This window comes from Euzebya tangerina, assembly GCF_003074135.1.
GTDB classification, from domain to species: domain Bacteria; phylum Actinomycetota; class Nitriliruptoria; order Euzebyales; family Euzebyaceae; genus Euzebya; species Euzebya tangerina.
Map to the genome: position 1 here is coordinate 1604966 of NZ_PPDK01000001.1, position 115343 is coordinate 1720308.

At 68.7% G+C, this 115343-nt stretch carries 104 protein-coding genes (2 of these 104 running past the window's edge); 66 read left to right on the forward strand and 38 right to left on the reverse strand.

Features of this window, described 5'->3' with window-relative positions; all coding sequences use genetic code 11:
• Both C1746_RS07400 and C1746_RS07405 read right to left on the reverse strand, forming a co-directional pair.
• On the reverse strand, nucleotides 1-1048 hold the 5' portion of the coding sequence (locus C1746_RS07400; protein WP_116713992.1) for an NAD(P)/FAD-dependent oxidoreductase. It extends 212 nt beyond the left edge of the window; the window shows 1048 of its 1260 coding nt (coding positions 1-1048); it begins with the start codon at nucleotides 1046-1048; its stop codon lies beyond the left edge, outside the window.
• A complete protein-coding gene (locus tag C1746_RS07405) occupies nucleotides 1045-1764 on the reverse strand; it encodes an SDR family NAD(P)-dependent oxidoreductase (protein ID WP_162867493.1) in 720 nt (239 codons plus the stop codon). The genes C1746_RS07400 and C1746_RS07405 overlap by 4 nt, the downstream gene beginning before the upstream one ends.
• Before the next feature lie 57 nt (nucleotides 1765-1821).
• Between C1746_RS07405 and C1746_RS07410 the strand changes: the two genes are divergently transcribed.
• Complete coding sequence (locus C1746_RS07410) at nucleotides 1822-2154, forward strand: non-heme iron oxygenase ferredoxin subunit (protein ID WP_205711761.1); 333 nt, start codon at nucleotides 1822-1824, stop codon at nucleotides 2152-2154.
• Nucleotides 2151-2753, forward strand: a complete 603-nt coding sequence (locus C1746_RS07415; RefSeq protein ID WP_116713994.1) for a TetR/AcrR family transcriptional regulator — start codon at nucleotides 2151-2153, stop codon at nucleotides 2751-2753. The genes C1746_RS07410 and C1746_RS07415 overlap by 4 nt, the downstream gene beginning before the upstream one ends.
• Nucleotides 2754-2761: 8 nt before the next feature.
• Here C1746_RS07415 and C1746_RS07420 read toward each other — a convergent pair whose 3' ends face one another.
• Nucleotides 2762-4564: an acetyl/propionyl/methylcrotonyl-CoA carboxylase subunit alpha gene (locus C1746_RS07420; protein ID WP_116713995.1), complete on the reverse strand. Its 1803-nt coding sequence runs from the start codon at nucleotides 4562-4564 to the stop codon at nucleotides 2762-2764.
• Nucleotides 4565-4673: 109 nt separating this feature from the next.
• Between C1746_RS07420 and C1746_RS07425 the strand changes: the two genes are divergently transcribed.
• The 5 genes from C1746_RS07425 to C1746_RS21970 all read left to right on the forward strand — a co-directional run bounded on the left by C1746_RS07425 (nucleotide 4674) and on the right by C1746_RS21970 (nucleotide 12525).
• The gene (locus C1746_RS07425) at nucleotides 4674-5822 is read left to right on the forward strand and encodes an acyl-CoA dehydrogenase family protein (RefSeq protein ID WP_116713996.1); all 1149 of its coding nucleotides are present in this window, start codon (nucleotides 4674-4676) and stop codon (nucleotides 5820-5822) included.
• 11 nt (nucleotides 5823-5833) lie between these two features.
• Entirely contained in the window at nucleotides 5834-7336 is a 1503-nt protein-coding gene (locus C1746_RS07430; RefSeq protein ID WP_162867494.1) for a 3-hydroxyacyl-CoA dehydrogenase family protein, read from the forward strand.
• A 3-nt stretch (nucleotides 7337-7339) separates the two neighbouring features.
• Nucleotides 7340-8113, forward strand: a complete 774-nt coding sequence (locus C1746_RS07435; protein WP_116713998.1) for an enoyl-CoA hydratase/isomerase family protein — start codon at nucleotides 7340-7342, stop codon at nucleotides 8111-8113.
• 33 nt (nucleotides 8114-8146) lie between these two features.
• The gene (locus tag C1746_RS07440) at nucleotides 8147-9718 is read left to right on the forward strand and encodes an acyl-CoA carboxylase subunit beta (protein ID WP_116713999.1); all 1572 of its coding nucleotides are present in this window, start codon (nucleotides 8147-8149) and stop codon (nucleotides 9716-9718) included.
• 668 nt (nucleotides 9719-10386) lie between these two features.
• The gene (locus C1746_RS21970; protein ID WP_162867495.1) at nucleotides 10387-12525 is read left to right on the forward strand and encodes an NACHT domain-containing protein; all 2139 of its coding nucleotides are present in this window, start codon (nucleotides 10387-10389) and stop codon (nucleotides 12523-12525) included.
• 86 nt (nucleotides 12526-12611) lie between these two features.
• Here the strand turns inward: C1746_RS21970 and C1746_RS07450 are convergent, their stop codons facing one another.
• Complete coding sequence (locus C1746_RS07450; RefSeq protein WP_162867496.1) at nucleotides 12612-14006, reverse strand: phytoene desaturase family protein; 1395 nt, start codon at nucleotides 14004-14006, stop codon at nucleotides 12612-12614.
• Nucleotides 14007-14072: 66 nt separating this feature from the next.
• Here C1746_RS07450 and C1746_RS07455 point away from each other — a divergent pair, with 66 nt between their 5' ends.
• The 4 genes from C1746_RS07455 to C1746_RS07470 are packed head-to-tail and all read left to right on the forward strand — an operon-like array spanning nucleotide 14073 to nucleotide 17664.
• Nucleotides 14073-15272, forward strand: a complete 1200-nt coding sequence (locus tag C1746_RS07455) for a thiolase family protein (RefSeq protein ID WP_116714002.1) — start codon at nucleotides 14073-14075, stop codon at nucleotides 15270-15272.
• Nucleotides 15272-16384 carry an LLM class flavin-dependent oxidoreductase gene (locus C1746_RS07460; protein ID WP_116714003.1) on the forward strand — a complete coding sequence of 371 codons (1113 nt, stop codon included), beginning with the start codon at nucleotides 15272-15274 and terminating at the stop codon, nucleotides 16382-16384. The genes C1746_RS07455 and C1746_RS07460 overlap by 1 nt, the downstream gene beginning before the upstream one ends.
• A complete protein-coding gene (locus tag C1746_RS07465; protein WP_162867497.1) occupies nucleotides 16381-17199 on the forward strand; it encodes an enoyl-CoA hydratase/isomerase family protein in 819 nt (272 codons plus the stop codon). Before C1746_RS07460 ends, C1746_RS07465 begins: the two co-directional genes overlap by 4 nt.
• 51 nt (nucleotides 17200-17250) lie before the next feature.
• Complete coding sequence (locus C1746_RS07470) at nucleotides 17251-17664, forward strand: DUF1801 domain-containing protein (protein ID WP_116714005.1); 414 nt, start codon at nucleotides 17251-17253, stop codon at nucleotides 17662-17664.
• A 138-nt stretch (nucleotides 17665-17802) separates the two neighbouring features.
• Here C1746_RS07470 and C1746_RS07475 read toward each other — a convergent pair whose 3' ends face one another.
• From C1746_RS07475 to C1746_RS07485, 3 genes are read right to left on the reverse strand one after another with little or no spacing between them, the layout of a single operon-like run.
• A complete protein-coding gene (locus C1746_RS07475) occupies nucleotides 17803-19446 on the reverse strand; it encodes a class I adenylate-forming enzyme family protein (RefSeq protein WP_116714006.1) in 1644 nt (547 codons plus the stop codon).
• A complete protein-coding gene (locus C1746_RS07480) occupies nucleotides 19439-19999 on the reverse strand; it encodes a carboxymuconolactone decarboxylase family protein (RefSeq protein ID WP_116714007.1) in 561 nt (186 codons plus the stop codon). The genes C1746_RS07475 and C1746_RS07480 overlap by 8 nt, the downstream gene beginning before the upstream one ends.
• 35 nt (nucleotides 20000-20034) lie before the next feature.
• Complete coding sequence (locus C1746_RS07485) at nucleotides 20035-21426, reverse strand: phosphotransferase family protein (protein ID WP_162867498.1); 1392 nt, start codon at nucleotides 21424-21426, stop codon at nucleotides 20035-20037.
• A 230-nt stretch (nucleotides 21427-21656) separates the two neighbouring features.
• Here C1746_RS07485 and C1746_RS07490 point away from each other — a divergent pair, with 230 nt between their 5' ends.
• The 3 genes from C1746_RS07490 (at nucleotide 21657) to C1746_RS07500 (ending at nucleotide 24016) form a co-directional block, all read left to right on the forward strand.
• Nucleotides 21657-22343 carry a TetR/AcrR family transcriptional regulator gene (locus C1746_RS07490; RefSeq protein WP_116714009.1) on the forward strand — a complete coding sequence of 229 codons (687 nt, stop codon included), beginning with the start codon at nucleotides 21657-21659 and terminating at the stop codon, nucleotides 22341-22343.
• A 79-nt stretch (nucleotides 22344-22422) separates the two neighbouring features.
• A complete protein-coding gene (locus C1746_RS07495; RefSeq protein WP_116714010.1) occupies nucleotides 22423-23046 on the forward strand; it encodes a TetR/AcrR family transcriptional regulator in 624 nt (207 codons plus the stop codon).
• Nucleotides 23047-23062: 16 nt separating this feature from the next.
• Nucleotides 23063-24016 carry a DMT family transporter gene (locus C1746_RS07500; RefSeq protein WP_116714011.1) on the forward strand — a complete coding sequence of 318 codons (954 nt, stop codon included), beginning with the start codon at nucleotides 23063-23065 and terminating at the stop codon, nucleotides 24014-24016.
• Here C1746_RS07500 and C1746_RS07505 read toward each other — a convergent pair.
• Nucleotides 23970-25598, reverse strand: coding sequence for a class I adenylate-forming enzyme family protein (locus C1746_RS07505; RefSeq protein ID WP_116714012.1), 1629 nt, complete (start codon nucleotides 25596-25598; stop codon nucleotides 23970-23972). The genes C1746_RS07500 and C1746_RS07505 overlap by 47 nt on opposite strands.
• 106 nt (nucleotides 25599-25704) lie before the next feature.
• Between C1746_RS07505 and C1746_RS07510 the strand changes: the two genes are divergently transcribed.
• From C1746_RS07510 to C1746_RS07525, 4 genes are all read left to right on the forward strand, one after another.
• Nucleotides 25705-27759 carry a molybdopterin-containing oxidoreductase family protein gene (locus tag C1746_RS07510; RefSeq protein ID WP_116714013.1) on the forward strand — a complete coding sequence of 685 codons (2055 nt, stop codon included), beginning with the start codon at nucleotides 25705-25707 and terminating at the stop codon, nucleotides 27757-27759.
• Between the two features lie 3 nt (nucleotides 27760-27762).
• Nucleotides 27763-28800: an LLM class flavin-dependent oxidoreductase gene (locus C1746_RS07515; RefSeq protein ID WP_116714014.1), complete on the forward strand. Its 1038-nt coding sequence runs from the start codon at nucleotides 27763-27765 to the stop codon at nucleotides 28798-28800.
• On the forward strand, nucleotides 28797-30404 hold the full coding sequence (locus C1746_RS07520; protein WP_116714015.1) for a nuclear transport factor 2 family protein: 1608 nt from the start codon (nucleotides 28797-28799) through the stop codon (nucleotides 30402-30404). The genes C1746_RS07515 and C1746_RS07520 overlap by 4 nt, the downstream gene beginning before the upstream one ends.
• Before the next feature lie 211 nt (nucleotides 30405-30615).
• Nucleotides 30616-37686: a cell wall-binding repeat-containing protein gene (locus tag C1746_RS07525; protein ID WP_116714016.1), complete on the forward strand. Its 7071-nt coding sequence runs from the start codon at nucleotides 30616-30618 to the stop codon at nucleotides 37684-37686.
• A 787-nt stretch (nucleotides 37687-38473) separates the two neighbouring features.
• Here the strand turns inward: C1746_RS07525 and C1746_RS07530 are convergent.
• Together C1746_RS07530 and C1746_RS07535 are read right to left on the reverse strand one after the other, a co-directional pair.
• Nucleotides 38474-39265, reverse strand: coding sequence for a hypothetical protein (locus tag C1746_RS07530; RefSeq protein ID WP_116714017.1), 792 nt, complete (start codon nucleotides 39263-39265; stop codon nucleotides 38474-38476).
• Nucleotides 39262-40122, reverse strand: a complete 861-nt coding sequence (locus C1746_RS07535) for a CoA transferase subunit A (RefSeq protein ID WP_162867499.1) — start codon at nucleotides 40120-40122, stop codon at nucleotides 39262-39264. The genes C1746_RS07530 and C1746_RS07535 overlap by 4 nt, the downstream gene beginning before the upstream one ends.
• A gap of 13 nt (nucleotides 40123-40135) precedes the next feature.
• On the opposite strand from C1746_RS07535, the gene C1746_RS07540 reads away from it, so the two are divergent.
• Both C1746_RS07540 and C1746_RS07545 read left to right on the forward strand, forming a co-directional pair.
• A complete protein-coding gene (locus tag C1746_RS07540; RefSeq protein WP_162867500.1) occupies nucleotides 40136-40609 on the forward strand; it encodes a hypothetical protein in 474 nt (157 codons plus the stop codon).
• Nucleotides 40606-41058 carry a MaoC family dehydratase gene (locus C1746_RS07545; protein WP_205711762.1) on the forward strand — a complete coding sequence of 151 codons (453 nt, stop codon included), beginning with the start codon at nucleotides 40606-40608 and terminating at the stop codon, nucleotides 41056-41058. The genes C1746_RS07540 and C1746_RS07545 overlap by 4 nt, the downstream gene beginning before the upstream one ends.
• A 237-nt stretch (nucleotides 41059-41295) precedes the next feature.
• Here C1746_RS07545 and C1746_RS07550 read toward each other — a convergent pair whose 3' ends face one another.
• Nucleotides 41296-41799, reverse strand: coding sequence for a VOC family protein (locus C1746_RS07550; RefSeq protein ID WP_162867501.1), 504 nt, complete (start codon nucleotides 41797-41799; stop codon nucleotides 41296-41298).
• 104 nt (nucleotides 41800-41903) lie between these two features.
• Here C1746_RS07550 and C1746_RS07555 point away from each other — a divergent pair, with 104 nt between their 5' ends.
• Genes C1746_RS07555 through C1746_RS07590 form a run of 7 tightly spaced genes read left to right on the forward strand, consistent with a single transcriptional unit; the run spans nucleotide 41904 to nucleotide 48227 of the window.
• Nucleotides 41904-42716, forward strand: a complete 813-nt coding sequence (locus tag C1746_RS07555) for an ester cyclase (protein WP_116714021.1) — start codon at nucleotides 41904-41906, stop codon at nucleotides 42714-42716.
• Entirely contained in the window at nucleotides 42713-43525 is an 813-nt protein-coding gene (locus tag C1746_RS07560; protein ID WP_162867502.1) for an SDR family NAD(P)-dependent oxidoreductase, read from the forward strand. The genes C1746_RS07555 and C1746_RS07560 overlap by 4 nt, the downstream gene beginning before the upstream one ends.
• Before the next feature lie 44 nt (nucleotides 43526-43569).
• Nucleotides 43570-44802 carry a cytochrome P450 gene (locus C1746_RS07565; RefSeq protein ID WP_116714023.1) on the forward strand — a complete coding sequence of 411 codons (1233 nt, stop codon included), beginning with the start codon at nucleotides 43570-43572 and terminating at the stop codon, nucleotides 44800-44802.
• Between the two features lie 60 nt (nucleotides 44803-44862).
• Nucleotides 44863-45987, forward strand: coding sequence for a hypothetical protein (locus C1746_RS07570; protein ID WP_116714024.1), 1125 nt, complete (start codon nucleotides 44863-44865; stop codon nucleotides 45985-45987).
• 2 nt (nucleotides 45988-45989) lie between these two features.
• Nucleotides 45990-46538 carry a UGSC family (seleno)protein gene (locus C1746_RS23175; protein ID WP_420810992.1) on the forward strand — a complete coding sequence of 183 codons (549 nt, stop codon included), beginning with the start codon at nucleotides 45990-45992 and terminating at the stop codon, nucleotides 46536-46538.
• 55 nt (nucleotides 46539-46593) lie between these two features.
• Nucleotides 46594-47760 (forward strand): acyl-CoA dehydrogenase family protein, encoded by a 1167-nt coding sequence (locus C1746_RS07585; RefSeq protein ID WP_116714027.1) that lies wholly within the window; start codon nucleotides 46594-46596, stop codon nucleotides 47758-47760.
• A gap of 11 nt (nucleotides 47761-47771) precedes the next feature.
• Nucleotides 47772-48227 (forward strand): nuclear transport factor 2 family protein, encoded by a 456-nt coding sequence (locus C1746_RS07590; protein WP_162867504.1) that lies wholly within the window; start codon nucleotides 47772-47774, stop codon nucleotides 48225-48227.
• On the opposite strand, the gene C1746_RS07595 is transcribed toward C1746_RS07590, so the two are convergent.
• Complete coding sequence (locus C1746_RS07595; protein WP_162867505.1) at nucleotides 48220-48705, reverse strand: VOC family protein; 486 nt, start codon at nucleotides 48703-48705, stop codon at nucleotides 48220-48222. The two genes, C1746_RS07590 and C1746_RS07595, sit on opposite strands and share 8 nt — an antisense overlap.
• Before the next feature lie 149 nt (nucleotides 48706-48854).
• On the opposite strand from C1746_RS07595, the gene C1746_RS07600 reads away from it, so the two are divergent.
• From C1746_RS07600 to C1746_RS07645, 10 genes are read left to right on the forward strand one after another with little or no spacing between them, the layout of a single operon-like run.
• A complete protein-coding gene (locus C1746_RS07600) occupies nucleotides 48855-50222 on the forward strand; it encodes an ABC transporter substrate-binding protein (protein WP_162867506.1) in 1368 nt (455 codons plus the stop codon).
• 3 nt (nucleotides 50223-50225) lie between these two features.
• The gene (locus tag C1746_RS07605; protein WP_116714030.1) at nucleotides 50226-51086 is read left to right on the forward strand and encodes a branched-chain amino acid ABC transporter permease; all 861 of its coding nucleotides are present in this window, start codon (nucleotides 50226-50228) and stop codon (nucleotides 51084-51086) included.
• Nucleotides 51086-52099 carry a branched-chain amino acid ABC transporter permease gene (locus C1746_RS07610; protein WP_116714031.1) on the forward strand — a complete coding sequence of 338 codons (1014 nt, stop codon included), beginning with the start codon at nucleotides 51086-51088 and terminating at the stop codon, nucleotides 52097-52099. The genes C1746_RS07605 and C1746_RS07610 overlap by 1 nt, the downstream gene beginning before the upstream one ends.
• Nucleotides 52099-52878, forward strand: coding sequence for an ABC transporter ATP-binding protein (locus C1746_RS07615; RefSeq protein WP_116714032.1), 780 nt, complete (start codon nucleotides 52099-52101; stop codon nucleotides 52876-52878). The genes C1746_RS07610 and C1746_RS07615 overlap by 1 nt, the downstream gene beginning before the upstream one ends.
• Nucleotides 52862-53617, forward strand: coding sequence for an ABC transporter ATP-binding protein (locus C1746_RS07620; protein WP_116714033.1), 756 nt, complete (start codon nucleotides 52862-52864; stop codon nucleotides 53615-53617). Before C1746_RS07615 ends, C1746_RS07620 begins: the two co-directional genes overlap by 17 nt.
• Nucleotides 53617-54396, forward strand: a complete 780-nt coding sequence (locus C1746_RS07625; RefSeq protein ID WP_116714034.1) for a class II aldolase/adducin family protein — start codon at nucleotides 53617-53619, stop codon at nucleotides 54394-54396. Before C1746_RS07620 ends, C1746_RS07625 begins: the two co-directional genes overlap by 1 nt.
• A gap of 6 nt (nucleotides 54397-54402) precedes the next feature.
• A complete protein-coding gene (locus C1746_RS07630) occupies nucleotides 54403-55611 on the forward strand; it encodes an MFS transporter (protein WP_116714035.1) in 1209 nt (402 codons plus the stop codon).
• A 33-nt stretch (nucleotides 55612-55644) separates the two neighbouring features.
• A complete protein-coding gene (locus tag C1746_RS07635) occupies nucleotides 55645-57981 on the forward strand; it encodes a xanthine dehydrogenase family protein molybdopterin-binding subunit (RefSeq protein ID WP_116714036.1) in 2337 nt (778 codons plus the stop codon).
• Nucleotides 57978-58484: a (2Fe-2S)-binding protein gene (locus tag C1746_RS07640; protein WP_116714037.1), complete on the forward strand. Its 507-nt coding sequence runs from the start codon at nucleotides 57978-57980 to the stop codon at nucleotides 58482-58484. The genes C1746_RS07635 and C1746_RS07640 overlap by 4 nt, the downstream gene beginning before the upstream one ends.
• Nucleotides 58481-59296, forward strand: a complete 816-nt coding sequence (locus C1746_RS07645; protein WP_116714038.1) for an FAD binding domain-containing protein — start codon at nucleotides 58481-58483, stop codon at nucleotides 59294-59296. The genes C1746_RS07640 and C1746_RS07645 overlap by 4 nt, the downstream gene beginning before the upstream one ends.
• Before the next feature lie 47 nt (nucleotides 59297-59343).
• On the opposite strand, the gene C1746_RS07650 is transcribed toward C1746_RS07645, so the two are convergent.
• The 3 genes from C1746_RS07650 to C1746_RS07660 all read right to left on the reverse strand — a co-directional run bounded on the left by C1746_RS07650 (nucleotide 59344) and on the right by C1746_RS07660 (nucleotide 62838).
• Entirely contained in the window at nucleotides 59344-60186 is an 843-nt protein-coding gene (locus C1746_RS07650; protein ID WP_116714039.1) for an SDR family NAD(P)-dependent oxidoreductase, read from the reverse strand.
• 63 nt (nucleotides 60187-60249) lie between these two features.
• Nucleotides 60250-61467 carry a cytochrome P450 gene (locus C1746_RS07655; protein ID WP_116714040.1) on the reverse strand — a complete coding sequence of 406 codons (1218 nt, stop codon included), beginning with the start codon at nucleotides 61465-61467 and terminating at the stop codon, nucleotides 60250-60252.
• 6 nt (nucleotides 61468-61473) lie between these two features.
• Nucleotides 61474-62838, reverse strand: coding sequence for a metal-dependent hydrolase family protein (locus tag C1746_RS07660; RefSeq protein ID WP_116714041.1), 1365 nt, complete (start codon nucleotides 62836-62838; stop codon nucleotides 61474-61476).
• Between the two features lie 96 nt (nucleotides 62839-62934).
• Between C1746_RS07660 and C1746_RS07665 the strand changes: the two genes are divergently transcribed.
• From C1746_RS07665 to C1746_RS07680, 4 genes are read left to right on the forward strand one after another with little or no spacing between them, the layout of a single operon-like run.
• Nucleotides 62935-63618: an SDR family NAD(P)-dependent oxidoreductase gene (locus tag C1746_RS07665; RefSeq protein ID WP_162867507.1), complete on the forward strand. Its 684-nt coding sequence runs from the start codon at nucleotides 62935-62937 to the stop codon at nucleotides 63616-63618.
• Complete coding sequence (locus C1746_RS07670; protein WP_116714043.1) at nucleotides 63615-63968, forward strand: nuclear transport factor 2 family protein; 354 nt, start codon at nucleotides 63615-63617, stop codon at nucleotides 63966-63968. The genes C1746_RS07665 and C1746_RS07670 overlap by 4 nt, the downstream gene beginning before the upstream one ends.
• A 43-nt stretch (nucleotides 63969-64011) precedes the next feature.
• Nucleotides 64012-64314, forward strand: a complete 303-nt coding sequence (locus C1746_RS07675; RefSeq protein ID WP_116714044.1) for a Dabb family protein — start codon at nucleotides 64012-64014, stop codon at nucleotides 64312-64314.
• Complete coding sequence (locus C1746_RS07680) at nucleotides 64311-64535, forward strand: ferredoxin (RefSeq protein WP_116714045.1); 225 nt, start codon at nucleotides 64311-64313, stop codon at nucleotides 64533-64535. The genes C1746_RS07675 and C1746_RS07680 overlap by 4 nt, the downstream gene beginning before the upstream one ends.
• A 28-nt stretch (nucleotides 64536-64563) precedes the next feature.
• On the opposite strand, the gene C1746_RS07685 is transcribed toward C1746_RS07680, so the two are convergent.
• From C1746_RS07685 to C1746_RS07705, 5 genes are read right to left on the reverse strand one after another with little or no spacing between them, the layout of a single operon-like run.
• On the reverse strand, nucleotides 64564-65574 hold the full coding sequence (locus tag C1746_RS07685; RefSeq protein WP_116714046.1) for an amidohydrolase family protein: 1011 nt from the start codon (nucleotides 65572-65574) through the stop codon (nucleotides 64564-64566).
• Nucleotides 65574-66791, reverse strand: coding sequence for a cytochrome P450 (locus C1746_RS07690; RefSeq protein WP_116714047.1), 1218 nt, complete (start codon nucleotides 66789-66791; stop codon nucleotides 65574-65576). The genes C1746_RS07685 and C1746_RS07690 overlap by 1 nt, the downstream gene beginning before the upstream one ends.
• Nucleotides 66792-66848: 57 nt before the next feature.
• Nucleotides 66849-67610: an SDR family NAD(P)-dependent oxidoreductase gene (locus C1746_RS07695; RefSeq protein WP_205711763.1), complete on the reverse strand. Its 762-nt coding sequence runs from the start codon at nucleotides 67608-67610 to the stop codon at nucleotides 66849-66851.
• Nucleotides 67607-68374, reverse strand: a complete 768-nt coding sequence (locus C1746_RS07700) for a ThuA domain-containing protein (protein ID WP_116714049.1) — start codon at nucleotides 68372-68374, stop codon at nucleotides 67607-67609. The genes C1746_RS07695 and C1746_RS07700 overlap by 4 nt, the downstream gene beginning before the upstream one ends.
• Nucleotides 68371-69159, reverse strand: coding sequence for an SDR family NAD(P)-dependent oxidoreductase (locus C1746_RS07705; protein ID WP_205711764.1), 789 nt, complete (start codon nucleotides 69157-69159; stop codon nucleotides 68371-68373). The genes C1746_RS07700 and C1746_RS07705 overlap by 4 nt, the downstream gene beginning before the upstream one ends.
• Before the next feature lie 260 nt (nucleotides 69160-69419).
• On the opposite strand from C1746_RS07705, the gene C1746_RS07710 reads away from it, so the two are divergent.
• Nucleotides 69420-69926 (forward strand): DUF488 domain-containing protein, encoded by a 507-nt coding sequence (locus C1746_RS07710; RefSeq protein WP_116714050.1) that lies wholly within the window; start codon nucleotides 69420-69422, stop codon nucleotides 69924-69926.
• On the opposite strand, the gene C1746_RS07715 is transcribed toward C1746_RS07710, so the two are convergent.
• The 4 genes from C1746_RS07715 to C1746_RS07730 form a co-directional block, all read right to left on the reverse strand.
• A complete protein-coding gene (locus tag C1746_RS07715) occupies nucleotides 69889-70536 on the reverse strand; it encodes an EthD domain-containing protein (protein WP_162867508.1) in 648 nt (215 codons plus the stop codon). The genes C1746_RS07710 and C1746_RS07715 overlap by 38 nt on opposite strands.
• A 36-nt stretch (nucleotides 70537-70572) precedes the next feature.
• Nucleotides 70573-71364, reverse strand: coding sequence for an amidohydrolase family protein (locus C1746_RS07720; protein WP_116714052.1), 792 nt, complete (start codon nucleotides 71362-71364; stop codon nucleotides 70573-70575).
• Nucleotides 71361-72101 carry an SDR family NAD(P)-dependent oxidoreductase gene (locus C1746_RS07725; RefSeq protein WP_240598953.1) on the reverse strand — a complete coding sequence of 247 codons (741 nt, stop codon included), beginning with the start codon at nucleotides 72099-72101 and terminating at the stop codon, nucleotides 71361-71363. The genes C1746_RS07720 and C1746_RS07725 overlap by 4 nt, the downstream gene beginning before the upstream one ends.
• 157 nt (nucleotides 72102-72258) lie before the next feature.
• On the reverse strand, nucleotides 72259-73449 hold the full coding sequence (locus tag C1746_RS07730; RefSeq protein ID WP_116714054.1) for an acyl-CoA dehydrogenase family protein: 1191 nt from the start codon (nucleotides 73447-73449) through the stop codon (nucleotides 72259-72261).
• 49 nt (nucleotides 73450-73498) lie between these two features.
• Between C1746_RS07730 and C1746_RS07735 the strand changes: the two genes are divergently transcribed.
• The 16 genes from C1746_RS07735 (at nucleotide 73499) to C1746_RS07810 (ending at nucleotide 90883) form a co-directional block, all read left to right on the forward strand.
• Entirely contained in the window at nucleotides 73499-74275 is a 777-nt protein-coding gene (locus C1746_RS07735; RefSeq protein ID WP_116714055.1) for an enoyl-CoA hydratase/isomerase family protein, read from the forward strand.
• Nucleotides 74245-75957 carry an AMP-binding protein gene (locus C1746_RS07740; RefSeq protein ID WP_205711765.1) on the forward strand — a complete coding sequence of 571 codons (1713 nt, stop codon included), beginning with the start codon at nucleotides 74245-74247 and terminating at the stop codon, nucleotides 75955-75957. The genes C1746_RS07735 and C1746_RS07740 overlap by 31 nt, the downstream gene beginning before the upstream one ends.
• Nucleotides 75950-76852, forward strand: a complete 903-nt coding sequence (locus C1746_RS07745; RefSeq protein WP_205711766.1) for a hypothetical protein — start codon at nucleotides 75950-75952, stop codon at nucleotides 76850-76852. Before C1746_RS07740 ends, C1746_RS07745 begins: the two co-directional genes overlap by 8 nt.
• 6 nt (nucleotides 76853-76858) lie before the next feature.
• Nucleotides 76859-77743, forward strand: a complete 885-nt coding sequence (locus C1746_RS07750) for a hypothetical protein (RefSeq protein WP_205711767.1) — start codon at nucleotides 76859-76861, stop codon at nucleotides 77741-77743.
• Between the two features lie 52 nt (nucleotides 77744-77795).
• Nucleotides 77796-78212: a Zn-ribbon domain-containing OB-fold protein gene (locus C1746_RS07755; RefSeq protein WP_205711768.1), complete on the forward strand. Its 417-nt coding sequence runs from the start codon at nucleotides 77796-77798 to the stop codon at nucleotides 78210-78212.
• Nucleotides 78213-78393: 181 nt separating this feature from the next.
• Nucleotides 78394-79926 (forward strand): class I adenylate-forming enzyme family protein, encoded by a 1533-nt coding sequence (locus tag C1746_RS07760; RefSeq protein ID WP_116714056.1) that lies wholly within the window; start codon nucleotides 78394-78396, stop codon nucleotides 79924-79926.
• Nucleotides 79923-81089, forward strand: a complete 1167-nt coding sequence (locus tag C1746_RS07765; RefSeq protein WP_162867509.1) for a thiolase family protein — start codon at nucleotides 79923-79925, stop codon at nucleotides 81087-81089. Before C1746_RS07760 ends, C1746_RS07765 begins: the two co-directional genes overlap by 4 nt.
• A gap of 37 nt (nucleotides 81090-81126) precedes the next feature.
• Entirely contained in the window at nucleotides 81127-81702 is a 576-nt protein-coding gene (locus C1746_RS07770; protein ID WP_116714058.1) for an LOG family protein, read from the forward strand.
• A 127-nt stretch (nucleotides 81703-81829) separates the two neighbouring features.
• Entirely contained in the window at nucleotides 81830-82630 is an 801-nt protein-coding gene (locus C1746_RS07775; protein WP_162867510.1) for a hypothetical protein, read from the forward strand.
• Nucleotides 82631-82753: 123 nt separating this feature from the next.
• Nucleotides 82754-83629 (forward strand): branched-chain amino acid ABC transporter permease, encoded by an 876-nt coding sequence (locus tag C1746_RS07780; RefSeq protein WP_116714060.1) that lies wholly within the window; start codon nucleotides 82754-82756, stop codon nucleotides 83627-83629.
• A 10-nt stretch (nucleotides 83630-83639) separates the two neighbouring features.
• Entirely contained in the window at nucleotides 83640-84764 is a 1125-nt protein-coding gene (locus tag C1746_RS07785) for a branched-chain amino acid ABC transporter permease (protein WP_116714061.1), read from the forward strand.
• Nucleotides 84761-85612: an ABC transporter ATP-binding protein gene (locus C1746_RS07790; protein ID WP_116714062.1), complete on the forward strand. Its 852-nt coding sequence runs from the start codon at nucleotides 84761-84763 to the stop codon at nucleotides 85610-85612. Before C1746_RS07785 ends, C1746_RS07790 begins: the two co-directional genes overlap by 4 nt.
• The gene (locus C1746_RS07795) at nucleotides 85609-86400 is read left to right on the forward strand and encodes an ABC transporter ATP-binding protein (protein ID WP_116714063.1); all 792 of its coding nucleotides are present in this window, start codon (nucleotides 85609-85611) and stop codon (nucleotides 86398-86400) included. The genes C1746_RS07790 and C1746_RS07795 overlap by 4 nt, the downstream gene beginning before the upstream one ends.
• Entirely contained in the window at nucleotides 86400-88220 is a 1821-nt protein-coding gene (locus C1746_RS07800; protein ID WP_116714064.1) for an AMP-binding protein, read from the forward strand. The genes C1746_RS07795 and C1746_RS07800 overlap by 1 nt, the downstream gene beginning before the upstream one ends.
• Before the next feature lie 3 nt (nucleotides 88221-88223).
• Complete coding sequence (locus C1746_RS07805; protein WP_116714065.1) at nucleotides 88224-89426, forward strand: alpha-hydroxy acid oxidase; 1203 nt, start codon at nucleotides 88224-88226, stop codon at nucleotides 89424-89426.
• 56 nt (nucleotides 89427-89482) lie between these two features.
• Nucleotides 89483-90883, forward strand: coding sequence for an ABC transporter substrate-binding protein (locus C1746_RS07810; protein WP_162867511.1), 1401 nt, complete (start codon nucleotides 89483-89485; stop codon nucleotides 90881-90883).
• Nucleotides 90884-91030: 147 nt separating this feature from the next.
• On the opposite strand, the gene C1746_RS07815 is transcribed toward C1746_RS07810, so the two are convergent.
• The 8 genes from C1746_RS07815 to C1746_RS07850 form a co-directional block, all read right to left on the reverse strand.
• Entirely contained in the window at nucleotides 91031-92677 is a 1647-nt protein-coding gene (locus tag C1746_RS07815; RefSeq protein ID WP_116714067.1) for an AMP-binding protein, read from the reverse strand.
• Between the two features lie 63 nt (nucleotides 92678-92740).
• On the reverse strand, nucleotides 92741-94495 hold the full coding sequence (locus tag C1746_RS07820) for a thiamine pyrophosphate-binding protein (protein WP_116714068.1): 1755 nt from the start codon (nucleotides 94493-94495) through the stop codon (nucleotides 92741-92743).
• A gap of 129 nt (nucleotides 94496-94624) precedes the next feature.
• Nucleotides 94625-95182, reverse strand: coding sequence for a nuclear transport factor 2 family protein (locus tag C1746_RS07825; RefSeq protein WP_162867512.1), 558 nt, complete (start codon nucleotides 95180-95182; stop codon nucleotides 94625-94627).
• Nucleotides 95179-95865: a class II aldolase/adducin family protein gene (locus C1746_RS07830; RefSeq protein ID WP_116714070.1), complete on the reverse strand. Its 687-nt coding sequence runs from the start codon at nucleotides 95863-95865 to the stop codon at nucleotides 95179-95181. Before C1746_RS07830 ends, C1746_RS07825 begins: the two co-directional genes overlap by 4 nt.
• A gap of 45 nt (nucleotides 95866-95910) precedes the next feature.
• On the reverse strand, nucleotides 95911-96714 hold the full coding sequence (locus C1746_RS07835) for an SDR family NAD(P)-dependent oxidoreductase (protein ID WP_116714071.1): 804 nt from the start codon (nucleotides 96712-96714) through the stop codon (nucleotides 95911-95913).
• Nucleotides 96715-96764: 50 nt separating this feature from the next.
• Complete coding sequence (locus tag C1746_RS07840; protein ID WP_162867513.1) at nucleotides 96765-98603, reverse strand: AMP-binding protein; 1839 nt, start codon at nucleotides 98601-98603, stop codon at nucleotides 96765-96767.
• A gap of 67 nt (nucleotides 98604-98670) precedes the next feature.
• Nucleotides 98671-100263, reverse strand: a complete 1593-nt coding sequence (locus tag C1746_RS07845; RefSeq protein ID WP_116714073.1) for an AMP-binding protein — start codon at nucleotides 100261-100263, stop codon at nucleotides 98671-98673.
• Nucleotides 100256-101854, reverse strand: a complete 1599-nt coding sequence (locus C1746_RS07850) for an AMP-binding protein (RefSeq protein WP_116714074.1) — start codon at nucleotides 101852-101854, stop codon at nucleotides 100256-100258. The genes C1746_RS07845 and C1746_RS07850 overlap by 8 nt, the downstream gene beginning before the upstream one ends.
• A gap of 96 nt (nucleotides 101855-101950) precedes the next feature.
• Here C1746_RS07850 and C1746_RS07855 point away from each other — a divergent pair, with 96 nt between their 5' ends.
• From C1746_RS07855 to C1746_RS07870, 4 genes are read left to right on the forward strand one after another with little or no spacing between them, the layout of a single operon-like run.
• Entirely contained in the window at nucleotides 101951-102940 is a 990-nt protein-coding gene (locus C1746_RS07855; RefSeq protein WP_116714075.1) for a ketopantoate reductase family protein, read from the forward strand.
• 8 nt (nucleotides 102941-102948) lie between these two features.
• The gene (locus C1746_RS07860) at nucleotides 102949-103344 is read left to right on the forward strand and encodes a nuclear transport factor 2 family protein (protein WP_162867514.1); all 396 of its coding nucleotides are present in this window, start codon (nucleotides 102949-102951) and stop codon (nucleotides 103342-103344) included.
• Nucleotides 103341-104588: a cytochrome P450 gene (locus tag C1746_RS07865; protein WP_116714077.1), complete on the forward strand. Its 1248-nt coding sequence runs from the start codon at nucleotides 103341-103343 to the stop codon at nucleotides 104586-104588. Before C1746_RS07860 ends, C1746_RS07865 begins: the two co-directional genes overlap by 4 nt.
• A complete protein-coding gene (locus tag C1746_RS07870) occupies nucleotides 104585-105550 on the forward strand; it encodes a ketopantoate reductase family protein (protein WP_116714078.1) in 966 nt (321 codons plus the stop codon). Before C1746_RS07865 ends, C1746_RS07870 begins: the two co-directional genes overlap by 4 nt.
• A gap of 29 nt (nucleotides 105551-105579) precedes the next feature.
• Here C1746_RS07870 and C1746_RS07875 read toward each other — a convergent pair whose 3' ends face one another.
• The 4 genes from C1746_RS07875 to C1746_RS07890 all read right to left on the reverse strand — a co-directional run bounded on the left by C1746_RS07875 (nucleotide 105580) and on the right by C1746_RS07890 (nucleotide 109410).
• Entirely contained in the window at nucleotides 105580-105975 is a 396-nt protein-coding gene (locus C1746_RS07875; RefSeq protein WP_116714079.1) for a PIN-like domain-containing protein, read from the reverse strand.
• Nucleotides 105976-105998: 23 nt separating this feature from the next.
• Nucleotides 105999-106679 (reverse strand): DUF433 domain-containing protein, encoded by a 681-nt coding sequence (locus C1746_RS07880; RefSeq protein WP_162867515.1) that lies wholly within the window; start codon nucleotides 106677-106679, stop codon nucleotides 105999-106001.
• A gap of 64 nt (nucleotides 106680-106743) precedes the next feature.
• Nucleotides 106744-107850, reverse strand: a complete 1107-nt coding sequence (locus C1746_RS07885) for an Rv3169 family protein (RefSeq protein WP_116714081.1) — start codon at nucleotides 107848-107850, stop codon at nucleotides 106744-106746.
• Nucleotides 107851-107853: 3 nt separating this feature from the next.
• The gene (locus tag C1746_RS07890) at nucleotides 107854-109410 is read right to left on the reverse strand and encodes an AMP-binding protein (protein WP_116714082.1); all 1557 of its coding nucleotides are present in this window, start codon (nucleotides 109408-109410) and stop codon (nucleotides 107854-107856) included.
• Between the two features lie 61 nt (nucleotides 109411-109471).
• Here C1746_RS07890 and C1746_RS07895 point away from each other — a divergent pair, with 61 nt between their 5' ends.
• The 4 genes from C1746_RS07895 to C1746_RS07910 are packed head-to-tail and all read left to right on the forward strand — an operon-like array spanning nucleotide 109472 to nucleotide 113126.
• Entirely contained in the window at nucleotides 109472-110464 is a 993-nt protein-coding gene (locus C1746_RS07895; RefSeq protein ID WP_116714083.1) for a hypothetical protein, read from the forward strand.
• Nucleotides 110465-110511: 47 nt separating this feature from the next.
• Nucleotides 110512-112155, forward strand: a complete 1644-nt coding sequence (locus C1746_RS07900) for a phosphotransferase family protein (protein ID WP_162867516.1) — start codon at nucleotides 110512-110514, stop codon at nucleotides 112153-112155.
• Between the two features lie 57 nt (nucleotides 112156-112212).
• On the forward strand, nucleotides 112213-112632 hold the full coding sequence (locus C1746_RS07905) for a nuclear transport factor 2 family protein (RefSeq protein ID WP_116714085.1): 420 nt from the start codon (nucleotides 112213-112215) through the stop codon (nucleotides 112630-112632).
• Entirely contained in the window at nucleotides 112629-113126 is a 498-nt protein-coding gene (locus tag C1746_RS07910; protein ID WP_116714086.1) for a VOC family protein, read from the forward strand. Before C1746_RS07905 ends, C1746_RS07910 begins: the two co-directional genes overlap by 4 nt.
• A 22-nt stretch (nucleotides 113127-113148) precedes the next feature.
• Here C1746_RS07910 and C1746_RS07915 read toward each other — a convergent pair whose 3' ends face one another.
• Together C1746_RS07915 and C1746_RS07920 are read right to left on the reverse strand one after the other, a co-directional pair.
• Nucleotides 113149-114330 carry a thiolase family protein gene (locus C1746_RS07915; protein WP_116714087.1) on the reverse strand — a complete coding sequence of 394 codons (1182 nt, stop codon included), beginning with the start codon at nucleotides 114328-114330 and terminating at the stop codon, nucleotides 113149-113151.
• Nucleotides 114330-115343, reverse strand: the 3' portion of a protein-coding gene (locus C1746_RS07920) for a Zn-ribbon domain-containing OB-fold protein (protein WP_116714088.1). It continues 225 nt past the right edge of the window; the window shows 1014 of its 1239 coding nt (coding positions 226-1239); its start codon lies beyond the right edge, outside the window; its stop codon occupies nucleotides 114330-114332. The genes C1746_RS07915 and C1746_RS07920 overlap by 1 nt, the downstream gene beginning before the upstream one ends.

The window sequence follows — 115343 nt, forward strand, 5'->3', positions numbered from 1 at the left end:
CCCACGTGTCCACGTGGTCTGGCCAGCCGGTCGCCTGGACGGTGAGGTCGTACTGGTCCGACCAGGACCAGGGGACCTGCTCGTACGGGCTTGCGTTGCCGGCCAGGGCGGCGGCAGCGTGCTGCCCCATGGCCATGGCGTCGGTGTAGGACTCGGTCCGCACCGATGAGCCGTCCGCCGCCCGGACCCGGGCGACATCCCCGATGGCCAGGATGTCCGGGTGGGAGGTCCGGAGCTGGTCGTCCACCAACACGCCGTCGTTCACCGCCAGCCCCGCAGCCTCGGCCAGCGCGGACCGGGGACGGGCCCCGGTGGCGATCAGGACGTGCTCGCAGGCCACCAGCGTCGTCTCGGCCCCCGCGTGGTCCCGGCCGGTCACCCGCAGCCGCCCATGGTGCGCCTCGATGGTCTTCGGCTGCACCGCGAGACGGACGTCGACACCGGCAGCCCGGTGCTCCTCGAGCAGGGGGGCGACCACGGCAGGTGGCAGCACCCGGGCCATGGGTCTCGGCGTTGCCTCCAGGACGGTCACGCGGCAGCCGCGCTCAGTCGCGACCGCTGCGACCTCGAGGCCGATCACGCCCCCGCCGACGATCGCCAGATCGGTGCTGCCCTCGCCGAATCGGCGACGAAGCGCCACAGCATCCGCGGCGCGGCGGAGCACGGAGACCCCCGGCAGCGCCGCCCCCTCGATGGGTGGGACCCACGGCTCCGCCCCGGTTGCCAGGACGAGTGTCCCGAAGCCCACCGGCGATCCGTTCGCCAACTCCACGACGTGACGGTCAGGGTCGATTCGGTCCACGCGAGTCCCGGTTCGCGTGACCGGCCCGACCGCGTCGGCGAACAGCGGCGGCGGTGTCGCCGACGGGTCGGCCAGCATCCCCTTGGACACCACCGTCCGGTCGTACGGCGGCAGGTCCTCCTCGGTCAGGAGCACGACCGAGCGGGCGAAGCCACCTGTGACCAGGCGCATGACCATCGTGGCGGCGGCGGGTCCACCACCGACGACCACGACGTCGTGGTGGTCGGCGTCACGTGCGCCGCTCAACTGGTGGCCGCCCCGTCCACGGCGATCGTGGCTCCCGAGACGTAGGAGGCCGCGTCGGAGAGCAGGAAGACGATCACCTCCGCGATCTCGCCCGGCTCGGCCCACCGGCCGAGCGGGATCGTCCGCGTCACGCGCTCGGCCGCTGCTTCGTCCACCTCGCCGACCATCGGCGTTCGGGTGCCGCCGGGGCACACGGCGTTGATCCGCACACCGGCGGGCCCGTACTCGCGGGCGGTCGATCGCGTGTAGGACAGCACCGCCGCCTTCGACGCCGCGTAGGGCGCCAACCCTGGGCGGCCACCGAACGCCGCGTTGGAGGCGACGTTGACGATGCTGCCCTGGCCGGCCTGCACCATGTGCGGCAGGACCGACTGCATCGTCGTCACGACTGCATGGGTGTTGACCGCGGTGGTGAGGTCGATGGCCTCGGGCGGCTGATCAACCAGCTTCGGTCCGGCCGAGCCCAACGTGCCAGCGCAGTTGACCAGGCCGTCGATGCGGTCGAACACCGCCATCGCGCCCGTCAACGTCCGCGCGACCGCCTCTCGATCGGTCACGTCGACCACGGCGGAGCGATGCGGTTTGGGTGCCTCGCTGTCGGCCCGGTCCCACGAGATCGTGGTCGCACCCCGTTGACGGAGCAGCTCCACCGTGGCCTGCCCGATGCCGGAGGCACCACCGGTCACCAGCACCACACGATCGCTCCACTCGCTCACCGGGCACCTCCGCTGTACGTTACTGAACAGTCAGTCAGTGACCGGACAGGAGTCGGGATGGAGCGCACAAGCGACACACACCACCGCGTCGAAGGCGGTGCCGGCATGGCGCCGGGCGACGTCAGACTGCTCGAGGTCGGCGTCCACCGCATCTGCCTGGCTCGCACCGAGGCCGGTGAGGTCTTTGCCGTCGACGACACCTGCACCCACGAGGACGAGCCGCTCTCCGAGGGATGGGTCGAGGGTGACTGCATCGAGTGCCCGGCCCACAACTCGACCTTCGACCTGCGCACCGGAGAGGCGCTGATGCTCCCCGCGGTCGATCCGGTGCGGACGTACCCGGTCACGGTCGACGGTGACGACCTGGTCGTCGAGCTGCCGGGGGCGTGACCGTGTCCGACGAGGGTGGGGGTCGCTCGCAACGCAGCGAGCGGGAGCGGCAGATCATCGAGGTGGCGACGTCGCTGTTCCGGCGGAAGGGCTACCACGTCACCTCCCTCGAGGATCTCGCCGAGGCGATCGGGTTCACGAAACCGGCGATCTACTACTACTTCAACAGCAAGGAGGACATCCTCTTCACCATCGTCGACGGGATCGTCGAGCAGGCCCTCGAGCGGACCACCGCCATCGCCGAGGGGGACGGTACGGCCGGCGAGCGCCTGCACCAGCTGCTGGTCGCGAACACCGGCGTGCTGCTCGAGAACCTGGATGCCAACACCGTCTTCTACAACGAGCGCGGGCTGCTCACCCCTCAGCGCGAGGCGGCGATCCGGGCACGCGAGCGGGAGTACACCGGCGTCGTCCGGGCGCTGTACGTCCAGGGGGTCGAGGACGGGGAGTTCATCGACATGGACCCGGCGGTGGCGACCGCGACCCTGCTCGGGGCCTCGATCTGGAGCTACCGCTGGTTCGATCCGGACGGTTCGCTCTCCATCGACGAGATCGCCGTCCAGATCGCCGACCTGCTGCTGGGTGGGCTGCGCCGCTAGAGAGCCCATCATCCGTCGGTGATCGTGGCCAGGACGGCGCCGCGCTCGACCACGTCGCCCACGGCCAGGCCTACGCCCTGGACCGTGCCGTCCCGGTGGGCGGCTACGTGGGTCTCCATCTTCATCGCCTCGAGGACCACGACCAGCTGGCCGGCCGTCACCGCCTCGCCGGGCTCGGCGGCGTAGGCAACGATCGTGCCCTGCATGGGTGCGCGCACCTCGGGGCCGTCGGTGGCCGCCCGGTCGGCCTCGCGTGCGGTCGTCTCGCCGGTCCGCGCGGCCCCGGCGACCGCGGCCGGGCTGTCGGCCGTGCCGTACACGCTCACCCAGCGCGGCTGGCCGCCGATCGTCAACCGCACGTCACGCTTGGTTCGGACTGCGGTTGCGTGTTCCGTCCCGTGGCCGCCGCCCGGCGTCGACGTGGTGGCGCCGTCACCGCCGGGGTGCTGGTGCTCCGGCAGCTCACTCAGGTCCCACTCCCGCTCGACGGAGGCGGTGCAGTGCGTTGCCTCGGCGAACTGGGGGTGCGTCATGGCCAGTTCGTGGAACGGCGCCGTGGTCGGGACGCCACCCACCACCAGCTCGTCCAGGGCGCGCGCCATGCGGAGTCGGGCCAGATCGCGGTCGGCCCCCCAGACGATCAGCTTGCCGATCAGCGAGTCGTAGGCCGGCGGGATCTGATAGCCGGCCTCGACGCCGGTGTCGAACCGGACCCAGGGGCCGGTGGGGATCCTCAGCTCGGTGATGGTCCCGGGCGAGGGCATGAAGCCGGCGGCCGGCTCCTCGGCGTTCAGTCGGACCTCGATGGCGTGCCCGGACGTGGTGATGTCGTCCTGGGTGACGGTCATGCCGTCGCCGGCCGCGATGCGGAGCTGTTGGTGGACCAGGTCGACGCCGGTCACCAGCTCGGTCACCGGGTGCTCGACCTGCAGCCGGGTGTTCATCTCGAGGAAGTAGAAGGTCTGGCCGTCCTCGTCCAGCAGGAACTCACAGGTCCCGGCGTTCGTGTATCCCATCTCGCGGGCCACCCGGATGGCGGCTTGACCCATGGCCTCGCGGACCTCCGAGGCGATGCCAGGGGCTGGGGCCTCCTCCACCAGCTTCTGATGGCGACGCTGCAGTGAGCAGTCACGGTCGCCGAGGTAAATGGTGGTCCCGTCGGCGTCCGCCAGCACCTGGATCTCGACGTGGCGGGGGCGGGCGAGGTACCGCTCCAGGTAGCACTCCCCGCGCCCGAAGGCGCCGACGGCCTCGCGCTGCGCGGCACCGATCGCCTCCTCCATCGCCTCGGGCTTCTGCACCACCTTCAACCCGCGGCCGCCACCGCCGAAGGCGGCCTTCACCGCGACGGGGTAGCCGTGCTGCTCGCTGAAGGCCAGCGCCTCGTCGGTGCTTCCGACCGGGGAGCGGGTGCCAGGCACGACGGGGACACCGGCAGCGTCTGCGACGGCTCGCGCGGACAGCTTGTCGCCCATCTGCTGGATGGCACTCGGTGGCGGACCGACGAAGACCAGTCCGGCGTCGACGACCGCACGAGCGAAGTCGGCGTTCTCGGAGAGGAAGCCGTAGCCGGGGTGGATGGCTTCCGCTCCGGCCTCGCGCGCGGCGCCGATGATGCGCTCGGGGTGCAGGTAGCTCGCGGCGGGCGGCGTCGGGCCGATGAGGTAGGCGGCGTCGGCTGCTCGGACGTGGGGGGCGTCGGCGTCGGCCTCGGCGTACACGGCCACCGCGGTCACCCCGAGCTCCTTGCAGGCGCGGATGACGCGGATCGCGATCTCGCCGCGGTTGGCCACGAGCACCGAGGAGAACATTGCGGCCACGCTATCAGTTGACTTACCATTCGGTAAACAGTGAATCCGCCGGGTTTCGACCGATTCCGGGTGCTGCCAGCCGCCACGACCGAGAGCGCGAGAGGAGCCCATGAGCCGCGACGTCTACACCGAGGACCACGAGCTGTATCGCGATAGCGTCCGCCGGTTCGTCGAGCGGGAGGTGGTGCCGCACTGGGAGCGCTGGGAGGAGCAGGGGCGGGTCGACCGGACGCTGTTCACCGCTGCGGGGGAGGCGGGGATCCTCGGCATCGCGGCCCCCGAGGACCTGGGCGGCGGAGGGGTCAGCGACTTCCGGTACAACGCCATCCTGTCGGAGTGCCTGGCCGAGGCCGATGTGCTCTCCGCGGGACTTGGCCTGTCGCTGCAGGCCGACATCGCGCTGCCGTACTTCCTGCACCACTGCACGCCCGAGCAGGCCAAGCAGTGGATCCCGGGGATCATCTCGGGGGAGACGATCCTGGCCCTGGCGATGACCGAGCCGGGCGCCGGCTCGGACGTGGCCGGCATCGCCACGACCGCCCGCCGCGACGGCTCGGAGTACGTGGTCAACGGCGGCAAGACCTTCATCACCAACGCGCTGAATGCCGATCTGGTGGTGACGGCGGTGAAGACCGATCCCGAGGCGGGGCGGAAGGGCATCAGCCTGCTGGTCATCCCGTCGGACCTCCCGGGGTTCTCGCGCGGTGAGAAGTTGGCGAAGGTGGGCCAGCACGCGGCGGACACCGCCGAGCTGTTCTTCGACGACGTCCGCGTGCCCGTCGAGAACCTGCTGGGGGAGGAGGGCCGGGGCTTCTACGCGATGATGGCCCACCTGGCGGAGGAGCGGATGAGCGTCGCCGTCCAGGCCATCGCCCAGGCGCGGCGGGCCTTCGAGCACACCCTGGCGTACGCGAAGGAGCGGCAGGCGTTCGGCTCGCCGATCGGGTCGTTCCAGCACAACCGCTTCGTGCTGGCCGAGATGAAGACCGAGATCGACGTGACCCAGGCCTACGTGGACCAGCTGCTCAGCCGGGTGGCGGTGGGGGAGTTGGACGCCACCGATGCCGCGCAGGCCAAGTGGTGGGCGACGGAGGTGTGTCAGAAGATCGTCGACCGCGGTGTGCAGATGCACGGCGGCTACGGCTACATGACGGAGTATCCGATCGCGCGCGCGTGGGTCGACAGTCGGATCCAGACCATCTACGCGGGGACGACGGAGATCATGAAAGAGCTGATCGGACGGTCGATGGGGTTATGAGTGGCGGGGGTATGAGTGACGGCCCCGTGCGTTCGGAATCTGCGGCGGCTCATCTCGAGCAGGCCAAGCAGGCGCTGGCCGGCCTGGCTGACGGGGTTGGGGAGCCGGTCCGGCAGTTGGGGGTGATCGGCGGCGGTCAGATGGGGGCCGGGATCGCGGCGACGGCGGTGTCGCTGGGCTTGGCGACGACGGTTCGGGACGTCTCGGAGGAGTCGCTGTCTCGCGCTCGGGCGTACCGGGACAAGGTCCTGGCCCGCACAGCGGGGGAGGGCGCGTCGCGCGGCTCCTCGCCTGGTGGGGAACCTGGCCGCTCCGGTGGGGAATCTAACCCTGGTGGGGAACCTGACCTCACCGGTGGGGAATCTGACTCTGGTGGGGAACCTGGCCTCTCCGATGGGGAATCTAACCGTGGTGGGGAACCTGACCTTGCCGCGCTCTCCGGTGAGGAATCTGACTCTGGTGGGGAACCTGACCTTGCCGCGCTCTGGACCGCGACGCCCGGATGGGACCACTTCGACCGGGCCGACGCCGTCATCGAGGCCGTCTTCGAGCTGCCAGAGCTCAAGGACACCGTCCTCGAAGACGTCGGAGGGATCGTGGGCGAGCAGGCCCTGGTGGCCTCCAACACCTCCGCCATCCCCATCCGGACGCTGGCCACCTCGGTCCCTGATCCCAGCCGCTTCATCGGGATGCACTTCTTCTCGCCCGTCGACCGGATGCCGCTGGTCGAGCTGATACCGCACGACGGCACCGCCGCGGAGACCGTCACCCGGGCCGCCGCCCTGGGACGACAGCTGGGGAAGGTCGGCGTCGTCGTCGGGGACGCACCGGGGTTCTTCACCTCCCGCGTCTACGCACGCTGGCTGGTCGAGGGCGTCCGACTGCTGCTGGACCGCGCAACCGTCGAGGAGATCGACGGGGCGGCCAAGACCGTCGGCTTCCCCGTCGGCCCCCTGCGCGCCCACGACGAGGCGACCCTGAACCTGGTGCTTCAGGCCAGCATCACCCAGGTCGCCGAGCCGGTCATGGCCGACCGCCTCGACATCGCAGCCGCGCGCGAGGCACTGCAGGCCCTGGTCGATGCCGGCGTCCAGGGTCGACGACAGGGCAGTGGGTTCTACCGCTACACCGACGGCCGCCGCGACGGGTCGAACCCCGCGGTGGCCGCCACCCTCGGCGTCACGCCCTCCGAGCTGCCGGAGGCGGTGATCGGCGAGCGGCTGCTGCTGGCCTTCGCCTCGGAGTGCTACCTCTGCTGGGATGACGGGACCCTCTGCCATCCCGACGACGGCGACGTCGCGGCCGTGCTCGGCATCGGCTTCCCCGGCGGACTCGGTGGGCCCTTCCACTTCGCCGACCAGACGGGCCACGCCGAGATGGTCCGGCGCTGCGAGGCGTTGGGTGAGGTGCGCTTCCCGCCCGGCCAGACCATGCGGCACCTGGCCGAGGCCGGCGGCACCTTCCACGCGCAAACCCGCCGCCCGGCTCCGTTCGCCCCGCTCCCGGAGAACTGATCCATGAACGACTCCTACGGCATGTTGACCGTGGCCGTCGACGACGGCATCTGCTTCGTCACGCTCGACCGGCCGACCAAGCTCAACACCATGACGTTTGCGTTCTGGACCGATCTGCAGGACCTGCTCGCGGACGCGACTGCCGACGACGACGTCCGGGTCCTGGTCGTGCACGGCGCGGGCGACAACTTCTCCGCCGGCGGGGACATCGAGGGGTTCGGCGGCCTCGATGACATCCCGGCCCGGCGGGAGTACCAGGAGCTGGCCTTCGCTGCCTTCCGGGCCTTCGAGACCTTCCCCAAGCCCACGATCGCGGCGGTGCACGGCTACGCACTGGGCGGCGGCTGCGAGCTGACGATGGTCACCGACCTGGTGATCTGCGATACCACTGCCCAGTTCGGGACACCGGAGGCGAGCGTCGGCTTGATGCCCGGTCTCGGTGTCGTCCGCGGTCGGGCCAACAGCAACCTGCACTGGCTGAAGCTGATGATCTTCACCGGTCAGCGGCTGGGGGCGGAGGAGGCGAAGGCGGCCGGACTGGTCACGACGGTTGTGCCGGAGGGAACCCACCTGGAGGAGGCCAGACGCCTCGCGGGGCTCATCGCAGCAAAGCCGGCGACCGCTCTCCGGGTGGCCAAGGGCATCCTCAACCGGGGGTCTGCCGAGGGGTACGAGTACTCCGTCGAGGCGACCGCCCTGTTGCACTCCACCAACGACCAGGCCGAGGGGGTTGCGGCGTTCGTCGAGCGGCGCGCTCCCGACTTCAAGGACCGCTGAGCCCTATGACTGCCCCGTTCGAGGACCGCTGACATGACCGATCAGGCCGGGCCGACGGAGACCGCGGCAACCCTCCCCACCATGAAGGACCGACTGGCCGAGCTCGAACGCCGCCGGCAGATCGCCCTCGGGATGGGCGGGGAGGACCGGATCGCGCGGCACCACGCCTCGGGACGGCTGACGGCCCGGGAGCGGATCACCGCACTGCTGGACGACGACTCCTTCTACGAGATCGGGATGTTGGCCGAGCCGGAGCGTCGCCTGGACCGACCCGTCCCCGGCGACGGATGCATCACCGGGTTCGGCCGGTTGGACGGTCGGAAGGTCTGCCTGATCGCGATCGACGCCACGACCCTGGCGGGAACGACGGCGCCGATCAGCATGCGCAAGCAGGGCCGGATCGCCGAGTTCGCCGCCACGAAGGGGCTGCCGCTGATCCTGCTGATGGACGCCGACGGTGGCCGGATCCCCGACGTGATGGGGTGGCGGTTCAGCGGTCTGCCGTTCGACTTCTCGACGTTCCTGCAGACGCCGGAGGGGTACCCGCCGATCCCCCGGATCGCGGCGATGCTCGGTCCGGGCTACGGGGACTCGGCGCTGCACGCGGGGACGGCCCACATCGTGATCATGACCGAGTCGTCCTCGATCGCCCTGGTCGGCCCGACGGTGGTGGCCTCGGCCATCGGGGAGGTGGTCAGCGACGAGGAGTTGGGCGGCCCGGCCCATGCGCAGGAGTTGGGCACGGCTCACCTGGCGCTGCCCGATGAGCAGGAGGTCTTCGACGCGATCGCCGCCTACCTCTCCTACTTCCCCTCGAACGCCTCCCGGCCCGCACCGCTCGCGCCGGCAGTCGAGCCCCGTCGGCCCGCCGAGTCGCTGCTCGAGGTCGTGCCGACCAACCCCAAGCAGGCCTACGACATGGTGGAGGTGCTGGACGCCATCGTCGATGCCGACACCCTGCTGCCGTGGCGGCCGGAGGCGGGCAAGGCAATCATCGCGGCGTTCGCGCGCATCGGGGGCCAGCCCATAGGGGTGATCGCCAGCCAGCCGCGGTTCGGCGCCGGTGCGCTGGACCCGAAGGCGCTGGAGAAGGCCCACACCTTCGTGGACCTGTGTGACACCTTCAACCTGCCGCTGGTCTATCTCCAGGACGTGCCCGGGCTGCTGGTCGGCATCGAGGCGGAGCGGCAGGGCATCGTGGCCTGGTACGAGCGGCTGGTCGCCCGGATGGCCCGGACCAAGGTCCCGAACGTTGCGGTCGTGGTGCGCAAGGCCTTCGGGGGCGGGCACTACGCCCTCGGCGGCCGGCCGACCAACCCGGACCTGCTGGTCTGCTGGCCGACCGCGGAGCTCGGCTTCATGGCCCCGGACACGGGCATCGTGACGGTGAACCGGCGGCGGCTCGAGGCGGCGGAGGCGGAGGGGGGCATCGAAGCCCGTCGCGCACTGGAGGCCGAGCTCTCCGCCTACTGGGCGGACGAGTCCGAGCCCTGGGAGGCGGCGGCCCACACCTACGTGGACGACATCATCGACCCGCGCGACACCCGCAAGGTGATCCTGACGGGGATCGAGTTCGGCTGGGGCGATCGCGATCGCGTGGGCTGACAACGGAGCTGTCCGACCTCCATGTTCTGTACCCTCGGCTAGTGCCAACCAGCCATCACCTTCTTCAGACTTGTGTCAGAAGTCACGTCCAAAACCTCGAGTCTCTGCACTCCGGCCTGGCGATTGTCGAGGCTCTGGTCAAGTTCGCAGGCGCAACAGCGGCAGCATTTCTACTCAATGCCAAACTGTTGCCCCAATGGCCCCAACGGAACGGCCTCCAAGCTCACCTCACGACACTGCGAACCAACTTGCGATCGTTGCCGGCCGACTCTGCGGCGACGACAATGGCGCTTAACACCGTCATCGACAAACTCGCATCAGGTCGCAATGGGGATGTTGTCGCGCTACGCAATCAAGCCCTCCACGGGGAGCATCTTCCGGGAGAGATTGACCGCGCCCATTCCCTGAGTTTGGACATTCAAGAAGTCGTCGGCGCCTTCCAAGGGCTTCTCTATGCCCGAGAAGATCTACTCCTTTGCGATGGAATATCCCTCGATCCGTTTGTTCGTAGTCATGAGGGACGTATCGCCGTCATTAAATCCTGGGACTCGAAGAGTGGCAACTACTGGCTGCTCGGAGCGGGCGAGTCCTCTACTGCCTCGTTCCCACACGCGAGTGCCGCGATGTTGGCTATTCGTAGCCCCCAGACAGCCTATGAAAGGGAGAAAATGATCGAGCAGATCAAGGCGGATATTGCGGCCCTGACGGGATCTGTGATTCGTCTGGACCAGTCGGAGTCAACGGTCAGCATTGTCTGGGACCTCCCAGTCCTAGAAGGAGAATCTCGCCGCTCCGACGAGTTCAGAATGGGGTTTCAGCCCGAGTGGATGGATGGAGACGGTTCTTGGCGTCCGTACCAACGCTTCATTACTGACGTGCTTAGTTGGCCGACACTACTGGGCAGACTGAGGGTTCTGGCGAAGTCGGCATTCGATCGAAAGATCGGGAACGATCGGTATGAGTCCCCCACCTTCTCGAACCGAAGTGTAGTTGACCAGGCTGACATAGTTCGACTTGGAACAGAGGAGTTTGACTCTAGAATTTGCGAAGCCGCTAGAACACGAGATGGCGCGACTCGGTTGCTCTTCCTTCAGGGGACGGCAGGTGCTGGAAAGTCTCTTGCGATGGCCAAGTCCGCCTTAATGTTAACCGAGAGGGCGAGAGAACACTATGAGAGAGAGGCTCTGGAGCCTGCCGCACTCTTTGTCTCATCGGAAGGACACCTCCTAGCAAGCATCAACACGGCGATTTCCAGGGTGGTGGACGCGACTCCCGGGTTGAGCGCACAGGGTGTATCTGTCCTTATTCGCAACGGCCTACTGGTCCTCTATGTGGATGGCCTAGACGAACTGTTAGGTGATGCCGCTTACCGCCATGCAATCGAGGTCTTTAACAATTGGGCGAAGGGTCTGGATGGACAGGGGGCGATCGTCGCGTCCGCGCGCTCAAGCTACTTTGCCTCCACATACGCTTCCTCTGCGGTCAGGGCCAAGAACGCACCTTCGGTGCTAACAGAACTGTGGACTGTTGACGGTTTAACAGATGAACAGATCGACGCGATTTGGAGTGATCATCACGAGGGGGGTGCACCGCCCTTGGACTCCTTGAGTTCGTCAGCCGTTCAGGCACTTCGTGTCCCCTTTCTATGTCAAGACGCGGCTCGCAACTCGGCTGAGGGGGGCCTGGCGTCTGAGGAAGCTATCCGCCACAGCCTCATTCAGAGTTACCTCGATCGGGAAGCACGCATCCTGATTGATCAAGGCAACGCCATGATCGACCAATCGCAGCTTCGCTTGTTCCTGCGAGAGGTCGCCGAAGCTCTCGTCTTGTCCGGTGATAGATCTCTTTCGGAAGAGGATGTTAGTTTGGCGGCCGCCGCGGCCGAGGTCGAAGAAGAGTCACTATTGAATCGGCTGAGAGTCCTGTGCGGTTTGGAGGTGGAGAGCGCTGAATCCGGTCAGCGGTTTGTTTTCGGGCACACCCTGTACTTTGACCACTTCTTTGCTGTAGCGGTTGTTGCCAAGCTCAAGAGGGACCCGGACACAGCACGGCGCCTCCTTGGGGCGCGGCGGCTTGAGCCTTGGGCTACGACGTCTCTTGTTAATGCCATGTCTGAAGAATGGTGTGCAGACTGGATTGGAGTCAGTTTTCCAACGACCAGCAATAACGTCAGATTTGCGCGGGGCCAGATTCTCATTGAGTTGATCGACAGGGGGAATTTGTTAGAGCGGGCAGAGGATGTATTCGTGTCAGAGGAAGAAGCCAAGCCGTGGCCCCCTGTGTTGCGTAACCTGTACGCGGGTGAAATATATCTGACCGAAGGTTGCAGTGTCGAGATCGGGCATATCAGATGTTTGGGGCTTGAAGAGTTCGGGAAGTGCCCCGAACTAGTTGGAGTTTCGGTGGACGCCGTCAGGGTGCAGGACACGTATCTTATCGGAAGTGAAGCCCGCGATGCCCTATATGAGTCTGCAGAGACTGTTGCAGTGGAGCGGCAGAGAAATCCCGTTCAAGAACTCTTGGCGGAGATGGACCGTCGGAACACACTGCTACCCGTTGTGCTGGCCCCGGACTTCGTTCCGGATGACCCTCGGACGAAGTTCATGCAGGTTGAAGCTTGGCCGATCCTCTTGTCGGCGGCTAGGGGGGCGGGGCTGGTAGAATTGCAGAAGATCCAAAGCTCAGGGAGAAGTAATACATACAGGGTTAAGTTCAGTATCGACTTCTTGGAGTTGGGTGACCGAAACTCGAGCATCCCTGAGGTGCGAGATTTCTGGCGAAGAGTTGATGAGGAATTGACTACATAGGTGCGGATCATCCTTCGCGCCTGCCGGTGGCGATGCACAGAACTGTTCATCGCCGGGGTTCCTGTCCCCTGCTCTCGGCTGAGTTCCTAGTAGCGGAAGCCCTCCTCCAGCGGCCACAGGCGGCGGCCCAGGATGTCCTCCGCCGCCGAGAGGCCCACGCGCGCGGCCCGATCGATACCGATCCCACGTGCCTTGAACGTCTCGCTGGCGAAGTAGAGACCCTCGACGTTCGGGGCCTTCCAGTTCGGGCGGAACTGGCCCACCAGTCCCGGCTTCTGGATCACGCCGAACGAGGGGTCGTACACCAGGTGGCGCCGCTTGAAGACGTGGTCGGCCAGACCCGGCCACATGATCTCAACGTCCTGCTCGAACTCGTCGAACTTCTGCTTCACGAAGGCCATGTCGCCGTTGCGGCCGAAGCCGTGCAGCATCGCCCCCATGACGTAGAGGTGCTTCCCTTCCGGCGCCACCGACGGGTCGAGCGCCGACATCTCGAACATGAACCCCGAGGTGTTGGCCACCGGGGTGTGCATCCACGTCGCGATCTCCTGTCGGTCCAGGACGCTGACCGGCTCCTCGGTCGCCATGTACAGCCCGGCCCAGCTGATCCGCCAGCGGTCCTGCGCCATCGTCTCGATCTGCTGCACGTACCAGTCCGGCAGGACGTTGGGGTCCACCAGCTGGAGGACGTGCCACACCGGCAGGGTCGAGATCACCACGTCGGCGGTGACGATCTCCTCGTGGAACACCTCGTTCGGCAGCACCGCGTCGGCCCTCGGGAGGGCGACACCGACGATCGTCCGGTCCTCCATCACGACCCGGCTGACCGGCTGGCCCAGCCGGACCTCGCCGCCGTTCTCCACCACCGCGTCCCGCAGCTCGGTGAACATCGCGTCCCACCCGCCGACCGGCCAGTAGGAGTACGCCGCGGTCTGCTTCTCCTCGTAGTGCATCTTCCGCACGAACAGGTTCTCGGAGGCGGAGTGGTCCCACCAGTCCTCGGTCATGCACTCCATCACGGTGATGAACTCGAACAGGTCGACCACGCCCTGGTGGTCGGTGTGCTGGTGGATCCAGTCGCGCATGGGCCGGTCGTCCCACTGCTCGAGCTCCTCGTATGAGGTCTCCATCAGCGCGGCGATGACCTTCTTCAGCTCGTCCTTGTCGCCGGAGTACCGATCGCGGATCGACCCCCACGACTGCGTCTCGTGATTCCACACCGGCATGTCGGTGTTCTTCGGACCGTGCCCCAGCTCGCGACCGAGGTGAGCGAAGATCCGGGTCAGCCCCGAGCCGGAGTCCTCCATCAGGTGCGCACCCAAGTTCAGCTGGTAGCCCTCGTCGTCGGTGGCCATCCCGCGACCACCGAGGTAGGGGCTGCGCTCGAGGAGGAGAACGGACCTCCCCTCCTTCGCGAGCAGGGCGGCGGCGGACAGGCCGGCGGCTCCGGCGCCGATCACGATGACGTCGTACTCACTCACGGGATGACCCTTCGACTCGTTTCCGGTAATCTACCAAACATTCGGTAGAACAAGCGAGGAGAAGTCATGCGCGAAGCCGTGATCGTCGACGCCGTCCGAAGCCCGATCGGGAAGGGGAAGCCGGGGGGAGCGCTGTCCGGCTGGCATCCCGCCGACCTGCTGGGGACCGTCCTCGCCGGCCTCGTGGAGCGGACGGGCGTCGACCCCTCCACCATCGAGGACGTCATCGCCGGGTGTGTCTCCCAGGCGGGTGAGCAGTCGTTCAACGTCGCTCGCAACGCCGTCCTCTCCGCGGGCCTCCCCGAGACGGTGCCGGCCACCTCGATCGATCGGCAGTGCGGCTCGTCCCAGCAGGCCGTCCACTTCGCCGCCCAGGGCATCATCGCCGGCGCCTACGACGTCGCCATCGCCGCCGGGGTTGAGGTGATGTCGCGGGTGCCGATGTTCTCCTCGAACATGGGCACCGACCCCTACGGCACCGGCACCCACGAGCGCTACGACAACCGCTTGGTCCCACAGGGCATCTCCGCCGAGATGATCGCCGCGAAGTGGGGGTTCAGCCGCGAGCAGCTGGACGAGTTCGCGGCCGGCTCCCACGCCAAGGCCCACCACGCCACCCAGGAGGGGTGGTTCGAGCCCGAGATCCTGCCGCTCGCCGTCGACCGGGGCGAGGGCCCGACCGGCGAGACCATCGCCACCGACGAGGGCATCCGACCCGGGTCGACTCCGGAGGTGCTGGCCGGGCTCCGTCCCGCCTTCCACACCGAGGAGCTGGCCGCCGAGCACCCGGACCTCAGCTGGGTGGTGACGGCCGGAGGCGCCTCGCAGCTCTCCGACGGCGCCGCCGCGCTGCTGCTCATGGAGCGAGAGACCGCCGAGGAGGCCGGCTTCACCCCCCGAGCGGCCGTCCGGCACTTCGCGGTCGTCGGCGACGACCCGATCCTCATGCTGACCGGTGTCATCCCCGCAACCGAGCAGGTGCTGGCCCGCGCCGACCTGACCATGGCCGACATCGACGCCTTCGAGGTCAACGAGGCCTTCGCACCCGTCGTCCTCGCCTGGGAGGCGGAGATGAAACCCGACATGGACCGGGTCAACGTGCATGGCGGTGCGATCGCCAACGGACACCCGCTGGGTGCGTCCGGAGCCAAGCTGATGACCACGCTGCTCGGCGTACTCGAACGAACCGGTGGACGGTATGGCCTGCAGACCATGTGCGAGGGTGGCGGCATGGCCAACGCCACCATCATCGAGCGGTTGAGCTGATGGACATCGAGTTCGGGGTCCCCGGCCAGATCATGCCGCCGGCCGACAAGGCCATCCAGTTCGCCCAGCGGGCTGAGGAGGACGGCTTCGACGCGGTGTGGTGGCCCTGCCACCTGATGAACTGGTTCCCCGACTCGATCTGGACCGAGGACATCAGTCCGCTCACCAAGTACCAGAAGGTCCACACGCACTTCGACCCGCTGCTGATGATGTCGGCCGTCGGCTCGCAGCTCGAGCGGACCAAGGTCGGCGTGGTCGTCACCGACCTGCTGCGCCGCAACCCGGCCATGGCGGCCAACGCCCTCCTCACCCTCGACCACGTCACCCAGGGGAAGGCGATCCTCGGCCTCGGGAGCGGCGAGCGGCTAAACGTCGAGCCGTACGGCATCAACTTCGACAAGCCCGTCGGCAAGTTCGAGGAGCACCTGCACGTCATGCGGATGCTGATGGACACCGACGACCCGGTCACCTGGAAGGGGGAGCACATCACGGTGGAGGATGCGGTCCTGCACCTGCCCCCCTACGGCGACCGGCAGCCGCCCATCTGGGTTGCGGCCCACGGGCCCCGGATGCTCGGGATCACCGGCCGGTACGGCGACGGGTGGTTGCCGACCAAGATGCCGCCGGAGCAGTACGGCACCTCCCGGGAGACCATCATTGCCGCGGGGGAGGAAGCCGGCCGGGACATGAGCCACTTCCAGCCCGGGATGCTCGGCTACATCCTGGTTGGCCCGGACGAGGAGGCCGTCGAGCGGATGACCCACGAGGCGCTGGTCCGCTTCCTCTGCGTCCTGCTGCCCTCGCAGGTCTACCGGGACCTCGGCTTCACCCCGCCGCTGGAGGGGAAGGGGTCTGGATTCCACGACTTCATCCCCTCACGCGTCGACCGGGCCGAGGCCGAGCGCATCGTCGAGGCGATCGACCCCTCCGTCGTGCGCTACTACGCCTTCTGCGGCACGCCCGAGTCCATCGTCGACCAGCTGAAGCCGTACCACGCCAATGGCCTGCGCCACATGATCCTGTGGAACATCACCGCCTTCGGCGACCCTGAGCTGGCGCGCTGGTCCTTCGACGGGCTCCGGCAGATCAAGGCCATGTTGCAGGAGGCGTGAGCGTGCCCTCCTCCGAACGATCCGACGCAGCGTCAGTCGAGGCCCTCGAGCCGTTCACCGCCGAGGTTCGCGATGACGGCGTGGCGATCCTCACGATCGACCGACCGGACAAGCAGAACGCGATGTCGGTGGCCTTCTTCGAGAACCTCGAACCGCAGCTCGACATCTTCGACGCCGACGACCGGGTCCGTGTCGTCATCATCACCGGTGCGGGGGAGGAGGCCTTCAGCGCCGGTGGGGACATCGAGAGCTTCCTGATCATGGACGACGTCGCCAGCTACCGGCGGCGGCTGAAGCTGGTCTTCGACGCCTTCCACGCCGTCGAGCGGTGTGAGGTGCCGGTGATCGCCGCGGTCAACGGGGTGGCCTACGGCGGCGGGACGGAGCTGTCCTTGGCCGCCGACCTGGTCATCGCCTCGGACCGGGCGAAGTTCGCCTTCCGTGAGCCGGTGATGGGGTTGATGCCCGGCTACGGCGTGGTCCGCGGGCCCGCCGTCATCGGGCCGCAGTGGACCCGGTACCTCGCGCTCTCGGCCAACCCGATCGACGGGGCGACGGCGGAGCGGATCGGTCTCGCGTTGCGGTGCGTGCCGCACGAGCAGCTGATGGACACCGCGATCGAGGTAGCCGCGGGCATCGCCCGCCGGGCACCGCTGTCGGTGCGCATGGGCAAGGCGTTCATCAACCGCACCCAGGGGGCCCCTGGCCTGGCGGAGTCGATCGAGGCCACCGCGCTGCTCTTCACCACGCAGGACCACAAGAACGCCGCCCAGGCCTTCCTGGACAAGGAGCGCCCGACCTTCGAGGGGCGCTGACTTGGCACAAACGGTCAGAGGCCCGCGCTGGGCCTCGATACCGTCACTCCGGTGAACGCCCCCTCCTCCACCATGCCTGCCGACGTGGCTGCGACGTTCGACGCGTCCGACCGCGAGGTCAGGGACGCGCTGCTCTCCCTGCGACACCTCATCCTCGACACCGCTGCGGAGACAGCTGACGTCGGTCCGCTGGAAGAGTCTCTGAAGTGGGGGCAGCCCAGCTACCGGCCCCTCGACGGCGGCGGGACGACCGTCCGAGTGGCGCCCGTCCGAGGGTCCTCCACCACCTATGGCATGTACGTGACCTGCTCCACCTCGCTGGTCGAGCAGTGGCGAGACGCCTTCGGTGAGCTGTTCCGGTATGACGGAACACGCGGGATCCTGTTCGAGGTCGGCGCCCCAGTCCCCACAGACGAGGTGCGGGCGTGCGTTGTGATGGCGCTGACCTACCACCGCACAGATTGACCAGAACGGTGTGTCGAGCCCCCGCCCGCACCGTAGTACCCGCAGGTGAGAGGCCTGCGCCCGCACGGATCGACCGAACGGGCGACCTCCACCTACTTCGATTTCGGTCGATCTGTGCCAGTCGCGGCTCACGTTGGCTCAGGCGGAGGTGATCCGCGGCGCCTCGGTGATCCCTGCCTCCTCCAACTCTCTCCGGATCCGCTCGCGCAGCTTGTACTTCTGGACCTTCGTGCCCGACATCGGGAAGTCCTCGGTGAAGCGGACGTAGCGCGGGACCTTGAACGTGGCGATCTGACCTCGGCAGAAGTCGATCAGGTCCTGCTCGGTCACGGTCGATCCGTCGACGCGCTGGACGAAGGCGCAGGGCACCTCGACGTACCGGGCATCCGGCGCCGCCACGACCTGAACCATCCGGACGTCAGGATGGCCCGCGAGGTGGTCCTCGATCTCCGCCGCGGCGACGTTCTCTCCGCCGACCTTGAGCATGTCCTTCAACCGTTCGACGAAGGTGATCCGGCCGTCGGCGTCCAGTCGGCACAGGTCGCCGCTGTGGAACCAGCCGTCCGGGTCGATCCGCTCGGCGGTTATGGCGGGATCTCCGTAGTAGCCGAGCAGCCGTGAGGGGCCCCGGTACAGCAGCTCGCCCCGCGCTGGCGGCTGCAGTACCTCTCCGCTGACCGGGTCGAGCAGTCTGACCTCCATGCCCGGCAGCACGTGCCCATTGGTCTGCGTGCGCTCCTCGAGGGTGTCGGTCACGACGCCGACGGCCAGGAACCCGCCGGATTCCGTCGACCCGGTGCCCGAGACCTGGACGGCGTCGGGGACCCGCTCCTGCATGGCGCGGAGACGCTCCGGGGTGCCGATGTTGATGATGCGCTCGACCGTCGAGAGGTCCGTCGTGGCGAAGTCGGGGTGGTCGAGGACGGCCAGCCAGATCGTCTCGAAGGAGGGGAAGGCCAGCGTGCAGCGCTCCTCCTCCAACTGGCGGAGGGCCACGCCGGGATCGAAGAAGCCGACGTGCACCAGCGTGCACCCGGCGACGAAGGCCGCCCCGGTCGCGGCGATGGCGGCGATGTGGAACAGGGGGAGCGGGGACCAGAACCGGTCGTCGGGCATGAGCTCCAACCGCTCGGCCAGGCTGGCGCTGGAGTTCAGGATCGTCGCTTGGCTGTGCATGACCCCCTTCGGTCGCGAGGTGGTCCCGGAGGTGAACAGGATCATGGCGAGCGCATCGGGGTCGACGGCCGGCAAGTCGTCCGCGACGCTGCGGGAGAGGAACGTCGACCAGGGCAGCACCTGCGGACGCCGAGGCTTCCCGCCGGGACGGTCAGGTTCCCCGCCGGGAAGGTCAGGTTCCCCGCCGACGATGTGACGGAGGGCCGGAACAGCTGCGGGGTCCTCCGTGGCGACCAGGACCTCCTTCAGGTACAGCTGCTCGGCGATCACCACGCGGACGTCAGCGTCGGCCAGGACACCGGTGATCTCGGCTGCCTTGTAGCGGGCGTTGATGGGCACCGCAACGGCGCCCAACCGCAGGATGCCGAGCATCACCACCAGGATGTCCACCCCGCCGGCCATCAGATACGCGACGTGGTCTCCCGGCTCGACACCCAGGGCGCGCAGGTTCCCGGCCAGCCCGATCGACCGCTCACGCAGCTCTCCGTAGGTGACGCGCTCATCGGGGAACACCAGCGCCTCCACGTCACTGCGCTCCGCCGCCTGGTCCACGATGTCGGGCAGGGTCAGGCCGTCGACGTCGAACCTGGGATGTGTGTCAGACATGGGAGCCTCCGGTGACGTCTTGGACGGGACAGACCTGGCCACGGGTCAGGGTCTCGAGGATCCTGCCCTGGGCCAGGAACGACGCGGCGATCAGCGCGAGCTCGACGATCTCGGTGTCGGTGAAGTGGTCGCGGAGCGCCTCGTAGGTCTGGTCGTCGATCTGGCTGTGGTCGCCCGCCAGCGCGCCTGCGTAGGTGACCGCCAAGGTCTCTCGGTCGGTGAGGCCGGCGCTGGTCGGGTCGCGGAGCACGGCGTAGATCAGATCCTCGTCCACGCCCTCGCGATGGGCAGCGGGTCGTCGGACGGACTGGCACACCGGACACCCGGTCTGCTGCGCGACGGCCAGGCGGACCAGTTCGGTCAGGCGGGGCCCGAGCGGCGACCGGAGCCAGCGCTCGAAGTGGACCTGGAGGACGTCCGCGGCGTGATCCGGACTGGCGGACAGGAACCTGAGGATCTCGTTGCCCTCGTCCAGCGGTTCTCCCGCTACGTCTGTAACGGCCCACTGTCGTAGCTCCGGTGCGATCGCCGAGCCGGGTGGGAGGGTCATCATCAGGGATCCCTTCGTGGGGAGGATTGGTGCGGGGGCTACTCGTACAGGCGACGCAGGGGCCCCAGGAGGGCGCGGTCCAGGGCGAGATCGTCGAGGAGGAACCGACGGACAGCCGGACGGAGGTCAGCCAGGACATCCTCGGACTCCACGCGAGCGGCGATCTCCCCCAGGTCGCCGGTGAGCCCGCGGTCGCGCAGCGTGGCTCGGAGGCCGGCTTCAGCCATGGTCCGCCGTGACTGAACAGCCGGCTCGTGGTGTGCCCGCACGGCGGCTGTCTCGAGCAGCGCCGCCGCCGTCTTCAGTCCACGGCGGGTCCGGCCGTCGTCGATCATCGGCAGCACGTCGTCGCGGAGAAAGCGGGCGACACCCTCGTCGATCTCGGCACCACTGGGTCGGGGTCCCACACCCGTCTGCGCTTCGGTGGTGGGGTCCGCCGCCGCAGACTCCGCCGATCCGATCTCCGCCGAGCGGTCCTCCACCGTTCCCCAGCCGGCCAGCTCGGCTGCGCGACCGAGGGTCTGTGCTGGCAGATCGAGCCCGAGCCCAGCCAGGTTCGGCGCGTTGGAGCGGCCGGTGGCGAAGGCCGCGGCACCGGCCAGGATCATGATGGATCGGGTCACGCAGGTGAGGGCCAAGAAGAACCGCAGCACCTCCGGGTCCACGGAGTGCTCCGCTGCCGCCTCGTACGCCTCCACGAGCGCCCGCTGGGGGACGCCGTGGTCCCCCTCCATCCAGATGGCCGCGGCCAGATCCTCCAGTGGATGGCCGAAGTGCGCCAACTCCCAGTCCAGCAGCCCCGTCACCTCGCCGGCCTCACCCAAGGCGTTGTGCGCGCCGGCGTCGCCCCACAACTGGACGGCCGGCACCTCGGCGAGCGCCGCCGGGACCGCCGCGTGGGCCCACGACAACAACCCCTCGACCAGCGGAGGTGGTGGGACGGCGTTCCCCACAGCGCGGCGTCGCCACCGGCTGATCTCGGCACGGGTCGCCTCGGCGGCATCTCGCTCGTCGGGGTCTGCCAGACCAGCTCGGTGCAGGGCCGCCAGGTGGGTCATCAGGTCCGCGGAGAGCTGCTCGCGCTGCGCCCTCGGGGTGCGCACCAGGGGGACGCCCGGCACGAAGTCCATCAGCATGAAGGGGGCGCCCAGCACCTCGGGATCGGTCTCGACCAGGTGCACCTCCGGGACCGGCACACCGGCCGCGGCCGCGGCGCGCATGACCGTTGCCTCCGCGGTCCGGCTGGTCCACTCGAGCGGCCCGGCCGGAGCGGTTCGCCGCAGGACCAGTCGCCGCTGCACCTCGTCGGCCGACGCAGGCGAGCCATCGGGGCCGGACAGATGGAGGAACCAGGTTTCCTGGCCGTTGCCGATCGGGCCGCGCTCGACCGACCGGCACACCGCTCCCTGACCCAGGTGAGCGTGCAGCACCGTACTGACCTGAGCGGTCGTCAATGGCTCCACACGTCGTCCGTTCCACCTACCAATCGATTGGTAGAACGATAGACCACCGGACCGGGGAGCCCCAACGTTGACCAGTCGTGAAGTCGGGCTACCGTTCAGCATCAACACGGAGGGCACACACATGGCTTCGGACAGCTGTCAGCCCCATCGGGCGCCCGGACGGGCACGCCCGAGTTCGCCCACGATTGGACCAGTAGATGAGTGACGTCGAGGTCGAGCACGTGAGCGACGAACTGCCGGATCGGACACCCCGGGAGCGCGAGATCCTGGATGCCGCCGCCACGGTGTTCCACCAGAAGGGGTACGGCGCCGCCACCATCCAGGACATCGCGGACGCCGTCGGGATCCTGAAGGGGAGCCTGTACTACTACATCAACTCCAAGGAGGACCTGCTGTTCGAGGTGCTCCGTGACGCCCATCACGTCTCCCGCGTGCACCTGGAAGAGGCCAAGGCCGTCGAGGGCGACGCGCTGATCAAGCTTCGCGCGTTCATGGAACTGCACATCAAGTCCAACATCACCAACCGGGTGATGATCGGCGTCTACTTCCACGACTTCCGATCGCTGACGCCGGAACGGCGAGCCATGTTCATGGGCGGCCCGGACGATCACGAGACCTACGTCCTCGAGCTCATCGAACTGGGCAAGGAGCAGGGCCTGATCCGCCCCGACGTCGACGTCCGCATGACCGGCCTGGCGCTGATGGGGATGATGAACTGGGTCTACCAGTGGTACTCACCCGACGAGGTTGGCGGCGTGACCCCCAAGCAGTTGGCGACCGCCTTCGCCGACCTGGCGTTGCGTGGCCTCGACGATCGCTCGGAGCACGAGTGGCCGTCGGCCAGCATGACCAACGCCCTCGGTGAGCTGGTGCAGCAGCGGTGAAGAGCTTTCTCTACCAATCGTTTGGTTGTATCGTCCTCTGCGAGCTTGACCACACACGTTGGGAGGTGGAGCAGGCGCCATGCCCAGTGTGAGCACACAGCAGCAGGCCGAGTCGCCGGAGCGGTCCGCTCGTGCAGACGAGATCCGCCGGACCGCCGCAAAGATCTTCCATGAGAAGGGGTACGAGGGCACCTCCATCCAGGACATCGCGGATGCCGTCGGGATCCTCAAGGGCAGCCTCTACTACTACATCAACTCCAAAGAGGACCTGCTCTTCGACGTCATCCGGTCCGCACATGACCAGGGCCTGCAGGACGCAGCCCACTGGAGCTCGAGCGACGCTCGCCCCGCGGCCCGTCTGCGCGCCGCCATCAGACAGCACGTGATCAGCAACCTCTCGCGCCTCGTCGAGGTCGGAGTGTTCTTCCACGACTTCCGGTCGCTCAGTGACGATCGTCGTGCTGAGATCGTCGCCGATCGGGACTACTACGACGCGCGGCTTCGCCAGCTGGTGATCGACGGTCAGGAAGCCGGCGAGTTCGACGCCACCCAGGATCCCAAGCTCGTCGTCCTCGGCATGTTGGGGATGATGAACTGGGTCTATCAGTGGTACTCGCCGGAGGGTCCGCAGTCGCCCGAGGCCATCGCCGACAGCTTCGCCGACCTCATCCTGGGAGGTCTGGTCGTTCGTTCGGCGGGCTGACCGGATCGGAGGTGCGGTGAGCCCGATCCAGCGGCTCACCCCCAGGGCAGCGCGGCTGCTCCTGGTCATGGCCATGGGGCTGTGGGGACTGCAGTTCGTCGCGAACCACGAGCTCCTGGACGTGCTGAGCGCGGTCGACATCGTGGTGATCCGCTTCATCGTCGTGTTCGTCGTCGTGCTTGCCGCCGTGGCGACCGTCCCCTCCCTGCGACCGCGATTCACCCGGCTGGACGTCGGGATCATGCTGCTGGCTGGCGGGCTGGCGGTACCGGGGGCTCAGCTGATGCTGGCGCAGGGCCAGAACTTCCTGGCACCGGCCATGGCCGGGCTGGTGGTCGCAACCCAACCGGCGATCACGGCGGCGCTGTCGTCGCTGCTCCTACGCGAGCGGCTGGGTCGCGTCGCGTGGGTGGGGACGGTCCTCGCACTCACCGGCGCCGGGACGGTTGTCGTGTTCGCCACCGGAGGGGGGACGGAGCTCACGGTGGCCAACCCCTGGGGCGCCGCCCTGGTGCTCGGAGCCCAGGTCTCATTCGCCGGGTACACGGTCCTGACCAAGGCGGTGCAGGGGCGGACGGCACCGTTGACGCTGACGTTCTCGGGGCTGCTGGCCGGCTCGATCTGGTTGCTGCCGCTCCTCCCAGCCGTGGTGGGGCAGCTGGGCGCGTTGGAGGGGCTGCGTTGGTTGTGGTTCGTCCAGCTCGTGGTTGGCGGCACCCTCATCCCCTACATCATCTGGAACCTGGCACTCACCGTCCTCGATGCTGCCGAGACCGCGTCGTACACCTACCTCGTGCCCCTCTTCGGTGTGCTGTGGAGTTGGGCCATCCTGCGGGAGGACCTCTCCACCGTGGGTCTGGCCGGCGGGGTCGTGATCGTCATCGGGGTTGTGATGACCCAGGTCGGCGGTGCCTCGCGGTCGGCTATGACGCCGGATCCAGTTCCTGAACCAACTGGTCACGAAGCTTGAACTTCTGGACCTTGGTCGACGACATGGGCCACTCCGTGACGAACCGGACGACGCGGGGGACCTTGAAGCTCGCGATCGCCCCGACGCAGTGGTCGATCAGCTCCTCCTCGGAGGGGGCATGGCCGGCCCGGGGTTCGATGAAGGCCGCCGGCAGTTCACCGTAGGTGGGGTCGGGGTAGCCGACGACCTGCGCGATCTTGACGCCGGGGTGGGTCTGCAGGTGGGACTCGATCTCGATGGCCGCCACGTTCTCGCCCCCCACCTTCAGCATGTCCTTGGTCCGTCCCTTGAACAGCAGCTGCCCGTCCTCCGTCAGCACTCCGAGGTCACCCGACAGCCAGAACCCGCGGCCGTCGAAGGATGCCTCGTTCTTCTCCGGCGCGTTGTGGTACCCGCCGAAGAGCGTGATGCCGCGGATGGCGATCTCGCCCGTCTCTCCGGCGGGGAGTGGTGTCCCGTCCTCACCCCGGATCTCCACCTCCAGCCCGTCCATCGGGGTGCCCTGCGTCGTCAGACGGACGTCGTCGGGATCGGTGACCCGGACCATGGTGGCCGAGCCGGCTGTCTCGGTCATGCCGAAGGCGTTGACCAACTTGGTGTGTCGCAGGCGCGACTGGATGGAGCGCTGTGCGTCCGGTGGGGCGACGTTGAAGAGGGTCTTGAGGCCGGCCAGCGTCGTGTCCGCGTCGTAGGCGGGATGGTCCAGGATCCCCTCCGTGATCGTCGGAAAGGCCGTGAATGCCTGAGTGACGCCCTCGCGCGCGATCAGCGCCATCGCTTCATCAGGGTCGGGGAAGACCTGCGAGACGAAGGTGCCCCTCACCAGCATCATCGCCGCCAGCGGCTGGGACACGGCGGTGTGGAACATGGGCAGCGGGTCGTACATGACATCACCGTCGCGGTACTCGAACCGCTGGGCGGTCATGGCCCCGACGCGGATCAACGCGCTGTGGGTCAGGACACACCCCTTGGGGTTCGACGTCGTCCCAGAGGTGTAGAACATCATCGCCGGACCGTCGGGCGAGCGGTCCGCCGCCTGGCCGTTGGCCGAGTCGTGGGCGGCCTCGGCGAAGCGGGTCGGGCCGAGGACCCCGGCAGCGGCGTTGGCGTCCATCGACACCACCCAGCGCAGCGAGGGAGCGTCGGCCACCGAGAGCGGTTCGGCCGCGTCCGAGGCTGCGGCCGCCGCGATCTCGGGGAAGGCCGACCCCAGACGGTCCAGGTGTTCGGCGTGGGGCGAGATCTCGTCGTGCACGACCACAACCGACGCGCCGCAGTCGGGGATGACGTGCCGGAGTTCGTTGCGCTGGAAGCGGGCGTTGATGGGTGCGCACACTGCGCCCAGGTGCAGGCAACCGAACAGCAGCTCCATGAACGTCAGGCAGTTCGGCATCAGCACCGCGACGGTGTCGCCGCGGCGTACACCCAACCCGCGGAGCGAGGCCGCCACCTGCTCGGCGCGCGCTTGCATCCCGGCATAGGTGAGCCGCGAGCCCTCGATCACGATGAAGTCCCGGTCGCCGACCTCCGCGGCGTTGCGGCGCAGCAGCCGGTCCATCGTGAGTGTGCCGACATCGTCCACTGGGGTCGTCCTTCCGTGCGGTGCTTCAGCATCAATTCTACTTACCGTCTGGTCAAATCTGTCGTAGAGTCGAGCCCGGATTGTCGCCCGCGAAGGAGGTCTGGGAGTGCGAGAGGGCAGGGCGCACACGGGTGGCGCTGACGCGACGCGCTCGTACTGCCGGCTCTGTCCGGCTCTCTGCGGGATCCTGGTGACGACCGACGGCGACCGCGTCGTCGATGTCGGTGGTGATCCGGATCATCCCCTGTCCGAGGGCTACACCTGCCCGAAGGGTCGGTCGCTGCCGCAGCTGCACCACCGCGCCGATCGGCTCGAGCAGCCGGCCATCGGTCGGCCCGCCGCGCGCGTCGACGTCCACTGGGACGACCTGCTGGATGACCTCGCCGACCGGCTGGCCGGCGTGGAGGACACATCGGGCCCGGACGCCGTCGGCATGTACGTGGGGACCGGCTCGGCGTTCGACGGCGCCGGCCGGGCCACCAGTCGACGATTCATGCGGGCGTTGGGGTCACGCAGCTACTACAGCTCCGGGACCGTCGACTCACCCTGCAAACCCCTGGTCAGCGAGCTGATGGCCGGCAGCGCGGCGATCATGCCGCATCCCACCCCCTCGACCCGGCTGACCCTCCTGGTGGGACTGAACCCGGTCGTGTCGCACGGCCATCTCCACGCCTTCCCGAACCCCCGCAAGGGCTTGCGGACGCTCCGAGAGCAGGGCGAGTTGTGGATCGTCGATCCACGCCGGACGGCATCCACGGCACTGGCCACGCATCACCTGGCACCACGACCGGGCACCGACCACGTCTGGCTGGCCGCGGTCGTCCGCGAGGTCTTGGGCTCGCTGGACCACGCCGAGCTCCGGAACCGGATGACCGGGCTGGACCAGCTGGTTCAAGCGGTTGAGCCCATCGACCTGGCGACCGCCGCCCGGATCTGCGGAGTCCCCACGGCGGACCTGCTGCGACTGGTCGACGCCATCCTCGCCGCCGGGCGGATTGCCGTCGATTCGGGGACCGGTCTGACGATGACCGCGGGTGCCAACGTGGCCCAGTGGCTGCTGTGGACCCTCGCCGTCATCACTGACTCCTTCGACCATCCCGACGGCATGTGGTTCAACCCCGGTCTGCTGCACAGCTTCGACCGCATCACCCTCATCCCGACCGACGGGGCACCCGGTCCCGGGCCGAGGAGTCGGCCCGAGCTGCCCGCCCGTGTGGGCGAGCTCCCCGCAGCCGCCATCGCCGAGGAGATCGAGAGCGGCCACCTGCGAGCCCTGCTCGTCTACGGCGGCAACCTCGTGACCGCCCTCCCGAACGCGCCTCGCCTTCGCGCTGCTCTCGCCCAGCTGGAGGTGCTGGCGGTCGCCGACGTCCAGCCGAGCGTCATGACCGACCTGGCGACCCACGTCCTCCCCGTGACCGGGCAGCTGGAGCGGCCGGACCTGCCGTGGTTCGACACGCTGATGCCGCAGATCAGCGCGCAGTACACGCCTGCCGTGGTCCAGCCCGTCGGGCAGCGGCGCCACACCTGGCAGGTGCTCGCGGAGCTCGGCGAGCGGCTGGACCTCGATGTGATCGGTGGCCTCCCGGTGGCGTCGGCGACCAGCGATGACGTCCTGCGGCTGATGGCCAAGCGGTCGCGCGTCCCCTTCGAGGAGCTGCAGTCGACCGCCGGTCCGGTCATCGATCCGGAGGTGCCGTACGGCTGGGTCCGGGCGGTGCTCCCAGCTGGTGGCTGGCGTGTGGCCCCCGAGCCGCTGGTCGAGCAGTTCGCGGAGCTGACCGGGCGGCTGCTCCGCCGCGAGGAGGGGGACGGGCTGATGCTCGCGCCGTCCCGGCGGCTGCGGCACCTCAACTCGCTGCTGGCGGGCGAGGCGACGGCCGACGGCCGGACGGAGAAGCCAGAGGTGCTCATGCACCCCGATGATCTGGTCGGTGTCGGTGTCGCCGCGGGAGAGGCCGTCGAGGTGACGTCGGAGCACGGTGTCGTGGTCGGGGTGGCCGGCGTCTCGGATGCGCTGCAGCCCGGCACCGTCACCATGCCGCACGGGTTCGCCGATGTGAACGTCAACGACCTGACCGACGACGCCGAGGTCGATCCCCTCACGGGTATGCCGGTGTACTCAGGCCTGCAGATCCACGTGACCGCGACGGGGATGTGAGGGATGACCCTCCGATTCGGTCTCGTGCTGCCGATCCAGTCGATCGGCGATGACATCCCGACGCTGGTCGACCAGCTGCGGGCCGAGGTCCAGGCGGCCGAGGCTGCCGGGTTCGATGCGGTCTTCCTGACCGAGTTCCACCAGGCCCGCGGCGGGGCGCTGGTCTCGCCCCTGCTCGTGGGGGCCGGGCTGTTGGCCGGTACCAGCCGCATCCGGTTCGGGACCGCGGTGGTCCCGACACCCCTCCACCATCCCGTCCGCCTCGCGGAGGACGTCGTGATGCTGGACCACATGAGCCGCGGCCGGGTGATCCTGGGTCTTGGGATCGGCCATCAACCACCCGACTTCCGGCTGTTCGGGGTCGATCGATCAGCACGGGTATCGCGGACGGAGGAGGCGATCGCGGTGCTGGAGCAGTGCTTCAGCGGCCAGCCGTTCAGCCACAGCGGCGAGCACTTCGAGGTGACGGGCCAGGTCACGCCCGCGCCGTACACCGCGCCGCGGCCGCCCATCTGGATGGGTGCACACTCGGCACCCGGGCTGGACCGGTCGGCTCGGCTGGCGGACCTGTGGCTGTGCGATCCCGAGCGGCACATCGACGTCGTGGCGAGGCTCGCTGAGCAGTATCGAGCGCGGTGTGCCGTTCACGGGACCACGCCCCGGGTGGGTCTGTTCCGCGAGGCGTGGATCGCCGACTCGGCAGCCGAGTGTGAGGCCGAGTGGGCGCCGCACGCCATGCAGGTCCACCGGCTCTACTACAACGTCGGGGTCTACTTGGAGGAGTTCGAGCCGTGGGTCACCCAGGTGCAAAGCCGAGAGGACTTCACCCTCGATCTGCTCGGGCCGGGACGGTTCCTCTACGGCTCTCCCGATGAGGTGAGGGCTACCGTGACCGAGTGGGTGGGGAAGACCGGGGCGGAGTACCTGGCGCTGCGGTTGCGGCATCCTGGCGGTCCGGGGCATGACGCCACCCTGTCGGCGATCCGGCGCTTCGGAGCAGAGGTGATCGGTCCGCTCGGGGCTGGCGTGGTGTCGCCGTGAGCCGCCGTGCACTGCTGGTCGGCGGGACCGGTCCCACGGGGCCGCACATGCTCCGGGGGCTGCTGGACCGCGGGTTCGACGTGCAGATGTTCCACACCGGGCGGCACGAGCTGCCCGACCAGCCGGACGTGCCGCACATCCACGGTGATCCGTTCTCGGCGGAGGGGATCGCGGAGGCCCTGGGGTCCGAGGAGTACGACGTCGTGATCGCCACGTACGGGCGGGTGCGACTGCTGGCCGACGAGTTGGCTGGACGTTGCCGGCAATTCCTCTTCGTGGGCGGGACGCCGGTGTATGAGGGGATGGTCCACCCGTGGATGCTCGATCCGCCGGGTCTGACGGTGCCGGTCCGCGAGGACCACCAGCGGGTCCCCGCAACCGAGGACGGCCGGGGTGGGTACGGGGTGTCGGCGATCCGGCGGGTCGAGGATGCCGTGTTCGGCTTGGATGCGGAGGAGGCATTCGACGCGACGGTGTTTCGCTACCCGACGATCTACGGGCCACGCAATCCGCATCCGTGGGAGTGGACGATCGTCGCTCGGGCGCTCGACCGACGGCCCTTCATCCTGGTGCCGGACGACGGCCGGGGGACCCACTCGCGGTGTGGGGCGCGCAATGCCGCACACTCAGTGCTGCTCGCGGTGGACCACCCGAGGGCCGCTGCCGGGAAGGCCTACAACGTGGCGGACGACGAGGTCGTCAGCATCAAGCAGTGGGCCCAGATCACCGCCTCGGTCGCGGCGGAGCGGCTGGGTCGGGAACCGGTGCCGGTGCGAGCCTTCCCGGGGGTGGTCCCGCAGCCGGGCTGGGGGATGATCGCGTTCGGGTATCAGGGCACACCGAACTGCATCGTGGACACCTCGGCGATCCGGCGGGATCTGGGCTACGCCGACGTGCAGGGGGTGCGGGACGGCCTGGCCGAGGTGGTGGAGGAGATGCTGGCCGATCCGGACAGCTACCGGGACCACCCGAACAACGTGGACCCCTTCGACTACGCCACCGAGGACCGACTGGTTGCGGCGTGGGACGGGATGCTCGAGGAGTTGCACCGCCTGGCTGAGCCGCTGGCCGAGGGGCTGGCGACGATGCCGACCCCGCAGACCGCGTCGGGGTCGGGATCGTCGGGTTCGGGCTCGGGGTCCGGGTCGTCTGGCTCCGGTTCGTCACCGCTGGGTGGGGAACCTGACCTCGTGGGTGGGGAACCTGACCTTGTGGCCGTCCAGGGAACCGGTGACATCCCCCTGGCCGTGTCGGGGTACTTCGAGTCCATCAACGCCGAGGACTGGGAGCGCCTCCGTCTGCTGCTGGCCGATGACGTCGTGGTCCGAGCCCCCGGGGTCGACCCCGTCCGAGGCGGGCTGGGCGCGGTGGCGTACTACGCCTCAGTCCTCGCGGACTACCCGGAGCACCAGGACCAGCCGACCCGCTTCCTGGTCGCCGACGACGTGGTGACCGTGATGATCGACTACACCGGCCGGACCAGCGCCGGCGTCGACGTCGCCTTCCAGGCCGTCGACGTCTTCACGGTCGCCGACGGCCGGATCGCCGAGGTCCAGATCTGGTACGACACGCTGGCCGTCCGCCGACAGGTTCTCGGTCAGTAGAGAGCCACCGCTCGCAGGCGGCGCGTGGCCACCCCACCGGCGGCCGAGAGCGCAGAACCCTCTCACGGTGACACCCGCGAGCGGGCTCCCGCAACTCGGCCCTGTGGACAACCTCGGCCGTCGACTGGCCTGTGGATAACTCAGATCACGATCTCGGGGCGTCCCGTACCGTGCTCCCACCTGTTCAACGACTGGTCCTACGGGGGCTCTCTTGTTTGTTCCACCACGTCCTGGCGTCCTGTCCATCCTGCTTGTCGCAGCGCTGGCGTTGTCGCTGCTGCCAGCCACACCCGCGAGTGCCCAGGACCCACCGGCGCTGCCCGACCAGCCCAGCCCCCCGGACGTCCGTGACGGGAGCGAGGGCCGGGCGGCCGGTCGTCCAGCTGAGGTGCCGGCCGTCCGGTGGGCCGACGTGGTGCAGCAACCAGCGGTGCCTCGCGAGGAGCGCCCGTCGGTGGACCTCTCTCCACGCTCCGCAACGGTGCCCGTCACAGCGGCCGGCGCGGCGATTCCCGGCATGCCCGTGTGGCTCTCGGGGGCAGAGGGCGGAGAGGCAACCGTCGAGCTGCAGCCGGCCCCCTCATGGGCGGCTGTTGACGCCACCTTCGTGGTCCGAGCTGATGTCGAGACGGCTCGGCTGACCTTCGACCTCGACCGACTCGGTGTCGCGCGCTCGGCCGACCTCGCGGGTCGGCTGACCCTGTGGTCCTGTCCGGACCCGGCCTGTCGTGAGGGCGAGCGTGTCGACCTGAACCTCGACTCCGGGAGAGCGACGGCTGAGCTCGAGCCGGACCTCTTGGAGGACCGTCAATTGGTCTTCGGTGCCACCGCCTCGAGTGAGACCGGGTCCTTCGCTGCAACCCCACTGTCGTTGGTCGATCACTACCAGGTCGGGCTCTCCTCGGGTGCGGCCGAGACCTCCTATGAATTCGAGATCCCTCCCGCCGGCGCTGGCCCCGCGCCGGAGATCGGCCTGACCTACTCCTCGACGGCCGTCGACTCGATGGCGGCGGCTCGCAACAACCAGCCCGGCGTCGTCGGTGCGGGTTGGCAGTTCGAGCCGGGCTACATCACGAGGCACACCTCACCGTGCGGCTTCGACTTCCTGCCGGACGACGCGGGCGATCGGTGCATCTACACCGAGCAGTACTCGATCACGCTCGGTGGCACCTCATCGCGGCTGTTCCCTGTGGCCGGATCTGGCAGCGAGTTCCGTCTGGAAGACGATCCGAACTGGCGGGTCCATCGGCGCATCAGGGACGGGGTCCCCGCGGATGCGCCTGACAGCGGCGGCGTCTACTGGGAGCTCATCCAACCCGATGGAACGATCTACAGCTTCGGGGGTCGGGCGTTCGACACGGATGCCAACTCCATCTTCTACCAGTGGGTGCTGGGGCCGGAGCAGACCCGCGCCGACTACTGCCCCGACGACGCCGACTTGGACCTGTGCCGTTCAGCGTGGCGGTGGCAGGTGGACCGGGTCAGGGACACCAACGGCAACCACGTCGACTACCAGTACGAGTTGGAGTTCAACCACTACCAGGCCCGCGGCGGCAGCGACACACGCCGCCAGTACGTCCGAGCCGGGCGGTTGACGGAGGTCCGGTACAACTTCGACGACGGGGACACCCATCACTCCCGCGTGCAGTTCTCCTACGACCGTCGGTGCATCCCCGATCCGGGAACTCCTGGAATCTGCGATGAGGAGCCGCGGGACGACGCCAACCAGGACGCCTACCCCGACACGCCTCTGGACCTGCTGTGCGGGGCGACCTCCACGCCGGAGGATGCCCCACCCGACTCGATCGGTCCGGCCTCCTGTGATCCGGATGACAAGGCCCAGACCTTCTTCACCACCTACCGGCTGCGCGGCGTCACCTCCTCCATCCGCGAGTCGGCGGCGGTCGAGTGGGTGCCAGCGACCGAGTACCAGCTGACCTACGCGTTCAGCGCGCAGAACACCGTCGACGGGGTCGCGAACCCGAACTCGCTGCCGGTTCGGGATGGCGAGCAGAAGCTCGTGCTCCGCACGATCCAGCGGGTCGGCCAGCCTACGGAGCCGACGTCGGATCTCGAGCGGATCGCCGGCGACAACCGGGTGGCGACCGCCGTCGCGGTGTCACAGGCCGGCTGGGACGATGGCTCGGCCGATGTGGCCCTGATCGCCACCGGGGACAACTTCCCCGACGCCGTGGCGGCCGGGGCGTTGGCAGCAGCTCAGGACGCGCCGATCTTGCTGGTCCAGGGACCGAACCTGCCGGACATCGTGGCTGACGAGATCGACCGGCTCGGGGTCGAGGAGGTGCTCATCCTCGGCGGGGTCGGAGCCGTCTCCAACCGCATCGCCGGAGCGCTGGATCAGCTCGGCGTCTCCAACCGCCGAGTCGCCGGGCCTGACCGCTTCGCCACCGCGGCCGCCATCGCTCTGGAGGCGGGGGCGCCGGGTGGTCGCGTGGCCGTCGCGTTCGGCGATAACTTCCCCGACGCGCTCGCCGCCGGATCGCTGGCTGCCACGGACGATCAGATCCCCGTCCTGCTGACCGGAACCGACGACCTACCCGAGGCCACCGCCGACGCCCTCAGCCAGTTCGGCGACGTGGACGAGGTGCTCGTCCTCGGGGGTACCGCGGTCATCAGCGATGCGACCGCCCAGGCGATCAGCGAAGCGGCGGACGCACCGGCCCGTCGAATCGCGGGCAACGGACGTCAGCAGACGGCCACGGCCATCGCCGAAGAGGCCTTGGCGACTGACGGCGGCCAGAAGCGGATCCTTGCCGCCACCGAAGCCGACTTCCCTGATGCGCTGTCCGCTGGCGGTCTGGCCGGGCAACGCGACGGCATCGTGTTGCTCACCCCGACGCAGGGGTGTGGTCCCACCTTCGAGTGGGTGTCCTCCAACACCTCCTCGGTGGGCGGGGCCGCAGTGGTTGGCGGGACCGCAGTGGTGTCGGAGCAGACTGCTGCCGCGCTCGCCCAGGCGGTTGACGGGCTTGCATGCACCCCGGCAACGGCCGGGGCGGCCCTGGCGCCGGTGACCTACGACTACACGCTGCTGCGGAATCGGATCTCCGACGGGGGCGCATCCGTCCTGCCGCTCCCGCGCCTGACCCGGATCACCACGGAGCTCGGCGGGCAGGTCGAGTTCACCTACGGCCTGCCACGGCCATGCCAGGACACCGCGGGCCAGAACGCCGTCCACCTGCCCCGCCACTGCTTCTCCGCATTCGTGTCGCAGGAGGAGGGCGAGGGACCCGGCTCGTTTGCGCTGCACAACCGGTACGTCGTGACCGAACAACGCCAACTGGACCGCGAGGAAGACGAGACACCGGAGGTGACCACGTTCACCTACGGCGAACCGATGCACGCCTACAGCCTGGATCCCGCACAGCAGGACTACAACGGCTACTCCCAGGCCGCGCAGCTCGACTTCGGCTGTCCGTGCCGCCAGTGGAACGACTGGCGCGGTCATGCGTGGACCGAGGTCACCACCGCTCACTCCGTGACCCGTCATGTGTTCCACCGGGGCCTCCAGGGCGATGTGGTCGTGGGTGATCGTCAGTCGGAGACCGCCACCGAGTACCTCCTGCCGTGGCGAGACGCACCAGCGGTGACCTTGACCGATGGCTCAACCGTGGAGGATCCGCGTTGGTTGCGAGGGCGGACGGCTGAGGTGGCCATTCGCGAGCCGGGAGCCGCCGGTCCGTGGCGCCAGCGGGAGGTGACGTCCTACGTCGTTCAGGAGACCGACGCCTCGAGTCCGGTGTCGAAGGCCATCCCCCAGCGCAGCCGGTTCGTCGCCCCCTCGTCGGTGACGACCACGACGATCCAGTCGCCGGGGGGCGAGGAGGTGTCGCGCTCGGTCACGACGAGCTCGACGTACGACGAGTGGGGCAACCTGACGTCGAGCGCGGTCGATGACGGTGATGACGTCCGCCTGACCAGGACGTGGTTCGCACCCGCGTCGGACCGGATCACCGACCGTCCGGTCGCGGTGCAGATCACCGACGGCGAAGGAGACGTGGCTCGTCGGACGACGATGGGCCACGACGGCTCCGAGCCGCCCGAGTTCACCGGTGCGGCTCCGGCTCCCACCCAAGCCGTCAGCGTGGGCAACGCCACGGCCATGCGGGAGTACCACACCCTCGAGGGCTTCTACGAGACGTCAACCGCCTACGACGACCGGGGTCGTCCCGAGACGGTGACCGATGCCAACGGCCACAGCGTGACGACCCGACACGATCCGATCTTCGGAACACCGCAGTCGGTCACCAACGAGTTCGGCCACCTCACCCGGTACACCTACGACCACCGGTTCGGGCTCGTGACCAGGGCGACCGACGCCAACGGCAACGCCACATCGACGACCCTGGACGACCTGGGACGCGCAGTGGCCGTCCGGCTGCCGACCGAACAGGCCGCCGCACCGACGTACCGGTTCGGCTACGACCCCACGGCCCGTCCGGCGTCGGTGACCACCCAGCGGCTGACGGCCGATGGCAGCTACCTGGTTGACACGGCCTACCACGACGGGTTCGGCCGGGTCATCCAGACCCGCTCGCCATCCTCGACGGAGGGGCAGGCCACCGTCGCAGCAACCAGCTACGACGGTGCCGGCGCGGTCTTCCGCGAGTCCGCTGCCTACGACATCCCCGGCTCGGTCACCACATATGAGCCGCCGGCGTGGTCAGAGGTCCCGGCCTACACCGAGACGACGTACGACCACTTCGGTGAGCCGGGTGTCGTCCGTCGGATGGCCGCTGGCGAGCAACTGTGGCAGCGCACGATCGACCGCTCGGGCTGGACGGTCACCACACGTGGGCCGGAGGGGCAGGTCCGGCTCGAGACCGCCAACGGGCACGGTGAGATCGTCAGCGTGACCGAGCAGGGCGGCCAGGCCGGGGACGCCACGGCTGCCTATGCCTACGATGCGTCCGGGACACTTCGGCAGATGACCGACGCCGGCGGGGCGGTCACGACGGTCACGACGAATCTGCTGGGCTGGAAGACGGGTCTGGACGATCCGTCCTCCGGCTCGTGGTCCTACTCCTACGACTCGGTTGGTCAGGTCATCCGTGAGGTCGACCCGAACGACCACGTGGTCACCTTCGAGTACGACGCCCTCAACCGGCTGGTGGAGCGCAGAGCCGATAGCGAGCTCGTTGCCAGCTGGCAGTACGTCGAGACGGTCGGCGATCGCGGTCGCCTGCAGGGCACCACGGCTCTGACCCCCCAGGGTCAGATCGAGGTCAGCTACGGCTACGACCCACGGAACCGGATCGTCGACCAGCGCTGGACGATCCCGACGGTTGGCACCCACGAGATGTCGTGGACATTCGACGCGACCGACCAGGTCACGAGTGTCACGTATCCGGAAGTCGATGGTGCGGCCGAGACGGTCGAGTACGGCTACGACCGAGCCGGCCGGGTCGAGACGGTCATGGGCGACCGGCTCTATCTGGCCGCCGCGTCCTATGACGCCCAGGGTCGGGTTGCGTCACAGGAGCTGTTCGGCGGCATCGCCCGACGTGCCGAGCACGATCCGGGGACCTTGCACCTCACCGGCATGTCTGCGGTTCGAGACGACGAGCCGTTGCAAGACCTGGCGTACGCGCTGGACAGCTCTGAGCGGGTGACCCGGATCACGGATGCGGTCAACGGCGGACAGTCGCAGTGCTTCGCCTACTCCGCTCGGGACGAGCTCGTCGGAGCGTTCACGACCGGACCGGACTGCACCGCCGGGCACGACCCGGCCGTGGGGGCAGACCCGTATGACCACATCTACGCCACCGAGCCGAACGGGAATCTCACCGACCGAGGCGATCGCCTGTTGTCCTACGAGGATCCCGTGCGGCCCCATGCGGTGACGTCCACCTCGGATGGCATCGAATTGTCCTACGACGCCGCCGGGAACATGACCCGACGGGTCGACGGGGATGGCGAGATCAGGTTCACCTTCGATGCCGACAACCGATTGGCAGAGGCCGACGGACCGGGCGGTGTCACGTCCTACCTGTACGACGCCGACGGCCATCGGATGGCGGCCACCGGTGTGGACGGTACGACGGCGTGGCTGGACCAGTACGTGGAGCTCAGGTCCGGGGGCGACGGCGAGTTGGAGATGGTCTCTCGCTACCTGTCTGGCGATCAGCTGTTGGCGGAGTCCAACTCGGCGACCGGTGAGACGACGACGATGTTGCCGGATCATCTCGGGTCGACCGTGGTGGCGGTGCCCGAGGGTCGGGCGCCGCAGTTCGTCCGGTACGACCCGTGGGGCGCACGGCGGGAGTCGTCCGCCGAGGAGGACGTGGTTTCGCGTGGCTTCACCTCGGCGCCGACAGATCCGGACACCGGGCTGGTCTGGTTGTCGATCCGCAACTACGACCCGGCGCTCGGCCGGTTCGTGCAGCCGGACACCATCGTCGGCGACCCGGGCTCGCCAGGCGGGATCAATCGGTACGCCTACATGTCGAACAACCCCCAGGGTGGGGTTGACCCATCCGGTCACTTCGGGGCACTCGGTGCGCTTGTGGGTGGGGTCGTCGGTGCCGTGGCCAACTACGGCAGCCAGGTCGCGACCAACGTCGCGGAGAACGGCTTCTCCACGGAGGCCTTCACCGACATCGACCTCGGCGCCGTCGGCCGTGCGACCGCAGTCGGGATGGTGGCCGGTGCGACGGGAGGTGTCGGGGCAACCGCGTTCGGCGGGGGCACTCTTGGTCTGCTGGCCGGCGGCGGGGTGTCTGGCGCGGTATCGGGTCAGGCGTCGAGGGCGGCGGAGAACGCGCTGAGCGGGCGCCCGATCACCGAGGGGCTGCTGGCGCCCGGCGATCTGTTGATGGACGCCGGGATCGGGGTGGTCTCCGTCGGAGCGGCAGCTGGGTTCACTCGTGGTCGGAGTATCACCCGGCCGGCAAGTATCGAGGACCTACCGACCGGTGCACCAACGACCCCCCAGAGCAGCATGTACCGAACGGTCTCGGATAGTGAACTGGCAGACATTCAGTCGTTTGGAGGCTTCCGTCCCAATCCAGTAGGCAACTCCTACGACGACCTAAAGCTCTTTGCTGAGAACGCTGACGACGCCGTATGGTGGGGGCAGCACTTCGCCCGCTGGGAGGGTGAACCATACTGGGTCCTACAGGTAGACGTTCCGGAAGACCTGATGAGCCAATTCGGAAGAAGAATTCTGGACAGCCGACCAGTTATCACCGTCCCCGCCACTTCCCAGCAAGCGTTAAACAGGGCATCCCGCATTCACATTCATAGCCAGATTCCAATATGAAATCACAAAGCGAGTTCGAGGGCTATCGTGTCCGACTTTCGGTTCGGAAAGGAGGGCGGAGGAACCCCGTCTACGACAAGTATTCGCCTGGGGTAAAGCCACTGGTCAGCGGTTGGCCTAGTGAAGAGTATGTGAGCGGAGTTGTGCTGCTCCAAGGGGAACAGCCCATCTCTCCGGGTGAGACGTGCACGGTAGTCATAGCGCCGCTTGCGGCAGAACTCTGGCCAGAGTTGGTTGAAGACGACGAATTGGAGCTCTACGAGGGGGACGTCCTAACAGGAACAGGGACCGTCATTTCGAGAGTTGGTTAGAGTGCACAGCGTTCCTGCAGTCCGTGGGCCGGCGTCAACGTTTCGACGGGAGGCAGGGAGTTCGGATACCTGTCGAATCTCTACCTGCGCTCAATCGCGCCTCCCTCGTTCACATTCACGGTAGTATCCCCATATGACCGTGTCGCTGGATCGGCCGAATGCCGTCGGCCGGTTGTCCCTCCCGGAAGGTAGCCAGAGGAGACCTGTGTGGAGCGGCTACCGGCCGTCTGCCGTGCCGCGAATCGCAAGAGCCCAAGCCTCAACACAGCTGGACGTCACCATCGTGCTGATCGGGCGAGACCGGTTGAGTCCGGGGGAGTCTTGTCCGGTCAAGCTCTTCTTCCACCGGCCCGACCTGTGGCCAGACTTGTGCGAGGGGGATGACGTGAGCCTCTTTGAGGGTGCGACGTGGATTGCTGATGTGCGAATCGGGAGCAGCATGGAGGATCGGGCCGCCTAGGGGGACCGCCCGACGTTCACTGAGCATGATCGGGCAACTCCAGTCGGCGGACTGCCGTCGGATCGATCACGTGGTCCAACAGATCTATGGCGGCATCCGTCGGCGGTCCGGTCACCGGAGTGGTGTCATCCACCAGCAGAGGGAAACCGCAGCCGGCCACCGCCTCCTCGACCGCACACCCATGATGGACCGACTCCAGGCGGAACCCGGCCATCTCCTCATCCCAGCGCAACACCGCCTTGTCCGTCACCACCGCTTGCACACCCGCGCCGGGAAGCGCGTGCTCCTGCCGCCACCCCGGACCACGCTCGTGGCCGGCGCCGGTGGTGAACGTCACCTCGTCGGCCAGGAACCGTGGCCGGTGCGCCGCCCGGTAGGCCACCAATCGGCCCATCAGCACCGCGATGTCACCGGTGGCCAGCCCGCCCGGCAGCCGGCGCACCCCGCCATCCCGTCCCGGCACCCGACTGGTGTTCAGTCGTCCCCGGCCATCCACCTGGGCCGGGCTCACGAACTGCAGCGACACCCGGCCTCGCTGGATCGAGTCCAGGATCTGGGACTGACCCATCGTCCCGACGGACCGACGCGCGACAGCGCCGGCATCCCGCATCATCTCCGCGATGTCATGCGGCTCCGGGTTGACGCTGGCCGCGACGATCACCGTCATGTCCGGCACCAGCAGCTCCCGGGCCAGCACGGCTGCCGCCGCTGCGATGGGGGTCGCCACACCGACGACGGCCACGTCGCCGGTCCGGGCCTCCTGCGCCAGGGACCAGACCATCTGATCAGCAACCGACGGGCCGCTCACGACGGGTCGGCGCGCGTCGTGTTCAACGGAGCAGGAGAGCGGGACAGCAGGTCCGCCATCGCCGTCTCCGCGTAGTCCGGCGTTCGGCCAACGCGCTCGAGGTACTCCGCGATCGCCGAGACATCGGCCTCGTACACCCCCGGCAGGGACGTCGGCGCGGCACCCTCCGGCAGCGCCACAATGGCATCCACCTCATAGCCGAACAGCAAGGTGCGGTCGCGCTGCCCGATGATCTCCGAGGTCGGGACCACGCGCTCGACGGTCACCACGCAGCGCTTTGCTGCCCGCGCCATGTTCGCGTCCAGGTCGAAGAGGAAGTCCCGCTCCGCCGGGCCCATCACGTTGCCCTGCTCGTCTGCTGCCTCGGCGTGGATCACCGTGACGTCGAACTCCATGGCGGGGACCGCGACGAGCGGCGTGCCCGAGTACGGACACTCGATCATGGCGTACCCCAACTCCTCCAGCGCTCCAGACCCGATCCCTCCCTTGGCGGGCATGAACGGCAGTCCAGCCAGAGCAGCCCGAAGGCCCGCGACGAAGAGGAACTCGGTGTACTCGTGAACCTCGAAGTCCCCGTTGTCCGCTCCCGCGAGGTAGGCGGGCGCGAAACCCATCTGCTCGAACCCGCAGTAGCCCGAGTGGGCGGAGGCCAGGCGGCCGCTTGCCGCCAGCATCTCCAGGTCGAGCGAGGCGAGGAAGGAGTGAGCATGCAGGCCGGTACGACCCGCCCCAACCAGGGCGCGCAGGAACGCCACCGGCTTGCGCTGGAGCAGCACGCCACCGATCCCAAGACGGCAGCCGTCCGGAATCAGAGCAAGCGCCTCCGCGAGACCCATCGCCTTGGACGCAGCGGACATCTCCACAGCTCGCATGATCGACCAAACGTCCGGTAGATTCAATGCGGTGATCAGTGAGGAGGCACTGGCGGACGAGATCGTCGGCCGCGTGCTGCCCGACGGCGGCTACCGGATCGAGCCGTACCTCGCCTGGCTGGTCGCGGATGCCGTCGAGAGCCCCGGCCTAGGCGTCGGGCTGGCCCACCCGATGTTCACCTACTTCGCGGCGCAGGGCGGCATCGGCGTGACCTTGGACGAACTCTTCGCGATGGCTTACGCCACGTCCGACGATGGGGTCATGCTCGGGACGGCGGAACTGGACATCGTCCGACCGCTCGAAGTGGGTCAGCGCTTCGACGTCGTCGGCACGGTGGAGGACGTGACCCGAAAGTCGGGTCGGACCGGGGTGTTCGACATCGTGACCTACCGGCTCGAGATGCGGGACGCGGCGGTCCTGTGCGCGACCCTGACGCTGGGGTTCATCTATCCGCGGGAGAGCCGTCGGTGAGGAGTCGGACCAGCATCGAGGGAGTCGCAGTGGGGGACGAGATTCCGCCGTTCGTGGTCGCCTCCGTCAGCGCCGAGAAGATGAAGACCATGGCCGCGATCATCCGTGACCCAAACCCGATCCACTTCGACGTCGAGGTCACGCGCGCGCTGGGCCTGGGGGATCGGGTCGTCAACCAGGGGCCGAGCAACATGGCCTACATCGTCAACGCCCTCATCGCGTGGGCGGGGTCGGCGGCCGCCGTGCGCAACCTCCGGTGCCGGTTCAACGGCAACGTCTTCGCTGGGGACCGCGTCGAGGCGAGCGGGACGGTCACGGCCGTCGAGCCTGGATTGGACGAGGCCGGTCGTCAGGTCACGATGATCAGTTGTGACGTGTGGCTGGACCGGGACGGCGACCTCGTCGTCACCGGTACGGCCCGGGTTGTTGTCCCGGCCGCTTCAGGTTGAGGGCCCGACAAGGGGTGTGTCACCTCCGAGCGTGTGGTTGCCCAAACATGACACACACCCCAAGTGCACCCGCCCGAGCCGCGTGCCTGTGTCAGGTCTGAGCGCAGGGTTGTGCAGAGGTGACACGCCTAAGGGATCCGAACGACCCAGGGGTCGACCGCCCCGACGGTCCGCCCCGTCTCGTGTCTGAGCACAACCCCGCTCAAACATGACACACCAGCGCCCTACAGCGAAGGCCTACTCCAGTTCGCTCCGCAGCGCCGCGGTCGCCCCGTCCACCCAGACCACCTCGCCGGCCAGGACCTGCTCGACGGTGATGTGGGTCTGCGGTGTGTGCCAGTCGGCCGGGCTGTCCGTCAATTGGACCAGGGACCCGAAGGCCGACTTCGGCCGCATGTAGGTCTCCCGCCAGGTCGGATCGTCCAGGTCGAGGCCGGTGGTCTCGTACCCCTGCTCCCGCAGCTCGCCGTCCGCCGCCTCCACGTCGTCCACCAGCATCGTGAGGTGGTGGAACCCGGGTCCGCGCTTCTCGAAGTAGCCGTGCAGATACGACTCCTCATCGAGCGGCGAGATCAGCTCGATCTTCACCCCCGGAGGGAACTTGATCTGCAGCACCCGGATCCCGACCTCAGGGCTGTCCCCACCGGTGATGAACTCCCCGCCCATCACCTCGCCGAACAGCGCCCAGGCCGCTCGCAGGTCGGGCACGGCAATGGCGACGTGGTCGATCTGGCGAATCATCCGCAGGCTCCTGTCCCACAGCGGCAACCACCCGAGGATGGTCAACCTACCGTCCGTTTGGTAAACAGACCGTAGAGCACCACCGACACCGAGGCCAGCCGCCGATGGACATCCACCCCTATGCCGCCCTCATGCGCCGCTACTGCATCGACTACACCGCAGTCCACGACCTCTCGGTCTGCCCCGATATCATGCGGGAGGACTACAGGGTCACCGTCTCTGGCCGGACGCTCGGCATGGACCAGTACGTCGGGGCAGTCGAGGGCGCGTTCAGCCGGTTCCCAACCCTCGACCTGACCGTGCACGACATGATGATCTCGGCGGACCGGCTGGCCATGCGGTTCAGCGAGCATGGCGCATCGTCGCGGGACGACGGCCGCGTCGCGGTCTGGCGGGGCATCTCGCTGTACCGCTGGGACGGCAGCCGCCTGCGCACCTGCGAGGTCGAGCAGGACTTCCTCAGCCGCGACCGCCAGCTCACGGCCGGCACCACGGCAAGGCTCGACCCCGCCGCACCCGACCCCTGGGCCGTCACCACTGACGAGCCCGCCAACCCCGAGGCGGAGCAGCTGGTGCGGGCCTGGTTCCGCGCCTGGGTCACGGGCGGTGATCGAACGAACCTGCAGACAGCCGACTGCCAGCTGGTCGTCGACGCCAGCGACCTCGATGGTCCGGACGATCTCACCATCCTGGACGCCGACCTCGAGATCACCGACCTCTTCAGCGCCGGTGCGGCCGTCGCCGTCAAGGCCGAACTCCGCGGCACCTACGGCGGCGGGCTACCGGGCGTCGCCGCCCAGAGCGTCGGCCGCGAGCTCGTCCTCCCCCTCACCGCGATCGGTCAGGTCGAGGGAGCCCACCTGAGCGAGATGCGGATCATCCGTGACCGCTGGGGCTTGCAGCGGAGGCTCCGGTGACCACCGCTGCCCAGGAGCCGACCGGGCCCCTCCAAGCCCCACCCGCGCCGCTGGAGGGAACCACCGCTGTCGTCACGGGTGCCGCCGGGGGCCTGGGTGCCGCCATCACCGGCGAGCTCCTCGCCCAAGGGGCACGTGTGCTCATGGTCGACCGCCCCGGCAGCGGCATCGACACGAGCACAGCCGCCGAGGGCACCCACGCCCTCGCCACCGATCTGACCGACGACGGCGCTCCGGCCGCTGTGGTCACCGCTGCCCAGGAGGCCTTCGGCGCGCTCCACATCCTGGTCAACAACGCCGGTGTGATCCGCATGGCCTCACTCCGCCGGACCAACGACGACAACTTCGACACCACCCTGGCCGTGAACCTGCGCGCTGCCTTCCGGCTCACCCGTGCCGCCGTCGACGTCATGCGACACCAGATCGACCAGGCCCCGGACACCCGCGACCGCCACGCCATCGTCAACATCGCCTCGGTCAACGGCATGGGGGCCTACTCCGGCGCTCACGCCTACGCCGCCTCGAAGGCCGGCATCATCGGCCTGACCCGGTCGACGGCCCGCGAGCTCGGGCCCCACGGCATCCGGGTCAACGCCGTCGCCCCCGGCCTGATCCGCACCCCCATGACCCACGAACCCGACGGCAGCCCCCAGCCATGGGTCGGCGAGCAGGTGCAGGGCATCCCCCTTCGCCGAGTCGGCGAGCCGGCCGACGTGGCGCGCGTCGTCGCGTTCTTGGCCTCGCAGAACGCCGCCTACGTATCGGCGCAGGTACTGAAGGTCGACGGAGGCGGCCTGCCTGAAATGTGATCGCACCCCTACCGAGCCTGTCGACCAAACGGTAGTTTGAACGCATGTCCGCCACCCACGCTGTCGATCTGCTGTCGCCTGAGGCGACCGCCGACCCGTACACGGCCCTCGCGGAACTGCGGGAGTCCGACCCGGTCCACTACTCAGACCGGCACAAGGCGTGGATCATCACGCGGTACGACGATGTGGTCTCGGCCATGATGGATTCGCGGTTGTCGTCGGCCAGGGTCGGTCCGGTCCTCGAGCGAATGCGGGCAGAGGGGGCCGACGCCCACGCCACGGAGATGCTCGAGGTGCTCAACTCCTGGATGGTGGTCCAGGACCCACCCGAGCACACCCGCCTGCGCAAGTTGGCCGCCGGAGCGTTCAAGAGCCAGCGGATCTCCGCCATGGAAGAGCAGGTGGCCGAGATGGTCGCCGGGTACCTCGACGCCTTCGTCGCCTCCGGCAAGACCGACCTGGTCCAGCATGTCGCCTACCCGCTTCCGGCCTCGATCATCGCGATGCTGCTGGGTGCTCCCGTGGAGGATCGGGACACCTTCGGGGAGTGGTCCGACGAGCTCGCCTTGGTCGCCTTCGGCGCCGGCGGAAGCGCGCGGGAGGATCGACACGAACGAGCGCTGAAGGGCGTGCGGGAGATGTTCGCCTACCTCCGGACGCTCCTCGAGCGAGTTCGCGAGACACCGGGCGAAGACATGATCTCGGCGCTCATCGCCCCCGTCGAGGATGGTGACAGCCTGACCGACCACGAGGTCCTGTCGATGTGTGCCATGCTGCTGTTCGCGGGGCATGAGACCACCACGAACTCCACCGCCAATGGGATCCTGGCGCTGCTCCGGGACCCCGAGCAGTTGGCCCTCCTGCGGGACGACCCCGACCAGATCGCGGTTGCGGTGGAGGAGTTGCTGCGCTTCGACGGGCCCATCAAGGTCCTGCAGCGCCATGTCACCGAGACCCACGAGGTAGCCGGCCACGAGTTGGCGCAGGGCGATCGCGTCTTCATCGCCCTGGCCGCGGCCAACCGCGACCCCGAGAAGTTCGACGAGCCTGATCGGCTGGACATCACGAGGTACCCGAACAAGCACGTCGCCTTCGGTCGGGGGATCCACGCCTGCATCGGCGCCCAGCTGGCCCGCTTGGAGATGCGCGTCAACGTGCAGGGCATCCTCGAGCGGCTGGACGGGCTGCGGCTGGAGGAGGGTACGGAGTTGCAGTGGGCGCCGAGCATCGCGTCGCGTTCGCTGACCCGGCTCCCGGTGTTGCACGATGCGGTCTGAGTTGCGAGCCGTCACGTCGAGGCGTAGTCAAACAACCGACCGTTTGGTAACCTGAGCGACATGGCAGACCTGCTCGAACTCGACGAGTCGGCGGCCCAGGAGCACTTCTTCGAAGCCGGCTGGACCGACGGGCTGCCGGTGGTCCCACCCACGCCGGACCGCGTGCTGGACACGCTCCTGGCCGGCGGTGTGACCGATCCGGACGAGATCCTGGGGTCAGTGCCGCAGCGCAACGTGACCGTCACGGCTGAGCAACTGGCGATCAACGCGGTGATGGCAGGTTGCAAGCCGGCGTACTTCCCGGTGGTGCTGGCGGCAACAGACTGTCTGCTGTCGCCGGACTTCAACGCCCACACCGCGTGCACCAGCACCGGCGGGGCTGCGCTGTGCGTGGTGGTCAGTGGCCCACTGGCGGCCGAACTCGGCATGAACGGCGGGCTGAACGCGCTGGGCCCCGGCAATCGGGCGAACGCCACGATCGGCCGAGCCGTCCGGCTGCTGGCCGCCAACGTCCTGGGGGCCAAGAGTGGTGAGTTGGACGGCTCGTCCATGGGCCACCCGGGCAAGTACACGTTGTGCGTCGCTGAGGAGCCGACGCCTGGCTGGGAGCTCCACGCCGTCGCCATTGGGTACGGCCCCGAGGACACGACGGTGACGTTGATGCCGACCGAGGGGCCCCATCAGGTCGCCAACCACCTGAACGGTGATCCCGAGGGCATCCTGCTGACCTTCGCGGCGGCGATGTCCAACCCGGCGACGTTCTCCACGGGCAAGGCTGGGCAGGGGATCGTCGTGCTCGGCTGGGAGCACCGGACCATCCTGGCCAAGGCCGGCTGGGACCGCTCTCGTGTCCAGGCCTTCCTTGCGGAGCACACCCGTGTCACCCCCGACGAGCTGGCGGCCGGTGGGGTGTTGCTGGAGGAGGGAACCAGCCACCCGATGATCCCGGGACCGGACGGCAAGTTGCCGTCGTTCCGCTCGCCGGAGGACATCCTCGTGACCACGGCCGGCGGGGCTGGGGCCGGTTGGTCGGCCTACATCCCCTCATGGGCGCCGCCGGGCCACGCCCATGCCGAGGCGGTCACGCGCCGCGTGCGACTCGCCGGGGAGGCCCTGCCGGACTGCGGTCCGGATGGGTGCGAGGTGGATCTGGACGTCCCAGTTGCACCCGAGGAAGGCCCCTAGCCATGGGAACCATCCGAGTTCATCGCCCGGTCCCGCCGCGCGCCGAGGTCGAGTCCGGCGGTGAACTGGCCGAGCGTCGTGACCTGCCGGACGACGCCGTCCTGACCATCATCGACAACGGCAAGCCGCGTGGTCGTGATCTGATCGAGCGGATCGCTGACGGGCTGCGCAGGCGGCTCTCGATCGGTCAGGTCGAGGTCCACACCAAGCCGTCCGCGGGGGCACCGATCGATGCCGACGTCGCTCGGATGCTGGCAGCCAGGTCGCACCTGGTGATCAGCGGCCTCGGCGACTGAGGGGCGTGCACCGCGTGCAGTTTGCACGACGCCGTCCAGATGGAACGCCTCGGCGTGCCCGCCACCCTGGTGATGACCGAGCCGTTCACGAGATTGGCGGCCAACTTCTCCGCCACCCTTGGCATGCCGGGCTACCCGGCCGTGGTTGTCCCACACCCGGTCGCGAGCCTGGATGACGGCGCGCTGGATGCCCTGGCGGACTCGGTTCTGACCACGGCCGAACAGCGGTTTACGGCGGTCTCCGTCCGAGCCTGACCGGCTCCCGGTTCGGTAGCATTCGACCAAACGACCGTTTGAATCGGGTTGCGCGATGATCGAGTTCAGCCTCACCGAGGAGCAGGAGGCGCTGCGGGCCACGGCCGCCAAGCTGGCTGACGAGGTCTACGCACCACGGATCCTCGAGTGGGATCGTGAGGGGACGTTCCTGCCCGCTGAGGAGCGCCGGCGGCTGGGGCAGATGGGGCTGCTCGGCATCGCCCTGCCGGAGGCCTACGGCGGGGGCGGGGCCGACTTGCTGGATGCCCTGCTCGTCGTCGAAGAGGTGGCCAAGCGAAACCAGATCGCTGCCTTCCAGATCTTCGAGGCCAACACCGGCCCAGCCAGGGTGATCGACCTGTTCGGCACCGAGTCGCAGAAGGCCAGGTTGTTGCCACCACTGATTGCCGGCGAGGAGACGCTGGCCGTCTCCATCTCCGAACCCGACGCGGGCTCTGCTGCCACGGACATGACGACATCGGCCGTGCTCGACGATGACTCTTACGTGCTGAACGGGATGAAGCGGTGGTGCTCCGGGGGTGGGCACGCCGAGCAGTACCTGGTGTACGTCCGGCTGGGGGACCAGCTCGGCTCGAAGGGGATCGGCGGGATCGTCGTGGACCGGGAGACGCCGGGCTTGACGTTCGGACCGCAGGAGCGGCTGATGGGCTTCCACGGGATCCCCTCCGCCGACATGTTCTTCGACGACGTTCGGGTGCCGGCCGGGAACCTGATCGTCGGTGAGGGTGGCTTCCGTGACCTGTTCACCGCCTTCTCCATCGAACGGCTGGGGAACTCGACGATGGCGCTGGCGATCGGGCAGGCCTGCCTCGACCTGACCGCGGCGTACGTGCAGGAGCGAGAGCAGTTCGGCCGTCCGATCATCGAGTTCCAGACCGTCCAGGCGGCCCTGGCGGACATGATCATGCAGGTGGAGGCGGCCCGGCTGCTCATCTGGAAGGCCGCGGCGGAGGCGGGGCGGGGGGCGCCGGACCCGCTGGCCGCCTCCATCGCGAAGTGCACCGCCAACGAGATGGCCAAGCGGGTCAGCGACCTGGCGATGCAGCTCCACGGCGGCTACGGCTACCACCCCGAGTACCACGTGGAGCGGATGCACCGGGATGCCCACGGCTGGGCGATGGGTGGCGGCACGCCGACGATCCAGCGGATCCGCATCGTGTCGCAGTACCTCGGCCGGTCCTTCGACCAGCGGGGCGCGTGATGGAGTCCTCGGTGGTGCAGGAGTTGCTGGACCAACGCGCCATCGAGCAGGTGTTCGTCCGGTACTTCGACCGCGTCGATGCCAAGGACCACGAGGGTGCGGCGGCGCTCTTCGCGGAGGACTGCGAGTTCGACATCATGACCGGTCAGGTCGTGCTCGGGCGGGAGCGGTACGCCCGGCTCCTCCGGGCGGTACTGGCGCAGTACGGCGCGACGTCACACGCGGTGTCCAACTTCCTGATCCGGGTGGACGGCGACGTGGCGCACTCGGTCGCCTACGTCCACGCCGTGCATCGGATGGTCGAGGACGGGCGGATCTGGCAGCTGTGGGCACGGATCGAGGATGACCTCGAGCGCCGAGATGAGGGGTGGGTGGTGACCAGACACACGCTGCACGGCGTGGACTCCGAGCCGGCGTGGGACGCGATTCCGAACAAGTGGTACGGCGGCCACCCCGCGATCAGTTGAGGGGAAAGTGGCCTCCCGCCAGCCACGACTGGAACGACATCCTGCGAGCCGCGTCCACCAGTTCGACTCGCGGCCCGTGGTCGAGGTCGTGGTAGGCGAAGCCGTGGGCTGCGCCGGCCTCCTCTGGGCGGTCCACGGTGCCCGCCAGCGGCTTGCCGGCTTCCGTCAACCGCACCGACTCCTGCGACAACCGATCAGCCCAGAAACCGATGTGGTGAAACGCCCAGGGCTGGTCATCGCCGGGCCACCATGGTGTCCCTGCCTGCCCTTCGATCAGTTCGATCAGCGTCGGTCCGGAGGTCGGCAGTGAGTAGGTGACACGGATGTTCGCCTGCACCGTGCTCCGGGGGGTTCGCACCGGAAGGTCCCGGGTCAACACCGATGCCCACCGGACCCCCAGGAGGGTCGCCAGCTCGTCGGCCGACCGGTCCAGATCGGCAACAACAAACCCAACATGCGATGCCTCGACGAAGGTCATGCCTCGGACGGTATCAAGCGGGAGGAGGCCTCTTGACGGCATCCGCCCCGCACGCTTGGATACCAAACAACCATTTGGTCGAGAAAGGCGAGCCGTTGAGTCCGAGCCCCCTTGCCGAACAATCGCCGCCGCGATTCACACTGCTGCTGATGGTGCTTCTGCTCTCACTCCTGGCAGCCGCCTGCGGGACCACCGACACCGGCACGGCCGACGATGCGAGCCCTGATGTCGCCGATGCCGACGACGGGGCTGATAATGGTGAGGAGGCAGACGACGAGAGCGATCCTGAGGATGACGCGGCTGCCGACAACAGCGCGGATGAGTCGGCCGACGATTCGACCGACGACTCGGTCGACGAACCGACGGAACCAGCAGGGGCTGCCTCGTCTGGCGACGTCCCCGGTGTCACTGAGGACTCGATCCTGCTGGGGACGACGCTTCCGATCACCGGTGTGGCCGCCGCCGCGGGGGAGGGCTTGCTGGCCGGCATCACGATCGCCCTTGATGAGGCCAACGCCGAGGGCGGCATCGACGGTCGGATGCTCGAACTGGTCGCCCTCGATGATGGCTTCGACCCGCCTCGCCTGGTCTCCAACGCGCGCCGCCTGATCGAGGAGGAGGGCGTCTACGCGATGGCGTCACCAGCGGGATCGCAGGCGCTGCCTGGCATCTGGGACTTCGTCGAGGACGCCGGCACGATCGTCTGGGGTCCCGTGTCGCCCCAGGACCCGCAGATCCAGGAGGCCTACATCCTGGGCCCCGGCCGCGGCGAGCAGATGCAGATCTGCACCGACTACGCCGCCGAGCAGGGAATCACCCAGGTCGGTCTGATCGGTCAGGACAACCAGTTGGGCGAGGAGGGCAACGCCGGCATGGAGGCCGCCACGGCCGCCAACGGTCTGGAGTACGTCGGGTTCGAGCGGGTCGAGGTCCTCAGCCAGGACATCAGTTCCGCGGTGCTCAACATGCGGGACGCCGGCGCCGAGGCGATCATGCTGGCGACGGACAACGTGCAAGCGGCCCTGATCATGCAGGAGACCCAGACCCTCGGCTATGACGTGGTGCTGTGTGCCGACAATGGAGGGGGCGGCACGGGCGGCCCCAACACCGTTGACTCGGCCGGCGACGCGGCCGAGGGATTCATCGGCGGCCTGCAGGTCCAGCTGCCCACCAACACCGACAACGAGGCCGTTGCGGCCTGGCGTGAGCTCGCCGAGGCCTACACCGGCGAGGGATCGGCGCAGTCGACCAGCAACTTCTCGTTGCAGACCTACTACTACACCCGCGCTCTGCTCGAGATCCTGGACCGCCTGGACGGCGACCTGGCCTACGAGAACTTCCACGCCGAAGCCGAGAGCCTGGTCGATGACCCGCTCGACCTGGGGGCACTGCCGATCCTTGCGTGTGGGCCATTGCCGGAGGGACACAGCTGTGCGTCGGGGGCGGCACTAGCCCAGTACAGCGTGGCCGACGAGACCTGGACCGTGATCCGGGACTTCATGGAGGCCAACGGGTAGCCCATGCTGCAGCAGCTGATCGGCGGTCTGGAGGCCGGCAGTTCGTACGCCGTCATCGCCCTCGCGATCGTCGTGATCATGAAGTCGACCGACGTCCCCAACTTCGCCATGGCAGAGATGGGGTTGGTGGTGGCCTACGTCGCCTGGGGTCTCACCGAGATCGGGCTGTCCTTCCTTCCCGCGGTCGCGCTGTCGTTGGTGTTCGCAGCGATCTTCGGTGCGGCCATCGAGTTCGCCGCCCTCCGACCGCTCTCCGGGGCTTCGCACTTCCCCACGCTGCTGATGACCATCGGGCTGACGTTCGCCCTGGGAGCCGGTATCCACCTGCTTGCTGGATCGGCACCACAGTCCTTCCCCTCGCCGTGGCGCTCGGTCACCTACGACGTGGGCGGCCAGGTGATCTCCCTCTCCGCACTCGTGACCATTGCGACCGGCTTCGTCGTGGCCCTGCTGCTGGGGCTGTTCTTCAAGACCTCATGGGGGGTCCAGATGCGGGCGATTGCCGAGGACCGGTCTGTCGCCCGGCTCCTCGGCATCAGCGCCGGGCGGGTCTCGGCCCTGGCCTGGGCGCTCGGGACCGTCATGGCCGGGGTTGCGCTGATCCTCGCCACGTCGTCGACGGTCCTGTCGCCGGGAATTGCCACCGCGCTGATCCTCAAGGGCTTCGTCGCCGCGGTGCTCGGTGGCTTCACGTCGATGACCGGCGCGTTCCTAGGTGGGCTGCTGATCGGCGTGCTGGAGAACCTGTCCGGTGCCTACATCTCCACCAGTTCCAAGTCGGCGATTGCGCTGCTGGTTGTCTTCGTCGTGCTGCTGTGGAAGCCCGAGGGGATGTTCGCCGCTGCCCGGGCCCGGGAGGTCTAGTGGTCTCCCCGACCATCAAGCGTGCCGGCAGCATCGTGGCCCTTCTCGCGCTGCTCGGGTTCCTGGTTGCGGCGCCGTGGATCCTGAACTCCTATCGCGTGTTCGTGCTGGCCCTGATCATGATCTACTCCCTCAGCGTCCTTGGGTTCAACGCTCTGGTCGGCTGGTCGGGTCAGATCGGGCTTGCACAAGCCGGATTCATGGGGCTCGGCGCGTACGGCACCACACTGCTGCTGGAGCGCGGCTGGGACTTCTGGGTCGCGCTGATCGTGATCGCCGCGATCGCCGCGGCCGCGGGCGCACTGGTCGGCTTCCCGGCCGTGCAACTCCGCGGGTTCTTCCTGGCGATCGCCACACTCGCCTTCGGTGAGTTGATCGTACGCGGATTCGCCGAGGCGCGGGGGTTGACGGGCGGCGGGGCCGGGATGGGAGTGCCCATCTACCGGCTGTTCGGCCTGGATCAGACACGCAGCGCGTACGTCCTGACGTTGATGGTCAGCGCAGTCGGGTTCGTGATCCTCCATCGACTGCTGAACGGCCGGTTCGGGCGGACCCTCAAGGCCGTCCGTGATATCGACGTCGCCACCGGTCCCATCGGGATTCCGTCGGCCCGGTACAAGCTGATGGCCTTCTCACTGTCCGGCGTCGTGGGGGCCGTCGCAGGTGCACTCTTCGCACAACTGCAGGCCTTCATCTTCCCTGACATGTTCGGCGTGAACCTGCTGGTCATACTGCTGGTCATGCTGCTGGTCGGTGGCGTGGCCTCGATCTCCGGGTCGGTCATCGGCGCGATCTTCGGTGTGGTCGTGGTGGAACTCTTCCAGGACCTCGGGCAGTACCAACGGCTGGCGTACGGCTTCGCCCTGATCCTGGTGGTGCGCTTCCTGCCCGGTGGCATCGCCTCGATCCCGGCGCGACTCCGCGGCACGCGCTTGCTGGGCCGAGCTGCCGGTGAGCAAGCTGTCGGCGCCGCGACGGCCGATTCCTCGCGTGTCGCCGAGCGGGTCGGCTGATGGCCGACGTCCCCCTCAGCCTGACCGATCTGCGCGTCGCCTTCGGTGGCAACGTCGTCATGGACGGTGTCGACGTCGCCTTCGAGGACGGGTTCAACGGGCTCATCGGCCCCAACGGCGCTGGCAAGACCACCCTGTTCAACGTCGTCAACGGCTACGTTCGCCCTGATCGCGGCGAGGTGCGACTGTTCGACGAACTGCTGGATCCGAGCAAGCAGGCGCGGGTCGTCGCCGCCGGCGTCGGACGCACCTTCCAGGCCCCACGCCTGGTGGACGACATCACCGCCCGGGCCAACGTCCTACTCGGCATGCACCAGCGCTACCGCACCCCCCATGTGCTCGAACTGCTGGGCATCGGACGCGGCCGTACGGAGGAACACGACAGGCGACAGGAGGCGGAAGGACTGCTCAAGAAGTTCGGCCTGGGCGCCGAGGTCGACCAGGTGGCAGGCAACCTGCCCCTCGGCAGCCAGAAGCTGGTCGAGGTCGCGCGCGCCCTGGCCTGCGAACCGAGGGTCCTGTTGCTGGACGAGCCCGCCGCGGGACTCGGGGCCACCGACACCGACCGGCTGTTGGCCGGGCTGCGCGAGGTCATGGCTGCCCGCGACCTCTGCGTCGTCATCATCGAGCACGACCTGCAGTTGGTCATGGACCTCTGCCACATCGTCAGCGTCCTGCACGAGGGTCGGATCATCGCCCACGCTGACCCTGCCACGGTCGCTGCGGACCCACACGTCATCGAGGCCTACCTGGGAGCCAGCGTTGCTGCTGACCGTTGAGGACCTGATCAGCGGGTACGGGCGCCTCGAGGTGCTCCACGGCGTGTCGCTCGAGGTCGGCGAGGGTGAGATCATCTCGGTCCTGGGGGCCAACGGGGCCGGCAAGACCACGTTGCTCAGGACCATCTCGGGGCTGCTGCCGACGTGGAACGGCACCACGGTCTTCGACGGTGCCACCGTCACCGGACACCCGCCTGAGCGGGTCACGGCCGCGGGCCTCGGGCACCTCCCCGAGGGACGTGGGATCCTGCAGACCTTGACAGTGGCCGAAAACCTGCAGATCGCCACCGTCGTGCGTCGTGACGGCACGCAGGCCATCGCCGCCGACACCGACCGAATGCTGGAGCTGTTCCCCCCACTGGCAGGTCGGCTGTCAGAACGGGCTGGCGCTCTGTCCGGTGGGCAACAGCAGATGCTCGCGATTGCCCGGTCGCTGATGGCACGACCTCGACTGATCATGGTGGATGAGCTCAGCTTCGGACTGGCGCCGAACCTGGTCCATCAACTGTTCGAGGTCATCGTCGACCTGCGCGAGCAGGGCACCACCTTCCTCCTGGTCGAGCAGCACGCCAGCGTCCTCGACTTCAGTGACCGCACCTACGTCATTCGCACCGGGCGTGTCGCCTTCGAGGGGCCCTCGGCGGAACTGCAGGACGCTGACGAGCTGGTCCGCTCCTACCTCGGAGGCGGCGGAGCCCCCGAGGCGACGTCGGGCTTCAAGACGAGCGGACCCGTCTGATGGCTGCTGGCGAAGGTCGCATCGACCAGGCACTCGGCGAGGGCAGCCCCTTCCCGTCGGTCTGGCCCGAGGCGCCGCCGGAGTTGACCGCGCCACAGCTCGTCGCGCTCAGTGCACGGATCCTTGCACGCGCCGGCCACGCGCTGGACGTCGCCGGTCACATCACGCTCATGCGAGACGACGAGACGATGTGGACCACGCCGTACGGGAAGTGGTGGCATGAGCTGACCGCCTCCGACATCCTGCTGGTCGATGCCAACGGCACGGTCCTCGAAGGTCCGTGGGACGTGACGCCCGCCATCTTCATCCACACCGAGATCCATCGGGTCAGACCCGACGCCAAAGTTGTCATCCACAACCATCCGGAGTGGTCGACCCTGCTGGCGACCATGCATCGCCTGCCCCAGATCACCGATCAGCAGGCCTGCATGTTCGAGGGCGAGATGGTGCTGCACGACGACTTCGCCGGCGGGGTCGACACGGCCGAGAGCGGCGCGAGCCTGGCCGAACGAGTCGCGGAGGCCAGCGTCGTCGTGCTGGCCCACGAGGGGATCATCGTGATGGGCTCCACCGTCCAGGAGGCCACGTACAAGTTCGAGACGTTCGAACGGACCTGCCGGCTGAACGCCCGTGCGTGGATGACGGGTCAGGAGCCGGTGGAGGTACCGCAGGACAAGCGCGCACGGTTGAAGGCGATGTTGCTGCGTTACTCCACGACGTTCTACTGGAACGGTGTGGTGCGGCAGGAGCTGGCTGCAGACCCGCGCGTCCTCGACTGAGCGCACGTGAGAACGCCCGATGCCGACGCCGACGTCGGGCACACAGCAGGGCAGGCGACCGTCGTGGTCGTGGCGACCGTCGCCATCGGGTTGGGCGCCGCGATCGGCTTCCTCTACGGCTACCTGGCGGTGGCACTGCGGTCCGACCTCGGGCTGTCCCGCGGACAGGTGGGTCTCCTTGTCGGCCTCTACTTCGGCAGCACAGGGCTCGGCTCCATCGGCGGTGGCGTCATCGTCGATCGGATGGGCGCGCGACTGGCCGTGGTCGCCAACCTGGTCACGGTCAGTGCTGTGGCGGGGTTGATCGTGCTACTCGACACCTACCTGGTCCTGCTGGTGGCTTCCGTCGTCGCCGGGCTGGCCTACTCACTGGGAAACGCCGGCACCAACATGGCGATCGGCGTGGCGGTGGCACCGGCCAACCGGGGTCTGGCCCTGACCATCAAGACCGGTGGTGTGCCTGCCATGGCCACGATCGCGGCCCTGACCGCGCCCTGGGCAGCCGCACGGATCGGCTGGCAGCCCATCATCGGTGTCGTCGGCGTGCTGGCCGGACTGGTGGCCTGCGGTGCGATGCTGCTGTTGCCCACCGATCGTCCGCAGCGGGCCACGTCGCGGTCCGGGGTGTTGCCGTCGGGCTTCTACTGGTTCCCGGTCGCGTCATTCCTGCTGGTCGCAGGATCCCAGCCGCTGTTCAGCTGGTCGGTCAGTTGGCTGGAGGAGGTTCACGACACCTCCGTCGGTGCGGCCGGCGCCCTGTCGGCCGTCGCGACCGCATCCGGAGTGGTGGGGATGGTCCTGGTCGGCCGGCGCTCCGACGTCCTCGGCAGCTCGCGGCGCACAACCGTCATCGCGGTCATGGCGGCCGTCTGCTCCGTGGGGACGGTGGGGTTGGCGATCGGTGCGCGGGTGACGCTGGCCAGCGGTGTCGTCGCGCTCAGCGTCGCGACCGCGACCCAACTGGGTGCCATCGGCGTGATGCACGCGGCGGTTGTTGATGCCGCCCCGCAGGCGATCGGCCGCGGCTCCGGGGTGACCATGACGGGGTACTACCTGGGGGCGCTCATCTCGCCCACGGCCTTCGGCTGGCTGGTCGACATCACCGGCGACTACGGCGCGGCCTGGGCAGCGTGTGCCCTCGCCTTGATCGGTTCGGCGCTCGCCTTCAGCCGTGCCGGCAAACGGCCGTTGCCGGCCGAATCGACCGTTTGGTAGGTTCCGGCCCCATCTACGGAGGAAGGCAGTTTCATGTCCCTGGTCGGCGCGGCAGTCCTGCGCAAGGAGGATCCGAACCTGCTCGTCGGAAGGGGCACCTTCACCGACGACCTGCATCCGGCCGGCACGGCCTTCATGGCGTTCGTTCGGAGCCCGGAAGCGCATGCGCGAATCACGGGCATCGACACGTCGGCCGCCGCCGACATGCCCGGTGTGCACGGCGTGTGGAGCCTGGCTGAGCTCAGCCTGGGAGAGGGGGAGGGAATCCCACCACTCCCCGGTGTCCCCGGCCTGGAGCGGCCTGCTCTTGCCGACGGTGTCGTGCGCTTCGCGGGCGAACCCGTCGCGGTGCTGGTTGCGGACGACCGCTACCTGGCTGCGGATGCCGTGGAGGCCGTCGACGTCGACTACGAGCCACTTCCGGCTGTGGCGTCGATACCAGCGGCGCTGGCCGAGGACGCACCTCTCCTGTATGAGCCCGTGGGCAGCAACGTCGTGTTCGGGATCCCCTGGGAGGACGACGCCGAGGCCGAACTTGCGGCGGCACAGAACCGCACGTCGATCCGACTGGTGAACCAACGCTGCGCACCCGTGCCACTTGAACCCATGGTGATCCTGGCTGACGCGAGTGCTGAGGGCCTGACGGTCCACGTCACCTTCCAGGCACCACACCACCTGCGGACCAAGCTGGCCGGGTGGCTGGGCGAGAAGGAGCACCGCATCCGCGTCATCGCACCCGACGTCGGCGGCGGCTTCGGGTCGAAGATCAACTTCACCCCGGAACTGTTCCTGGCACCGCTGCTGTCCCGACAGCTCGGCCGTCCCGTCAAGCACTGTCAGACCCGCTCTGAGGCCATGCAACTCATGTACCACGGGCGGGACCAGATCCACGATGTCGAGGTCGGCTTCGACGACGACGGCCGTGTCCGCGCGCTGCGCAACATGATCTCCCAGAACGTCGGTGGCTACCCGGATCCCAACGGGATGGGCATGGCGGTTCTGACGACCTGGATGAGCGCAGGCTGCTATAAGATCGACAAGGTTGCTGCCGGCTTCCAGAACGTCGTGACCAACACGACACCCATTGCCGCCTACCGTGGTGCCGGCCGGCCGGAAGCCACCTACATGATCGAACGCGTCATGGACCTGGTCGCTGACGAGACCGGTCTCGACCCGGCCGATGTCCGTCGCCGCAACTTCATCGGACCCGACGAGTTCCCCTTCTCTCAACCCCATGCCGAGGCGGTCCACTACGACACCGGCAACTACGAGGCAGCCCTGGACAAGCTGCTCGAGATGCTCGACTACGACACGCTGAAACAGGAACAGGCGGCGCGTCGTGACGATCCTGACCGGCCGCTGATGGGCATCGGCATGTCCACCTGGGTCGAGATCGCAAGCTTCGGACCCCGCGGGTCACTGGAGGGCTTCGGTCACCTCGGCTCGTGGGAGTCCGCCAAGGTGCGGTTGCAGCCCGACGGCTCGGTGGTTGTCAATGTAGGCAGTGCGCCTCACGGACAGGGCCACGAGACCGCGTTCGCAATGATCGCTGCCGACGAGTTGGGGGTTGACTACGACAACATCATCGTCCGGGCCGGCGACACCGAGACGATGCCACAGGGCATCGGCACGATGGGATCGCGATCGGTGCCGATCGCCGGATCGGCGGTCAAGGCCGCCTCGGAGAAGATCCTGGTCAAGGCCAAGGAGATCGCCGCCCACCTCATCGAGGCCAACCCCGATGACCTTGAGCTCCGTGACGGGGGCTTCGGCGTCATAGGCAGCCCTGAGGATCATGTCAACTGGCAAGCGGTCGCCCACGCCAGCTTCCAGCCCGGCCAGCTGCCCGAGGGAGTGGCAGCGGGTGGACTGGACGAGCAGGTGTTCCAGGAGGTGCCGAACTTCACCTACCCGTCGGGCGCGTACGGCTGCGTCGTCGGCATCGACCGTGATACCGGCGAGGTGCGGGTGGAGCGGTATGTGCTGGTCGACGACTGCGGCACCGTGATCAACCCGCTGCTCGCGAAGGGGCAGGTCCACGGCGGTGCTGCACAGGGCATCGCGCAGGCGCTGTACGAGGCCGTGGTCTACGACGACGCGGGCCAGCCACAGACGTCGTCCCTGTTGGACTACCTGGCCCCGGCCGCGACCGAGTTGCCGGCCTTCGAGGAAGGTCGGGTATCCACCCCGACACCGGTCAACCCCCTGGGCGCCAAGGGCATCGGCGAGTCGGGGGCCATCGGCTCACCGCCGGCCGTCGTCAACGCGGTCGTCGACGCGCTCAGCCACCTGGGCGTCCGGCACCTCGACATGCCGCTGAGCCCCGAGAAGGTCTGGAACGCGATGAACGACAACGGAGCCACGTCATGACAGAGGTACGCATCTCCATCAACGGGGAGTCTCGCGACCACGATGTCGACCCGCGCACGTTGCTGGTCCACTACATCCGCGAGACGCGGCGCCTCACCGGCACCCACGTCGGGTGTGACACCTCCAACTGCGGCGCCTGCACGGTCCTGCTCGACGGTGCCCCGGTCAAGTCCTGCACGGTGCTTGCCGCGCAGGCTGACGGCGCCGAGATCACGACTGTTGAGGGACTGGCGACCAACGGGACCCGCTCGCCGGTCCAAGAGGGGTTCCGCCAGAAACACGGCTTGCAGTGCGGCTACTGCACGCCCGGCTTCCTGGTGGCCGCCACGGCCTTGCTGGAGGAGAACCCGGACCCGACCGAGCAGGAGATCCGTGAGGGCCTGGAGGGCAACCTCTGTCGCTGCACCGGGTACGCCATGATCGTGGACTCCGTCCGCTGGGCGGCCGAGCACCCCGAGGGTCATGTCCCCACCGACACCGCTGGAGCAGAGGTGGCTTCGTGATCCCGCCTGCGTTTGAGTACGTCCGCGCCGATTCAGCCGATCAGGCTGTGGCGCTGCTGGCCGACCACGGCGACGACGCCACGGTGCTTGCCGGTGGCCAGTCCTTGATCCCGCTGCTGAAGATGCGGCTGGCCGACCCAGGCGTGCTGGTCGACCTCGGTCGGGCAGACGATCTGCGCTACGTCACGGCCTCCGACGGCGTCGTCGCGATCGGGGCGATGACCAGCCATAGGACCCTCGAGACCGACCAGACCGTGGCCGATCACGCGCCGCTGCTGGCACACGCGGCCGGACTGGTCGGTGACCGGCAGGTGCGGTCGATGGGAACCATCGGTGGCTCGGTGTCACACGGAGACCCGGCGGCCGACTACCCGGCGGTGTTGACCGCTCTCGGCGGTGAGGTCGTGTTGCGAGGACCCGACGGGACGCGGACGGTGCCAGCGTCGGACTTCTTCACCGGCTTCCTGGAAACCGCTCGGGAAGAGGGAGAGTTGGTCACCGAGGTCCGGGTGCCGACGCATGACGCATTCGGGTACGCGAAGTTCCGCCGACGTGCGCAGGACTGGGCCATCGTCGGCGCCGCCGCGGCGAGGGTGAACGGCGGTGTCGGCGTCGCACTGATGAACATGGGTTCGACACCGATCCGTGCCTCGGCGGTGGAGTCGGCGGTCGGTGAGGGTGCGGGCTCCGCGGACGCCGCGAGTGTGGCCGCGGAGGGCACCAGCCCCACCGGTGATTCGCATGCCACGCCGGAGTATCGCCGCCACCTCGCCACCGTGATGGTCAGGCGGGCTCTGGACCAACTGGGCTGACCTAGTACGCCGGCTGGGGCCCGCGGGCATCCTGCCGCGGGACCCGACTACCGGGTGGCCTGACCGCAGTCCACGTGCAGGACGTGACCGGTGATCATGCGGGCGTTGTCCGAGGCCAAGAACAGCACGGCATCAGTGATGTCCTGCATCTCGGCCCGCCACTTGTCCCCGGGCAGGTTGCCCTGTTCGGAGAAGACCTCGAAGGCCTCGTCGGGGTCCATCTCCATGGCCTCCGAGAGCCCGAGGACCATGCCGGAGCCACCCTGTCCCTCACCTGGGCGGATCGTGGCGGGCGCGATCGCGTTGACGTTGATGTCGAACTCACTCAGCTCGGTCGCCCACGACTTCGTCAGTCCCACGACCGCGTGCTTCGAGGCGACATAATGGGACAGCATCGCATGACCGCTTCCGATGACGGCCGAGGAGATGTTGATGATGGTCCCGGACCGGCGACCGATCATGTCTCCGACGAGGTACTTCGCACAGAACATCGGCCCCTTGACGTTGGTGTCGATCACCGCGTGCAGGACATCGGAGCGGATCTCGTGAATGGTGTCGAGAGCGGCCATCCCGGCGTTGTTGATCAGTATGTCGATGTGTCCGAACTCCTCGAGTGCCCGTTCGGCCGCTGCGGCGACCGCGTCCTCGTCCCGTACGTCGCACTGCAGGGCAAGGCTTCGTCTGCCCTCCGCCCGCACCTGCTTCGCGGTCAGCTCCAGGTCTTCGGCAGTCGCGGTGGCGTACAGCGGCGGCATCGGCTCGCAGATATCCAGGACGGCGACGTCGCAGCCGGCCTTTGCGAGCTGACGAGCGTGGTTGGCGCCCTGGCCCCGACCCGCGCCGGTGACGAACGCGACCTTGTCCTTCAGTCCTCGTAGTTCGACGGTCATTTTGCCGGTCACACTCCTCGTTGCTCATCGTCGGTGCTCATGGGTGGATCGTCTTGCCTGTTGTCACTGGTCGAACACGATCGGGTAGGTCGCGAAGTTGGGCCGGGCCGAGGTGTCGTCCCAGCCGGGTGGGTGGTCGGGGTCTCGCCGAGCGCCGTGTGCCAACATCGCCCCGACCAGCTGCGGCACGACGCCGATCACGTGGTGGGCACGGTCGGCCGCGCCACGATCGGGGGTGGTGCCGCCGTCGAGTTCCATGCCGATGCAGACGTGCATGCCACCGCCGAAGCTGTGGCCCCAGCGCGGGACGCCCTCCGGCTCCGGGCGATGCGGATTGAACTCGGCTGCGTCAGGACCGAAGACGTCGGGGTCGCGGTTCGCAGCCATCAGGTCCATGATCACCCTGGTTCCCTGAGCGACAGCCAGGCCCTCCCGCAGAACCATGTCCTCGGTCGCCACCCGCCAGGCGACGGGGCTGGCAGGGTGCAGGCGGAGGCTCTCGTGGACGCAGCGTTGCATGAACAGCGGATCATCCAGGCAGCGTCTCCGGTCCTGCGGGTGCTCCTCGAACCAGGTCAGCAGGTCGTCCATGGCGTGGGTGAAGGCGTTTGCGGAGCTGTGCGAACCGGCCTGCAGGAAGAACGCGATCTCCCGACGGATGATGGCAGCTGCGGTGTCAGGATCGTCGGCCAGGTCGGACTCGTGGGCCAACAGGACGGTCAGCACATCCTTCGACAGCGACGCCTCGTCGATGGTGCCGGTTCGGACCTCGCGCAGCAGCGACCGGCGCCTCGCGATCGACGGCTGCAGGAACTCCTCGTCGAAGGCCGCTAGCGCCGTCGCGACCCGTTGCCGTACCGCGTCCCGATTCCCCGTCGCGTGGACCAGCGTTGCCCCCTCGCTGAACGTGAGGTCGAAGTGGTACAGCCGCTCGGTCTCAGCCGCGGTGCCCGCAGGTCGGTCCACGCCGGCTATCAACGCGGTCAGGTGCAGCGTTGCACGGTGACCGATGCCCAGGCAGTCCGCCCGACCGTTCGCCGCAGCCGGCTCCACCTCTTCGGCGATCAGCCGGGGAATCAGCTCGGAGTCGTACAGATGGAACGTCTCGCGGCGGAAGAGGCGGTTCTCGAGCCGGCGCCTGGACCGATGCGCGTCACCGTGCAAGGTCAGCAGCACGTCCCGCATGATGACGCCGCCCTCGTCGTACAACGCCTGCTTCAGCGACTTGCGGCGGAACGCACGCTGCACATCGTGGTAGGTGGTCAGCGTGATCTCGGACATGCGCGGTCAGACGTGGCTCAGGGTCTCGAGGTCATCTTCGGTCAGGGCAAGCTGCTGGGTCAGCGGGCAGGCGGCCAGGAACCGCACTTGCTCGGAGGGCCGGATGGTCCGCTCGGGGATCGGCCGTTCGGTGTCGACTCGAACCCCTCGACTGATGACGTGGGACAGCCTGGTCCTGTCCTGCAGTATCGAGACGTCCTGCAGCGGATCGCCGTCCACGACCAGCAGGTCGGCCCGGAACCCGGGCTGCAGTTGCCCGATCTCGCCGTCCATCTGCAGCGCCATGGCGCCGTTTCGTGTTGCGCAGAGGATCGCGTCCATCTCGCTGAAGCCCATGTAGGTGACCAGCATCTCGAGTTCACGGGCGTGCCACTCGCCGATCGGTGTGACCGCGAACCCGGTCTCGGAGCCGGTGAGCACGGTCACTCCGGCATCGTGGGCGCGACGGATCATCTTGGCGGTGGTCTCGATCTCGGCCCGAAACACCTCGATCAGTTCTGGGGCGCTGCCGATCCTGTGGCCGTAGTCGGCCAGGTTGCCCAGCAGGGTGAACGTCGGGCACAACGCCGAGCCGTTGTCGACGACGGCCTCCAGAGCCGCCTCGTCAATGTAGGAGGCGTGGTAGATCAGGTCCATGCCGGCTTCTGCGGCCTCTCTGGTCGAGGACGCGTTCCGACAGTGTCCTACGACCGGGATCCCCACGTCATGTGCGGTGTCGCAGACGGCCTTCAGTTCCTCCAAGGACCAGACCTTGATCTCGCCGCCTTTGCGGTTGGGCAGCAGGCCGGTGACGTGCACCTTGATCCAGTCAACACCGTGCTTGATCTGCTGCCGGACCTCGGTGACGATCTCGTCGATGGTCCGCACGACCACGGCGTAGCCGGTCCGGCCCTCGTCGGCGATCATCCGCCCGGCGGTGCCACCGATCGAGGTCATGAGCGCGTTGCCACCGGCCCGCATCCGAGGTCCTTCGACGATGCCCGACTCGATGGCCTCTCGCAGTTCCACGCCGATCATCCAGAGGCAGTCGGCATCGAGGACCCCCGTGACGCCAGCCCGCAGGACCTTCTGCGCGTTGTAGGCGCTGAGCATGGCGCTGTAACCCTGCGTGCGATGGTTGAACAACTCGTCGTTGCCGGTGGGTTCACCGAACGTGAGGTGGGTGTGTGCATCGATCAGCCCTGGCATGACGGTCTGACCGGTTGCATCGATCGTGGTCAGGTCGCCGCTCGTCCGTGCAGCCAACTGGTCCGCCTCGGAGCCCAGGGCCACGATCTCGTCGCCACGGAGCAGGACCGATGTGTCCGGACGCGCCGCCGCTCCGGTTGCGTCGATGACCGTTCCCCCGCTGATCAGCATGTGTCCCGACATCGGCGTGCTCCTTGCGTGGATGGCCCGACGAATCCTACCATCCGTTTGGTAAAACACGCCTGCGAGGACTGAACTGACGACCTGGCTGGGAGACCTGTGAGACGTGTGCTGGTGACGGGTGGGGCATCGGGCATCGGTGCCGCGACCGTCGCACATCTCGACGAGCAGGGGTACAGGGCGATCGCAGCCGACGTGACTCCCTCCGACGGGGTCGTGGCCCTGGACGTCACCGAGGAGTCCGAGTGGGCCAAGGCCATTGATCAGACCTGGCCGTTGGATGCCCTGGTCAACTGTGCCGGGGTCCGGACACGTGCGCCGATCGTCGACCTGACCGTCACAGACTTCGACCGGCTCATGGCCATCCACGTCAGAGGCTCGTTCCTGGGCCTACGCGAGGTTGCTCGCCGCTGGACCCGTGAAGGCCGCGGCGGCGCCGTGGTCAACATCGCGTCTGTTGTTGCCACACATGCGGTGCCGGGACAGCTCCACTACGTCGCGTCCAAGGCCGGGGTCGCCGGCCTGACCCGGGCAGCCGCCGCCGAGTTGGCTGGTGATGGGATCCGCGTCAACGCCGTCGCCCCCGGCGTCATCCGGACGCCGATGACGGCCGACCGCCTGGGCAATGCTGAGCAGAAGGCCTGGCTGGATCAGCGCGTTCCGCAACCCCGTGTTGGGGAGCCCTCTGACATCGCTGCCGCCGTGGCCTACCTGCTCAGCGACGACGCGGGGTACGTCACGGGCGCGGTGCTGCCTGTTGATGGCGGGTGGACTGCCACGTGAGTGCTGATACCTCGGCCGTGCTCGGCGTCGTGGAGCGCCATCTCGCCGCCGTCAGACACGGTGATGCCGACGCAATGGCGGCGGACTACGCGGCCGACGCCACGCTGCAGCGCGGTACCACGACCTATCGGGGGAGCAGTGAGATTCGTGGGTACTTCACCGGCGTCCCCGATCGGCTCCAGGGTGGGCGTGTCGCCTTCGACCAGCCGGTCGTGAGCGGCGCCGAGGTGACGTTCACCTGGCGCATTGTCGGGGGCCCGGCCGACGGACGTGGCGGAGAGGACCGCTGCGTCGTGGCCGACGGAGAGATCGTCTCTCAGACCGTGACGTTGCACGACCAGGACTTCTGACCAGCCAACCATCCGACCCACCAACCACGAGAGGAGCGGGCCCGTGTTTCGACACATCGTGCTGTTCACCTGGACTGACGCAGCGACCGACGATCAGATTGCCACCGCCATCGACGGCATCCGCGATCTGGCCAACCAGATCGACGGGGTCCGTCAGCTGACGGTTGGGTCTGACGCCGGTCTTGCGGCCGGCAACTTCGACGTCGCAACCGTGGTCGACTTCGCCGATGAGGCCGCCTACCAGGCCTACGCGGCCCATCCCGCCCACACCGACCTGATCGCCCAGCACCTCAAACCGATCCTGCAAGAGCGGGCGGCCGTGCAACACCAGGTGGTGACCCCATGAGCCTGCGGGTGGAGGTGGACAAGAGCCTGTGCATGAGCAGCGGGATGTGCGTCGCTGATCATCCGTCGGCGTTCCGCTTTGATGACGACCAGCTGGCGGAGACGACCGCTGGTGCAACCACGGCCGGCGACGACGACCTGCGTGACGCGGCGATGACCTGCCCTGCAATGGCCATCCTCCTCCGTGACGCCGACGGCAACCAGGTCGATCCCTTCGCCTGACGACTGGTCGAGGAGTTACACGACGCCGTCAGGGGTTACCGAATCCCAGTAGCCGGGCGGTGTTCGCGCGGATGTCGACCGTCAGGTCCCCGAGGTCCATCGCCGCGCCCTGGTCCCAGCCGGAGAAGTTGGTGCCGAAGACAATGCGGTCGGACCCGACCCTGTCGGCCAGCAGGCCCAGAGCGGCCGGGTCGTGCACATGACAGTCGAACCACAGGCGTGACAACAGCTGCCCGAAGACGCCGGGTTCGGCGAGCCAGTCCGGTGCCCACGGTCGCTTCTGGGCAGCCGCGTCCAGGCGCCCGAACAGGTAGGGCACGGCACCACCTCCGTGCGAGACACAGATGTCGAGATCCGGATGGCGGTGCAGGACACCGCCGTAGATCAACGTCAGGACGGCCAAGGTCTCCTGCGCGGCGAACCCGAGGAGCAGGTCCAGGTTCCATCTGGCCAGACGCGGATCCGCGGGCGGCCCGTCGATCCCGTCGGGTGCCGGATGGATGAACAGGGGGACCTCCAGCTCCACGCACGCGGCGTACAGCTCGTCCATGGCAGGATCGTCCAGCTGTCCGGCAGCAGAGTCGATGCCCACATAGCCACCCAGCAGTCCGAGTTCGGCCACCGCCCGGGAGAGTTCCCGGGCCGCCGCCGACGGCTGTTGCAGTGGGAGGGCAGCGAAGCCGGACAGGCGCTCAGGGTGGTCCGCGAGCAGCTCCGCCAACTCGTCGTTGTGTCGGCGGCAGAACGCAATCGCCTCAGCCGCGTCGATGTGGTGGAGGTAGGTCAACGGGTTGGGTGAGAGCACTTGGTGGTCGATGCCGGCGGCAGCCATGGCCGCCAGCCGCAGGTCGACCTCCATGAAGGGCGTGCCCCGGTAGGCCACGCCGTCCAGGACGTACTCGCCGACCTGGAAGGAGGGCGGCTGCTCGACCAGTGTTGGACCGTAAGTTCCGGCCGCGCCCATCGTGCCTTCGAGCACGACGTGGGCGTGGACGTCGATCAGCGGTGTTGTCGTGGCGTCGAACGACGACGCCGCCATCAGTCGGCGCCGAAGGCGACCGGGTATCGCGACCAGTACGGCCGCTTTGTGGTCGCATCCATCACGGGCTCGTCACCAGGATGGATGTCGGCTCCTCTGTCGATCATCCCCTGGACCGCGACGGGGACGAGGCCGTACAAGTGCTCGGAGAGATCCTCCACCTCGCCCTTGGGCAGCACGCCAGCGGCAAGATCCTGACCGATGCAGATATGCATCCCGCCACCGAACGACAGGCCCCACGGGGCGAGGCCGGCGGGGACCTCACGGTAGGGGTTGAACTCGGCTGCGTCGTCTCCCCACACATCGGTGTCGCGATTGATCGCCATCAGGTCGATGACGACCTTCGCGCCTTCGGGGATCTGCCGACCGCTGGATCGCAGCTCCACAGGCGCCAGGGCCCAGCGCATCGCAACGGGACTGGAGGGGAACAGGCGGATGGTCTCATGGACACAGCGCTGCAGGAACAGGCGGTCCTCGCGGATCTTGTTGGCATCCTCCGGGTGGGCGCGGCGCCAGACGAAGAGATGGTCGAGCGTGCGGCAGAAAGCTGTGGCGCTGGTGTGGGCCCCTGCCAGGAGGTAGAAGGCCACCTCCCGGCGGATGATCTCTCGCGTCAGTCCCAACTCCTCCTCGCCTTGGAGCAACAGGGTCAGCACATCCTTGGGCAGATCCTCCTCACCCGTCAGGCCGGCCTCCACCTGGGCCAGCACATCGCGGCGGTGGGCGATCGAGGGTTCCAGGAACTCCTCGTCGAACTGTTCAAGCGCCTCTGCGACCTCTGCACGCTTCGCATCGACGTCACCGGTGTAGTGGGCCAGCGTCGCCCCTTGGATGAACGTCATCAGGTAGTTGTAGAGGTGGAAGGTCTCCTCGGGGGTCTGCAGTGGTCGATCGACACCCGCCGTCAGCGCCGCCAGGTTCATCATGAGCTGATGGCTCAGCTTCACGAGTTCGGCCTCACCCTCGGCCTCGTGGGGTTTGAGCGTCTCCTCGATGACCGCCGGGAACAGACGCTCCTGGTAATCGAAGAAGACCTCACGGCGAAAGAGCCGGTTTTCCAGCCGCCGCCGGCTGCGGTGGTCGTCGCCGTGCAGGTTGACCAGGACATCGCCCATGACCACCTCGCCGGCGTCGTACAGCGCCTGCCGCAGATCCCTGCTGCGATACGCGTCCTTCGCTTCGTCCACGGTGGTGATCATCACGGGGTCATCGGCCATGTCACCAATCAACCGTTTGGTTCTGCGGGCGTCAAGGGCCGCTGGGTGCCCGTGGCGTCACGCGTCGGTAACGCCCAGACCCAGGCCGCCATCGACGACCATGACTGCCCCGGTTGTCCACTCAGCTCCGATCAGGTAGGCGACTGCCTCGGCGATCTCCTCCACCGCACCGATCCTCCCGAGGGCGTGCGCCGGCCCGAGGGACTCGAGTCGCTCCAGGGCCTGGTCAGGATCCGCGATGCCGGCCCGGACGTTGATCTCGGTGAAGACTGCGCCGGGACGGACGCAGGACACGCGGATGTTGCGACCGCCCAGCTCGGCAGCCAGCACGCCTGTCGCCGTCTCCAACGCGCCCTTGGTGCCGGCGTACGGTGAGGCACCTGGGAAGGCACGGGTCGTGTGCACCGACCCGAAGAAGATCACCGCCCCCTGGCGTGCCTCCAGGTGCGGCGTGCAGAGGCCGGTCAGGAGCAGCGGCCCGATCACATTGGACGCGAACACTGCAGTGAGCTGGTCCTCGGCCAGTTCCTCGATCTGGCCCCGGTACATGTTGGCGGCACCGTGCACAACGGCGTCGAGGCCGCCGCCGTGGGTCACCGCGGCCTCGACCAACCGCACCCGGTCGGCTGCTTCGGTCACGTCAGCTGCCACGGGCAGGCAGGCGTCGCCGAGGCCCTCGGCCACACCCTCCAGCTTCGAGGCACGTCGTCCGGCGATGGTCACCCTGGCGCCCCGCTGCACCAGATGCGCGGCCGTGCCGGCCCCGATCCCCGATCCGCCGCCGGTGACCAGGATGGACATCCCGTCGGGATCCCTCACGAGGATCGCTCCTGCTGCGCGCCACCAGCCTGGACAGGGGCACGGTGATGACCCTGCCGGGTCAACCACTGGCCGGCACGCTGAAGGATCAGACGATGTACGGCGTGATCGTAGGACTGATGATCGTGTCCCAGCGCGTCGAACACGACTCGGGCGCCGTCGGTCAGCGTGCGTGCCCAGAGCAGCGGGTGGTCGACAGCGCCGTGCGGGGAGGACAGCAGCGGAACGACATCCGGCTCGGTGTCCAGAAAGCCGTAGACCTCGTCGACGATCTCGAAGTCCTGGAGCCCAGCGACGATCGGATGCCGGTCGGCGTGGACCGTGACCGGTACCGCGGAGCCGAATGGAGGATGACTGGAGCGACTCCAGTTCCACGCGCCACCGACGATCTCGCCCCACTCCGGCCAGTCGTCGAAGCAGATGCACGCGCTGTGCATAGCCAGCAGCGGCTGGCCGGCGGCGATGTAGTCACGCACACCCCGCCGCGCCGCGCTCGACAGTGACAGCCCCCACTCGGCCCGTTGGGCGGCGTACCGCTCGACCCCATCCATCCGCCATCGCAGCGCGTTGACGGTGACCAGATCCCACCGCTTCGGGTCGGCGGAGAGGGCTGCGAAGGCATCGTCGATGTCGGTCGTGACGCTGGAGACGATCCCGACAGACTCAAGTACGTGAACAAGACGCTGCGAGGTCACCTCGAAGTCGTGGGCCACGCCACCGGAGACCAGCAGGTTGTGGAGTCGTTGGTTGCCGGGTCCCGTCACAACGTCTCACCGCGCTCCACGGCTGATGGGCGAGGGAGTTGGGAGATCATGTTGTGGGTGACACCGCCATCGACCAGCAACGTCTGTCCGGTGATGTACTCGGCGTCGTCGCTGCACAGGAAGCTGACGACCTGGGCGATGTCCTCCGGCGTCCCCAGTCGTCCGACAGGAACCCGGCTCTCACGGGCCCGGCGAAAATCCGGGTCTGCATAGATCGGTCCCGACATCCCGCCGTCGATGAGTCCGGGAGCCACCCCGTTGACCCGGATGCCGGCGGCGCCCCACTCGATCGCCATCTGGCCGACGAGTTGGTTCAGGCCCGCCTTGGACGCGGTGTAGGCGCCACTTCCCGGGCCTGGCACGACGCCGTTCATGGAGGTGATCGCGACGATGCTCCCTCCTGCTCCGGCATCAACCATTCGTCGCGCCCCCGCGCGACAGACGACGAAGGTGCCGGTCAGGTTGACCTCGATCACGCGGCGCCAGTCGGACACCGACAGCTCCAGGAGCTTGCCGAAGCGGACGATCCCCGCATTGGCGACAACAACCGAGGGGGGCCGCCCCAGTCGGTCCAGGGCGTCGTCGACCGCGGACTCGTCGCTGATGTCAACCTCCAGGGCCTGCCCTCCGACCAGCCGGCTCGCGACGTCACCTGCTCGGTCGCCGTCGATGTCGAGGACGGCGACCCCGTAGCCCCGGTCGGCCAGACTGGTTGCAATTGCTGCTCCGATTCCACCGCCGGCTCCAGTCACCACCGCGAGCGGCGTCCCGATCTCCACAATCACAGCTCCAGTCCAGCCACCATGGTCGAACGGGTTATCCGAGGAGGGCGGCTACGTGGTTGTCCGGCATACAACCAGTGGGCAGCACGTGGATCAACAGGCCCATGGGCGGTGCCTCCCCGGGGGAGGCAAACCGTGACACTGGTTGTCAGAGTTGGGCCTATACGGTCGCCGGAGACCACGGCCCAAGACCGGATATCCCTCATGCCCCACCCCACCCGCCACCCCGACGAGCAGCACGATCCGACCCGTCGCGGCTGCTCATGACCCCGCCGCGCGTCACCACGATCGGGGTGTACGAGTTCGACGCCGACTCGTTCCTGATGAGACTCCACGCCGCCGATGTCCGGCTCCTGCTGGATGTCCGGCAGCGGCGGGGTGTCCGGGGACCTCAGTACGCCTGGGCCAACTCGAAGCGGCTTCAGGACGCACTGGCAACGGCGGGGATCGCCTATCGGCACCACCGAGAGTTGGCCCCCACAACCGAGCTCCGACAACTGCAGTATGCCGAGGACGACCGGCTTGGCGTGGGGAAGCGCTCCAGGCGTGAGTTGGCGGCCGCCTACACGAAGCGGTACACGGCCGAGATCCTCGACCCGGTTGACCTGGACCCCCTCGTCGCGTCTCTTCCGGATGTGGGTATCACGGCGCTGCTCTGTGTGGAGCAGGATCCGAGGGCCTGTCACCGCTCACTCATCGCAGGTCGGTTAGCCGAGGAGCACGGCATTGCTGTCACACACCTTCTGCCCGAAAGAGGACCGGCCGTGTGAGGGTGCGCGCGGCGCCAAAGGCTGCGCCTGCCGTGGTGAGATCGGCCTCGTGTGCCGGTCCCGCCAGATGCTCGCGGCCAACGTCCAACTCGGCGAACCACAACAGGTCGACGTGATGGCACGCCGCCGGTGTGCCCTCGCTGTGCCAGGACGGGTCGGCCACCAAACGGTCGTGGCGGAGGACGGTCTTGTCCTGGTGGATCCGCTCCGCCCAGCGGTCTGCAGCTTCGAGAAGGGCGCCGGGCGAGCTGGCCGGGTGCAGACGCCAGCCGACCAGCAACTTGACAGGCTCCTCGGTCAGGCCCCGGTCGAGCAGCATCTCCCGCTCGGCCAGGACCACGCTGAACCTCGACTTGTCGACGAACCGGTCCTCGTCCGTACGCACAGCGCTGAGGTACTCGGGGCTTGAGAAGCCAGCGTCGTGGTCCTCGATTGAGTCGAACTCCAGCTCCGCGCACGCGTCGAAGCCCGGGTAGGGGAGGACGGGGTGGCCGGCGACCAGGATCTGATGGTTCTGGACGTAGCGGCGCAACCCCGGGATCCGGCTGGCGGCATCGGCGTGGGCGGTTCGCCAGTACTCCTGAAACGCCTCCGGTGACAAGTGCGGCAAGCGTGGCGCCATCGCCAGTCGGACCGTGACCACGGGCTATTCCAGGCTCAGGATGCGGGCCAGGTTGCCACCCAGGATCGCGTCGGTTTCGTCCTCTTCCAGCCCCAGTGCGCGGACGGCCTCGATCTCGGCCGCCGGGTCGGCCATGGGCCAGTCCGAGGCGAAGATCACCCGGTCCGGGCCGTGCCGCCGGACCAGGCCGGCCACCAGGTCCGGGTCCAGGGTGGCAAGCGACGGCGGCCATGAGGTGTCCAGGTACAGGCCGGGTGTCCCGACGACGACCTCCGCCGCCTCCTCGATCACCCGGTAGCCGCCGAAGTGGCAGGCGATCAGGTCCAGCCCGGGGAGCTGCCGGGCCACCTCGACGATCATGGTCGGGGTGCACCTCGCGGCCTTCTCTGGGTCGCCGGCCGAGCCGACGTGCACGATGGCGGCGAACTCGCCGCGCAGCGCGTCCAGCACCCGCAGGAGTCCGGGGTCGTCCAGCGCGTAGTCCTGGAACAGCGGATGGACCTTCACACCCCGCAGGCCATGCCGCCGCAGGCTGGCCACCAGCTCATCCGGGTCCGAGCGGGCGTGCGCCGAGCCGAAGCCGATGAATCGGTCGGGGTCCAGCGAGCCGGTGAACGTGTTGGCGGACTCGACCCGCTCGGCGGTGTTGGCCACGGCCAGGACCACGGACCGGTCGACCCCGGCGGCGTCCATGACCTCGACCAGCGATCCGGCGGTGCCGTCCCCGAACCGCGGCAGGTCGTCCAGCCCCGATCCGCCCAGCGCCCGGGCGGCCACGTGATCGGGCCAGACGTGGGTGTGGGCGTCGATGATCACAGCTTGTGCACCTCGCCACCGTCGATCGTGAAGGTCGCGCCGGTCACGAAGTTACTAAGCGGGGACGCCAGGTAGCACGCCAGCGGGCCGATCTCCTCCGCCCTTCCCATCCGGCCGGCCGGGATCTTGCGCAGCCGTCGCCGCAGGACCTCCTTGTCCCCGGTCACGGCCGCCTGGGCGTCGGTGTCGAAGGCTCCCGGTGCGATGGCGTTGACCTGGACGCCCCGGTCGGCCCACTCACCGGCCAGCGCCTCGGTGAACCGGATCACGGCGGCCTTGGTGGCCGAGTAGGCCGCCAAGACCGGCTTGCCCACGAGCCCCGACGTTGAGGCCACGGTGAGCACCTTCCCGCTGCCCTGGCTCAGCAGGATCGGCGCGGCGGCTTTGGCCAGGATGACCGGCGCCATCAGGTTCACGGCGACGGCCTGGTCCCACGCCCCCAGCGGCATGTCCTCGAACCTGCCGGCTGGGAACACGCCAGCGTTGCTCACCAGGGCGTCGAGCCGGCCGAGGGCGTCGACCGCCCGCCCGGGCAACGCGGCCACGGCCTCACGGTCCGAGACGTCGGTGGGGACCGCGACCACGGCACCACCCGAGGACACCTCCAACTCCTCCAGCACCGCGGCGTCCCGCGATGCCGCCACCACTCGGACCCCTTCAGCGACGAGCGCCTCCACGATTGCTCGGCCCAGCCCGCGGCTGGCCCCGGTGACGATGGCCACCTTCCCCTCAAGCATCAAGTCCACAGCTCGCTCCCGACCGCGTCGACCCTCGGGCACGGCTCGCTGCGCTGGATGCGGGCACGCATGCGTGAGTACGCCCGGCCCCAGCGGGTCAACTCACGCATTCGTCGACGCAACCGCACCGACTCGGGCCCCCAGGGCCGACCACCGCTCACGCAGGACCACCGCCCGAGGCCTCGCCGACCGAACCGCGACCCGACATCACCTCGTCCACTAACCCCTTCGCGATCCCCAGGCGCAGGACCTCCGAGGCGCCCTCGTAGATCCGCATCGGCCTGGCTTGCCGGTACAGCCGCTCGATCTGGCTGTCCTTGACCAGCCCCCAGCGGCCCATCACCTGCACGCAGCGGTCGACCACGCGCCCGGCGGCCTCCGACGCCGCGAGCTTGGCCATGGAGGAGTGGGGGAGCGCTGCCGCCGGATCCTCCCGCGCGAGGTGCGCTGCCCGGTAGGTGATCAGCCGGGCCTGCTCCACATCCGCCCAGCTGTCGGCCAGGAGGCTCGCCACCGCCCCCAACCTGGCCAGGGGCCGGCCGAACTGCTCGCGAGTCGCGGCGTGGCGGGTCGCCTCCTCCAGCGCCCGCTGCGCAAGCCCGACGGCGGCCCCCGCGACCGACACCCGGAAGACGGCCAGCGTGGCCAGGACGTGGGACAGCCCCTCGCCTGGCTGGCCGATCCGCGCGTCGGCCCCGAGCCTGACCCCGTCGAGGGTCACCTCGCCCAGGACGTGGGGTGCGATGATCTCCGGGGTCGGGCCGGTCGAGACCCCCGCCGCGTCCGCGGGGACCAGGATCAGCGACATGCCCTCGCCCCCGTCGCCGAGCGCCTCCCGCCCCAGCACGGTGTAGAAGCCGGCAACCCCGCCGTTGGAGATCCACGACTTCGGGCCGTCGACCACCAGGCTGTCCCCCTCGGCGGTGACCGTGGTCTCCATGCCCCGGAGGTCCGAGCCGGCCTCCGGCTCGGTCAGCGCCAGGCCCGCCAGCACCTCCGCTGTCGCGACCCGCGGCAGCCAGTGCGCTTGCTGCTCGTCGGTCCCCGCCCGGCTGATCGCGTAGCTGCCGATCCCCTGGAGTGCGAACAGCGAGTCCAGGTGCGAGGACGTCGCCATCAGCACCTCCCGCGCGACGCAGACGGCTACCGGGTCGACCTCGGCGTGCCGGCCACCCCACTGGGCGGGGACCGTCAGCTCGCACAGCCGGCTGTCCCGGAGTGCGTCCAAGACCCCCATGTGCAGGGTGCTCATGCCGTCGGCCTCGACCGCCAACGGGGCCACCACCGCTGCCAAGTCGCGCGCTTCAGCCTGCGCATCCTGCGCCGCGCGATCCAACGTGAAGTCCATGAGGCAGGTGACTCTACCAACCGATTGTTTGGTTAGGTAGGCTGCGGCAATGGCCGACGTGGAGACCGAGACCCGAGGCGAGGTCGCGTGGATCCGCCTCAACCGCCCCGACCGGATGAACGCCTACGACCAGGCGATGGCCGAGGCGCTGATCGAGGCGGTCCGCACCGCCGCCGATGCCGGGGTGATCGTCATCACCGGCACCGGCCGTGCCTTCTGCGCCGGTGGGTACCTGGCGAATCTCTCCGACCCGGATCCGGCGGAGCTGCGGGGCATGTTCTACGGCTCGCTGCGGTTCCTGGAGGAGATCCGGCTGTCTCCCCGTCCGGTCATCGCCGCGGTGAACGGCGCTGCTGCCGGAGGAGGCAACGAGTTGGTCGTCGCCTGTGACCTGGCCGTGGCCGCAAGCTCAGCCACGTTCGGGCAGACCGGTCCCAAGATCGGGTCGGCGCCCGTGCTCGGTGGCACCAACCTGCTGGCCGCCCAGATCGGGGAGAAGCGGGCCAAGGAGGTCTCCTTCCTCTGCCGCCGCTACGCCGCCGCCGACGCACTCGAGTGGGGCTGGATCAACGATGTCGTTCCCGACGCGGAGCTCGAGGCAGCCACCACCGCCCTGGCCGAGGAGCTGCTGACGATGAGCCCGCGGTACCTCGAGGTGGCCAAGATCTCCTCCAACGTGTGGTGGAACCAGGTGCGAGACAACTACGTCTCGGGCCTCGGGATGTTGGTCCAGGCGATCGGCTCGGACGACATGATCGAGGGGGCCAGCGCCTTCATGGAGAAGCGTCCCGCGCGGTGGCCGGGCAGACAGGCGCCGCCGACGTGACCCCCGCGACCTACCCACCCTTCGAGCCGTCCACGGCCGAGCGCGAGCTGTGGACCCTGCCAGCCGTGCTCCACGAGCAGGCCCGGACCCACGCCGACGCCGAGGCCATCCGGGTGCCGGAGGAGGGCGTGTCCCTCACCTACGCCGAGGTCCTGGACAAGGCGACCCGGATCGCGCAGCGGTTGCTGGCCGTTGCCGAGCCCGGTGACCGGGTCCTCATCATGGCCCCCAACAGCCTGGCCTACCTGCTCACGTGGTTCGGCGCGGCGCTGGCCGGGATGGTCGAGGTCCCCCTCAACACCGCCTACGAGGGCTCTTTCCTCGAGCACCAGGTCGGGACGGCCGCACCCACCGTGGCGGTGGTGGACGCCCCCTTCGCCGACCGGTTCGTGGCCAGCCGGTCGGCCTGTCAGTCCATCACCACCTTCTTCGTCGTCGGGGAGCACCCTAACGCGGCGTGTTCGACGCTGGCCGATGCGGGCTGGGAGGCGCGACCCTGGGACTCGCTCACGACCGCCGGCGTGGAACCAGCGGCGCCAACGCTCCCCGACGTGGGACCGACGGATCTGGCGGCGATCTTCTTCACCTCCGGCACCACGGGACCCTCCAAGGGCGTGATGATGCCCCACGCCCACATGTGGTTCTTCGCCGACGAGTGCGTCCACCTGACCCAGCTGACGGACCGCGACGTCTACCTCGCCTCCGGACCGTTGTTCCACGGCAACGCCCAGTTCCTGGCCTGCCTGCCCGCGCTGATCGCGGGGGCGACGTTCGTCCTCCAGCGGCGGTTCTCGGCCTCCGGCTGGACCGAGTGGATTCGCGACTCCGGCGCCACCGTCACCAACTTCGTCGGCGTGATGATGGACTTCGTCTGGCAGCAGCCCCCAGCGCCGGACGACGCCGACAACCGCCTCCGGTGTGTCTTCGCCGCCCCGACGGCCACCTACGTCGACGCCTTCCGCGAGCGCTTCGGCGTCGAGGCCTTCGTCGAGGTCTTCGGCCTGACCGAGACGGCCATGCCGATCATGACCCCCTACGGCGCCGACCGGCCAGCCGGCGCTGCGGGGCTGCACGTCTCGCAGTGGTTCGACATCCGCCTGGTCGATCCCGAGACCGACCGTGAGGTCGCGGTCGGCGAGGTCGGGGAGTTGCTGGTGCGCTCGCGTGAGCCGTGGACCTCGTGCCTCGGCTACTACCGCGAGGCCGAGCGGACCGTCGAGGCGTTTCGCAATCTCTGGTTCCACACGGGAGACGGGCTCAGGCGGGACGCCGACGGCTGGTACTACTTCGTCGACCGGCTGAAGGATGCGCTGCGCCGCCGAGGTGAGAACATCTCGAGCTACGAGGTCGAGGCCCCGATCCGCGAGCACCCGGGTGTCGCCGATGTCGCCGTCATCGCCGTCCCTGCCGACGTGGAGGCGGGGGAGGACGAGGTTATGGCCGTCGTAGTCGCGGAGGACCCGTCCCTGGACGCCGCGGACCTCTGGGCGTGGTGTGACCGGCGGATCCCGGACTTCGCGGTGCCGCGGTACCTCCGGTTCGTCGACGCCCTTCCCCTCACCCCATCGGAGAAGGTCCGTAAGGTGGTGCTGCGGGATGCCGGCGTGACCGGGGACACCGTCGATCGTGGGGCCAGGCACGAGACGGCCGGGGGCGTCGGCGAGGCCGTGGCCGGTGGCTGAGCCCGCGGCCCAGACTGCCGTCCACCAGACCGAGAATGGGGCCGTGGTGTGCGTCGACTCGGCCTACGACGCCGACGAGCGCAACACCGGCACCGACGTGGTGATCAGCGGCAGCTACAGCGGCGTGCTGCCTGCCAGGTTCGTCGCCACCCATCGGCCGCGGGCGGCGATCGGGCTGGACTGCGCTGTTGGTCCTGGCGGTGCCGGGATCGCGGGCCTGTGGTTCTACGAGGCGCTCGGCATCCCCGCGGCGGCCGCGGACGTGATGACGGTGCTGCTGGGCAACGGCGTGGATGTCTGGGAGAGCGGCGTCATCAGCTACGTCAACGAGCTCGCCGGTCAGGCGGGGGTCGAGGCCGGCATGTTGGTGGCGGAGGCAGCCGAGCTGCTGCTCGCCCACCGCCCGGAGGAGAAGGCGCCGGACGAGGTGACCAACCGCACCGTCCGGCACTCGACCGCGGACGGTGACGTCGTCTGCACGGACTCGATCGCCTTCGGGCTGCCGGAGGACCGGGACCGCAACGTCCTGTGCACCGCCGGCCACACCGGACGAAGCGCCGTCCCCTACCTGCGCCGGGTGCGGCCGAGAGCGTTCATCTGCTCCGACGGCGGAGGAGGCCGGGACGAATCGGGCATCGCCGGCCTAGTGATCGTCGAGGCCGACGGCCTCGCCGGAGCCACGGTCGACGCCCGGACGGCCGCCATGGGAAACGGCTTGAGCACCTACGACGACGGGGTCATCAGCGCGGCCAACACCAACGCCCGGGCCGTGGGCGTGCAGGTCGGGATGCCGGCGGCCGAGGCGGCTGAGCTGCTGCTCCAGGCGCCGCCGGTCGGTGGCCGGGAGCCGGGCGAGCCCGGCGAGCCGGAGTCCAACATCGACGAGGAGGAGTGACCACCCATGGCTGATCTGCTCGACACCGAGGACCACCCGCAGGACGAGGTGGCCCGGCACGGCGAGTACCGCGTGATGGCCATGGACTCGGCGCGGTATGTCGACGCGTCGAACACGGGCTCTGACGTGGTGGTCCCCGCGTCCTACCTCGGCGTGCTCCCGGCCCGCCTGATGGCGCCGCACCGGCCGCGCGCCGTCATCGGTCACGACGGCCGGATCGGGAAGGACGGTGCCGGCATCCAGGGGCTCTACTACCTGGAGGCGCTGGGCATCCCTGCGGCGGCGGCCGATGGTGCGACGGCCGAGCTCGGCAACGGCCGGGACCTGTACGACGAGGGGGTGATCTCGCGGGTCAACATCCTGGCCGAGAACTGCGGGGTGACGCCGGGCATGACGGTCGTGGAGGCTGCGCGCCTGCTGTGCGAGAACGACCCCGGCGCCACCGAGCCGGGCACGCGGATCCGGCGTGAGGTTGTCGAGACCGGACCGGACGGGCGCCAGGTGGTGGTGACCGACTCGATCATCTTCGCCCGGCCGGAGGACCGCGGGCGCAACGTGCTGGTGACGGCGGGGCACACCGGGACCTCCGGGGCTTCGTTCCTGCTGGAGTTCCGGCCCTGGGGGTTCATCTGCTCCGATGGGGGAGGGGCGAAGAACGACTCCGGCATCGCAGGCCTTGACATCGTGGCTGAGCACGGTCTGGCTGGTGCGTCGGTGGACGGGCAGACGGCGGCGCTCGGAGATGCCTTCTCCAGCTACCACGACGGGATCATCGCGGCGTGCAACGAGCCCGCCCGAGCCCGGGGCGTGGAGGTGGGAATGCCGGCGGCCCGCGCGGCGAGCTTGCTCCTGGCGCACCCGCCGGCAGGCGACGGCGGAGGCTCGGCGTGAGGGGCGTCACACCACCGGTACCGCGAGTCGACCGGACGACCCGGACACCCACGTGATCCTGGACGCGCAGCCCGAACGGCCGGCCCCGGTGGCCACCGACCTCGGTCGGCCGTTCTGGGAGGCCGCCAGGGAGCACCGGCTGGTCCGACCGGTGTGTGACCGGTGCGGAGAGGCGCACTTCCCTCCGCTGCCCGCGTGTCCGCACTGTCAGTCGCCGGCGTGGACCTGGACCTCGTCGGTCGGGACGGGGACCGTGCACAGCTGGACACGCCTCCACCGCGCCCCCGAACCGGGCTTCCCCGCGCCGTACGTCCTGGCCGACGTGGACCTGGACGACGGTTGGAGCATGCTGACCAACATCGTCGGGGCGGCGGAGGTGACGATCGGCATGGGCGTCCGGGTGGCCTGGCTGCCGGTGGCCGACGGCGCGGTCCTGCCCGTCTTCGTGCCTCTGGGAGGCGGGGCATGAGCCGGTCGACGCGCCGGCGATTGGACACGATCGTGCAGATTCCCACGCATACGTGGGTTAGACCCCGATCGTGCGGGATAACCCGTGGGCGATTGGACACGATCGTGCAGATTTCCACACATACGTGGGTTAGGCCCCGATCGTGCACCACCACGGCGCAGCCGGTCGAGGGGACCGGCCGATGAACATCGGGCTGGCCATCACGCGCAGCGCCCGGCGGTACCGCGACCGCCTCGCGGTCTACGACGGTCCGCGCCAGCTCACCTGGACCGAACTCGACCGACGATCAAATCAGCTGGCCAACGCCCTGCTGGACCACCACGGCCTGGGCAACGGCGACCGGGTCGCCATCCTCCTCCCCAACCGGCTGGAGGTGTGCGAGGCCCTCGGCGGTGTCACCAAGGCCGGCCTGGTCTACGTCGGCCTCAACTTCCGGCTGGCCTGGCCCGAACTGCAGGCCATCCTCGACAACGCCGAGCCCCGACTGATCATCACCGACGCGGAACACCGGTCCCTCGCCCAGCAGGCGGCCGACCACCTCGACATCCCACTGGTCGACGTCGACGACCCGGGATACGACGACCTCCTCGTCCGCGGGGCGACCACCGCACCCCACACGCTGCACACCGTCCGGCCCACCGATGATGCGCTGATCGTCTACACCTCCGGCACCACGGGCACCCCCAAGGGCGTCTGGTTCGACCATCAGCGGGTGATCCTCCACGCCGTCGTCGCGGCCATCGAGTACGACATCACCGCCGACACCCGGTACCTGACGGCCATCCCGCACAACTCGAGCGTCCACATCACGCTCGTCCCGTGCGTCACGATGGGCGCCGCCATCGGGTTCACCGACAGCCGCTCGTTCGACCCCGCGCGCTGGGCCGCCGCCGTCGACACCGCCCGGGCGACGCACAGCTACCTGGTCCCGACCCAGCTCTACCGGCTGCTGGACGCCGACCCCGGCGGGCTGGACTCACTGGAGATGCTCGGCTACGGCGCCGCCCCGATGTCCCCCGACAAGGTGGCCGAACTGATCGACCGGTACGGCCCCATCTTCAGCCAGCTGTACGGCATGGCCGAGATCGCCTCGATCGGCACGATGCTCCGCCGCCAGGACCACGTCGAGGCCCTCCGCCACGCCCCCGACCGGTTGGGCTCGGCCGGCCAGCCCTCCTACGCGATTGACGTGCGCGTCGTCGACCCCGACGGGCACGACGTCCGAGCGGGCCAGCGCGGCGAGGTGATCTTCGGCGCGGGCTACGTCATGAAGGGCTACTACCGCGACCCGGAGCGCACGGCGCAGACGCTGAAGGACGGCTGGGTGCACTCCGGCGATGTGGGTGTGGTGGACGACGACGGGTTCCTCCACATCGTCGACCGGATCAAGGACCTGATCATCCGCGGCGGCCACAACATCTCCCCGACGGAGATCGAGGCGGTGATCCACCGGCACCCCGACGTCCTCGAGGTCGGCGTCATCGGCGTCCCCGATGCGGAGTGGGGCGAGCGCATTCTGGCTGTCGTGGCCCCTCGTCCGGGCATGACCGTCGACCAGGCCACGCTCCTGGGGTGGATCGACCAGCAGGATCTGCCCTCGATCAAGCGACCCCAGGCCGTCGAGGTGGTGGAGGCGCTGCCCAAGAACGCCGTCGGCAAGGTCGCCAAGAACGAGCTGCGGGCCGCCCGCTGGCGTGGGGACCGGAGGGTGTGAGCGCCCCCGAGATCGTCATCGCCGGTGTCGGACTGACCCAGCAGACCCGGTTCGTGGACCGGCCCGTCGTGCCCCTCCTGCTGGAGGCCACGACGGCAGCGCTTGACGACGCCGGCATGGCGATGGGCGACATCGACGGTGTGGCTGCTCGCTGGCCCGGCCCGGGCGGTACGACGTTCCACCCCGGCTCGGTCGACTGGACCGGTCAGCTCGGGATCCCCCTCCGCTGGGTCCAGGACACCTACCCGCAGGGCATCCCCGCCGTACTCGATGCCGCCGCCGCCATCGGCGCCGGGTACTGCACCACGGTTCTGATCGTCGGCGGCCAGTCCGGCGGACTCGGGCGAGCCGGTGGGCGGGTGGCGACGTACACCCGTCCGGACAACGAGTTCGTCACGCCCTGGGGAGCCTTCACGTCCGCCCACTTCGCGCTGATCGCGGGCCGCGCCGTCCAGCGCCGACCAGAACTGCGCCAGGCCATGGCCACCGTCGCAGCGACGATCCGCAACCACGGCCACGACACGCCCGGCGCGGTGATGGAAGGGCGAGGGCCCTACACCGCGGAGGACATCCTGACCTCGCCGCTGGTCGCCGAGCCCTTCCGGCGGCTCGACCTCTGTCTGGCCAGCGAGGGAGCGGCCGCGCTGATCGTGACCATGGCCGAGCGAGCGGTCGACCACGCCCAGCACCGACCGGTCCACGTCGTCGGCGGCGGGATGGAGTGGCACCGCCAGCAGTACGTCGCCCCGCCCCGGTCCGACGAGGTCCGCACCGTGGGCCAGGCAGCCGCCCGCCGCGCCTTCGATCAGGCCGACGTGACCCCGGCCGACATCGACGTCGCGCTGCTGTACGACATCACCAGCTTCGAGGTGCTTCGGCAGCTGGAGATCCTCGGGTTCTGCAGGCCGGGCGAGGCGCCGGACTACGTGGCCGACGTCGGGATCGGGCGCGACGCACGGCTGCCCGTCAACCCCCACGGTGGCCTGCTGGCATTCGCGCACATCGGCTGGGGAGGTCCCCAGTTGCCGATCGTCGAAGCGGTCCTCCAGCTCCGCGGAACAGCGGGAGCCCGCCAGATCGAAAGCGCCCGGACGGCCGTGGTGACCGGAGCAGGCAGCGGGGCCCAGTACCACAACACCCTGGTTCTGCGGGCCGACCGCTGACCCGGCTCGGCCGGGTCACGGATAGCATCGCGCTGCGATGGGTTCTCTCGCTGCTGTCGCCGTGTTCTGTGGATCCAGGACCGGGACCCGTCCGGTCTACGAGGAGACCGCTCGTGCCTTCGCACGGGTCTGCGTGGATCGTGGGCTCGCGCTGGTGACCGGTGGCGGGTCGGTCGGGCTGATGGGCGCCGTGGCCGACGCCGCGCTCGATGCCGGCGGGAAGGTGATCGGCATCATGCCGCAGTCGCTGATCGACAGGGAGTTGGCACATCAGGGTCTCAGTGAGCTGCATGTCGTCGACACGATGCACGAACGCAAGGCGGCCATGGCGCATCGCTCCCAAGCGGCGGTGGCCCTGCCCGGTGGTGCCGGCACGCTGGATGAGTGGTTCGAGTCCTGGACGTGGGGGCAGCTCGGCATCGACCCCTCCCCAACCGGGTTGCTGAACGTCCAGGGCTACTTCGACCACCTCCTGGCTCAAGCCGACCGCATGGCCGCCGACGGGTTCATGTCGCAGGCACATCGCGACATGCTGGTGGTCACGCGGGATCCGAGCGACCTCCTCGAGGCCCTGCTCGCCTACCAGCCACCAGCGCCGAAGTGGACGCGTTGAGTCCCACCTCGAAGGCCTCAGCCTTCTCGCGCGCCTAGACCGTGCGCGATCGGATCCCTTCGCCCTACGATCGCCGTAGTATTCATCTCGACGAGGTCAGCGCGACGCGGCGGAGGTGGCAGCACACATGAAGCGATCACGGCTTCATGGCGTGACACGGGCTGCGCTGATGCTGCTCCTTCTGACGGCCTGCGCCGGCGGCGGGGAACAGGAAGCTGCGGTCTCAGAGGATCCAACCGCCGGGCTCCGATCCTTCCCGCCCACGACCACACCCCCGGACGCCGGCGCCCCGATCCCGACGCCGACACCACTGGGGCCGACGGTCGAGAACGAGCCCTACCCAGCAGGTGGTGCCTTCTTCGCCGCCATACCGACCAGCTACGACCGCGACCCGACGGACACCGACGACCAGACCGTCTTCGACACCCAGGGTGGCCAGTTCAGGATCACGACCGGGGACCGCACCCTCAACCTGGCTGACGGCCGCGCCTTCGATGTCCCGGCCGAGACGCCAATCCACGGCAGCCAGTGCCTCTCCCTCCTGACGCAGGCCGAGATGGACTTCCTGGTCGGCATGCCGGACGCCACCCCGGAACTGGCCGCCAACTACGGCGCCACGGACCCGTGTGGCGTCTACGGCATGGTCGAGGGCACGACGGTCAGGTGGCTCGAGTTCGAGCAGGTGCACAACGACAGCGATGCGGGGTTCGAGGAGCTGATCCCACTCGGGGGTGAGATCCGCGCTGTGAGCGAGGAGAGCTTCGTGTTGACCGACGGCCTGGTCGTGCCCCGAGCCGAGGGGTTCACATTCGACTGCTTCTTGGACGGCACGTTGGAGGAGGTGCTGGAGGAGGGCGCATTCATTGGCGTGAGCACCGCTCCGGGAGCCGATGGCGCCGTGTTCGGTGGCTGCTTCGGTGTCGACTAGATCGAAGCCGCCGGACGCCTCGGCCGGTCAGTATCTCGCAGATTCACCCTAGCCAAACAACCGTTTGGTAAGTTAGGCTGCGGCGACCCCTCCGAGCCGAGGGGCTGACACGAAAGGACCGACGTGCTCTTCACCCAGTTGTTGCTGAACGGGGTGGCCATCGGCGCAGTCTACGCCCTGACAGCCCTCGGCTTCGTGCTGGTCTTCAAGGCCACGTCGGTCCTCAACTTCGCCCACGGCGCGTTCCTGATGGTGGCCTCGTACCTGACCGTCACGTTCCTCGGCGTCTACGAGTTGCCGTTCCTGGTCGGCCTGGTCATCATCGTCGTGCTGCTGGCAGGCCTCGGCGTCGTCCTCCACTACGGGCTCATGCGGTTCATGATCGGCCAGGCCTTCTTCAGCGTCGTCCTGGTCACCGTCGGCCTCGAGATCCTCATCCGAGCCGTCCTCCTGATCTTCTACGGCCCGCTGCCACGAGGCCGGGTCGACGACCTGCCGACCGGCGGTGTCGAGCTGTTCGGCGGCGTCAACGTCCCCTACGTCAACATGATCATGGTCGCCGCCGCCGCGATCGCCGTCGCAGTCTTCCTTCTGTTCTTCAAGCGGTCGCGGGTGGGCCTGCAGATGCGTGCGGTCGCAGAGAACCTCGAAGCTGCCGCTGCCATGGGCATCGACCCCAACAAGGTCTACGCCGCAGCGTGGGCCATCGGCCTCTCACTGGCCGCCGTCGGCGGCGTCCTGTACGCCCACTTCACCCCTGCAATCGACCTCGAGTTGCAGGTCATCGGCCTCCGCGCATTCCCCGCCGCCATCCTCGGCGGCATCGACTCCATCGGCGGCGCCATCGTCGGCGGATTGCTGGTCGGCATCGTGGAGAGCGTCGGCGCCGGCTACCTGGGTGCCGAGTTCCGCGACGTCATCGCCTTCGGCATCATGTTCCTGGTCCTGCTGTGGCGGCCCTCAGGCCTGTTCGGCACGCGCGAACTGGTCCGGGTCTGAGGCGGTCGCGATGAGTGGCAAGTACACCACCGACTACCGGCAGGACATGCGCCTGCTCCGCACGACGTCCCAGCGAGCCATCGCGGGCGTCCTCGCCGTCCTCGCCCTCCTCCTCCCATTCGCGCTCGAGGCCGACATCAGCCCACCGCTCGACTTCCCCTGGGCGGCCTGGTTCGCCGCCATCAACCTCGCGTTGATCGCCAGCGTCGGCGCGGCCGCCTTCAACCTGTTGCTCGGCTACACCCACCAGATCAGTGTGGCCCACGCGGCATTCCTGATGCTCGGCACCGTCGTCGGCGCGACCATGGGAACCCTCTGGGGTGTCAACTTCATCGTCGTCCTGCTGGCCTCACTGGTCGCCGGCGCACTGATCGGTGCCATCGTCGGCCTGCCCGCCCTGCGGTTCAGAGGCCTCTACCTGCTGATCGCCACCTTCGGTGTGCACTTCTTCTTCTTCCTCGGCTACAAGAAGTTCCAGACCACCTACTTCGGATTCAACGCGATCACCTTCGACCCGCCGCAGCTCCCGGCGTGGCTGCACGCACTCCCGTTCATCACCCCCGACGACGACGGGATCTTTGCGATCAGCGGGAACTTCCGCTGGTACTGGGTCCTGCTGCCGATCGCGATCCTGTCGATCCTGTTCATGAACAACGTGATCCGGACCCGCGAGGGCCGCTCGTTCATGGCGATCAAGGAGCACGACGTCTCCGCCTCGCTCATCGGCATCAACGTGACCCGGGCGAAGTTGCTGGCCTTCTCCCTCTCCTCGGCCTTCGTGTCGCTGACCGGCGTGCTCGGCGCGTACTACATCGGCGCGCGGGGTGAGGACTCCTTCCCCTTCCAGGTCGTGCTGTTCTACGCGATCATGATCATCGTCGGGGGGTTCTCGACGATGCAGGGCGCGGTGTTCGGAGCGTTCTTCTTCTACATGACGCCGGTGTTCTTCGACTGGGTCCGCTCGGACGTTCCAGGCATCTCCTCCATCACCCTGCTCCAGCGCTACGCGAACGAGACCAACCTGGCCATCTTCGGAATCCTCATCATCGTCGTCCTGGTCGCCAGACCCACCGGCCTGTCCGGCATCTGGCAGCGGATCCGCCAGTACTTCGCGACCTGGCCGTACAGCACATGAGCACGACATCAGCCCGGGCGGGCGCCAGCACCACCAGCCCGAGTGCCGGGACCGACGGCCTCGCGATCAGAGGGCTCGAGGTGGTCTACAACAACGCCGTCGTCGCCCTTCGCGGGGTGTCGCTGTCGGTGCCGGAGGGTGGGTTCGTCTCCGTCCTGGGAGCCAACGGCGCCGGCAAGACCACGTTGGTACGCGCCATCACCAATCTGCTGTTCGTCCACGACGGTCGTGTCCGTGATGGGTCGGTGACCTACGGCGGGCAGTCCCTCCTGGACGCCGGTGCTCGCGCCGTCGTCCGGGCCGGCATCTGCCAGGTCCCCGAGGGCCGGATGCTCTTCCCGCGGCTCACGGTCGATGAGAACCTGCGTGTCGGGGCCAGCACCCGCAAGGTGACGGCGGCCGACGTCGCCGCCGAGCTCGAACACGTCTACGAGGTCTTCCCACAGATCGCCGACCGTCGCGACGAGAAGGCGGGGTTGATGTCGGGTGGGGAGCAGCAGATGGTCGCGGTCGGTCGGGCGCTCATGGCCAAGCCCCGGCTGATGATCTGCGACGAGTTGTCCCTCGGGCTGGCACCCCTGATCGTGAAGGACCTGTTCGAACTCGTCTCCCAACTCAACCGTGAGGAGGGCATGGGCGTCCTCGTGATCGAGCAGAACGCGCGCGTCGCCCTCCAGCACTCCAACTACGGCTACGTGATGGAGACCGGCAAGGTCGTGGTGGAGGGAACCTCCGCCTCACTCAGCGAGGACGACTACGTGCAGGAGTTCTACCTGGGTGGAGCGGGGGAGGCGAAGGACGCCTACGAGGAGCTGGTCGCCCGCTACCGGAAGGGGAACGGCTCGTGAGCGGCCAGACCATCCTCAGCCTGCACGACGTCACCGTGCAGTTCGGCGGCCTCAAGGCCTGCGACTCCGTCACCGTGGATGTCCAGCGGGGCGAGCTCTTCGCACTGATCGGCCCCAACGGCGCGGGCAAGACCACGCTGGTCAATGCCATCACGGGCGTGTACAGCCCCAACGAAGGGTCCCGCGTCAGCTACACCGACCCCGATGGCACCACCCATGACCTGATCGGCCGCAAGCCCCACCAGATCGTCCGCACCGGCCTGGCCCGCACGTTCCAGAACCTCGGTCTGTTCCCCGGGCTGTCGGTGCTCGACAACCTGATGCTCGGCCGGTACATCCATCAGAAGGTGGGCGTGATGTCCGGTGGGCTGTTCACCCGCGGAGCGGTGAAGGAGGAGGTGGAGGCGCGCGAGGCCGTCGAACGGGTCCTCGACCTGCTCGAGATCCCCGAGTACCGCTGGGACGCGGTCGGCGAGCTGCCCTACGGGCTGCAGAAGCGGATCGAGTTGGGGCGGGTGCTGGCGATGGAGCCGGATCTGCTCCTGCTGGACGAACCGATGGCCGGCATGACCACCGAGGAGAAGCAGGACGTCGTCCGGTTCATCTTCGAGATCAGACTGGCGCTGGGCGTCACGGTCCTGCTGATCGAGCACGACATGGCCGTCGTCATGTCCATCGCCGATCGGGTGATGGCGCTCAACTTCGGCCAGCAGATCGCGCTCGGCACCCCTGCCGAGGTCCAGCGCAACCACGACGTCATCGAGGCCTATCTCGGAGCTGAGGGCTGATGGCCGGGACCGCACCCTCCGTCCTGCACTTGCTAGCCGAGCGAGCGGCGAGCGCGCCGGATGCCGATGCCCTGCTGGTCAAGCGGTACGGCCGCTGGGAGCCGCTGTCGATCGCCACGGTGTTGCGCCGGGTTGCGGCGCTGGCACACGGCTTCGCCGAGGCTGGGGTGGGACCTGGCACGGTGGTCGCGCTCGTCATGCGGCCGCACGCCCAGCGGATCCTGACCGACCTGGCGCTGCAGGCCATCGGCGCTCCGGTGGTCGGGATACCGACGGGGATGCCCGAGGACCAGATCGCCCACCTGCTCCGCGACAGCCGTGCCACCTGGGTCGTCGTCCAGAACCAGCACCTGGCCGACATCGTCCTGCCGCTGGTCGAGTCGGGTCAGGCCGGCGACGTGGAGCGGATCGCCTACGTCGACGCGGCTGGCGTCCAGGACTACGGCAGCCCGTTGCTGACCCCCTTCGCGGGCATCGAGGCGGCCGGTACGAAGGCTGTGGCGGGCAACTCGGATGCCATCGCGGCGCTCCTGGCCGACGTCCGGCCTGACGCTGTTGCGGCCATCAACTACTCCTCGGGAACCACCGGACCGCCTCGCGGTGTGCTGTTGACCAATGCCAACCTGCGGGCGTCAACGCAGTCCACGATCCAGGCCCTGGGGTTGGCGGAGACGGACCGCGTCCTGTCATTCCGGCCGCTCTCCGACCCTGTCGAGCGGGGGGCGACGATCTTCCCTGCCCTGACCAGCGGGGCGCTGCTCGCCCTGCCCGAGTCCCGGGCCAGCGCGCAGACTGCCATGTGGGAGATCGCGCCGACCTACATCCACCTCACGCCGCGGTACATCAAGTCGATCGCGACCGGCATCCGGGTGCGGATGCAAGGCTCACGAGGACTGAAGCGGCGGGTCAGTCGCTGGTGGGTCAAGCGCTTCCAGGAGGCCCTCGAGGCAGACCAGGACGTCAGCCCGACCGCACTCTCACGTCGCGTCATCGGCTTCCCGGTCCTCGAGAAGTTGGGCCTGGATGCGGCACGGCACGTCGTGGTGTCCGGCAGTCGGATTCCAACCGAGGGGCTGGCGTTCTTCGCTGCTCTGGGGCTCACCGTCCGACCGGCGTACTCACTCACCGAGGTCGGCGGCTTCGCGCTGCTCCCCCAGGGCGCAACCGTCCGGCGCAACACCCTCGGCACGGCCGTACCCGGCCTGGAGACGCGCATCGACGGCCGGCAGCTGCTCATCCGTGGTGAGGCCGTCGCGGCGCACGCCCTCGAGTCCGATGGTGGCCGGGCCGCGCTGCTCGATCAGGACGGCTGGCTTGCCACCGGTGACGTCGCCATGGAGGTCGACGGTGAGATCGCCGTCCGCGGGCGGCTGGGCGACATGATCGGGGTGCACAGCGGCGAGGGCGTGAACCTGATGGAGATCGAGGCATCCCTCACGGCCTCGCCCTACATCCGTGAGGCCATCCTCACCCCCGATGGGGACGACCTGATCCTCACGCTCGAACCTGAGGGTCGAAGCCTGGGTCGCTGGGCCACCCGCAACGGCGTGGAGTACACGACCGAGCGGTCACTCCTCGATGATGAGCGGATCATCAGCCTCTTGCACCGAGCGGCCGACACGGCGCTCGAATCCTTCGGGAGCCTGCCCATCACCCGGACGCACATCCTCACACTGCCCCTCGCCGTTGCCGACGGGACGTTGACCCTGAACGACAAGGTGCGGCGAAATCACGTCCGCGAGGCGCCGTTCAAGGCCGGCACTCGCGACTCCGTCGAGACGGACACGCCGCAGACACGCGAGTCGACCGGAGCCAAGTAGCCCGTGGACACCCTCGGCCGTCTGGTCACCGTCGAGGACGTCCGGCGCCGGGCTCGTCTTCGGCTGCCGCGCATGGCCTTCGAGTTCGTCGACGGGGGTGCCGGCGACGAGGTCACACTGCGGGCCAACCGGACCGCCTTCGAGCAGGTGTCGATTCAGCCGAAGGTGCTGACCGGCGTGTCCGACCGGGACCTCTCGGTCTCGGTTGTGGGACAGGAGCTGGCGCTGCCGCTGGTCTTCTCGCCAGCCGGGTTGCTCCGGGTCACTCACCCGGCCGGGGAAACGGCGGCCGCCGCAGCCGCCAGCGCAGCAGGAGTCCCGTTCACCTTGAGCACCGGGTCAAGCCGTTCCATCGAGGAGGTGGCGCAAGCAGGCGGGGATGGGTTGCGCTGGTTCCAGCTGTACTTGTGGAAGGACCGGGCGGTCGTTGAGGGCTTGTTGGACCGGGCAGCTCGCGCCGGCTACTCCGCGCTCGTACTGACCGTCGACGTACCGGTCGTCGGGCAGCGCGACCGCGACATCCGCAACGGCATGACCCTGCCGCCCCGTCCGAACCTGCGGACCGCGCTCGACACCGCATGGCGGCCGTGGTGGTGGTGGCCGGTCCTCACGGGAGAGCCGATCACGTTCGCCAACTTCACCGATCTGGGCCTGGGAGAGTCGGTGACCGAGCTCGGCCGGTTCGTCAACACCGCCATGATCAACCCCGAGCAGTCGTGGGCGGATGTGGCATGGCTTCGCGAGCAGTGGACCGGCCCGATGCTGGTGAAAGGCATCCTGCGAGCCGAGGACGCGAGCCGCAGCGTGGACTGCGGTGCCGACGCCGTGGTGGTGTCGAACCACGGCGGCCGGCAGTTGGACGGCGCGCCGGCGGCCTTCGCCGTACTGGACGAGGTCGTCGGGGCCGTGGGTGGTCGGGCTGACGTGATCCTGGATGGCGGCGTGCGCCGCGGCGCCGACGTGGTCAAGGCGCTGGCGGCCGGAGCAGCGGCCGTCATGATCGGGCGGCCCTACGTCTATGGGCTGGCGGCGGGCGGTCAAGCGGGAGTCGCTCGTGTGCTCGAGATCTTGAGTGGCGAGATCGACCGGACCTTGGCGCTGACCGGCTGTCGCCGCGCCCGCGATCTGGATCGCAGCTTCCTGCTCGATGCTCGGTTGAACTCCCGGCAATCAGCCGTTGACGGTGCCCGATCGACCCCCCTATGATCCGGCTAGTAGCCAACCAAACAACCGGTTGGTCAAACGAGTCGAGGAGACGACCGATGCTCAAGAGAAAGATGCATCTGCTGGCCCTGTTGGCAGTGTTTGCCCTGATCGCCGGCGCCTGCAGTTCCGGCGACGATGGGGACGACGGGGGTTCCGACGACACAGAAGAGACCTCGGACGACGGCGGCGATGACGGCGGGGATGATGCTGCCGCGGACGACGGTGGCGATGACGGCGGTGACGACGGGGCCGACGACAGCGGTGACGAGGGCGGCAGTACGGCGGAGGTCCCCGACAACCCCGACGTGGGTGTGGAGTCCGACGTCATCCGCATCGGCTGGATGGGTGACGCCACCGGACCGACCGCCTCGGCGCAGGCCTTCAACCTGACGGGCGCGGAGGCAGCGGTCGCCTGGTACAACGAGAACGGCGGTGTTCTTGGCCGACAGCTCGAGCTGGTGGTGAAGGACGACCAGTTCTCCGCCGAGACGGCAACCACGAACTACGCCTCTCTCACCCAGGACGACGGCATCATCGCGATCGTCCAGATGGGCGGCTCGCAGATCTCCACTGCGCTGATGGCCAACGTCGAGGAGGACGGCGTCCCGGTTATCAGCCTGCCCCAGACCATCGACATCCAACTCGATGTTCCGAGCGCCTACAACAACATCGCGCACTACGGCGATGAAGCCCGCGTGGCTGTGGCCTACGTCGGCGAGCAGCTCGGCAGCGTCGAGGACGCGGTCATGGCTGTTGTCCAGCTGGAGCTGCCTTCGGGTGATGAGTGGGATGTCTACATCCAGGACGCGTTGGAGCAAGGCGGCGGAACCTACGCCGGACGCGTGTTGCTGAACCCGGGCTCACCTGACTATGCGGGCGCGGTCACGCAGATCCAGGAGCTGATCAACAACGACGGCGTCAACTACCTCGCCATCCACGGTGCGCCGTCCCACGGCCTCGGGTTCGTGACGGAGATGGTCGCCAACGGCATCGACACGCCGATCGTCGGCATCCACGGCATGGCAGGTGGTGCGATCTACCAGGAGGGTCCACCGGAGGCCGCCGACCTGATCCGCGGCGTGCACTCCTTCCTCCCGGCCACGAGTGACTGCGAGACCTGTGAGGTCATCCGTGAGTTCGTCGCCGGAACGGAGTGGGAGGACGACATCATCGAGCTCAACTTCTCCGACGGCTGGCAGGACATCATGATCACCGTCCAGGCCATGGAGCGGGCTGCTGAGGCAGATGGCGAGCTGACGTGGGAGACCATGAACACGGCGCTGAAGTCTGCCCCGTTCGACACCGGCGGCCTGACGTGTGAGGTCGACTGGACCACGAGTCAGCACAGTCCCTGTGCGGCACCGTTCGAGTGGACCGGTGACAGCCTCGTGGCGGTTGGCGGCTTCGATGCCTACAGCGACGCCATCGTCGAGGAGTACGGCCTGCTGGAGAGCTGAGGGGTCTCCGCGAGCGACGGATGGGCGGGACCGCACTGGTCCCGCCCATCATCACGTCCGCTGTTGCTTGGGGTGGTTGTCCTCGACCCAGCGGCGGACCGATCCCGGACAGCGGACTGCTCCTCGGGTGAGGTCGTGTGGATCGGTTCAGCCGCCCGACGTGATCTTCGGGGCCTCCCTGATGCCGCGGCTGGTGAGTTCGTCGGCGATTCGCTCGCGGAGCACGTACTTCTTGACCTTCGTCCCCGACATGGGCCACTCGTCGACGAAGCGGACGTAGCGCGGAACACGGAAGGTCGCGATCTGACCCCGGCAGAACTCGACCAGCTCCTCCTCCGTCAGCGCTGCGCCCGGCGCCAGTTGCACGAATGCCGCCGGCACCTCCCCGTACCTGGTGTCTGGCGCAGCTACGACGTTGACCATGGCGACTGCCGGGTGACCGATGAGGAAGCCCTCGACCTCTGCGGCCGCGACGTTCTCACCGCCGACCTTCAGCATGTCCTTCAGCCGCGAGACGAAGGTGACCCGGCCTTCGGCGTCGACGGTCCCCATGTCCCCGGTGTGGAAGAACCCGAGGTCGTCGAACACCTCGGCTGTTCTGTCCGGGTCGCGGAAGTAGCCGTCGAAGGCGTTTGGGCCGCGGTAGCAGATCTCGCCCAACTCGCCGGGTTCCACCGTCTGACCCGTGACCGGGTCGACGGCCCTCACCTCCATCCCCGGCATCGGGTGACCACCGGTGGTGATCCGCTGCTCCAGAGCATCGTCCGGCAGCGCGAGTGAGAGGAAGGCGCACGCCTCGGTCTGCCCGAAGCAGTTGACAACCGACGCGTCTGGATGCGCCGCCTGCACCTTTCGGAGCCGCTCGGGAACGCCGACGCACAGGACGATCCGAAGTGCCGTTGCCTCGGCGTCGAAGTCGTCGTGACCGATCACGGGCAGCCAGATCGTCTCGAACCCCGGCAGTGCGATGGTGCAGCGCTCGGCGACCAGCTGAGCGACCACCGCAGTTGGGTCGAAACGGCCGGAGTGGACGTAGGCGCACCCGCCGTACAGCGACCCGATCGCGAAGGCGATCCCACCGATGTGGAACAGCGGCAGGACGGTCCAGATCCGGTCCTCGTCCGTCAGGGCCATCCGCTGGACCGTCCCCTGGCCATAGCGGCAGAAGGCCTCATGGCTGATCAGCGCCCCCTTCGGCGCCGCGGTCGTACCGGAGGTGTAGACGACGAGCGCAGCATCTCGTATCCGCACGGCAGCGGCGCGTTGCCGAAGCGTCGCGTCGTCGATGGCGTCGCCGGCGGCCTCGAAGTCCGTCTGGGCCTGGAAGGCGCCGCTGGGCGTGTCGCCGAGCACCACCAGTGTGGTGAGGTCGGGGTAGTCCTCCCCCTCGATCAGATCGCCCAGCAGGGTGAGGAAGTCGGTGGCTCCGGGGCCGGACTGCGTCGGGGCCGTGACGAGCACCCGGATGCCCGCGTGTCCGATGACGGTGCGCAACTCGAAGGCCTTGAAGCGGTTGTTGATCGGCACGGCCAACGCCCCGACCTTGGCGGCGCCGTAGATGATCGCCAGGGCCTCCGGGCAGTCGTGCAGCATGTAGCCGACCCGGTCTCCGTGCTCGACACCGGCGGCGATGAGCCCCTTCGCCATCCGGTCCGATGCTGCGGCCATGTCGCCGAAGGTCAGTCGTCGGTCCGGGAAGACGATGGACTCGCCGTCGGGGTCCTCGTGGGCGCGACGGTCGACGAGGTCACCGATCGTCGTGGCTTCGATCCAGGTTCGGGGTGTGGTGATCATGCTCTGGCTCCGGAGATGGTTGAGGACGGTCGTGCGATGTGGACGCGTGCGGCAGGTCGGGCGTCAGCCCTCCAGGACTCGAGCGAAGGCCTCCTCCAGCCACTCGGCTCGAACGTTGCGGTTGACCGGTATGTGGGCGAGCAGCGGCCCGGTCAGGTCGGCGGCTCGTGCAGCCAGGTCGTCCAGCGCGTCGATCGAGTCGACGAGCACGGCTTGCGCACCCAAGCGGGCGGCAACGCCGGCCAGGTCGACGGACGCGAACAGCGACTGCTCGTCGGGGAGGTCGAGCATGCGCAGGAAGTGCATCTCGGCGCCGTAGGCCCGGTCGTCGAACACCAGGATCAGCATCGGTATGCGCGCTCGGACCGCGGTGTCGAGGTCTCCCAGGCTCATCATCAGCCCGCCGTCGCCGATGGCGAGGACCATCAGCCGGTCGGGGCTGCCCACGGCGGCCCCCATGGCCGTGCCGAGCCCCAGGCCGACGGCGCCGAAGTCCAACGCGAAGGCGAAGGCGTCAGGACGTGGCACCGAGAGATACCCGGCGGGGAAGCCGCAGAAGTGACCGCCGTCGGTGACCACCGAGCGGCGTCGGGGCAGGAGGGCGTCCAGCCGAGCGCACACCGTTCGGGGGTCCAGGCCGTCGGGTCCGCTGGCGTCCTCGTGGGCCGTGGCCAGGTCGAAGGTGTCCAGCCGTCGTCGGATCTCGGGGGTGCGGTAGCCGGTGGTGGTGGCCGGCAGCCGGTCGAGGAGTGCGGCGGCGGTGGTGGCGGCGTCGCCGACCAGGCCGACTTCGGCGGGGGTGTAGGCCCCGATGGCCTCGGGGTCGATGTCGACGTGAATCAGCTGGGTTGGTGGCCGGAAGAGATGGCCGGCCTTGTTGGTGAAGGAGTTGACGCTGGCACCGAGGACCACGACGACGTCGGCGTCGGCGATCAGTTCGGCGCCGAGCGGCGTCGCGAGGCCGCCGCAGATGCCGACGGACCAGGGGTGATCATCGAACCAGCTCTTGCCAGGCAGGGACGTTGCGAGCAGGGCGCCGATCCGGTCGGCCAGGGCCACCGCCTGTTGCTTGGCGCGGCTTCGGATGGCGCCGCGGCCAGCCAGGACGACCGGGCGCTGGGCGGAGCGGAGGAGTTCGACGGCAAGGTCGAGGGCTCGGGAGTCTGCGTGGCCCCCACCTGGGTCAGGTTCCCCGCGAGGAGGTGAGGTTCCCCGCGACGAGGTGAGGTTCCCCACCCGGGGCATAGGGGTGCCGGGGACCTGATCGGGCTCAGGAGAGGTGGCGGTCCAGCCCCTGTCGCCCAGGACTTCGGCCACCGACGGTCCGGAGTACTGCTCGTCCTGCACGTCGGTCGGCATCGAGATGGCGACCGGACCGGGTCGGGTCAGGGCCAACTCGATGGCGGCGGCAACATCGGCGGCGGCCGTGGTCGCGCCGAACGACTGCACCGGCACCCCGGCCGCGGCGAACAGGGCGTCCTGATCGCAGTCTTGCGGAAGGCCCGGTACGGCGTTCGGTGTGTTGCCGGCCAGCAACACGAGCGGCGTACGAGCCTTGCGAGCCGATATCAGGGCCGTCAAGGCGTTGGTCACCCCCGGCCCCTGTGTGACGGTGCAGATCCCCACACGCCCGCTCATCCGGGCGTACCCGTCGGCCATGGCGATGGCGGCCGACTCGTGTCGGGTCCCGATCACACGGACCCCGAGCTGGCTGGTCAGGTGGGGGATGAGGCGCAGGTTCCCATCGCCCATGAGCCCGAAGACGTCGGTGACGTCGTGGGCGACCAACGTCTCCGCCACAGCCTCGAAAACCTTCATGGGTGTGCCGACCCTCTCTGTCGCTCGAGGGCCCACCTCCACCTCATGGCGCACCTCGCTCTCTGGTGGGGAACCTGACCTCGTGGTGGGGAACCTGACCTCGTGGCGGGGAACTTGGCCATCGACCCGTCACCGGGGTAGCCCTGGGGCCAGGGGAAGCTCCGCCGGCGCCGGATCCGTCCCGGGCCAGCGCTTCCGGTTCGACTCCGCCAGCCCGGTCTGCAGGTCCGCCAACGGCATCGCGTAGAGCTGCTGGACCACCCGCTCGCGGAACCGCCACCTCGCCTCGCCGTCGCCCTCCGCGCTGAAGACATAGGTGTCGTTGTACCGGAGGGCGATCATGACCGTCTCCTCACCGATGGCGAGCTCGGCGTGGGCCGCGACCACACCGGTCGCCGTCCCGTCGTCACCGAACTCGAGGACCTGCGAGTGCGGATAGTGATAGGTCGCGCCGAACATGTCGGTGCGGTGCCGGTAGTAGGCGACGACCGGCTCGCGACCCTCGATCCGACCCTCGACGGAGTCGAACACCGCGTCCTGGGTGTACATCGCCTCCACGGCATCCCAGTCCCGGTCGTCGACCGCCATGGCGTAGCGCGCGGCCAGCTCCTGCAACGCCGCTCGGTCCTCCAGGCGGCGGACGCGTGCCTCGAGGTCGGGGGTCCCTTCAGCAACGGAGCCGCTCACGCCGCCCACCCCTCGCCCGCAGCCGCCACGTGCCCCCGGCCCTTCCGTCGGACCAGCCCCCAGGTATGGGTGAGGTAATCAGCCCGGGTCACGAGGTCCTTCACCCGCCCGACCATCTCCTCCTCCATCTCGGGCGCCCCGGTCGGGGTGATGCGGACGTCGAGCTCTGCGGCGTACTCCAGGGTCACCATCAGCGACACGGCCGGCCCCAGCCGCTCGTGGACGGTGATGGCGCCGTGGTATGGGATGAGCACGGTGTGGTTGTCGCCCAGGGCCGGCCCGACGGACTCGAAGTCGTCATCCGGACACATGGCCGTCTCACCGGCGAAGAAGCTGGCCAGGTTGTGATAGGTCCTCGGCGGCCGGGCCATGGCGCAGAGCGCGGTGATCCACGGGCCGTGGGTGTGCACGATGGCGTTCACGTCGTCCCGCTCGGCGTAGATGCCCTGATGGAAGTCCGCGCCCAGGCTGATGGTCCGGTCGCCGTCGACCTGGTTGCCGTCGAAATCGATCTGGACGACGTCGTCAGGCGTCATCTCCTCGAACGTCTTGTCGAGCACATTCATCCAGAACGTGTCGGAGTCCGGGTCGCGCATCGAGACGTGACCACCGATCTCCGAACCCAGGCCGTAGGTCGCGAGGCCCCGACAGGCCAGCGCGATGTCGTGTTGTGGTGTGCTCATGCCCGTCTCCTCACGTCTCTCCTCACGTCGACGCCTTCCAGCCGGCTAGTCGGCGCTCATGCCGCCGTCGATCACGTGGACGGCCCCGGTGATCCAGGCCGACTCGTCGCTGGCGAGGAACAGCGCCAGGTTGGCGATGTCCTCCACGGTCCCGAGGCGCCCGATCGGGTACTTCTTCGTGGCGTTGGCGAGCCCCTCCTCGATGGTGGAGAACTCACCACCCGAGCCGGCTCCCTTCTCGTAGACCGCGGTGACCAGCGGTGTCGGCGCGGTTCCGGGGGCGATCGCGTTGAACCGCACGCCGTGGGGACCCATCTCGACCGCCGACTGCTTGGTCATCCCGATCACGCCCGCCTTGGCCGCGGCGTAGGGGAAGATGCCGGGTACGCCGACGATTCCGCCGACGGAGGCCTGGTTGATCACCGAGCCCCCGCCACTCTCGATCATCTGGCCGACGATGGCTCGCTGGGAGTACCAGACGCCGGTGAGCATGACCGCGATCACCGTGTCCCACATCGCCGGATCGCAGTCGGCGACGGTCCCGGTCCCGGCGATGCCGGCGTTGGCGTAGAGGACGTCGACCGGTCCGAACGCCTCGGCGGCCCCGGCGGCCAGCGCATCGCACTGCTCCAGCGAGGTCACGTCCGCGGCGATCGCCACGGCCGTCCCGCCGGCCTCGCGGATACCTGCCGCCTCGGCCTCCAGCGCCTCACCCGGCAGGTCGGAGAGCACCACCTTGGCCCCCTCAGCGGCGAACAGCCGGGCGCTGGCAGCGCCGATCCCCGAGGCGGCACCGGTGATCACGGCCACCTTGCCCTCCAGGCGTCCAGGTCGTGCAGGGTCGGGCATCAGGGTCGGCTCCTTCGTCGGTCAGCGGATCTCGGTGAACGGGTCTGCGGTCAGCGGGTGATGGTGAAGTCCGTGGTCTCGCGGTCCCAGGTGTCCGGGGTGATCCCGTCCTCCCGCAGCCGGTACTTCTGGATCCGTTGGGACGGGGTCTTCGGCAGCTCGGCCAGCAGTCGGACGTAGCGGGGGACGGCGAAGTGGGCCATGTGGTCGTTGCAGAACCGCACCAGGTCGAGGGGATCGAGGTCCGCGTCCGGGCGCGGGACGACGGCGACCATGACCTCCTCCTCCGAGAGCTCGGAGGGCACCCCGTACGCAGCGGACTCGATGACGTCGTCGTGGGTGTTGATGACCCGCTCGACCTCGAAGGAGGAGATGTTCTCGCCGCGCCGTCGGATGGCGTCCTTCATGCGGTCGATGAACGTCACGTAGCCGTCGGCGTCCATGCGTGCGCGGTCGCCGGTGTGGAACCACAGGTTGCGGAAGGCGTGCAGCGTCTCCTCGGGCATCCCGTGGTACTCGCTGATCATCACATCCGGGTACTTGGGGCGGACCACGATCTCGCCGGCCACGTCGACATCGCAGACGTTGTCCTGCTCGTCGTGGATCTCGACCTCGAAGTGCGGCGAGGGTTTGCCGCAGGTCCCGATCCGGGTGTCGTCGAGGGTGTTCTGGAGGGAGATGGAGGTCTCCGTCATCCCGTACACCTCGATCAGGCGGAGGCCGAATCGCTGCTCGAAGTCCTCCCAGATCTCCACGGGTGCGGGGGCTCCGAAGGCCCGGGTGACCGGGTTGTCGGCGTCGTCTGGCTGCGGCGGCTGCTTCATCAGCATCGTGAGCAGTGCGCCCTGGTAGTTGAAGGCCGTGATGCCACGGTCCCGACAGGTCTGCATGAACCCGCTGGCGGAGAACCGGTTGTCCATGATCAGGCTGGCGTCGGCCACCATGGCCGCGAGGACCGAGGTGTACTTGGCGTTGATGTGGAAGAGGGGGAAGACCGTGTAGAGCAGGTCGTCCCGTCCGTAGCGGCACAGCCACGCCGTATGCCGTGCGGCCATCAGGTTCATCCGGTGGGACAGCACGACCCCTTTGGAGGGGCCCGTGGTGCCGGAGGTGTAGAGGATCACCGAGGGGTCGGAGGCCGAGAGGTCGGCCCGCCAGGCCGGACCGTCGGCGTACAGGTCCTCCAAGGCGTGGAGCGTCATTCGTGGCGGGAGACCGGTGTCGGTCAGGTTCCCCGCGGGAGAGGTGAGGTTCCCCGCTGGGAGGTGAGGTTCCCCGCCGGGAGGTGAGGTTCCCCGCTGCGAGGTGAGGTTCCCCGCTGGGAGGTGAGGTTCCCCGCCGGGAGGTGAGGTTCCCCGCTGCGAGGTGAGGTTCCCCGCTGGGAGGTGAGGTTCCCCGCCGGGAGGTGAGGTTCCCCGCTGCGAGGTGAGGTTCCCCGCCGCGTCGGTCGGGCTCCCCGCGTGGACGATCACATGGCGGAGGTCGGGGAGATCTTCTGCGATCTCGGCGACCCGGGGCAGGTACTGGGCGTCGCAGACCAGGGCGGTCGCCCCCGACTGGCTGATGATCCAGGTCAGCAGGTAGCCGCGGTTTGCGGTGTTGACGGGCACCTCGACCACGCCGGCCTTGCAGAGGCCGAACCACACGTCGATGTTCGCGACATCGTTGTCCATCATGAGGCAGACCCGGTCCCCGGCTTCCAGACCCAGCTGGCGTAGACCGGCGCTGATCCTGTCGGACCGCTCGTGCAACTCGGCGTAGGTCCGGGTCAGGCCCGCCACCTCTACCGCCACGCGGTCGCCGCTGCGCTCGGCCGACTGCTCGATCATGGCACCCAGCACCCACGGGGCGTCGGCGGGTGTGCCGTAGGGGTCGCTGGTGGCGCTCATCGGCCCACCTCGCATCGCCCGCGTCGGGCGTCTGCGTCCAGCGCCGGATGGCAGATCACCGACGCGCTCATCGGGCCACCTCGTAGCCGGCGGCCTCCCGGTCCCAGACGTCCGCCGGGAGCCCGGCCTCGCGGAGCTTGTACTTCTCGACCCGCTGCGACGGGGTGCGTGGGAACTCCGCCACGGCCACCACGTATCGGGGGACGGCGAAGTGGGGCAGGTCGGTCTGGCAGTGGTCCAGCAGGTCGACCGGGTCGATGGCCTCTCCGGGTTGGGCGATGACGTACACCGCCACCTCCTCGCCGCTGACCTCGTCCGGTACGCCGACCACCGCACAGGCCGCGACGGCGTCGTGCGCGGCAACGACCTTCTCGACCTCGAAGGAGGAGATGTTCTCCCCGCGCCTGCGGACCGCATCCTTCATCCGGTCGACGAAGTGCAGCCCGCCGCCCGTGTCCAGCCAGGCTCGGTCGCCGGTGTGGAACCAGAGGTTGCGGATCGCCTCCAGCGTCTGAATGGGCATGTCGTGGTAGCGGTCGAAGATGGCCCCGGGCCGCCGGGGCCTGACACAGATCTCCCCGGTCGTCCCCGCGGCAACCGGGCGGTCATCAGCGTCGTGGATCTCGAGCTCCACATACGGCGCGGCCCGGCCGCTGGTGCCGATGACCCGGTCGTCGACGGCGTTCATGGTCGCGATGCCGAGCTCGGTCGAGCCGTACACCTCGACCAGCTGCACACCGAACCGGGCCTCGAAGGGCCGCAGGAGCTCCGCAGGGGCGGGGGCCCCGTACGCACAGCGGACGGTGTGATCGCGGTCGCGGTCGGACGCGGGTTGCTTGAGCAGCATGGTCAGCAGGGCGCCCATGAAGTTGAACGCGGTCACACCCTCCTCCCGGCAGGTGTCCCAGAAGGTCGAGGCCGAGAAGCGGTCGTGGAGCACCAGTCGGGCGCCGCACACCATCGACGCCAGCACCGAGTTGAACTTGGCGTTCAGGTGGTACAGCGGGAAGGCGCTGTACAGCACATCGTCCGGCCCGTAGCCCATGATCTGGATCGTGGTGCGGGCCAGCGTGAAGTCGGCGGCGTGGCTGCGGACGACGCCCTTCGATGGCCCGGTCGTTCCGGAGGTGAACATGATCGAGGACGGGTCGAACGGGTCCACCTCGACGGTGACCGGGGCGGAGGAGACACCCTCCAGCACGCTCTGCAGACCCGCATCGGCGTCGACCACCACGATGTGCTGCAGATCGGGCACATCCCCGCGGACCTGCCGGACCCGCTCGGCCAGCCCGGCGTCCACGACCACCACCCTGGCACCGGAGCGGTGCAGCTGGTCCGCCAAGAGGGCGCCGCGGAGCGCCACGTTGAGTGGCACCTCGACGAACCCGCCGGCGCCGACCCCGACCCACACCTGCAGGAACGCGACGGAGTTGGTCATCACGAGGGCGACGCGATCACCGGGTACCAGCCCTCGATCCGCCAGGGCACGCACAACCTGGTTGCCTGCCGCGTGCAACTCGCCGTAGGTGACGGTACGGCCGGCCACGGAGACGGGCACGGCATCGGGTGTCTCGGCGGCCCGCGCGGCCACCACCTCTGCCAGGGTGACGCAGTCCCGCGTGATGTCCTGCGGGTCGGCGAGGGCGGTCCGGCTAGTCACGGCCCACCTCGATCCCGAGCGCCGTCCGGTCGACGGAGTCGGGTGTCACCCCGTCGGCACGCAACTTGAACTTCTGCACGCGCTGGGAGGGGGTCTTCGGCAGCTCGGCCATGATCCGCAGGTAGCGGGGGACGGCGAAGTACGGCATCTGCTCGACGCAGTGGGCGAACAGCTCAGCCGGCTCCACCGTCACGCCCTCCATCGCGACGACGGCCACCATCACCTCGTCCTCGGTCAGCTCGGAGGGGACCGCGTAGGCCGCTGCCTCCAGCACACCCGGGTGATCCTGGACGGCACGCTCGACCTCGAAGGAGGAGATGTTCTCGCCACGTCGGCGCAGCGAGTCGGAGATCCGGTCGGTGAAGGTCAGGTACCCCTCCTCATCCATCACGCCGCCGTCGCCGGTGTGGAACCAGAGGTTGCGGAAGGCCTCGAGGGTCGCCTCGGGCTGCCGCCAGTAGCCCTGGAACATGCCGAACGGAACCGCCGGGCGGGCCACGATCTCACCGCGAACCCCCGGTGGGCACCGATGTCCCTCGGCATCGTGGACCTCGACCTCGACGTGCTCACACGCGCGCCCCATCGTCCCCCGCTTCACCCGACCGGGTCGGGGCGCCGTGGCCGGCCCCAGCTCGGTGGAGCCGTACACCTCCAGCAGCTCGACCCCGAAGCGTTGCTGGAACGGCTCGATGAGGGTCGGCGGCGCCGCGGCGCCGAAGGCGACCCTCAAGTCGTTGTCGGCGTCGTCGTCCCGCTCCGGCTGCCGCCACAGCAGCTGGATGATCGCCCCCATGTACCCGAACCACGTCGCCCCCGTCTCGCGGACGTCGTCGAGGAAGCCCGAGGCCGTGAACCGCTCACGCAGCACGGCTGGGGTGCCGCCCCACAGCGACGCCGTCACGACGGCACTCCGAGCGGTCACGTGGAACAGCGGGAACATCGAGTAGGCAACGTCCCGCTCGGTCAACTCCAGGATGTCGATCCAGGCCCGAGCGTTCCACAGCGCACTGCGATTGTTGTGCATGACACCCTTAGCGGGCCCCGTCGTCCCGGAGGTGTACATGATGTAGAGGAGGTCGTCCTCGGCCCGCTCGGTGAACGGAACCGGGTCGGCCGCCAAGAGGTCGTCGAACGTCGTCGTCTGATGCGCCGACTCGCCGCCGCCACGCGGGGCCGGGTCCACCGAGCCCACCACGATCACCGACCGCAGGTCGGGAAGGTCCAGGCCGTCCAGCCGCTCCACCCAGCGGGCGTGGACCACCAGCGCCGTCGCCTGGGAGCTGGCCAGGATGTGCCGCAGGAACTCGCCCTTGAGCGCGGTGTTGATCGGCACGTCCACCGCCCCGCACCAGGCGATCCCGAACCACGCCGCCACGTAGGCAGGGGTGGGGTCGAGCATCGTGGCAACCCGCTGGCCGGGCTGGATCCCCAGCGTCGAGAGGGCACCCCCCACCCGGGCCGCCCGGTCACGGAGTTGCCCGTAGGACAGGTCGCCCGTGGCGGCGATGATCGCGATCTCGTCCCCGAACCGCTGGGCCCGATCCTCGATCAGACGACCGAAGACCCAGGGGCCGGAGTAGACACGGGACACGTCGGGAATCTACCAAACATTCGGTTGAATCCAAGGGCAACTTGGCTCTAGTGTGCGAGGACGATGGCCGCTCCCCGATCGTGCTGAGGTCGTGTCATGACACGCGTGCTCATCGCTGGTGCCGGGTCGCTCGGCACGGTCTACGGCGCCTTCCTCGCCTCTGCCGGATACGACGTCCAGCTGCTGGCGCGACCGCCGCACGCCCGGCAGATCGAGCGGACCGGCGGGGTCGAGGTCCGCACCGACGGCACTGCGATCCAGGCCGGACTGCAGGCAACGGACAACCCATCTGCCGTGGCGCCGGCGGACATCGTGATCCTGCTCTGCAAGGCCCCCGACACCGACGACCTGCTGGACAGCGTGCAGTTCCTGGCCGACGACGTCCGCCTGGCGCTGTCGTTGCAGAACGGGACCGTGGGAGCCACCGCCCTGCGGGCGTGGTGCAACCCGACCACGGTGGTCGGCGGCGTCAGCATGGTCGGCGCGACACTCATCGCGCCGGGCATCGTCGCGCACACCTACGACGGTCCGACCTACCTCGGGCCTCGAGGCGAGACCGGGGCTGACGCGCGCCACCTGCTCGGCGCCCTCGCCGCCGACCTTGACCGCGTCGGGCTGCGGGTGACGCAGACGGAGCGAATCGAGTCCGTGGAGTGGTCGAAGCTGATCCACGCGAGCCCGTCCATGGCGCTGACCGCACTGACCCGACTGGACTTCCACCACCTGTTCGTCCAGCCCGAGCTCGCCGACGTCTTCCTGGACATGATCCTCGAGGGCGTCGCCATCGCGACAGCATCCGACGTCTCGATCGACGACTGGCCGCAGATCCTGCCGATCCGGACCCTGGCAGACCTGCCGCGTGAGGAGGCCCTGGACCGGATCCGCGGCTTCGGCGACCGGCTGGTGGAGGCCGGCCAGACCGACGTGCGGATCTCGATGCTGCAGAGCGTCGAGCGTGGACGTACGACCGAGGTGGAGGCCATCCACGGGCACTTGGTCCGCGCGGCGGAGACGGCCGGGGTCACGGCCCCCGTCACCCAGGCCGTGTACCGGATCCTGGCCGGTCTGGATCGGACGTTCGCATGACGACGGCCATGTCTACGAGCGCTGCCGAGGACGTCATCGTCGCCTACTTCGAGGCCATCAACGGCGAGGACTGGGCCGCGTTGCAGCAGGTCTATGCCACCGACGCGGTGGTGTCGCCGCCTGGCGGCGAGCCCATTCGTGGGCGACCGGCCATCGTTGCGTGGTACCAGGCCGTCTTTCGCCGCTTCCCGGACCACACCGACACGCCCGTCCGCACGATCGTCGCGGCCGATGGCGGCGCGGCGGCCGTCGAGATCGAGTTCACCGGACGCACCACCGCCGGCAGGCAATTCGCCGTCACCGCGGTCGACATCTTCGACATCGCAGATGGCCGCATCACCGCGATGCGGAGCTGGCTCGACACTGCGGCGTTCGCCGCTGCAACCCAGGACGTGACGCCATGACTGACACCACGCAGGAACTCATCAGCTCCGACCTTCTCGACGCCTTCGAGGGGTTCGTCCGAGGTGATCCCTCGATCGACCGTCACCCCGTGTTCGAACGCTGCCGGACGGAGGCCCCGATCTTCTACAGCCCCGCCCTGGACGCCTGGGTCGTCACCCGGCACGCCGACGTGCGTGAGGTCCTCGCCGACGAGGAGCGCTTCGCCACGCTCCGCGAGGGTCCGGGGTCCCCCGTCTACGGCAACTCGGTCCTGCAGTGGCGCGGGCGCGAGCACCAGAAGAAGGGCGGGATCGTCGCCAAGCGGCTCCGCAGCGCCCGTGCGGTGGAGGAGTTCGACGGGTTCGTGGCCCAGACCTGCGACCGGCTGGCGGCTGATCTGATCGAGCGGGATGGCCCGGTCGACCTGAAGTCCGAGTACGCCATGTGGATCCCCCTGCTGGTCATCGGAGAGCTGCTGGACATCGACGGCGCCGAGCAGTTCCGCGACTGGTACCACCACATCTCCGCGGGCGGCGTCTCCTCGATCGGACACCCGGAGAAGCGCGAGCGAGCCTTCCAGGCCCTCCACCAGCTGTGGGACTTCCTCGACCCGATCGTGGAGCAGCGGCGCCGCAAACCCGGGGATGACCTGCTCTCCGACCTCTGCACCGCCACCTACGACGGCGAGCCGCTGCCGGTGGAGCAGATCCGCGCCCTGACGGGATTCCTGCTGACGGCTGGGGTCGAGACCGCCGAGCGGGCCCTGTCGAGCCTCTTCGTCCACCTCTTCACCACGCCCCACGACCTGGCCGCGTTGCGGGACGACCCCAGCAAGATCACGAGCGCCCTGGCCGAGTCGCTGCGGATCTTCCCACCCGTCCACGGCACCACCCGCAAAGCACTCGTCGACGTGGTCATCCACGACGTCGAGATCCTGGCTGGCAGCCGGTTCGTGCCGCTGATCGTCTCGGCCAACCGGGACGCCGGCCTCTTCGACGACCCGCACACGTTCCGTCTCGATCGCTTCAGCGACAATCCCGAGCGGCAGTTCACGGGCGCCGGGACGATCCTGCCATTCGGGGCGGGGCGGCATCACTGCACCGGCTCGCAGTTGGCGCGGATCGAGATGCTGCACGCGGTCCGCGCGCTGCTGGAGGTCGCGAGTGACGCCACGTTCGTCGACGGGGAGCCTCCGGGACCGGACGGGTTCCTGCTGGTGTCCCCGGACCGGGTGGACGTGACCCTGACCCCGGCGGCGCGATGAGTCCGACGACGCGCTGGGCTGTCGTCGGCGCCGGCTCCGTCGGCAGCGTCGTCGGCGGCCATCTCGCGCTGGCCGGCAACGACGTGACGCTCGTGGACGTCAACCAGGTCCACGTGGACGCGATCAACCAGCACGGCCTGCGGTTGGGCCGTCCAGGCCTGGAGGACGTTGTCGTGCCGGTCCCCGCGACCACCAACCCGAGGGGCGAGCTCGGCGAGATCGACGTGGCCATCTTCCTCTGCAAGAGCTGGGCGACCGGTGACGCCGCGCGCTCGGTGGAGCACGCGCTGGCCGCCGACGGGTGGGCGGTCACGATCCAGAACGGCCTGGGCAACGACCGTCGTCTGGGGGAGGTGTTCGGCCCGGAGCGGGCAGTCCCGGGCACCACGACGGTGGGCGCGGTGACCCACGGCCCTGGCGAGGTGTCGGCGTCAGCCGGGACGGCAGCCGGCGAGTCACTGACCGAACTCGGTGCCCCAGCCGGGGCCGACCAGGTGCCCGAGGGTGTCCGGGACGTCGCCCGGCTGATGACCGAGGCTGGCTTACCCACGACCGCCTCGGTCTCGGCAGACGTGGTGATCTGGACCAAGCTGGCCATGGCCGCGACGATGGCTCCGCTGACCGGCATCCTGCGTCGCACCGTGGAGGACGTCTTCACCGATCGGTGGGCCCGTGGGCTGTGGGAGGACATCTTCGCCGAGGTGGTCGCGGTCGCCCGGGCCAGCGGCGTCGACCTGGACGTCGAGGCCGTGCACGCGCACGCCTCGGTGACCTACGGCTCGGTCGGCCACCACATCACCTCCATGGCTGCCGATGTCGTCGCCGGCCGCCGGACCGAGATCGGGGCGATCGCCCACGAGGTGGTGGCCGAGGCGGAGCGGCTCGGGGTGGAAACTCCTGTCCTCAGCACGGTCGGACGCCTTGTCAGCGCCTTGGAGTCCTCCTACGACCGCGCGCTCTGACCAGAACGCCCCGTCGGATTCGGCACCAGCTACGACCGAGGCACGATCGGCCGTACATCCCGTTGCGTAACGGCATAGATGAACGGCCTGGGCACCTCTGCCGTGACCTCTTCGATCCGCTCCCAATGACGCATCAGGATCTGCGCCATCTGCCACTTCGACTTGTTGCCGCTCGTGGTCAAGCAGAAAGCCGCCACGCCATGGTCGAGAAGAGCTCGGCGCTCACCCGGCCGACTTCGGATCTTCTTGTCACGCATGATCACGATCCAACCCTCCCGGCCCGCGATCGGCAGCCATTCGTCATCCGGAGTGGACGGGCTGATGGCCGGCGGGCACTCAGGGTGCCCGGGATGGATCACATCCGGTCGCAACCTGGCGAAGGCGATGGCCGGCCCGAGAATGCTGGCGTCGAAGTAGTAGGCCATCCCACCCAGCCGCCGCGAGAGGGCTACCTCTCGACCAGCGCCTCCCCACGAGCTGACTCGAAGCGGATCGCATCCTCGACGTCAGCCAGGTCGAGATCGTAGAGCCCACCGATGTCAGCCATGGACTCGCCGGTCTGGAAGAGCTCCCAGAGGATCTCGGTCCGGATGCCCCCTGCCGTGGGGATTCCGAACGACTGCAGTGGGTCGACGATGACGCGGTGGTTCTCCGGATCCGGTCGTAGGCGTCGGGCAATGTCTCGCTCCCAGACAACTGCGTTCGCGAAGCGGTCGACGACGGCCGGAATCAGCAGCTGACCGGTAGACGCCAGTTCGACGGCTCCATCGTCGTCGGCCAGCAGCGTTCCATCCGTGGTGAGTGGCTGGAAGTGCGCGAGCGGATACCGAACCTCTGGATGACGGGACCGGAGGCCGGCGAGCGCCAGCCGCATGTGCTGGATGGAGACCTGCCGATCGTCGCGCAGAAAGGACAGGTAGGCGGCACTGACGAACTCTCCCCACCTGACGCCCACATCCTCTCGCTCCTCTCGGAGAACCGGCGGATAGGTCTGAGCACCGCGATCGAATCCATGAATCCAGTTCCGGAGTGTCTGGGGAGGGAGACGCAGCAGTCGCGCGGCCTCGGACACCGCGTACAACTCGCGGTCCAGGATCTGGAGTAGCTCCGGATGCACGTCAGCAGACACGACACCAGTGAACCACGATGGGGTGACTTCGCATCGGACGACAGATGCCGCCTGTGGACAGCGGTCAGCCGTAGAGCATGTGCTCAACGTGGGCCATGCCGGTGCCCTCGCCCGCGGGGCCGCGCATCGTCATGGTGCTGACGAACTCGGTACCGCCGAGTCGGCGTTCGGCCGGAACATGCGCCGGCCCCAAAGAAGCCGTCGGATCGTCCGCGCGGAACCGATCCGACTCGGCGACATCCAGGCCGCGGTAGACCCCCGGCTGGCCACCGTCGGACCAGCCGCGGGTGTACCCGAAGCCCTGTGGATGGGCGGGGGCGCAGGCCACGTCGAAGGCCAACTCCAGCTCCTCGCCGGCGTCGTCGGTCAGCCGGACCGTGCCGCCCGACAGCCGCTTGGTTCCCTCGTGATAGCGCAGCTCGTGCTCCAGTCCGACAACCGGCCGCCCCGCGGCACCGTAGACCCCGCCGTGCACCCGCCCCTCGAGGTCCAGCGTCCGCCCGGCAGCCGTCTCGTGGGTGTGCACGAACCCGGCGAGGTCGCCGATCTCGAAGGGGATCCACAGCCGGAAGGCCCGCGGGTCACGCTCCACGTCGGGGATGGGATGCCCACCGATCGGGACGTAGGGCCCCATCGTCGACCGAATCCCCCAGGAGTGGTCCCGGCAGCCGTGCCACGAATCAACCGACGTCCGATCCCCGTCCAGCTCCATCCAGCCCGTGGCGCGGACGGCCAGGGTGTAGCGACACACGTCGTTGTGCAGTCGCCCGTAGCGGTACTGCGCCTCGCCGGTCTCGAGGAACGGCGGCATCGAGTGGGTGGTCTCGACGTCGAATGTCAACCCGGTCGGGTTCTCGGCCAACCGCAGCCGTTGCCGTCGCATCGGCTCGATCACCTCCACCTGCAGTGGACCCACGGCAAGGGTCCCGTGATCCGGCAGCAGCGCCCGGGAGAGACGCACGTTGCGCTGCTCGCCGGCGGTCACCAACCCGGCGTAGCCATCCATCACGTTGGTGTTGGGGTGCAGCCGGAGCCCGCAGAAGATGTGCTGGCCCGGCCGGTAGAAGGCGAAGTAATAGCCGTCCTGGTAGTGGCTGTCGGAGGTGGCTGGGACGTGGAGCGGCCCGAAGCCCTGGTGGAACGGGAAGTCGTCGTAGGCGTTCAGCTGCACCGCTCAGACCGTCCGGTCCTGGTCATCCCAGTGCGGCTTGCGAAGCTCCCGCTTGAGGATCTTGCCGGTCGGCGCCTTCGGCAGTTCGGCCACGAACTCCACGCTCTTCGGCTTCTGGTAGGACGCGAGGTGCTCCCGCGCGGTGTCGATGATCTCCTGCTCGGTCGTCCTCGCGCCGGGCTTGCACACCACGACGGCGTGGACGTTCTCGCCCCACTCGTCGTCCGGTACCCCGATCACGGCGACTTCGAGCACCGCGTCGTGATGGGCGATGGCCTCCTCCACCTGCGCCGAGTAGATGTTCTCCCCACCCGAGATGATCATGTCCTTGGCCCGGTCCACGATGTAGACGAACGACTCCTCGTCCCACGTGGCCAGGTCGCCCGTCCACATCCACCCGTCCCGCAGCGTGTCCTCCGTCAGGTCCGGCCGACGCCAGTAGCCCAGCATGTTGGCCTCCGACCGCACGACGATCTCGCCGGCCGTCCGGGCGTCGCGCGGCACCGGGTTGCCGTGCACATCCACGACCTGCAACCGCGTCACGAACCCCTCCCGGCCACACGACCGCAGGCGGTGCACGTTTCTCCCTGCGGCGGCGTCGCGGTGGACCTCGGGGGAGAGGAACGTCATCGTGGTCCCCTCGGTCTGGCCGTATCCCTGCAGGAGGTCGCTCGGGAAGGCCTCCAAGGCGTTGCGGACCACCGTCGAGGGCATCGGCCCGCCTCCGTACATGATGCTGCGCAGGTTGGAGAGGTCGTAGGTGTCGAAGCCGTCGACCGCCATCATCCAGTTGAGCATCGTGGTGATGCCGAGGAAGGCGGAGACCTGCTCCTGTTGGATGACCTCCAGGGCCAGCTGGGGCTCGAAGTTGATCAGCACCACCGGCCGCCCGTGGGCCAGGTAGTTCATCGCGAGCACCACCGGGATGTGGTACATCTGCCCGGTCAGCATGTACACGTCGGTCGGTACGATCCGCTCGGCCACGGTCTGGTTCACCATCGCCATGTAGGCACTGCGGTGGGAGTGCAGGGCCCCCTTCGACTGACCGGTCGTGCCGCCCGTGTACAGGATGAACAGCGGGTCGTCGTCCCCGACCTGGGCCGACCAGGGCGGCTCGTCGTCCGAGGCCCGCTCGAGGAGCGCCTCGTAGCTTCCGTCGCCGCCCGGACCGAACTGCAGCCAGTGCTCGACCCGTACCTGGTCGTGCAGGTCGGCGCCCTGCGTCACCAACTCACCGGCCACGATCACAACACGTGGCTCGCCGTCACCGACGATCCGGGCCAGCTCCGCGGTCCCGAGTCGCCAGTTGAGCGGTTGCGTGACCAGCCCGGCCCGGCCAGCGGCGAAGTACAGCGTCTGGTACTCGATCGAGTTCTTGGCCAGGATGGCGACGCGGTCACCGGCGTCCAGACCGAGTTCGTCGCGCAGGCCGTTGGCCAGCCGCCGAACCTGCTCATCGAGGTCGCGGAAGGTGATCCGCCGCTCGTTCGGGACATCGATGATGGCCTCTGCGTGGGGATCGAGGGCGGCCCACTTCGCCGGGATCATGCCGATGTTCATTGACCCCGGTTCTACCAAACAATCGTTTGGCAGGCTACGTCGGGTTCGGTAGAACAGACACATGATCAGCGTCGGTGAGGACCTCCCACATCCCGTGCCGCCCCAGGCCTTCATGATGTGGAAGGAGAACTGGGTCTTCCCCGGTGTCGACCCCGAGCGCCGCATCGCGGTGCTGTTCCACGTCTCGCTGCGCCCGACCCAGGGCGAAGGCATCTTCACCGCCAAGTTCACCGTCGATGGCTGGGAACACCGCTGGGTCGGCCGCGAGCCGATCCCGCAGCAGTTGGCAGGGTTCGTCCCGGTGCAGGGCGGCAAGCTGCGCTTCGACGTGGAGGCCCCGATGGAGCAGTTCCGGCTGCGCTACACCTCCGACGAACTCGACGCCGACATCACCTTCACGGCCCGCTTCGCCCCGTGGGACTTCGACGAGGGCGTGAAGGCCCCCGGACCCTCGCGCATGGGAGAGCTGGGCCGCACCGTCTTCCCGTTCCACCACTACGAGCAGAGCCTGACCATGAGCGGGACCATCACCGCACACGACGGGCCACACGCCGGCACCACCTTCGAGGTGGCCGGCTTCGGGAATCGCGACCACTCGTGGGGCTTCCGCGACGACCACAGCTTCATCGAACATCACTGGCTGAACGCCAACTTCCCGGACAACTACGTCCAGGGCACCGTGATGCACGAGACGTCCTACCCACACCCCAAGTTCGGCGGCTGGGTGTCGGTGGAGGGATCGAACACCGGCGTCGTCCACGTGGACCGGTCCGGCGCCTACTGGCTGGAGCCCAACACACCGTTCCCGGACCTCGTGAAGGACGTGACCTACCGCTTGAGGCTGGCCGACGGGGCCACCCGGACCATCACCGCGCACCTGGCCGAGCCGTACGCCCGACTCTTCCTGAACTTCCGCTCGAAGGACCGGGCCAAGGCGTATCAGGACCAGCAGATCATGTGCGACTTCACCGATGACGACACCGGCGCCTCGGGGGTCGGGGTGCTCGAGATCGGCAAGCGCCTGGTCGGCCCCGGCGTGGCCGACCTGATCTGAGAGCCAGTGGGTCCGGTGACGGCGGCAGCAACCTCAGGTGGCCGACGGTGACGCCGTCGGAACGCGCGGCCCTGACGGCCTGGATTCAGGACAAGCTGAAGGCCACGGTCCTGTCGGTGCACGACCTGACTCGGCATGCAGAGGGCTTCTCCTGGGAGACCTACACGTTCACCGCCGAGTGGCGCAGCGACCAGCAGGCCACGCGACACGGCTTCGCGCTGCGGCGCGAGCCGGCGGAGGGGTTGCTGCCCCCGTACGACGCGCGGCGAGACCACCAACTGCATCGGGCCGTCCTCGACCGCTCCAGCGTCCCCGTACCGGGCCTGCACTGGCTGGAGACCGATCGGCGGGTGCTGGGTCGCCCCTTCTACGTGATGGACCAGGTATCGGGAATCGTGCCCGTGCCGTGGAAGCCCAACGATCCGCGCGTCTTTCCCGACGAGGAGGCCCGGGCTCGGCTGGGGCGACACTTCGTCGACGTGCTGGCCGACATCCACGCCATCGATCTGGGATCGACCGAGCGACGGCCACGGTCGCCGCGTGCTGGCATCTCCCTACCGTCCGGGGCGCCCGGCCACACGGGAGCGGATGTCGTCCCGCCAGCCATCACCGAGATCCTCTCCGACAGCGGGGCGGACACCGACGACCTGGCTCGCGGAGAGGTGGCCCGATGGGCTGACGTCGTGGAGCGCTCCGCCATGGTTCGCGAGCCACTCCTCGACGCCGCCGTCTTGTGGCTGGAGGGGAACGTCGCCACGTCCGGCCGTCGTGCCCTGGTGCACGGCGACTACCGGATCGGCAACGTCATGGTCGGCGACGACGGGCTGATCAACGCAGTGTTCGATTGGGAACTGGCGCACATCGGCGATCCGGTGTTCGACCTTGCCTGGGCATCGCTGAAGCTCTACGGGGGCCGGTCGGGCCTGATGAGCCGGCTGCTGCCGATCGCCGAAGGGCTAAGGCGGTACACCGACCGCACCGGCCTCGAGGTTGACCCGGCCGTCTTCCGCTTCTGGACCGTGTTCTGCCATCTCCGCGCGCTCGCCCCCTACCTGCAGGCCACGCAGGCCTTCCAGAGCGGCCGCACCCACGACACGCGCCTGGCGAACATGGGCCATCAGTCTGGGCACCTCATGAAGTTCCTGGCGGAGGAGTTGGGTCTGCGAGCAACGCCGTCGGCCCGATCGGGCACACCGGACACCAGCGATCCCGACGGCGAGGACGCAGAAGGAGACGCCACGATGATGCAGAACACACCCGAACGACTCCTGCGCGGAGCCGCCGAGGCCGTCCGGGACGTCCTTGCGCAGGTCACAGACCCCGATCCCTTCGTGCGCTCGCAACTGCGGGCCACGGCCGAACTGCTGGACAACCTGGCCCCCCGCATCGAGTGGAGCGCTGCTGACCTGACCACGCTGATCGCCCGGGTTCGGACCGTGCTGGAGGAGGCCTCCGCAGCCAGCCAGGGTCGGGTGCCTCGTGCCGCCGCCGTGCTCGCCACCCCGGTCGACGACACCTCTGTGGCCACCTTGATCGCGCAGCGCGACGCCCATCTGGAGGCGCTGCGCGACGTCCAGGCGTGGCTGGCCGACACCCCCGCACACCCGGACCTGCAGATCGCCGTCGAGCAGCTGCTGGCCTGGCAGATCGAGACCGACCTCGCCGCTCTGCGTGCCGGCAGCGCCGCCTGACCACGCCTGCGGAGGCGCCCGACGCCCGGATACCAACAGCCCGACCAAGGAGCCCCCATGGATGCCACCGACCGACTCGCCGTGATCGACACCCTCAACCGCTACGGCCACGCCTACGACCAGGGCGACTTCGAGATGCTGGCCCGGTGCTTCACCGAGAACGCCGTCTTCACGATCGATGGCGGAATCGGCGACATGCCCACCCAGATGCGCGGGCGCGACGAGATCGTCGCCTCGATGCGGGCTCGCCGCGCGGCCACCGAGGCGGCGCAGCGTCGCCACCTGATCACCAACATCATGATGGACCCCGACGGGCCGGACCGGGTCACCGCGGCTTGCTACCTGCTGCTCGGCTCGACGGAGGAGGGGACGCTGCGCCTGCCGACCACCGCCCGGTACACCGATGTCCTGGAGCGGGACGGCGACCACTGGGCCATCGCCCAGCGGACGCTCCGGCTGGACGGGAGCGTTGGGTGAGCGCCGACTCATCTGCAACAGGGGGCCACATCGAGGCCTACCACGTCGCCTTCGTCGTCACGGACCTGGACGCGGCGATGGCGGAGTTCAGCGACCTGCTGGGCCTGCAGTGGGCCAGCGTGCAAGTCCGGGACCTGGCGGTTCGGACACCTGAGTCGCGGCAGGACGTGGCGCTGCGCTTCGTCTACTCGAGCCCGGTCAGTGGCCCCTGTCTGATCGAGTTGATCGAGGGGCAGGCAGACACCGTGTTCTCGGTGCCGGACGGTCACGGCTGGGCGTTCCACCACCTGGGCCTGTGGGCGCCGGACCTGGCTGAGCAGTCGACGCGGCTGGCGACGGCCGGGGCGCCGCTCGTCGCGACGCTGGGAGCCGGCCCCGAGGCCGCTGGTTTCGCCTGCCACCAGTTGCAGCACGGCCCGCAGATCGAGTTGCTCGACGCCGCGCGCCGCCCGGGGCTGATGGGCTGGCTGGCCGGCGCGCCCTCGATCGACTGAGCGCTCCCTCGGAGACGCTGGCCTATGGCGCTGACAGCACCATGACGGCCGAGATGGCGCCTGGCCCGCCGAGGGTGTGCGCCAACCCACGAGTGGCGCCGGGGACCTGCCGGTCGCCGGCACGGCCCATCACCTGGTCGGCGATCTCGGCCACCATCCGGACGCCCGTGGCGCCGACCGGGTGTCCGCAGGAGAGCAGGCCACCCGACAGATTGACGGGGATGTCACCACCGGCGCTGGTTGCTCCGGATCGCAGAAGATCCACGCCGCCGCCGCGCTCCACCAGGCCGAGGTCCTCGGTGTTGACGATCTCGGTGATCGTGAAGCAGTCGTGGCACTCGACCACATCGAGCTCGTCACGCGGGCTGGTGATCCCGGCCTGCTCGTAGGCGATGGCGGCCGCCCGCCGGGTCGCCTCGAAGCCCAGGAAGTCGTTGTGGCTGCGCGTGTGCATCGCGAAGTAGCCATCCAGGGTGAACAGGCCGACACCGTCGATGAGGGCGTACTGGCGTGCGTGCTGCTCGGCCCAGTCCCGGCTGGTCACGATGACCGCTGCCGCACCGTCGGTCGTCGGAGTGCAGTCCAGCAGTCCGAGGGGATCGGCCACGCGTGGAGCGCTGGTCACCTCCTCCACGGTGACCTCGGTCCGGTAGTGGGCCTTCGGGTTGCGCGTGGCGTGTCGGTGGTTCTTCACGGCGACCTGCGCCAGCGCCGCCGGATCCTCGCCGTGGACGTGCAGGTAGCGGTTGGCGATGAGGGCGAACTGCCCCGGCGCCGTGCGGCCCTTGGACAACGTCGGATGGGTCTGGTTGGAGGTCTTGGCCACCAGCGACTCGCGGGGCGTGACGTCCCGCATCTTCTCGGCGCCGACCGCCAGGACGACCTCGGCCTCACCGGCCGCCACGGCCATGGCGGCGTGCCGCACGGCCTCCATCCCACTGGTGCAGAAGTTGGACACCCGCGATGCCGGTAGGGGATGCCGGAGTGCCTCGGCGACGGCGGCGGCGCTGTCGCCGACCAGGCCAGCGAGCAGCGGCTCGGCGGTGCCCAACCAGGCCGCGTCCAGGTCCTCGGGTTGCAGTCCGGCGTCGGCCAGGGCGGCAAACGATGCATCGGCGACCAGATCCAGGTAGCCCGTCTCCGTCAGCACCCCGAACGGCGTGACCCCGAGGCCGACGATGGCGACGTCTCCGGCGATCGGCACTACCCAGACGCCTCCACAGTGGCGGGCGCGACCTTCCAGTACCGCTGGGCCAGCCCGTCCACGGTGTAGAGGGTGCGAGGCACCAGGTGCACCGGATCGTCGATCTCCAGTGGTGGCGCTTCGGGCACAGCCTGACCGTAGAAGCGGCCGCCGTCGTCCAGCTCCACCACCACCATCTGGACTGGACCGCCGTAGGGGTAGACCCGGTCGGTGGTCATGGTCAGGACGCGGCCCGTTCGGCTCAGCAGTACCTGGTCCAGTTCCCGGCCGGCGCTGCCCGGGACGGCTGGGAAGATCGTCTCACCCGTCCGGCGGTCCCGTTGGGCCTCCAACCGCAGGTCCTGTCCGCGCTCGCGCCAGGCGCGAGGGCCGGAGGTGAAGGGCTCGAACCCCGCCGTCCCGGCCGCCCTGGGTGGCGGACGGTCGATGCCAGCGTCGAGGACCGCCTGGATGCGCTTGCCAACCACACCGGTCGTCCGACCGACCGTCAGGTCGACGGTGTGCTGGACGCCGCCGGCCCGGCTGACCAGTCGCACGACGTCGTCGGGGTTGGCGTCAGCAGCGGCCAGGAGGCCGGCAGTCAGCGGCGCGGCGCATCCGAGCACGCCGGCGCCGTCCAGTCGCGGGCTGCGGGGCCCGGCGCTGATGACGGTCTCGGGCTGGTCGGGCCGCGGGGGGCTCGCACCGGCACCCGCCAACGCCCGGTCGCCATCCCGGATGCCCCGCTCGTCCCAGGGTCGCCACTGATCACGGACCAGCTCAGCCGAGGAGGCGACCCAGCGCAGCCTCCCCGCCGTACCCGTGTGATCGAGGACCAGGCAGATCGCCCCTGCGCCGAGGGGTCGTTCCCGGGCATCCCGCCGATCCTCGGCGGCGACGACCACGACCGGACCGCCCACGGTCGCCAGGACCCCAGCGGCGTGGGGGAGGACTCCCAAGCCGGCGGCGACGGTGCCCCCGTGTTCGGCCACGTGCAGGGCCGGGCCGGCGAGACCGGTGAGCTCGGCGATCTC

Coding starts and splice junctions, on each gene's coding strand:
- C1746_RS07410 (WP_205711761.1), top strand. CDS start 1,822: ATGGAGCGCACAAGCGACACACACCACCGCGTCGAAGGCGGTGCCGGC.
- C1746_RS07420 (WP_116713995.1), bottom strand. CDS start 4,564: ATGTTCTCCTCGGTGCTCGTGGCCAACCGCGGCGAGATCGCGATCCGC.
- C1746_RS07425 (WP_116713996.1), top strand. CDS start 4,674: ATGAGCCGCGACGTCTACACCGAGGACCACGAGCTGTATCGCGATAGC.
- C1746_RS07430 (WP_162867494.1), top strand. CDS start 5,834: ATGAGTGACGGCCCCGTGCGTTCGGAATCTGCGGCGGCTCATCTCGAG.
- C1746_RS07435 (WP_116713998.1), top strand. CDS start 7,340: ATGAACGACTCCTACGGCATGTTGACCGTGGCCGTCGACGACGGCATC.
- C1746_RS07440 (WP_116713999.1), top strand. CDS start 8,147: ATGACCGATCAGGCCGGGCCGACGGAGACCGCGGCAACCCTCCCCACC.
- C1746_RS21970 (WP_162867495.1), top strand. CDS start 10,387: ATGATCGAGCAGATCAAGGCGGATATTGCGGCCCTGACGGGATCTGTG.
- C1746_RS07455 (WP_116714002.1), top strand. CDS start 14,073: ATGCGCGAAGCCGTGATCGTCGACGCCGTCCGAAGCCCGATCGGGAAG.
- C1746_RS07460 (WP_116714003.1), top strand. CDS start 15,272: ATGGACATCGAGTTCGGGGTCCCCGGCCAGATCATGCCGCCGGCCGAC.
- C1746_RS07475 (WP_116714006.1), bottom strand. CDS start 19,446: ATGTCTGACACACATCCCAGGTTCGACGTCGACGGCCTGACCCTGCCC.
- C1746_RS07480 (WP_116714007.1), bottom strand. CDS start 19,999: ATGATGACCCTCCCACCCGGCTCGGCGATCGCACCGGAGCTACGACAG.
- C1746_RS07490 (WP_116714009.1), top strand. CDS start 21,657: ATGAGTGACGTCGAGGTCGAGCACGTGAGCGACGAACTGCCGGATCGG.
- C1746_RS07495 (WP_116714010.1), top strand. CDS start 22,423: ATGCCCAGTGTGAGCACACAGCAGCAGGCCGAGTCGCCGGAGCGGTCC.
- C1746_RS07515 (WP_116714014.1), top strand. CDS start 27,763: ATGACCCTCCGATTCGGTCTCGTGCTGCCGATCCAGTCGATCGGCGAT.
- C1746_RS07535 (WP_162867499.1), bottom strand. CDS start 40,122: ATGTCCGCTGCGTCCAAGGCGATGGGTCTCGCGGAGGCGCTTGCTCTG.
- C1746_RS07540 (WP_162867500.1), top strand. CDS start 40,136: ATGATCGACCAAACGTCCGGTAGATTCAATGCGGTGATCAGTGAGGAG.
- C1746_RS07550 (WP_162867501.1), bottom strand. CDS start 41,799: ATGATTCGCCAGATCGACCACGTCGCCATTGCCGTGCCCGACCTGCGA.
- C1746_RS07555 (WP_116714021.1), top strand. CDS start 41,904: ATGGACATCCACCCCTATGCCGCCCTCATGCGCCGCTACTGCATCGAC.
- C1746_RS07565 (WP_116714023.1), top strand. CDS start 43,570: ATGTCCGCCACCCACGCTGTCGATCTGCTGTCGCCTGAGGCGACCGCC.
- C1746_RS07570 (WP_116714024.1), top strand. CDS start 44,863: ATGGCAGACCTGCTCGAACTCGACGAGTCGGCGGCCCAGGAGCACTTC.
- C1746_RS07585 (WP_116714027.1), top strand. CDS start 46,594: ATGATCGAGTTCAGCCTCACCGAGGAGCAGGAGGCGCTGCGGGCCACG.
- C1746_RS07595 (WP_162867505.1), bottom strand. CDS start 48,705: ATGACCTTCGTCGAGGCATCGCATGTTGGGTTTGTTGTTGCCGATCTG.
- C1746_RS07600 (WP_162867506.1), top strand. CDS start 48,855: ATGGTGCTTCTGCTCTCACTCCTGGCAGCCGCCTGCGGGACCACCGAC.
- C1746_RS07605 (WP_116714030.1), top strand. CDS start 50,226: ATGCTGCAGCAGCTGATCGGCGGTCTGGAGGCCGGCAGTTCGTACGCC.
- C1746_RS07615 (WP_116714032.1), top strand. CDS start 52,099: ATGGCCGACGTCCCCCTCAGCCTGACCGATCTGCGCGTCGCCTTCGGT.
- C1746_RS07625 (WP_116714034.1), top strand. CDS start 53,617: ATGGCTGCTGGCGAAGGTCGCATCGACCAGGCACTCGGCGAGGGCAGC.
- C1746_RS07635 (WP_116714036.1), top strand. CDS start 55,645: ATGTCCCTGGTCGGCGCGGCAGTCCTGCGCAAGGAGGATCCGAACCTG.
- C1746_RS07640 (WP_116714037.1), top strand. CDS start 57,978: ATGACAGAGGTACGCATCTCCATCAACGGGGAGTCTCGCGACCACGAT.
- C1746_RS07650 (WP_116714039.1), bottom strand. CDS start 60,186: ATGACCGTCGAACTACGAGGACTGAAGGACAAGGTCGCGTTCGTCACC.
- C1746_RS07655 (WP_116714040.1), bottom strand. CDS start 61,467: ATGTCCGAGATCACGCTGACCACCTACCACGATGTGCAGCGTGCGTTC.
- C1746_RS07660 (WP_116714041.1), bottom strand. CDS start 62,838: ATGTCGGGACACATGCTGATCAGCGGGGGAACGGTCATCGACGCAACC.
- C1746_RS07680 (WP_116714045.1), top strand. CDS start 64,311: ATGAGCCTGCGGGTGGAGGTGGACAAGAGCCTGTGCATGAGCAGCGGG.
- C1746_RS07685 (WP_116714046.1), bottom strand. CDS start 65,574: ATGGCGGCGTCGTCGTTCGACGCCACGACAACACCGCTGATCGACGTC.
- C1746_RS07690 (WP_116714047.1), bottom strand. CDS start 66,791: ATGGCCGATGACCCCGTGATGATCACCACCGTGGACGAAGCGAAGGAC.
- C1746_RS07710 (WP_116714050.1), top strand. CDS start 69,420: ATGACCCCGCCGCGCGTCACCACGATCGGGGTGTACGAGTTCGACGCC.
- C1746_RS07725 (WP_240598953.1), bottom strand. CDS start 72,101: ATGCTTGAGGGGAAGGTGGCCATCGTCACCGGGGCCAGCCGCGGGCTG.
- C1746_RS07730 (WP_116714054.1), bottom strand. CDS start 73,449: ATGGACTTCACGTTGGATCGCGCGGCGCAGGATGCGCAGGCTGAAGCG.
- C1746_RS07735 (WP_116714055.1), top strand. CDS start 73,499: ATGGCCGACGTGGAGACCGAGACCCGAGGCGAGGTCGCGTGGATCCGC.
- C1746_RS07750 (WP_205711767.1), top strand. CDS start 76,859: ATGGCTGATCTGCTCGACACCGAGGACCACCCGCAGGACGAGGTGGCC.
- C1746_RS07760 (WP_116714056.1), top strand. CDS start 78,394: ATGAACATCGGGCTGGCCATCACGCGCAGCGCCCGGCGGTACCGCGAC.
- C1746_RS07770 (WP_116714058.1), top strand. CDS start 81,127: ATGGGTTCTCTCGCTGCTGTCGCCGTGTTCTGTGGATCCAGGACCGGG.
- C1746_RS07775 (WP_162867510.1), top strand. CDS start 81,830: ATGAAGCGATCACGGCTTCATGGCGTGACACGGGCTGCGCTGATGCTG.
- C1746_RS07785 (WP_116714061.1), top strand. CDS start 83,640: ATGAGTGGCAAGTACACCACCGACTACCGGCAGGACATGCGCCTGCTC.
- C1746_RS07790 (WP_116714062.1), top strand. CDS start 84,761: ATGAGCACGACATCAGCCCGGGCGGGCGCCAGCACCACCAGCCCGAGT.
- C1746_RS07800 (WP_116714064.1), top strand. CDS start 86,400: ATGGCCGGGACCGCACCCTCCGTCCTGCACTTGCTAGCCGAGCGAGCG.
- C1746_RS07810 (WP_162867511.1), top strand. CDS start 89,483: ATGCTCAAGAGAAAGATGCATCTGCTGGCCCTGTTGGCAGTGTTTGCC.
- C1746_RS07815 (WP_116714067.1), bottom strand. CDS start 92,677: ATGATCACCACACCCCGAACCTGGATCGAAGCCACGACGATCGGTGAC.
- C1746_RS07820 (WP_116714068.1), bottom strand. CDS start 94,495: ATGAAGGTTTTCGAGGCTGTGGCGGAGACGTTGGTCGCCCACGACGTC.
- C1746_RS07830 (WP_116714070.1), bottom strand. CDS start 95,865: ATGAGCACACCACAACACGACATCGCGCTGGCCTGTCGGGGCCTCGCG.
- C1746_RS07835 (WP_116714071.1), bottom strand. CDS start 96,714: ATGCCCGACCCTGCACGACCTGGACGCCTGGAGGGCAAGGTGGCCGTG.
- C1746_RS07840 (WP_162867513.1), bottom strand. CDS start 98,603: ATGAGCGCCACCAGCGACCCCTACGGCACACCCGCCGACGCCCCGTGG.
- C1746_RS07855 (WP_116714075.1), top strand. CDS start 101,951: ATGACACGCGTGCTCATCGCTGGTGCCGGGTCGCTCGGCACGGTCTAC.
- C1746_RS07860 (WP_162867514.1), top strand. CDS start 102,949: ATGTCTACGAGCGCTGCCGAGGACGTCATCGTCGCCTACTTCGAGGCC.
- C1746_RS07865 (WP_116714077.1), top strand. CDS start 103,341: ATGACTGACACCACGCAGGAACTCATCAGCTCCGACCTTCTCGACGCC.
- C1746_RS07870 (WP_116714078.1), top strand. CDS start 104,585: ATGAGTCCGACGACGCGCTGGGCTGTCGTCGGCGCCGGCTCCGTCGGC.
- C1746_RS07875 (WP_116714079.1), bottom strand. CDS start 105,975: ATGGCCTACTACTTCGACGCCAGCATTCTCGGGCCGGCCATCGCCTTC.
- C1746_RS07890 (WP_116714082.1), bottom strand. CDS start 109,410: ATGAACATCGGCATGATCCCGGCGAAGTGGGCCGCCCTCGATCCCCAC.
- C1746_RS07895 (WP_116714083.1), top strand. CDS start 109,472: ATGATCAGCGTCGGTGAGGACCTCCCACATCCCGTGCCGCCCCAGGCC.
- C1746_RS07905 (WP_116714085.1), top strand. CDS start 112,213: ATGGATGCCACCGACCGACTCGCCGTGATCGACACCCTCAACCGCTAC.